Raw genomic sequence first — 115,343 nt, forward strand, 5'->3', positions numbered from 1 at the left:
TCTTCTTTTTGTCACCTATCCACGCCGCCTGTCACCAACGTCCGTGGTTATTACAGCTAGGACGTGGCCAGACTCAAGACGATCTCGACTGCCGTCCCGCCGCTGTCACGGGCCTTCCACTGGATACTGCCGCCCAGTTCGCTCGTCACCAGGGTACGGACGATCTGCAGACCGAGGCCCTCCACATAGGGTGTAGCGGGGATGCCGACGCCGTCGTCCGCTACCGTGACGGTGAGCAGCTCCTCGCCGTCCTCGCCCTCGGAGCGGTCCGCCATTAGCCAGACCGTTCCGGTCCTGCCCTCCAGCCCATGTTCAACGGCGTTGGTCACCAACTCGTTGATCACTAAGGCCAGCGGCGTCGCAAAGTCGCTCGGCAGCTCACCAAACAGTCCCGAGCGTGCTGTCTTCACCTGCTGCGACGGCGACGCCACCTCAGCCGAGAGCCTGAACTGGCGTCCGATAAGTTCGTCGAAGTCGACGCTCTGGGTCAGGCCCTGGGACAGCGTCTCATGCACGAGGGCGATCGTAGCCACTCGCCGCATCGCCTGCTCAAGCCCCTGCTTTGCCTCATCGCTGACCATGCGCCGCGACTGCATCCGCAGCAGCGCGGCAACGGTCTGCAGGTTGTTCTTCACCCGGTGGTGGATCTCCCGAATCGTGGCGTCTTTCGTCACGAGCTCCATCTCGCGGCGCCGCAGTTCGCTGACGTCGCGGCAGAGCACGAGGGCGCCGAAGCGCCGCTGTTCATCCCGCAGCGGAATCGCCCGCAAGGACAGACTGACCCCGCGGGACTCGATTTCACTGCGCCACGGCATACGCCCTGTGACGACCAGCGGAAGGGTTTCATCCACCAGACGACGGTCCTTCAGCAAACCTGCGGTTACCTCGGCCAGGCTCCTGCCCTCAAGTGACTCGCCGTCTCCCAGCCGTCGGAATGCGGACACCCCGTTGGGGCTCGCGTACTGGACGATGCCCTCGGCGTCGAGCCTGATCAGACCGTCCCCAACGCGCGGCGCCCCGCGGCGCGAACCGGTGGGCGAGGCGAAATCGGGCCACAGCCCCAGTGTTCCCATCCGCAACAGATCGTAAGCGCATTGCCGGTAAGTCAACTCCAGCCGCGACGGCATGCGGGAGCTGGAGAGATCCATGTGGGTGGTGACGATGGCAAGGGTCCGGCCGTTGCGGACCATTGGCACGGCCTCGACCCGAAGAGCCGTATCGCTGCTCCAGTTGGTCTCGTTGGAGCGCTCGATAGTCCGGCTCTCCCACGCCTTCTCAACGAGGGGCAACAGGTCCGAACGGATCCCCTCCCCCACGAAATCGGCGTGGAACACCGTATGCGTGGTGGAGGGGCGGACGTGCGCCAGTGCCACGTAGCCGAACTCTGGATGCGGAAACCACAGCGCCAGGTCAGCGAACGCCAAGTCGGCGACCATCTGCCAGTCCCCGACGAGCAGGTGGAGCCACTCGGCATCCCCCGGCCCGAAATCAGCATGCTCCCTGATAGGGTCCGTAAAGATTGCCACAGCACCTCCATAGTCGAACGCCGGCGGCTGCCTAGCGTCGAACGATTGACCTCAAGAGCCTCAATGCTACCGACAGTGAAGCCATGTCATCGGCCTCAAGCGCGTTCACTTCATCAAACATGCTCTTCGCCCGGCTCAGCTGCTCCGCATTCTGGTTCTCCCAGGCCACAAGCCGCTCCTCTGCCGGTACACCCCGCGGCGTTGCCTCCAGCACTGCCGTCGTCATATCCGAAACGGTCGAGTACAGGTCGTCGCGCAGGGCCGCCCGGGCCAGAGCCTGCCAGCGGTCCCGCCGGGGCAGCTTGGTGATTCGCTCAAGCAGGGAATCGGCGTGGAAGTGGTTGAACAGGGCGTAGTAGACATGCGCGATGTCCTCTACCGGTTCCGGGCTGGCGTGGACGATCTTGGCGATGTCGAGCAGCACAAAGCTTTCGAACAGTTCGGCCCACCGATGGGCCAGTTGCTCCGGCAGGCCCCACGCGCGGGCCGTCTCCAGCCATTCGGCCACCCGGTCACGGTCACCGCCGCGCAGGTAGTCCAGCAGGCGCGCACGCATCGGATCCATCAGCGGCTTGAACTCGGCCACGGTCTCGGCAATTGGCCGGGAGCCGTTGCTTTGGCTCAGGACCCACCGCACGGCCCGGTCCAGAAGCCTGCGGATATCCAAATGGACGGTGCTCCAGTGCTCCGTCGGGAATGAAGCGGGCAACGCATTGAGCTCCCCGACCATAACGTCCAGTTCATAGACTTCACGGAGGGCCAGGAAGGCCTTGGCAACAGCGGCCTCGGACGCGGAGGTTTCTTCCATGGCACGGAAGGCAAAGGTGATGCCGCCCATGTTAATCATGTCGTTCGCCACCACTGTCGCGATGATTTCCCGGCGCAGCGGATGGGTGTCCAGCTCCGCATCGAACCTCTCACGCAACTGCTTCGGGAAATAAGCACGCAGGGTTGACCGGAACCACGGGTCCTCGGAGAGGTCGCTGTCCCGGAGCGCCGAGGCAAGCTCGATTTTGGCGTAGGCCGCCAGGACGGACAGCTCCGGTGAGGTCAGTCCCTGGCCCTGTTCGAGCCGCTCGCGCAACGTCTCCGTTGTCGGCAGCGCCTCCAGATCACGCTTGAGGTCGGCCGACTTCTCCAGCCAGTCCATCAGGCGTTCGTAGCTGGGGCTCCATTCGGAGACCCGCATCCGGTCATTGAGCAGCAGGATGTTCTGGTCGATATTGTCCTCAAGGACGAGCCGGCCGACTTCGTCGGTCATCGAGGCCAGGAACTCCGATCGCTCCGCAGGATCCAGCTTCCCGGCGGCAACCATCCGGTCCACGAAGATCTTGATGTTCACCTCGTGGTCGGAGCAGTCCACCCCGGCAGAGTTGTCGATCGCATCGCTGTTCAGGATGACGCCCTGCAGGGCGGCCTCGATGCGGCCGCGCTGGGTCATGCCCAGGTTGCCGCCCTCACCGACCACCTTCACGCGCAGTTCACGGCCATCGACGCGGATGGAGTCGTTGGCTTTGTCACCGACCTCGGCATTGGTTTCCGTAGCGGCCTTGACATAGGTGCCGATCCCGCCGTTATACAGCAGGTCCGCCGGGGCGAGCAGGATCGCTCGCAGCAGTTCGGGCGGGCTGAGCCTGGTCGTCCCGTCGGGAAGCCCCAGTGCGGAACGGACCTGGGCCGAGACCGCGATCGACTTTGCCTGGCGGGCAAAAACTCCGCCACCTTCGCTGATCAGCGTTTTGTTGTAGTCGTCCCAGGATGAACGGGGCAGCTCAAAGAGACGCTGGCGCTCGGCGAAGGAGACGGCCTCGTCCGGGGTCGGATCGAGGAAAATGTGCCGGTGGTCAAAGGCCGCGAGCAGCCGGATATGCTTCGACAAGAGCATACCGTTGCCGAACACGTCCCCTGACATGTCGCCGACACCGACGACCGTGAACGGCTCGGACTGGGTGTCCAGGTCCAGCTCGCTGAAGTGCCGCTTAACGGATTCCCAGGCACCCCGGGCGGTGATGCCCATCGCCTTGTGGTCGTAGCCGACCGATCCGCCGGAGGCGAAAGCGTCACCAAGCCAGTACCCGTACTCCGCGGCGAGGCCGTTGGCGATGTCGGAGAATGACGCAGTTCCCTTGTCAGCTGCAACAACAAGGTAGGAATCGTCGTCGTCATGGCGTACGACGTCGGCCGGCGGCACCAGCTGCTCGCCGGCTGTTGTTGTCACGAGGTTGTCCGTGATGTCCAAGAGACCGCGGATAAACGTCTTGTAGCTTGCGATGCCCTCCGCCATCCACGCGCTGCGGTCCGCCGCGGGGTCGGGGAGCTGTTTAGCGTAGAACCCGCCTTTGGCGCCGGTGGGCACGATCACTGCGTTTTTGACCGTTTGGGCCTTGACCAGTCCAAGGATCTCGGTGCGGAAATCCTCCCGGCGGTCCGACCAGCGCAGGCCGCCGCGGGCCACCTTGCCGAATCGCAGGTGGACGCCCTCTACCCGGGGCGAGTAGACCCAGATCTCGAACATGGGAGTCGGGAACGGCAGGCCTTCAATTGCTGACGGGTTCAGCTTGAAACTCAGGTGGGCCTTGTTCTGGTAGTAGTTGGTCCGCAGGGTCGCCTGGATCAGGTTCTTGAAGGTCCGCAGCACGCGGTCGGCGTCGAGGGTTGCGACCCGCTCGATCGCAGCATCCAATCCGGCGATGACCTCGTCCTGCCGGCTGCGGCGTTCGTCCTCACCCAACGAAGGATCGAAGCGGGCTTCGAACAGTGCACTGAGCCCGCGGTTGACGTCGGGGTTAGCCAGCAGCGTATCTGCCAGGAATCCGTAAGAGTTGGTGTTGCCCATCTGCCGCATGTACTTGGCGTACGCGCGCAGGACGACCACCTGGCGCCAGCGCATCCCTTCGCGAAGCACCAGCCGGTCGAAGCTGTCCGATTCCACGGCACCGGACACGGCAGCAGAGAAGGCCTCCGCGAGCAACTCCCCCGTTTCCAGGGGGTCAACCCCGGCGGGGTACTTCAGGCCCAAGTCATACAGGAAGAAGTCACGGTGGTCCGCGGTCTCGATTTCGAACGGACGCTCGTCCAGGACCTCCAAGCCCAGGTTGTGGAAATACGGCAGGATTTGGCTCAGGCTTTTGGGCTCGAGCATGTAGAGCTTGACGCGGGCGTCCTCTTCAAGGGTCGCTCCGGCACCATCGGGGAGATAGACGTGGACGCCGGACTGTTCTTGGACTTCGTGCGCGCTGTCCTGGGCTCCGGCTCCGTACTTCTCGAAGCGGGCGATGTCCTCCAGGGCATCCTCCACCTCGTAGTCGACCCGGTAACTCGCCGGGAAAGCCTCGGCCCACACAGCGGCGAGCTCCTTGGCACCGTCCTCCCTGAGGCCCCCGTCGGCGCGGGTGTGCAGGACCTCGGAGATGCCTTCGCTCCACGAACGGGCCGCGCGGACCAGCCTCTTTTCGAGATCTTCGCTATTGACGGTGCTGACATCAGAGTTCTTCGGGAGCCTGATCCGGAAGAAGAGCCGCGCCAGCGCGGACTCAGTCATCCGCGCCTCGAAATCGATGGAGACCGCATCGAAAGTGTCGCGCAGCTCCTTCTCGATGCGCAGGCGGACGTTCGTGGTGTAACGGTCGCGCGGAAGGTACACAAGAGCGGACATAAAGCGACCGTAGAGGTCCGGCCGCAGGAACAGCCGGGTGCGGCGTCGTTCCTGCAATCGCTGGATGCCCGTGGCAATGGCAGCCAGGTCGGGTATTTCGATCTGGAAAAGCTCGTCGCGGGGGTACGTTTCGAGGATGCCCAGGAGGTCCTTGCCGGAGTGTGAATCCGGCGGGAAGCCGGCATCGCTCAGTACTGCGGCGACCTTCTCGCGCACCACCGGGATATCACGCACGGACCCCGCATAGGCAGTGGTGGCAAAGAGCCCGATGAAGCGGCGTTCACCGTTGACGTTGCCGGCAGCATCGAAGCTCTTGACGCCGATGTAGTCCAGGTAGGCGGAGCGGTGGACCGTGGAGCGCGAGTTGGCCTTGGTGATAACAAGTGCGCGCTTTTCGCGGGCCTTCTTCCGGCCCGTCTCCGTGAGGTGCTGAATCTGGTGCGGGGTCTCTGCCCCGCTGCGCAGCAGCCCAAGACCGCTTTCTTCCCGGGGTTCCAGGACGTCCTCTCCGGATTCATTCGTGAGGTCGTATTCGCGGTACCCGAGGAAGGTGAAATTGCCGTCATCCAGCCAGCGGAGCAGCGCCTGGGCCTGGCGGAGTTCGGCGATCTGCGCGTCACCGGGGAGCGTATCCAGGTCGTCGGCGATCTGAAGGGCCCGGTTCCGCATCTTCGGCCAGTCCTCGACGGCGGCGCGGACATCGGCGAGTACCCGTCCGATTCCCGCTGTCAGCGCTGCGCGCTTTTCCTCGTCCACGGGGTCAATTTCGACGGCGATCCATGATTCCATGTGGGAGGCGTTATCCCCCTGGGCGATCAGGTGCGAAAGGTTGGGCATCGCGGCGGTGTCGCCGCTGGAAATGCCCAGGTGCGAGGGGACCCGTGAGACTTTGACGAGTTCGCCGCTTTCCCGGTTGCGGGTCACAACGAACAGCGGATGAATCACGAGTCGGATGGGGGCGTTCTGCCGGACGAGTTCGGCGTTCACCGAATCAACCAGGAACGGCATATCGTCGGTGACGATGTAGACAACACTGCGGTCAGCTTCATCGGCGATGGTGATGTTAGCGGTGCCCGGGAGCCGTTTGGCCGCCGTCTGGCGGTGCATCGCCGCCCGTTCCGAGAGCAATGCCTCAGGATAAGCCAAGGCATCTTCTTCGGCTAGGTGCTCGTAGTAGTCCCTCAGGTAGCCTGCCCCGGCACCGATCGAAACGGGTTGATCCTCCACGCTGGACCCAGACGACATCGACAAACGCCTCCATCAGAAAAGTTCATGGCCGCTTCGTTGCGGCCCTCATGGTGAGCCTAGCCTTTTAGTCGCCGCTTCGCTGTGGAAGAAAATACAGAGGATCGGCTAATTCGCTGGACAGGTGCACAAACAAGGTCGGCGATCCCCCTTCGCAGCGGAGAATCGGGGGCGGCCTCGAGCAGGAGCGATCCCGCCAGCAGCGCCGCATCAGTAGCGACCGGGTCAGCTGGCAGAAAGGCACTCAGCGGGACCGTGGGACCGAAACGCTCCCAGGCATCGCGCAGTTGCCGTTCCGGGAAGCGTCCCACAGCGGACTGCCGGACCTTGTTCAACACCACGCGCGGGGACACGCCCGGGACGGCGGATTCCAGTTCGGCCAAACCCCGGACCAGCCTTGGAACACCTATCGAGTCGGCCGCTCCCACGGCGAACACCATGTCCGCAAGTTCGAGGCTCCTCAAGGTCGCGGCGTTGCGGCGAGGTGCCATCGTATCGAAACTCAATTCCTCGTCGCTCTCCAGGCAGAACCCGGTATCGATGACTACGACTTCTGCAAGCTGCCGGGCCCGGGACAGCACCAGGGAAAGTGCCGCGGGTCGGAGTTCGGTCCAGCGGTCGGCCCGGGTGATTCCGGTCAGCACCCGGAAACTACCCGTCTTCGTTACAACCGGAGCCGCGATCCGGAGCAGCGCTTCCTGGTTCAGCAGGCCTTGGTCTGCAAGGCGGCACGCCTGCGCGAGCCCGGCGGCTTCGTCCAGCAGCCCCAGCATGGCCGCGACACTGGCGCCATAGCTATCGGCGTCCACCAACAGCACGGATTTCCCGGCGGCGGCGAGTTCGGCGGCCATATTGACCGCGAGCATGGTCCGGCCCGGCGATCCTGCGGGCCCCCACACCGCGATGACCTTACCGGCACCGGATCTTTCGGCGCCGTCCACGGCGCCCCCGCCGGAGCTTTCGGGGGCCCGGCCGGCGTCGGGCGGACCAGAGCTGTCACCTTGCCGGAGCAGCGGGTCCCGCCCGGTGAGTTGGCTGACAGCGGACTGGATACGGCCGGCAAGGGCCGCGGCGCCGACCCCCGATAGTTCGGCGGCCACCCCGATCCCCTGCAACCGGGCCATCTCTTCCGTGCTGTCGGTCAGGGCCACGACGGCCACCCCCACGGCGGACAGCCGGTCGACAAGCGATGCGGTCAGCTCCTCGCTGCCCTGCGCCACGACTGCGGCACGGGCAAGTCCGCTCTGGCAGGCGGCCAGCAGTTCGGCCAACTCGGTACACCGCCGGACCACCGACACCGGGCCGTGGAGGCGTTCCAGCCTGCCGACCAGGTCTTCCCGCGAGTCCCCGACAGTAACAACGGGGATACTCATCGCTTGCCTCCCCCAGGGTTCCAAACGACGGATATTTTCGCCTTGTTGGCCTGCGCCCCCAGCAGGTTCGGCATCTGCCCGTCGGTCACCAGCACCATCACCACTGTGGACCGTGCGGACCCCAGCGCGGTGCTTCCCGGCGTAATCCGGGCGATTTCTGCGCCCGGCAACAGCAAGGCCGGCTGGCTGAATCCATTCCTGGTATCCGGCAGCGCGACCCAGACATCGACCCGGGAACCTGCAACCGCTTGCTCCGGCAGGGCCTCCTCGACAGTGACGGCCACCGGTTTCCGGTCCAGTCCGTCGGGCCTCCCGAAACTGCCGCGCGGCAGCAATTGGTCCTTGCCGATCCTCTGCACGGCGACCAGCCCGTCCGGCACGCCGGTCGCGGGCGTGAGATAGTGCTGTTCGACCTCGCCCAGGCGGACCTTGACGCGGTCCAGCTTGTCAGCGCTCAGAGTTTCCCCGACGGCGATCGCTTCCCGCGCGGTGTAGGCCTCGGCGGTTTGGTCCGCGGCTCCCACCACTGCGATCACACCCGCCACTGAGGCAAGCACCAGCAGGATGCCAATAATCAGCCTGGGGTCTTTCCAGGACGGCTTCTTCAGCCGCGCACCGCCGGCTGCCGTGCTTGCACTCATGCGCCCGCTCCCCCCGTCATTGCCGCCGGTGACGGCCCGGCCATCATTATTGTTGCCCCTTGGTGCGCTCACGGGAAGATGCAGAAGCAAAAGAAGTGCAAACTGTGGATAACGGCCCTGGAACGGACCATCGATGGCAAAATGGGATCATGCCCCGATTCCTGACCCTTGCCGACGTCGCAGAGCAGCTCCAGATCAACGCCACGGCTGCGTACTCGCTCGTGCGCAGCGGGGAGCTCAAGGCCATTCAGGTGGGCGGACGGGGCCAGTGGCGTGTTGAGGAGAAGATGCTCGAGCAGTACATCGAGGAGCGCTACGCGGAAGCTGGCCGGATGATCGAACAAGCAAAGTCCAAGAACCGCTGAGCCGGGGAAACCCGGCGTCGCAGCCACGCCGGATTCACCGAGCTGCCGGGTAGCCGCGCGGATCGTCATCCGGAGACCGGGCGGACCTGATTCCGGCGAGGGCGCCGAAGGGAATCGTCGCCAACTGCCGGACATTGGCCGCCCGGCGGTCCTCGCCTTCCCCGGTCACCGCCAGGTCGAAGTGGTCGCGGCCGACCCTGTCGATCACACCGTGGAGAGTCGTTTCGCCTGCTGACCCTCCGGTCAGCAGGACAGCAAGAGCTGCGCGGTCCCGCGCCAGGCCGCGCAGGGCGCTGGCCAGTCCAAGTCTTTGCCGGACCCTGGACGGCTCAGGCACTGCGAACCGCGCAAGCCCGAGGTAGCTAAGCGCCGAGTCATAGGGAATCAGCACTTGATGCTGTGGTTCAGCCAGCACGAGCGCCTGACTTCCCGAGTGGATCAACGTTCCCTCGAACGTTGTTCCGGAGGCGAGCTGAACCCGTATTTGTAGCCCCACCGAGCCCCGAAGCCGGTCACCGAGCTCCACGGCTGCCGCTTCCGCCCTCGTCCGCTCCATAATTTCCGCGTCGAGATCCAGCCGCACGCCCGCGGCCATTTGGGTCTCCAGATCCTCAAAGAGGGAATCCCAGCGCATGGCGTCAGGGTACGCACGGCCCACGCCAGCGGTCAACCACACTCCGGAAAATTAGCCCTAGACAAACGTCACTATACGAATCCAAACTTAGTTAAACAGCATCAAATTAGTTCTAAAAGCATCAAACGGCATCAAAGAAAGACAGGCAGCAGACCATGGCCGCAGCAGACGTTCCGACATCCAGCCCGCACCCTGCGCTGCGCGCCGACGTGGTGATGGCGGCAGCCATTTTGCTGCTGGGCTTCCTCCTCGCCGCAACAGGAGGCGCCATGGTCCAGCGCTGGAGGGTCTCCTCCGCACATCACGCGTCCTTAGGGTTTGAAGACCAGCTTGGTGCCGCTGCGAACACGGCAGGCCTGGTGGTGATTCTCTGGTGGGCAATGTCGCTTGGCATTGCTGTGGCGGCAGCCCTCCTCGAACGCGGCGGAAAGGTCCGCGCCGCCTCAGCCACCGGCAGATTTGCCCCGGGCTATATGCGCCGCCTCGCCTTGGCCGCCGTCGGACTCCAGCTGCTCACCGCACCGCTGGCCACAGCAGCCGTCCCACCGGCATTCCCCGACCCCGCGGCCTCGCCCGCGGCCACACCAGCGGCATCCGCAGCGTGGATCCCGACGGCGGTTGCGGACGCGACAGGAGCTCCGCCTGGAACGTACACGGCGCGGCCAGCGCCGGCGGCAACACCCGTAAATCCGTCGCAAACCCCTGCTGTCGAGATTCCGCAATGGCAACCGTTGAGTCCGGTTGTCGACCCGGGACCGCTGGCGGAGCGCCCGCTGCGTCGGCAGCAAGCAGCGGACCACACGACTGAAGTGACAATCAGGCCCGGTGATTCGCTGTGGACCGTAGCGGCCGGCCGTCTGGGAGCCTGCGCCTCCGACGTCGACATTGCCCTGGAATGGCCAAGGATCTATCAGGTCAACAGAGGCATCATCGGGGGTAACCCGGATCTGTTGCGGCCTGGCCAGGTGCTCAGGCTGCCCCCCGGATTCTGAGTGTGCCCGAGCCCAGTCCCCGATCCTTCCGGTCTACGGCCCATAGAGATCCCGGCTGGGAACATCCCCGGCATCGCATTGCGCCAATTGAAAACCCTCAGAAAGGAAGCACAATGAACGCCACCAGCAGCCTCCGTGCCGCAGCGGAACCCAACCGATCCCTAGCCCCGCCACTTCGACTGGTTCCCGACGGTGCGGCCCCGGCATCCCTGCCGGCCGGGCCCTGCATTCCGGCAGCACCGCGGCTGCCAATGCCCGACGAGGACCAGCAGATCTGTGCTATTTCACGCAGCACGGTTCAGGCCGCCATCGAGGTGCTGGCCGGTGCCCGTGCGGTGCAGCAGTTGGCAAGGCGGCTCGACGACCGCTGTCTGGCGGCCCTGCAACACCGGGCCGCGTTGACGCGGCGGATGCCGTGCGGGGCGTCGCCAACCGCCGGACGGCTGCACCGTAATCCGTCCGTCCACTCCGTCCGGGCCTGCCGGGTGACCGCGGACATCTACGAAGCCAGCGCCGTTGTGGTCGAGGAATCGCGGGTGCGCGCGGTCGCGCTGAGGCTGGAGCGCAGCAGGCTCGCCTGGCGGGTCACTGTGCTGGAAATCGGCTGATTGCCAAGGCACAAGGCCAGTTACCACCGGCCAGGCTTCCCAATGGACCCGGCGGAAGGAGGAGAACCTAGCTGCGGCTGGCTAAGCCGCAGCCGTTCAGCTAGCGCTTCCTCTTCTTGTTGGCGCGACGCTGGGCATCCTGGGCAGCCTTGGCCGGGTTCCCCGAGCGGCCGGAGGACTTGGCCTCCACCCGGGTCTGGGCCGAACCGTCCTCACCCGGGGCCGTGTACTGCAGCTGCGCCGGCTTTTCAGGGGCTTCCAGCCCGGCAGCACGAATCTGCGGCTCGTGATGTTCGGTGTGCTGCCCGGCGTCGTCCGCAACTACGACGTCCTCGGCAGGGGTCACCTCAACCTCAAGGTTGAACAGGAACCCCACGCTTTCCTCGCGAATGGCCTCCATCATGGCCTGGAACATAATAAAGCCCTCGCGCTGGTACTCCACCAGAGGATCGCGTTGGGCCATGGCGCGCAGCCCGATGCCCTCCTTGAGGTAGTCCATCTCGTACAGGTGCTCCTGCCATTTTCGGCCGATCACCGAAAGGACGACCCGGCGCTCAAGTTCGCGCATGCTCGTCTGGCCGATAGCCTCTTCGCGTGCCTGGTAAACCAGACGTGCGTCGGAGAGGATCTCCTCCTTCAGGAACTCCACCGTGATCCGCGGCTTTCCACCGGCCTCGTCAATGACCTCGCGCGGCGTAACACTGACCGGGTACAGGGTTTTGAGGTTGGACCAGAGAAGGTTGAAGTCCCAGTCGTCGCCGGTACCCTCTGCCGTGGCTTGCTCGATGAAGGCATTGATCGTATCTTCCAGGAAGAACTGGACCTTCTCGTGGAGGTCGTCCCCCTCGAGAATGCGCCGGCGATCACCATAGATGGCCTCACGCTGGCGGTTCAGCACGTCGTCGTACTTCAGGACGTTCTTTCGCTGTTCGGCGTTGCGGCCCTCCACCTGACCCTGGGCGGAGGCGATCGCACGAGAGACGAGCTTGGATTCGAGTGCCACGTCGTCAGGCACTGAGCTGCTCATCAGGCGTTCCGCGGCGCCGGAGTTGAACAGACGCATCAGGTCATCGGTCAGCGACAGGTAAAACCGGGACTCGCCCGGGTCGCCCTGGCGGCCGGAACGGCCGCGGAGCTGGTTGTCGATCCGGCGCGATTCGTGCCGTTCGGTGCCCAGCACATAAAGGCCGCCAAAGCTGAGGACTTCTGCGTGCTCGTCCTTGACGGCCTGTTTGGCAGCCTCGAAAGCGGCCGGCCAGGCGGCCTCGTATTCTTCGGAGTTCTCCTCCGGGTCGAGCCCGCGCTGAGCCAGTTCGGCGACGGCGGTGAACTCGGCGTTGCCGCCGAGCATGATGTCGGTACCTCGGCCGGCCATGTTGGTCGCAACCGTGACGGCCCCCTTGCGGCCTGCCTGGGCGACGATCGCGGCCTCCCGGGCGTGGTTCTTGGCGTTCAGGACCTCATGGCGGACACCCTCCTTGGCAAGGAGCCGGGAGAGGTATTCACTCTTCTCGACGCTTGTGGTGCCAACGAGGACCGGCTGGCCCTGCTCGTGTCGTTCAGCGATGTCCTTGACGACGGCGTCGAACTTGACCGCCTCGTTCTTGTAGACCAGGTCCGCCTGGTCGATGCGCTGCATGTCCCGGTTGGTGGGGATCGCAACAACGCCGAGCTTGTAGGTGCTCATAAACTCGGCGGCTTCAGTTTCGGCGGTGCCGGTCATGCCCGCGAGCTTGTTGTACATGCGGAAATAGTTCTGCAGGGTAACCGTGGCGAGAGTCTGGTTCTCGGCCTTAATCTCGACGCCTTCTTTGGCCTCAATCGCCTGGTGCATACCCTCGTTGTAACGGCGGCCGGCGAGGATGCGGCCGGTGTGCTCGTCCACGATCAGCACTTCACCGTCCAGGATGACGTAGTCCTTGTCCCGCTTGAACAGTTCCTTGGCCTTGATGGCGTTGTTCAGGAAGCCGATCAGCGGGGTGTTGGCGGACTCGTACAGGTTGTGGATACCGAGGTAGTCCTCGACCTTCTCAATGCCGGCCTCGAGCACACCGACGGTGCGCTTCTTCTCGTCAACTTCGTAGTCCTCCTCGGACTGAAGCCGCGTGACGACCTTAGCGAACTCGCTGTACCAGCGGTTGGTGTCACCCTGGGCCGGCCCGGAGATGATGAGCGGGGTCCGGGCCTCATCGATGAGGATGGAGTCCACCTCATCGACTATGGCAAAGTGGTGGCCGCGCTGGACCAGTTCGGATTGGTCCCACGCCATGTTGTCGCGCAAGTAGTCGAACCCGAATTCGTTGTTGGTGCCGTAGGTGATATCCGCAGAGTATTGCTGGCGGCGTACCGCAGGATCCTGGTTTGACAGGATGCAGCCGCTGCTCAGGCCAAGGAACCGAAACACCCGGCCCATCAGATCCGACTGGTACTCAGCCAGGTAGTCGTTCACCGTAATGACGTGCACACCGTTGCCGGTGAGGGCGTTCAGGTAGGCCGGAGCGGTGGCCACGAGGGTCTTGCCTTCACCGGTTTTCATTTCGGCAATGTTGCCCAGGTGCAGGGCGGCGCCACCCATCAGCTGGACGTCGAAATGGCGCATGCCAAGGGTTCGGGAGGAGGCTTCGCGCACGGCAGCGAAAGCCTCGGGCAGCAGATCGTCCAGTATCTCGCCATCACCGTGGCGCGCGCGCAGACGGTCCGTCTCTTCGCGCAATTCAGCGTCGCTGAAGGTCTGGAAGGAGCTTTCCAGGGCATTGATGGAATCGGCATAGTTCCGCAGTTGCCTCAGGGTTTTTTTGTCACCCGTGCGGAGAAGTTTTTCGATAAGTGATGCCACGTGAAGTTGCTCCCAGTCTCAAGCTGCCGAATTCTGGCGTATTTAGTCTACGGGAGAGACGCAGGGCCGATTACGCCTGTCCCCTCTTAGCGGATAGCCCGCTCCCTGCCTCGGACACTGCTGCTGCCAGCGCCGCTGCCAGGTCCCCTTGCTGGGAAACAACTATCCGGTCCAGTTCCAACCACTCTGCCATGAGCCGCAGTTCAGCGGCGAGTTCGGCGGCGGTGTCGGACGGAGCGTCGGGTTCGGCATGGGCCGCCCTCGCCAGCAGGATGCGGTTGGATCGATCGGCTTTGAGGTCGACGCGGGCCACGATCCCGTCCCGCAGCAGGAACGGCAGCACATAGTAGCCGTAGCGGCGCTTCGGTTCCGGAGTGTAGATCTCGATGCGGTAGTGGAAACCGAACAGGGCCTCCAGCCGGCGCCGCTCAAAGACCAGTGAGTCGAAAGGGCTCAGCAGCGCACGGCCGGTGGCCGTGCGGGGCAGTTTTGCCTCGATATGCCTGTAGACGGGCCTATTCCAGCCGGTCACGGTGACAGGCAACAAGCTGCCGGCGCGGACCAGGTGGTCCACGGCCAGGGCCGATGCACGCAGGGGCGTCCGGAAGTAATCGGCAAAGCATCGCAGTGTGCCGATCCCGTGGGCACGGGCGGCCGCATCGATCAGACGCACCAGCGCTGCGGCCCGGGATGAGTCGGTGGTCGGGAGGCCCGACGGCGGTGCGGGCCGCTCAGGCAGGACCCTGGCGGTAAGGGTGTAGCGCCGCTCGAACGATTCCGTGCGTGACGCGGCCGAAATGATCCCCGCCTCAAACAGGTGTTCGAGGACCATTTTGACGGCGTTCCAGTTCCAGCCCCAGTTGTCCCGCTGCCGGGCCTCCACATGGCCCAGGCGTGCGGTGAGTTCGGCGGCGGTCATCGGCCTGCCGTCCGCCAGCGCCTCCAGCACCCGGGACGCGACGCCGCTGCGCAGCTGGGGGTCCATGGAATGCGCCCCCACCCATTTCCGGCTTTGCCACAGGACCAGGTCCTGGAAATGGTCGGGCCGGATGAAACTTGCCTCGTGGGCCCAGTACTCCATCATCCGGCGCGGATGGGACCCCGCCATTCGCTGAAGGATGGCGCGGTCGTAGTTCCCCAGACGGGAGAAGAACGGCAGGTAGTGGCTCCGGGACAACACATTCACGGAGTCGATCTGGACAAGCTGGAGGCGGGCAAAAGTACGGCCCACCGCCCGTGAACTCACGGGTCCGGCGGGCCGTACCTTGTCCAATCCCTGGGCTGCCAGTGCGATCCGCCGCGCCTGCGTGAGGCTCAGCGCTTCCGGCACGTCAGTCCCTTCGTTGAACGGTCAGCTTCAGCTTATGCGCTGGCCGGCTCATCCTCGGAGCGGTAGGCGATGATCTTTTCTTCCAGCGGGGCTTGCCCCGGCTCGCAGGTCTGGTCAAGGGAGATCACGCCGTAGGTCCAGCCCTCACGGCGGTAGACGACGGACGGAGCCTTGGTCTCCTTGTCCACGAAGAGGTAGAAGTCGTGACCGACAAGTTCCATGTTGTCGACGGCGTCGTCGAGTGTGAGGGACGCCGCGGGAAAGACCTTCCGACGGATCAGCACGGGTGAGTCTCCGGCGGGGATATCGTTTTCGACCTCGTACGGCGATTTCTCATCGGGGGCCGTCTTCGACTCCTGCCAGTGGCTCGCCTCTTCGTAGAGGGGCTCGCTGGTACTAGCGGGCTCAAGCGACGCCGTCGCCTCGGTCACGGACTTGGGGGTGTGCCGGCCGTGGTGGACCTTCTTGCGGTCCTTCGCCCGGCGCAGGCGCTCCAGAAGCTTGTTGTAGGCGAGATCGAACGCGGCGAATTTGTCGGCGGCGCTGGCTTCGGCACGAATCACGGGCCCACGGCCCAGGACGGTCAGCTCAACCGTGAGCATCTCGTCCGTCTGCCGGGCCTTGGTCTCCTTGGAAACCTTCGCGTCCACCCTCTGGACCTTGTCCCCGAGCGACGCGATCTTCGAGATCTTCTCGTCAGCGTATTCGCGGAACCGGTCCGAGACCGTCAAATTACGTCCGCTGATCATGAACTCCATGGTGCCCTCCAAATGACTTCGGTGACACGACGACGGCACTTCCCGAGGCTGATCTGACTGACAGTCGAGCCCCTTTCCGAGCCGCCATCGACAGGTACATCTGTTCTTGGTACCCATCTTCGACGTTAGTTCATACACACCTCTTATTCATCCTTTTTTGGTTTATTTTTTTCGTTGACGGGCCGTTTCCCTGCTATCGCACCGTCCGGACCGGGGAAGCCCAATGTGACCGGCGGGCGTGTCGCGGCGAGGACTACGGCACCCCGCACCACCGCGCCGGCCGCATGCAACGCCCGGCTGGCCTCGGCCAACGTGGCCCCGGTGGTGAGCACGTCGTCAACGATGATGCACGCCCGGCCGTCCACCCCGGGATTGAACGGCCAGCGGCGAACCCGCATGGTTCCCTGCACGCGCTGCACCCTGTCCCGGCGCCCCAGTCCCTTCTGGCCACCCTGCCCACCTGATGACGGCCCGCACGCCGGGAACGGCGGCCTCGTCTTCCGGAGTGCGTGGACGATGGTGAATCCCGGCTGCTGCCCGGCTCCCGGCCCCCTTGGCCTTCCCGCCCTGCCGAGCAGCACGTGGATCGGGCTGAAGCCGCGCTTCCGGTAGGCGCTGCTGCTCGTCGGGACGGGTACAAGGAGCAGTCCCCGGGACTCCCCGGCGGCGTCGCGGATGGCCCGGGCCAGGCCTTTGGACAACACCTCGGCGAGCTGACGCTGCCCGTGGCTCTTGAACGACAGCACGGTCTGCGCCAACTCCGCGCGGTAGGCGCCGGCAGCCACCACCGGAAGGATCACGGCGCCGTCGACGTCCATCAGTGCCGGGGCCTGCGCTTCTGCCCGGAATGGTTGGCGCATCAATAGCCGGACCTGCCGTTCGCAGCCGCCGCAGAGCGGCATGTCTTCGGCCCCGCAACAGACACACTCCACCGGGGCCACGAGTGCCAGGACTTCGGCGGCAGCGGCGGCGGCAGCCGCCGCCAGCCGTGCCAGCGGCAGGCGGTAGGCGCCCCGGTGTCTCGCCGCAGAAGCTGCGGCAGTAACCAGATCGGGGTCGACTGCGCGTTGGGTCCGCCGTGCGGCGCCGGTTGCGCTGCGTGCACCTGTGTGCGGCTCAGCGCCGGCGCTGCCGTCGTGCCCAACTGCCGCCCTGGCCCCGCGGCGGCCGCGGGCTTCCCTGGCTGTGCCCATCCCCCCACTGTGCGCCCCCGCAGCGCCCGTTGGCAGTCCTTGACTCAGCTATGTGCGGAACCGCTGGGGGTCCAGTCAGGTGCGGCCGCTAACCCGGATAGGACGGATCGATCGGCCCCTTCAGCTGCGGGGCCCAGCCGTTACCGAGCCGCTGGAAGATCCCTTCCCCGGACTGGGCATAGATTTCCTCGCCGCCATTCCCGGCGCTGAGTGCGGTGAGCCCGGGCCACGGCGCGAGCGGCTGCGGCTCGGACGCGGTGAGTGGGAGCAGCTCGGGGGTGACGGATCCGCTGGTGGAGCCCTTCATCACGGCGACCGTCGTGTCATCCACCCACACTCCCTGGTCCGGATCATTCGTCGACAGCAGGGTGGTCGGCACGGTCAGTTCCTTTGGGGTACCGTCCGCGGCCCGGACGATACCGGTGATCTGGACTTTGGTCTTGCCGTTCTGCTGCGTGAGAATGAGGGCGCGGGTGCCCTCGCGGGAAACCCTGAACTCCTTGACGGACCGCCCGGCGAGCCATGCCGGCGCCAGGGTGACCGCGGGGACGCTGGCCCCCTCGGCAACGCCGACTGGCCGGTGGGCGACCATTTCGGTGTCGCCGTTGGCCCCCGGCCCGGCCGTCCAGACCCAGTCGTACCGGTCAAAGGACGGGCGGGTCAGCGTAGCGCGGGTAGCGAGCGCCCTGGCGGGCTGTCCCGGCACGATGGAGTACAGCGTCCCGCGCCCCGCGTTGAGGAAAGCCGCGGTCTGCGACACGGGCGACTCCGCCGGGACCCGCGGCGCCAGCGCCGATACAGACTGGATGCCGGGAAGCGGCGAGATCCTGTTGTTCTCGTACCGGACCAGGTCGTTCTCGCTCACGGCGATCTGGCGGCCCGGTACGTTCTTGTCCCGGATCGGCGGGACAACCGAACCGTTGTCATCTACGCGCACCAGGTCCTGGTTGGCTCGGAGCTCGACGTTGATCACATCGGGCTGGCTGCGGAACGTCAGCGAAAGCTGGGTCTGCATCCGCAGGCGGTCCTCGTTGGAAGCCTCCACAAGGTCCTTCGCCGAAAGGTCCACCTGGGCGGCACCGGAGACGACCGGCACGGACTCGCGGGCCAGCTTGATGCCGGACGGGAAGGCGCTGACCACGGCCCCCTTGAGATACGGGGCCGGACCCGCGAGGAGGGCACTTGTCATGGCCTTGACGGTCTTCTTCCGGATGAACCACCGGACATCCGGCACCGCGTAGGTGAACGTCGGGTCATAGAAATAGATCGGATAGGCGCCATAGATTACTTTGAACGTCTCTTCCGGAATTGCCGTACCGTCCGGGAGCTCGGCAATCCGCCATTCACCGTCAACCTTGGTCAGGGTAGCGGGAATATTCTCCTTGGTTCCCTCCGGCAGCCGGGTCGCGACTCCGTCAGCGTCGACGGAGTAGGACACGTCAAGTTCGTAGTTAAAGACGTTCTCGACAGCTGTCGGGACGACACGGGCGGAACGGAACACAAGCACCCGCTGGTCCGGCTTCCAAGTCACTGAGGACGCCTGGGTCAAGTATTGGCGCGCCACCGCGTAGTCGTCTTCGTAGCCGCTGCCGGCGAGGTAGAAGTCTTCGATCACGGCCTCCGGCCCGGCCCCCTCACGCGGGGCCGAAGGGAAGAACACAGGGGCATTATTGGGGTTCCCAGCGCTTTCGTCGGTGCTCTTTCCCACCGGGCCCGAGCGCGGGATCTGGGCACACGATGTCAGCAGGAACAGCAGGAGCGCCAGCAGCACGGCCGCCGCTCGGTGGCCTTTCCATGCGGCTCCGTTCATGGCCCCTCCTTCATTCCGGTGACTGCGGTTCCCGGGTCCGCGATTCGGGTGACGGCTGAGCGGGCGTGCGGTGTGCCGACGTCGGGGACGTCCCCGGCCGCCGGGGCAGGAGCATCGGCGCGTGTGACGGGCACCGGATCCAGCAGCAGCATGGTCCGCTCGCTCCCCACGCCACGGAGCCCGACGTCGACAGGCTCCAGTTGGAGGGGTGACTTCGCAATGGCTTCGCCCTGGCGAAGGGCCAGGGTGAGGCGAAAGTTGGCTCCGACCCCTTTCCGTCCCCACGCCTGCAGCCAGCCGTTGTGGAGTTTGGCGTCTTCGGCCGCAATGGACAACCCGAGGCCGCTGCCCCCAGTGGTGCGCGCCCGCGCCGGATCGGCGCGCCAGAACCTGTCAAAAACGCGGGCCGCGTCCGCCGGTGACAGACCGATGCCGTGGTCCCTGACGGCGACAGCGACGGCGGTGTCGTTGGCCGCCACCGAGATGTTCACCGGCCGGCCTTCGCTGTGTTCCAGGGCATTCAGCACAAGATTGCGCAGGATCCGGTCAATCCGACGGTCATCCATGTCCACGATGATGCTGCCCGCAGGCGCGTTGAGGGTGACCGCGGAGCCGTACTCGGCGGCCACCGGCGCTACACCTTCCATCACATGCGCTACCAGCTGCACAATGTCGCCCGGTTCGGCATCGAGTGTGGCGACGCCCGCGTCGAAGCGTGAGATCTCCAGCAGGTCGGCAAGCAGGGACTGGAAGCGCTCCACCTGGTTATAAAGCAGTTCCGCCGAGCGCTTGTTGACGGGGTCGAAGTCGTCGCGTGCGTCATAGAGCACCTCGGCGGCCATCCGCACCGTGGTCAGCGGGGTGCGTAGTTCGTGGGAAACATCCGAGACGAATCGCTGCTGCATCTGCGACAGCGTGGCGAGCTGGGTGATCTGCTCCTGGAGGCTGGCGGCCATGTGGTTAAAGGACGCGCCAAGCCGGGCCACCTCATCCTCGCCCTTGACTATCATCCGCTCCTGCAACTGCCCGGCCGCGAGTTTCTCGGACACCAGTGCGGCATGGCTGACCGGGCTGACGACGTTCCGGGTCACATACCAGGCGACGGCACCAATCAGCAGCGCCAGCACGGCACCGCCGGCCAGCAGTACGTTTTGGATCTCGTCAAGGGTCTTTTGTGCCGTATTGAGGTCATAAATCAGGTACAGCTCGTAGACCGTGCCGTTGAAAGTGACCTTGTTGCCCACTGCAATTCCGGGCCGGTCCTCGGTACCCACCGGGAATTCCGTGGAAGCCCAGAACTGCTCCTTGCCGGAATCCTGCACCGCCTTGCGCAGCTCGGTCGGAATGACGCTGATGGTGAGCTGGTCCGAGGCCCTCGATTCGACCCAGCGGTTGCGCGGTTTGGTCTGCTCCGGCATGGCTTCGAAGACGTAGCGCCGCTGGATCACGGAACCGCGTCCCTCGACGGCGTTCAAAGTGTCATAAACGAGGGTGATAACACTGGACTGGTCGGTGACCTGGGCGCCGTCGAAGGTGTCCTGGACCTGCTTGACGTTGTATCGTGTCTCCGACTCGGCCTGGGCCAGCCGTTCCTGGAAGAGATTATTGGCGATCTGGTTGGACAAATAGGCCCCGACGACTGCAAATGATGCGACTGCGAGCATCAGTGTCGTCAGGACGGTCCGGAACTGCATGGAACGACGCCATTTGCGGTGCAGGGACCGGAGCAGATAGCGGATACCCGGAAGCAGGCGGGAAGAGCCGGTGCCAACCAGCCTGGCCACCCGCACGCCCACGATCCGGGACCGCTTCATCCAAAGCCGGGTCCGGAACCGCAGGGCCTGCCGGCGGACCGCGGGACCGTCCGCATGCGCGGCGGCCGGGGCCGCGGGACCCGCAGTACCTGGTCCCACGACGCCGGACGGCTCCGGCGAGGTGCTCACCGGAGCTGCTCCGGCGAGGCCCTCCGGTGGCTCAGGAACCTGCTTTGTAGCCGACACCACGGACCGTCAATACAACTTCGGGGGCTTCCGGGTCACGTTCAATTTTTGACCTGAGCCGCTGGACGTGGACGTTGACCAGACGCGTGTCCGCAGCATGCCGGTAGCCCCAGACCTGTTCCAGGAGCAGTTCCCGGGTGAAAACCTGCCAGGGTTTGCGCGCCAGCGCGACCAGCAGGTCAAATTCCAGCGGTGTCAGCGAGATGCGCTCGGCCCCGCGGCTCACGAGGTGGCCTGCGACGTCGATAGTGACGTCGGCGATGTGCAGCGTCTCCGGCGCCTTCTGGTCGCCGGGCCGGAGCCGTGCCCGGACCCGGGCGACCAGCTCGGCCGGCTTGAAGGGCTTCGGGACATAGTCGTCGGCACCGGACTCAAGACCGCGGACCACATCGGACGTGTCCGCCTTGGCAGTAAGCATCACGATTGGAACATCGGATTCGGCACGGATCTGCCGGCAGACTTCAATGCCGTCGATGCCCGGAAGCATAAGGTCCAGCAGCACAAGGTCGGGCTTGGACGAGCGGAAGACTTCGAGCGCCTGCCCGCCGTCGGCGCAGAAGACGGGTTCGAACCCGTCATTGCGCAGAACAATACCGATCATCTCGGCCAGCGCCTCGTCATCGTCCACTATCAGAATGCGTGCCTTCATATGTATATATTCCCTTATTGCAATGGCTTTGTCGTATTCAGCGGTGCCCGGGCATGGCGGCGGCCTGCCCGGGCACCGCACGGAGGGCCATAAGCGGGGCCCGCTGTGACAAATGCGCCGCCGTCCCGCATGCTGTGGACAGGAAGACGTCAACAAGCCAAGCATCCCAGGAGGACTTGTGAGCACCCCGATCTACCAACTGGCCCTCGGCGCCGACTTCGGCCGGCTGCAGCCGGAGCTGCAGGAGTATTTTTCCCTCACTCCCGGCTCAGGCCATTTCGGCGTCGGCGAGGGTGTGTTTGAGGTGGTCGGCTGCCGGCAAAGCTGGCTGCGCCCCCTGCTGCGTCCCGCCGGCGGCGAGGAGGCCTTTTTCCCGGAGTACGGGGAAGGCATCCCGTTCCGGATCGAAAACCACGCCCATCTGGACCCTTTCGGCCGGTCCAGCCTGACGGCCCGGCGCGAGATCTTCTTCCCGGGCACCACCAGGCTCTTCCACGACACCACAAGCTTCGATGACTCCGGCAGCCGGTCCGGCCTGCTGGATTACGTCGGACGGTACCGGCGGCTGGTCACGGACCTCAACCTCAGTGTCACCGCCGGTGGCAGGCTGCGCGGCGTATCGGAGGCGTCGCGGCTCTTTCTGGGGCCGCTGCGGATTCCCCTGCCGGCCGCGCTGGACGCCAAGGCCTACGCCGAACAGTGGTGGGCGCCTGAGGAAGGCACCGCCGGAAGGCACCGGATCCAGGTCAAGGTGATCCAGCCGCAGCTCGGGCTGATCCTGGTCTATGCCGGGCACTTCGACTATCGGCTGGACCCTTACCCCGGCGGAGTGTCAGTGCCGGGGTATTTGCCGGACCGCGCCCGGCCTGACCGGTGGGAAAGCCGCAGCTGAGGATCGGGCCCGCGCTAGCCGAGCGCCAGCTGGTTGAGGCCGTCGGACACCTGCACCAGCCGGGTCAGGACCGCCGTCGCCGATGCCGGCGAATGCCTGGCCAGCCCGTCTGAGGGCGTGACCCGTACACCACCGAGAGTCGCGGCGGCCAGGCCCAGCTGGCGCCACGGCCGCCAGAGCGTTTCCACGACGTCGGCGACCCGGGGCAGCGCGGCGGCGGGATTGGAGACATCCAGCGCTCCCGCCCACAGCCGTTTGCCGCCTTCCACTGCGCCGGCGAGCTGTTCCCACTGGCGCGATGTCAGCGCCCGGAGGGGCACCGCGATCCCGTCGGCTCCGGCAGCCAGGATCCGGTCGAAGGGCGCCTCGACTTCCGGGACACAGACAACGACCTCGACGGCGCCGGCCTCCCGCAGCGCGTTGATGAGCAACTCCCAGGAATCGGTGGCCTCCTGGCCGGCTACCGAGCGCAGCGTCCGGTAGCCGCTGGAGGTGGGAATGGTGCCGGCCAGGACGGACGCTATCTCCGGTTCGTCGATCTCCACCACGATCCGGGCTCCGGGAGCCGCGGCGGCTATCCGGCTGAGGTAGCTGCCGGCACCCGCTGCCAGGGACGCGGCAAGGTCCCGCCTGGCGCCGTAGTCAATCAGGGCACGCTCCCCGTTGTGCAGGTGCAGTCCGGCGGCGAGGCTGAGCGGTCCCCGCAGCTGAACCTTGAGATCTGTGGCCGGGCTGTCCTCGGCGCCGATGACGTCGGCAAGAATGTTAATGTCGGTTGAGAGCGCCGAGCGCGCCCGTTTGAAGTCCTTGCCGGGCCGGTCCACGATCCGCCAGCCGTAGGGCTGGACGTCTACGGAAAGGTCCACCAGCAGGGAAGCCGTCCGCCCGAGCGCGTCCGAACCGACACCCCGGTCCGGAAGCTCGGCCAGGAACGGCAGGTGCGGGCCGCCGAGCTCACCGCGGATGATGCGTGCGGACTCGACCGGGTCCTCGCCGGGCCAGGCGCCCAGAGCGGTGGCGGTGACCTGTTGCGGCCCCGCGGCCAGTGGAGCGGCCACGCTTAGGCGGTCTCGGAGGCGCCGGCAGTGCCTACGGATCGGCCCATGAGCGGGGCTTGGGTGCCGGCGGCGAGGCTGTCAGCGGCCAGGGAAGCCAGGTGGTCCTCGGCAATGGCCTCGTGGTGCCGGATGACTTCGCCGATGATGAAGTTGAGGAATTTTTCGGCAAACGCCGGGTCCAGGTGGGCCTCCGCGGCGAGGCGGCGCAGTCGCGAGATCTGAGCGGTCTCCCGGCCAGGATCCCCGGCGGGAAGCTTGTGGGTGGCCTTCAGGAATCCGACCTTCTGGGTGGCTTTGAAGCGCTCAGCGAGAAGGTAAACGAGCGTGGCATCGATATTATCGATGCTGGAACGGATCGACAACAGCTCAGCCATCACCGCCGGATCCACCTGACCGGCCAGCGAGCTGGCTCCCGGGTCATAGGATTCGGCGTCGGGAGGTGTCTGGTTCTGCTCGGTCATTGACCCATTCTAGGGCCACCGCCCGAATCACTTCGGCTGTTAAGCTCGGACGGTTCCTACGGCGCCGCGGGCCGTAACCTGCGTTTTCCGCCACCGCACTGTTTTCCACCACAGCACTGTTTTCCACCACCACACCAGGGACATGCCCGCCGTTCATTCAGAACGGCGGGCATGTCCCCTGGTGTGCCGAGGAATCGGCTTAGCCGTGCAGCACGGCGCGGAATTCCTCCCGGCGCCTGGCCTGCTCGTCCGGATCCGGAACCGGCAGCGAAGCAATGAGCTTTTTGGTGTACTCGTGCTGCGGATGCCCCATCACCTGGTTACCGAGCCCCTGTTCCACCATCTTGCCCTTGTACAGAACACCAACCCAGTGGGAGAGGATATCTACCACCGCGAGGTCGTGGCTGATGAACAGGGCGGCAAAGCCGAATTCGGCCTGGATGTCCTTGAACAGCTCCAGCACCACGGCCTGGACTGACACGTCCAGCGCCGACGTCGGCTCGTCGGCGATGAGCAGCTTCGGGTTCAGGATCAGTGCCCGCGCGAGTGACGCGCGCTGACGCTGCCCGCCGGAGAGCTCATGCGGAAACCTGTCGGCATAGGCGGCCGGCAACTGCACGGCTTCGAGCAGCTCCCGGGTCCGTTGCCTGGCCTGCGCCGGGCCGGGATTGGAGTGGATGATCAGGGGTTCGGCGATGCAGTCACCGATCGTCAACTGCGGATTGAAAGACGCCGCAGGGTCCTGGAAAACGAACCCGATCTCCTTGCGCAGCGGCTTGAAGGTGCGCTCCTTCAGGTTGAGCATTTCGTAACCCAGCACCTTCAGGCTGCCGCCGGTGGTCCGGTTCAGGCCGGCGATCGCACGCCCGATCGTCGTTTTCCCGGAGCCTGACTCCCCCACGAGGCCAAAGACCTCACCCTCGGAGAGTGTGAAATTCACCCCGTCCACGGCCTTAAAAGCGGGGCTGCCCAGCCGTCCGGGATACTCGATGGTCAGGTTCCTGGCCTCGACGAGCACTTTGCCGCCCTGGTGTGCCCGCTGGGTCATGCCTTCGGAAGCAGAGTTCCGGCCCAGGTGCGGGACGGCGGCCAGGAGCTTCTTTGTGTAGTCCTGCTTCGGTTCGGCGAACAGCACGCGTGCGGCCGCCTCTTCGACGACATCACCCTGGTACATCACAACGACGCGGTCGGCGAGGTCGGCCACCACCCCCATGTTGTGGGTGATCAGCACGATCGAGGTTCCGTACTGGTCCCGGAGGTCCCGCAAGAGCTCGAGGATCTCCGCCTGTACCGTAACGTCCAGCGCGGTGGTCGGCTCGTCCGCCACGATGAGGCCCGGGTTCAGGGCCAGCGCCGCGGCGATGACCACACGCTGCTTCTGCCCGCCGGAGAACTGGTGCGGATAGAAGTTGACCCGCGTTTCGGGGTCCGGAATGCCCACCTTGCGGAGCGCCTCAACGGCGCGGTTTTTGGCTTCCTTGGCGTTGACCCGCCCGGTTCCCCCGTGGCGGGCGTGGGCGCGAATGCCTTCGGCAATCTGCCAGCCGACAGTGAAGACGGGGTTCAGCGCCGTGGACGGTTCCTGGAAGACCATGGCGACGTCGCGGCCACGGATCTCCCGCAACTTCGCGGGACTGACGCTGATCACGTTGTTGCCGTTGATCAGCACCGCTCCGGAGCTGATAGCGGTCTCCGGCAGCAGGCCCAGGATGGTCTTGGCCGTCACGGTTTTGCCGGAGCCGGATTCGCCCACGATCGCCACGACTTCGCCGGGGTTGACCTGGAGACTGACGTCCTTGACGGCGTAAACGTCGCCGGCATCTGTGGCGAAGGTGACCTTGAGGTGCTCGATGTCGAGGACCGGGCCCGTGCCCTTTTTGTCGATGTTGGTAGTCATGAACTTCTCACTTCTGCGTCGAGTGCAGCCGGGGCACCGGTGCTGGAATCCGGCCCGCCCTTGCCGGCGGCAGCCTTCCTGCGGCCCCGCAGGCGGGGGTCGTTAAGGTCATTGATGCTCTCGCCGACAAGAGTCAGTCCAAGGACGGTGAGGACGATAGCGAGCCCGGGGAAGACACCTGTCCACCAGATACCTGACGTGGTGTCCGCCAGCGCCTTGTTCAGGTCGAAGCCCCACTCGGCGGCCGACGTCGGCTCAATGCCAAAGCCCAAAAAACCCAGGCCTGCAAGGGTCAGGATGGCTTCGGAGGCGTTGAGGGTAAAGATCAGGGGCAGCGTGCGGGTGGCGTTCTTGAACACGTGGAGGCGCATAATGCGGATGTTTGAGGCACCCACCACCTTGGCCGACTCCACAAAGGGTTCCGCCTTGAGCCGGATGGTTTCGGCCCGGATCACACGGAAGTACTGCGGAATAAAAACGACCGTGATGGAAATCGCCGCAGCGAGGATACCGCCCCAGAGGCTGGACCTGCCGCCGCTGATGGCGATCGCCATCACGATGGCCACCAGCAGCGGCGGGAAGGCGTAAACCGCATCGGCGATCACCACGAGCGTCCGGTCCAGCCAGCCGCCGATGTAGCCGCTGACCAGGCCCAGGATCACACCGATGAAAATCGACATGATCACCGCCACAATGATGACCAGAACGGCCGTTTGGGCTCCCCAGACCACCCGGGAGAAAACATCGTAACCGCCGACGGTTGTTCCCATCAGGTGCTTCCCGCCCGGCGCTTGCTGGGCCGGGAAGCCGCCGTCGGCGTCGGAAATCTGGGAGAAACCAAAGGGCGCGACCAGCGGCGCAAAAATCGCGGTCAGCAGGAAGACTGCTGTGAGTACAAGCCCTGCCACCAGCATTCCGCGCTGCAGGCCAACGCTTTTGTTGAAGTGGGATATGACCGGCAGTCGCCGGACCCAGGGTCCCCGGGGATCTTTGGCAGGTTCAGTAACGGCAGTGGTGCTCATATCAGTACCTCACGCGGGGGTCGATCAGCGCGGCGACAATGTCCACGAAGAAGTTGGTCACAGCCACGATCACTGCGAGGAGGACCACGATGCCTTGGACTGCTACGAAGTCGCGGGCCGTCAGGTAGGTCGCGAGCTGGAAGCCCAGGCCCTTCCATTCGAACGTGGTCTCGGTCAGCACCGCGCCGCCCAGCAGCACGGCGATCTGCAGTCCCATCACGGTGATAATGGGGATCAGTGCAGGTTTGTAGGCGTGTTTGGTGACCAGCCGGAATTCGCTCACCCCGCGGGAACGGCCGGCCTCGACGTAGTCCTTGCCGAGGGTGCCGATGACATTGGTCCTGACCAGCCGCAGGAAGATGCCGGCGGTCAGCAGGCCCAAGGCTAGTGCAGGCAGGACGGCGTGGGCCATAACGTCGGCCAATGCTGCGGTATTGCCGCTGCGGATGGCGTCCAGCCAATAGATGCCCGTCGGCGCCTCGAGCGCGGTCAGGGCGAGCTCGGTGCCGGGCTTTGCGCGCCCGGCTACCGGGAGCCAGCCCAGCCAGACGGCGAATGTCAGTTTGAAGAGAAGCCCGGAGAAGAAGACCGGCGTGGCATAACAAAGGATCGCAAAGACCCGCAGCGCCGCGTCGGGGCCTTTGTCGCGGCGGTGCGCCGCGACCATGCCCAGCGGGATACCGACGGCCAGGGCCACCAGAAGGGCGTTAATTGTCAGTTCCAGGGTGGCCGCGCCATAGGTGGCAAGCATCTCCGAGACCGGGCGGTTATCCGAGAGGGTGGTGCCGAAGTTGCCGGTGATGAGCTGCGCCAGGTACTCGAAGTACTGCACAAAGATGGGCCGGTCGTACCCGGCCGCTGTGATCCGTTCCTGCAGCTGTTCCGGCGGGAGCCGGCCGCCCAGGGCAGCGGTAATAGGGTCGCCGGTGGTGCGCATCAGGAAGAACACCATGGTGACAAGGATGAGGATCGTCGGGAAGATCAGGAAGAACCTGATCAGGATGTATCGGCCCAGTCCCCCACCGGTCGATTTCTTCTTTGTCGGCAGGAGGCCTTCGCCGTCGGTCGGCGGCGCCTCGATAAGTGTTGTCATTGGTACCTCAGTGTGTGTTCCGGGAGCCACGCGGGCTCCGGAATCTGTTGTCCTTGTAACAGCACCAAAGGCGGGACGCCGTGTGGGCGCCCCGCCTCGTTGGCTGGTCAGAACCGGATGGGATGGGACTTACTTGGAAATGACACCAAGACGGGTCTTGAAGGAAGCATCCAGGGTCTTCTCAACACCCTTAACGTCCTTGCCGGCGACCATCAGCTGGGCACCCTGCAGCAACGGCAGCGTGGACAGGTCCTTTGCGACGGCCGTCTGGGCCTCGCCAAGCACCTTTTCGCGCTCGGTCTTGTCGACGGTGGTCAGCTGCTTGCTGATCAGGTCCGTGACAGTCGGGTTTTCGTAGTGGTTCTTCAGGAAGTTGCCGGGGACGAAGAACGGAGTGAGGTAATTGTCCGCGTCGGAGTAATCCGGGAACCAGCCGAGCTGGTAAACCGGGTAGGCATCGGAGGTACGGTCCTTCGAGTAGGTGACCCACTCGGTGGACTGCAGGTCAACCTTGAACAGGCCCGACTTCTCCAGCTGCTCCTTGATCATGGCGTACTCATCGCCCGAGGACTTGCCATAGTGGTCCGGGTTGTACTGGAGCTTGATGGTAACCGGTGCCGTGACGCCCGCATCGGCGAAGGCTTTTTTGGCCTTGTCGAGGCTGGGCTTGCCGCTGCCGTCGCCGTACATTTCCTTGAGCGGCTGGATGGCTCCGACGAAACCGTCAGGAACGACGGAGTATGCCGGCAGATACGTGCCCTTGTAGACCTGGCTGGCGATCGCGTCGCGGTCGACGACGTTAGCCATCGCCTGCCGCACGGCAAGCGCCTTCGCGGGATCGGCGTCGGCGGCCTTGGCACCAAACGGCATGGTGTCGAAGTTGAACACGATGTAGCGCAACTCGCCGCCCGGGCCCTTGTAGACCTTGACCTTGGAATCCTTCTCAAGGTCCGCGGCATCGGTGGCTGTCAGGCTGCGGCCGGCTACGTCGATGTTGCCCTGCTGGACATCCAGCTTGAGGTTGTTGGAATCAGCGTAGTACTTGATGGTCGCGCCGCCGTTGGCGGGCTTTCCGAGCAGGCCCTGGTAGTCCGGGTTGACCTTCAGGCCCACGAGCTCGTTCTTCTTGTAGCTCTCGATTGTGTAGGGACCGGCGAACGGGCGGCCCTTGACGATTTCGTCGTCGGTCAGCAGCTTGTCAGCCGGGAAGACCTCTTCGTCGATGATCGGACCCGCGTTGGCTGCCAGGACGCCCGGGAAGACCTGGTCGTTGCCGGCCTTGAGCGTGAAGACCACCGTGGAGTCGTCCTTGACTGCGACCGAATCGAGGTTCCCGAGAAGTGACGCGGGACCGTTGTCGTCGGCGATCTTGACGACGCGGTCGATCGAGAACTTCACGTCGGAGGACGTCAGTGCGTGCCCGTTGGCGAACTTGAGGCCGGGCTTGAGCTTGACGGTGTACTCCGTGGGGCTCGTGAAGGAAGCCGACTCGGCAATGTCGGGAGTGGAGTCTGCAGTGCCCGGTTTCGAGTTGAGCAGGAACGGGTAGATCTGGTTCATCACCATAAAGGAGCCGGCGTCGTAGGACCCGGCCGGGTCGAGAGTGACTACCTTATCGGTGGTGCCGTACGTAATAGTGCCTGTGCCGGCCGCGCTGCCGGTCGAGGTCCCGCCGCCGCCGGAGGGGCCGGTGCAGGCAGTCAGTGCGAAGGCGGATACCCCGGCGAGCGCGATGGCGCTTTGCAGGGCCTTTTTGTTCATTGCCATCTGTGAACTTTCTGTTCGATGAGTACTAGTGTGCCGGCCAGGGTTAATGGTGGCCCCGGGGTCAGCACCCTGTCCTGATGCCTTGATTCAACCAGAAGATCAACAGGTGAATCGTTGCATTCTGTGAGATGAGACACAAAATTTACACGAATGCAAAGAACTCGACGTTATCTGCAGGAATCCCGGCTGAAAACCGGCAGCGTCCGATAGCGCCCGAGGTGCCGCAGTGGCGCAAACCGCCACAGCGGTCAGCTCGCAAAAAGGCCGCACACCCAAGGTGTGCGGCCTTCCGGCGGCAACAGGGTCCAGCCTGCCGCCAGCCCGTTTGGAGAGCAGCCCGTTTGGAGAGCAGCCCGCTTAGAGAGCAGCCCGCTGCAGCGATCGGGCTGCATCGATAGTGGCCTGCCCCAGTACCCGGCTGCCCTGATAGAGCACCACGGTCTGGCCCGGAGCCACACCCCGCAGGGGTTCCGTTAAGGTCACAACGAGGTTACCCGTAGCGCCCGTGCGGCCGTCGCCGGCGTCGGGGTGCTCCACCCGCGCCGTCGCGGGTACGGGGTCGCCGTGCGCGCGGACCTGGGCGTGGCAGTCGAATTCTTCACCGGTGTGGACCTCGGCGATTGGCAGCCCTGCCCAGGAGACCTTAATGCCTCGGATCTCGTCGATGGCCAGCAGCGCCTCTGGGCCCACCACCACCCTGTTTTCCTTCGGCCGGATTTCAAGTACAAAGCGTGGCTTGCCATCAGCGGCGGGCGTACCCAGCTTCAGGCCACGACGCTGGCCGACGGTGAAGGCGTTGGCACCCGGGTGCTCGCCGACCTTCGCGCCGGACTCGTCCACGATGTCGCCGGTGGTCATCTCGATCTTTTCGGCCAGCCAGCCGGCAGTGTCGCCGTCGGGGATGAAGCAGATGTCGTGGCTATCGGGCTTGTTGGCGACGGAGAGTCCGCGGCGCTCGGCCTCGGCGCGGACTTCGGCCTTGGACGGAGTATCAGCGAGCGGGAACATGGAGTGTTTGAGCTGCTCATGCGTGAGGACGCCGAGGACGTAACTCTGGTCCTTGGCCCAGTCCGCGGCCCGGTGCAGCTCGGGGTTGCCTTCGGCGTCGTTGATCACCTTGGCGTAGTGGCCGGTGCAGACTGCGTCGAAACCCAGGGCGATCGCCTTCTCCAGCAGCGCGGCGAACTTGATCCGTTCGTTGCAGCGCATGCAGGGGTTGGGAGTGCGGCCCGCGGCGTATTCGTCGATGAAGTCTTGGACCACGTCTTCCTTGAAGCGCTCCGAGAAATCCCAAACGTAGTAAGGGATACCGAGCACGTCGCAGGCACGCCAGGCATCCCGGGAGTCCTCGATGGTGCAGCAGCCGCGGCTGCCGGTGCGCAAGGTCCCCGGCATTCGGGACAAAGCCAGGTGGACGCCGACGACGTCGTGGCCCGCCTCGACGGCGCGGGCTGCGGCAACGGCGGAATCGACGCCGCCGCTCATGGCTGCTAGAACTCGCATACTGGCTTTCTTTAGGGTCCGGGGTGCGCAGGAATAACACAATGCCTGCCGCCCCATTCTATCGCCACGCCGATTCCTCCCCCAAAATCACTTGACTGCTCCCCGCACCACTTCTAAAATTTGACTTACCGGTTTTAGAAGGTTTGCACACACGGGAAGCGGGCGGACATGGCTGTTGCGGACATCGTCATCGTGGGCGGCGGCCTGGCCGGCGCCACGGCCGCCAAGACATTGCGGGCGGAAGGTTTCACCGGACGGCTCATCCTGTTCGCAGAAGAGAGCCACCACCCTTACCTGCGCCCACCGCTGTCCAAGGAATACCTACTGGGCACGGCCGGCGAGGACACCCTGCCGGTGCTGCCCGACGCCTGGTACCGGGAGAACGGCGTCGACCTGCGGCTGGGGACGCCGGCCGCACAAATCGACCCGGAAGCCCGTGCCGTAATCCTCCGGGACGGCGCCCGGCTGGAGTACGGCTCGCTGCTGCTTGCCACCGGCGCACGACCCCGAACACTGCCCCTGCCCGGCAGCGGGCTCGACGGGGTCCATACTTTCAGGACAGTAGGGGACAGCCGCCGGCTGCGCAGCCGCCTGTCCGCCGGCGGCCTCAACGTGGTGATGATCGGCTCAGGCTGGATCGGCATGGAGCTAGCCGCTGCCGCGTGCGCCTATGGAAATACCGTCACGCTGCTGGGCCTGGAGGAAGTGCCGCTGGGCGCCGCGATCGGGCCGGAACTGGGGGGCTTCTTCCGCTCGCTGCACGAAGCCAACGGCATCCGATTCAGGCTCCCCGCCTCGGCCGCAGCGGTATCCGGCCACGCGGGCCGTGTCACGGCTGTGGTGACCGACTCTGGCGAGGTCCTGCCGGCGGACGTGGTGGTTATGGCCGTGGGCGTGGCCCCCGAGGTCTCACTCGCCGAAGCGGCCGGCATCGCAGTGCGGAACGGTATCCTCACGGATGCCTCGCTGCGGACCTCGGTCGCCGGGATCTTCGCGGCCGGCGACGTCGCCAATGCCCTGCACCCCTTCACCGGGGAACATCAGCGCAGCGAGCACTGGTCCAATGCCCTCAACGGCGGCAAGGTCGCGGCCATGTCCATGCTGGGCCAGGCCGCCGTCCTGGACACAATCCCGTACTTCTACACCGACCAGTTCAACGTCAGCATGGAGTACTCCGGCTTCCCGGCGCTCAGCTCGGGGCCACCTATAATCCGTGGCTCCCTGGCGGCGGGCAAATTCCTGGCCTTCTGGCAGCACGGCGGAACGGTAGTCGCGGGAATGAGCGTGAACTGGCCGCGCTCTGACAAACCGCAGAAGATTATCAAGGCGCTCATCGCCTCAAGGTCAGCCCTGCCGCCCGGGGTCCTGGCCGATCCCGCCGTCCCGCTGGATCAGCTCCCGCCGTCGGCCTGACGGGCAGTATCTCCGGCGGCCTGGCGCGCCAGGGTGCCGGCGGTCTGGATCGTGGATTCATGTCCGGCCATTCCGGCCTGGCGGGCGCGTGAGTAGGCACCGGGCAAGGCCGCCAACAGGGCGTCGACGTCGTTTCCGGTCGAGGAGTGCCCCAGGCTGAACCGCTGGGCACCCCGGGCCGTGTCCTCGTCCAGTCCCATGGCCAGCAGTACGTGTGACGGCCGGGGCACGCCTGCCGTGCACGCCGAGCCCGTGGACGATTCAACCCCCGCCAGATCCAGCAGGAAAAGCAGCGAATCGCCTTCGCAGCCGGGGAAGGTGAAGTGCGCATTGCCCGGCAGTCTCCCGGCCCCGGCGGCACCCCGAAGCCGGGCCTCCGGCACCGCTGCCAGCACGCCGTCGATCAGCCGGTCCCGGAGCGCTGCGATGCGCCCGGCCTCCGCCGCGAGGTTGGCGGTAACTGATTCGGCTGCAGCGGCGAACGCGGCGATGGATGCCGTGTCAAGGGTCCCGGAGCGGACATCACGCTCCTGTCCCCCGCCGTGCTGCACGGGAATGAGCGTTACTGCGCGGCCCAGAAGCAGGGCACCGACGCCAACCGGGCCGCCGATCTTGTGTCCGGAGATGGACATTGCGTCCAGTCCGGTGCCGCGGAAGTCCACGGGGACGGACCCGAAAGCCTGTACGGCGTCGGAATGCACCGGCACACCGGCAGTGTGCGCCAGCCGGACAATGTCGGCGACCGGCTGGACGCTTCCCACTTCGTTGTTGGCCCACATCACGGTGACCAGGGCGATCGACGCCGGATCGCGGGACAGTTCTGCGGCCAGCACCGTAAGATCCACGACGCCGTCGGCATCGACCGGCAGCCAGCAGACCTCGGCACCCTCGTGCCGTTCAAGCCACTCGACGGTGTCCTGCACGGCATGGTGCTCGACGGCGGAGCACAGGATACGCGTACGGGCAGGGTCTGCGGCGCGCCGGGACCAGTACAGGCCCTTGACCGCGAGGTTGTCCGCTTCGGTACCGCCGGAGGTGAAGATGACTTCCGAGGGGTGTGCGCCGGCTGCGGCGGCCAGCATCTCGCGGGCGTCCTCCACGGCGCGGCGCGCGCGCCGGCCGGATCCGTGCAGCGAGGACGGGTTGCCTGTCCGGGACAGTTCGCGCGTCAGCGCGGCCAGGGCTTCCGGGGCGAGGGTGGTAGTTGCGGCATGATCCAGGTATACGGGCACAGGTCAATTCTACCCGCGGGTGCCGGTCCGGCCTGGTGTACATTCAAGCGGTGAAAGCGTCCCTGTACCTTGTCCTGGCCACCTTGTTCTGGTCCGGAAATTTCGTCGTCGGCCAGGCAGCCGTCGCCTCGATGACCCCGCTGGAGCTGACTTTCTGGCGCTGGACCCTTGCCGCGGTGCCGTTGCTGGTCCTGGCCCAGATCATCGAAAAGCCGGACTGGCCCGCCGTGTTGCGCCGCTGGCCGGCGCTCCTGCTCCTGAGTGTGCTGGGCATGAGCGGGTACACGCTGCTGCTCTACGGTGCACTCGGGTATACCTCGGCGATGAACGCTTCCCTGATCACGGCGGCCAACCCGGCCCTGATCGTGGTGCTGGCCATCGTGTTGCTGGGCGAGCGGACCACACGCCTGGGCTGGCTCGGCATCTGCCTCGGCCTGCTCGGCGTGCTGCTGGTGCTGACCAGGGGCGAGCCGGGACGGATCCTCAGCCTCTCCATCAACACCGGCGAACTACTGATGATCGGCGCGATAGTGGTCTGGGGTTTATACACGATTATCGCCCGCCGGCTCGGGGTTCCGCCGGTAGCTGCCACCGCCGTTCAGGTGGTCATCGCGGCCGTGACGCTGTCGCCGTTCGCCCTCGCCCTGGGAGTGCAGTTCCCGGACACCCCGGCCGAGGGCTGGTCGCTGGCCTACATCACGGTCTTCCCGTCCCTCGGCTCTTACCTGTTCTGGAACCTGGCATTAAAGGACACCCCGCCGGGCGCCGCCGGGAACTACCTCAACCTGATAGTGGTCTTCACTGCCATCATCACAGTGCTCCTCGGGACTCCGCTCACACTCGTGCAAGTCCTCGGTGGCCTGCTGGTGATCGCCGGTGTGCTGCTGACCGGCAACCAGGGGTCCGCGAAGCTTAAGCTGGCGTGACCCGCCGCCCGGGAGTATAAATCAGTCGACCGGGGCCGAGGAGAGCCGGCAGAGTGTCCGAAAGCAGTGTCCGCGAGGAGCCCGTGAGGGCCGTTCAGGAGCCTGCCGGGAGGGGCCCAACCCGGGCGCAGCATTGCGCCGGCAGTGCCGCGCCCCGTGCCCTGAGACCTGCAATATCCAGTGCCCCAACCTGGGTCGGGTCAATTCCGCAGCCCGCCGCGGCGCCGGCCAGGAACGCACCGTTCATGGCGCAGACCACCGCGCTGTGGCCGTCGGCGATCCGGTGGAAGGGGCAGTTCAACAGCACAAAGCCCCCCTCGCCGTCGCTCGTGGGGAGATATCCCTCGGCCGTGAGGAACTCCGCGAAGCCGGCCATGCCGGTCTCCGCCCGGGCTGATGCCTGCCCGCGCGCGTAGGCCGCCCGAACCAGCGCCTCCCGGGCGGAGCCGCCGTCGGTCGCCGATTCCTCGATGGCGGAGACCAACAGCTCCGCGGCGAGGTCGTAGTTGCGGTCCGGCACCGAAGCTGCCACTTCCTGGACTGCGGCCCGGTACAGCTTGGCCGGCCGGCCCGAACCGGGGCCTCCCCTGCCCCCGAGCTTCTGGAACTCCACCGCCAGCACGCCTTCCTGCACCAGCCGGTCCAGTTGGAAGGAGGCCGTGCTCCGCGGCAGGCCAAGGGCCGCGGCTGCCTCGTCCCGGCTGGCCGCATGCCCTGCAGAGGCCACAAAATCAAACAATCTCCGGCGTGTCTCGTCACCAAGGGAGGCCACCGCAGCAAGCCTGCGGGTCCACGGGGATCGGATCATGGATTTATGCTATCTCTAAAAACAAGATTCATTGCTTAACTGGTTTCACTTCTGCTGCCCTACTGGACCAGGTAACTGGCGCCCGTTCGGCCTGCTGATCAGCTCGCTCGCACCAGACAGGCAATCGCCGAGGAAAACCAGCAGAACCTGGCCAGACACCGGACGGACCGACGACGGCCACCCGTGAGGTGCGCGGGCGGATTAGTCAGACGGTGGAATCACACCCAGGTATTCCGCGACGTTGGCGCGTGCGGCCGTGAGGGTGCCGGCGTCCGGGCAGGAGACGGAGATATAGACGGAGTTGCCGGCCTTGCTGAACAGTCTGGCGTAGACGGCGCTTGCCCGGGCTCCGGCCTTGGCCCCGCTTTCCAGCACGAGCATCTCAACACCGGGGGCGGGCTTATCCGGGTCTGCGCCCCATCGCAGGGTGTCTGTCGTGAGATAGGACGGCAGGATACTCGGATCCAGATACCTGAAGAGCGCTTCGGTGGAGGCCTTGTCACTCCCGGCAACGGCCAGTGCGCCCTGGTTCACCCGGGTCTTGGCCGAGACCAGGCAGCCGTCCGCCTTAAGGTATTCGCTGCCGCCGGCCACCTCCTGTTTGCCGGGCTTCCAGCCGGGGGCTTCGCCAAGCGCGTCGGAGAGCCGGACCGGCACGCCGGCAGCGAGGCTCTCCCCGGCGGCGAAGGGCATGTCCTTCGCCGCAACCGCGGCGGAGTCGTGGCCGGGGGTTACGGTGGGGGCGTCAACCGTGGGGGCAAGCGGCGTCGGCTTGGCAGCGGCGGGATCGGGCACACCGACGCTGCAGCCCGCCAGGGCGGCTGTGACTGCGAGCGCCAGGAACGCGAGACTCCCCCGCCGTCCCCGGTGCGCGCGACGGAGATCGAGGTTCCCGCCCGCCGCCGGCAAGGGCCCCGTTTCGCCCTTACTGCCCATGCCTCGCCTCCGTGTCGCTGTGCCCGTTCGCTTCCTGCTGGGCCTCCGCATGATTCTAGACTCTCGCACTGGGCTCCCGGACCGGAGGCGGCGCCGGGTGCCGCCGGAACATTTGCCAAGCGCCGCTCCGTGGCGTTCCGCCGTTCCCGCGCCGCACCGCATTCACGGGCCCGCAGCTTGCCGCCTACAGCCTAGGCGAGGACCCGGATGGCTCCAGGAACCACCTCGATGGTGAGCGGCAGCGGCCCGATCCGCTCGCCGTCCGCGTAGGCCACCACGCCGTCCGCTGACAGCTCCACCGAGCGCACCCGGCGGATGTGCACGGCCGGATGCCCGAGATGGCCACCGGAGAAAACCTTCGGAAATACCCTGAGCAGGCCGGCCCTGGACAGCGGGCCGACGATAAAGAGGTCCAGCAAGCCGTCGTCGAGCACGGCGTCGGGCGTGACCTTCATGCCGCCGCCAATCGACTGGCCGTTGGCGACCGAAATCAGCATCGCCGACTGCCGCCAACGAGCGCCGTCGGCCGTCACTGTGTAGTTGATCGGGCGGAAGGAGGCCAGTTCGCGGAGCATGGCAAGGTTATAGCGGGCCTTGCCCCGCGGCCAACGCCAGGCATTGGCCCGTTCGTTGACGGCAGCGTCGAAGCCCGCGGACAACACCCCGGCAAACCAGCTGGACTTGCCGTCGGACCAAACGCGTCCGGCGTCAATCAGCCGCCCGCCGGCGGCCAGGGCCGCGAGCACCCGCTCGCAGGCGCCGGGGATGTTGTGTGCCGGCAGGCCGAGGGTCCGGGCCATGTCATTCCCGGTGCCGGTCGGGACGATCCCCAGCGGGACAGTACCAAAGGGCAGGTCCGATCCTGCGAGCGCATTGATGCCGAGGTGGACCATTCCGTCGCCGCCAACCATCACCAGGGCGTCCACCCCTGCGGCCAGTGCCCCGTCTACCATCCGTGCGAGTTCTTGGTAGCTGTCCCCGGAGAGGACCACGACGTCGGCCCCGGCCGACCGGAAGCACGCGGCCGCCTCGTTGCCGGCGTTAACCCCGCGGCCGAAGGAGGCCGCGGGGTTAACGGCGACTGCGATCATCATGCGCTGAATTATGCCAGCCGTCGGGAACCTTCCGTGCCCCTGCGCTCGTTGTTCCCCTTGCCGGTTAAACTGGCCAGGCCGGACGTCCAGGATGGGCTGGCACCATCGACCAAAAGGATCTTTGCTTGACGCAGGGCAACAGCTCGCATTACCAGGTGCTCCGGATTCCGGTCACGGCGACCGCTAAGGAAATCAAGGTGGCCTACCGCCGGGCCGCCCGCACCGCTCACCCAGACCACGGCGGCGACCCGGCAGCATTCCGGCGCGTTACCCTTGCCTTCGAGACGCTGATCGATGCGAAAAGCCGGGCCGACTATGACCGGTCGTACGGCGGCGGCGCCTTCGCGGGGCCGTCCCCTGATGAAGGAGCCCACTTTGACGCCCCGGCCGCCGGGAGCCGGACTTCGGCCAATGTTCGGCGCCCCAATACTCCCCGAAACACAGCGTCCGATGCCCCGGTCTTCGTGCCGCCGTTCGAGCAGTACGCCGGGTCCGGCGAGGTCCCGCTGATTCCGCCGAGCGTGGCCCGCCAGCAGGTCCATGGTCTGCCCCGCAAACGGGGCATCTTTGGGGCTGAGGCCAGAATTCAGCGGGAAATGCGGACGGTTCAGCTCATCAGCAGGCAGATCCTCCCCGCTATCCCGGCTGCACGGCTGATTAACGGTTTGCAGTCCCCGGCTGACAACAGCCACATCGACCACGTGGTGCTCTCCGGCTACCGCATGGCGATCATCGGCTCGATGCTGCTGCCGCCCGGGGCCTATGCCTGGAACGGCAGCGCCCTCACCCATGGCGGCCGTTCCATCGCACCACCCCAGTTGGCCCACGTGGTCCGCCGGATGCAGGACATCTTCCCGGAACTGAACGTCACCGGCTGGACCGTTATCCACAGCACTGACGGCAACCTGCACGAGCCGGTCATCGACCGGCACCGCCGCTCCGAAGCGCATGAGACGGTGCAGGTGGTCAATGCGGCCGGGCTGGCACGGGGGCTCAAGCAGTTCTTGAGTTCAGGGCCGGCTCCCAATACCGTCATCGTTCCGGTCCTTGCCCGGCTGCTGCGCGGCATGCACTAGCCGGCTCGCTAGGATGGAAGGGTGTTCCGCATCCTCTTTTATGCCCCAGAAATCCCCGGCAATACGGGCAATGCCATCCGGCTGGCCGCCATTACCGGTGCCGAGCTGCACCTGGTCGAGCCCCTCGGCTTTGATTTTTCCGACGCGAAGCTGCGCCGGGCCGGCCTCGACTACCACGACCTGGCGGTCGTGACCGTCCACCCGGACATGGAGGCCGCATGGGCGGCCCTTGCACCGAAGCGGGTCTATGCCTTCACCTCCGACGGCGAGGCTTCCTACACGGACGTCAGCTACCGGCCCGGGGATGTCCTGCTTTTCGGCCCGGAATCCGTGGGTCTGCCCGAGGACCTCAAACGCGACCACCATGTAACGTCACGTGTCCGGCTGCCGATGCTGCCGGCGCTGCGTTCGCTCAACCTCGCGAACGCAGCCTCGATCGCGGTCTATGAAGCCTGGCGCCAAAACGGGTTCGCCGGCGCCAGGCTGTAGCGACGCAACTTATTCCGACGCCCGCCCATCCGGCCGGCCAGCGGCCCCGAATCACTTCTGAAGCCCGGTTAAACCAAGAGGCGCAGGAAGCGTGGAAAGGAGCGAGGAACGGCAGGTGACAACTACTTTGCAGGTAGACAGACATCCCGCCCGGCGCGCTGTGAGAGACCACGCCCCGGAAAGATCCCGGCCTGGCCCGCGATTGGCGGCAGGCACCTTATGCTTGAAGGTGATGGAAACTCCCAACGCCCCGAACCCCGAAGCTGCTGCTCCTTCTGGCACTCCGGCCGACGTGAACCGCCGGCTCGGCGCACTCTTGGCGCAGGTTGCACACGGTGACCAGGCAGCCTTCGCCGAGTTCTACCAGCTCACGTCCCGGCGTGTCTTTGGCATGGCCCGGCGCGTACTGATCGATGTTGAACTCAGCGAGGACACCACCCAGGAAGTTTTCCTCCAGGTCTGGCAGAACGCCTCTAAGTTTAATCCTTCGGCGGGCACCCCGCTGGCCTGGCTGATGACGATTTCACACCGACGGGCCGTGGATAAGGTCCGATCGTCCCAGTCCTCAACTGACCGGGAAGCCAAATACGGCGCCAGCAGCCAGGATATCGATCATGATTCGGTCTCTGACGAGGTCGGCAGCCGGCTTGAGGCCGAGGCAGTGGTCAGATGCCTGGAGACGCTGACCGACACACAACAGGAGTCCGTACGGCTTGCCTACTATGGCGGGCTAACGTACCGGGAAGTCGCAGAGAAGCTCAATGCTGCGGTGCCTACCATCAAGTCCCGCATCCGCGACGGACTACTCCGACTGAAAACCTGTCTGGGGGTGAGTTGAGATGACCGACATAAATCCACACCACAACGGCCGCGTCACTGGCGGCTTTGCCGCCGATATCGCCACCGATCTTGCTTCGGGGCGTGCGGCTGACCTCGCCGAGGTGTACGCCTTGGACGCCATAACCGATGCCGAACGTGCCGCCATCGAGACTCACCTCGCCTCGGCTCCACAGCCCGAGCGGGCCGCCTTTGACGAACGCGTCCGGCAGGCACGGGAGACACTTGCCGTCAGCTTTGCCGCGGAGGAAGAACCTCCGGCGGGCCTGCTGGACCGCATCATGGCCAACCTGCCGGGCCAGGAAATCGGTGCGCCGCCGGATCCGCACCAGAGGCGCGGGCCGTCTGCTGTGCCTCCCGTGGTGGGCCGGCCAGTCCGCGACTCCGCGGCGCCCGCCATCGGCGACGAGCTCGGCGCCGCCCGCAAGCGCCGGGACGAGAAGCGCCGTCCGCAAGGGATGCGCAACTGGCTCGTCGGCGTCGCTGCCGCAGCCCTAATCGCCATGGGCGGAGTCGGTGTCGGGGCTTACGTCGCGAACCAGAACGATCCAATGAATCAGGTCCTTCAGGCCGGCGATGTCCGTCAGGCGACAATCGATGTCGTTGGCGGCGGCACGGCCACGGTGTCGGTCTCCAGTTCGAAGGATGCGATCGTCGTGAAGATGAACGACGTCCCGGCACCGCCGGCGGGCAAGGTCTACCAGATGTGGCTGATCCCCAAGGACGGATCGGCTCCGGTATCCCAGGGCTTGATGAATGCCGAAGCCCTGTCCAAGCCTGCAGTGGTCAAGGGCATCAGCACCGCCGCAGCTCTCGGCATCACCCTTGAACCGGCCGGTGGCTCGTCTAAACCGACCCTGCCCACCGTGGCGGCCGCCCCGCTGGGAGCATAACGCCAGGACCAGACAACACAGAGCCGCGCAGGCCTTGTCCCTTATCAACAAGGGTCAAGGTCTGCGCGGCTCTGGTTCGGGCAGCTCAGGTCGGACTAGAATCCGGCGATGGTCCCTGGCCCGTTGATTGCAACGACGTGGAACGCTTCCGCGCTGCGGCCTGCCGGGAACCCGCCGCGTTCCGCTGTCCGGAGCATCAGTCCACGGACGGTGCGGTCCATGGCCTCGATGTCGGGGTGCTGACTGACGTGGATATGGATGGCGGCGAGTTTGTCCTCCACCTGTTCCGTGACATCCACAACGTGGTTTTCACGTTCCGCAGGCCCGGCGAAAAGCCACAGCCACGGCAACTTATAGGCCGGCAGTCCGGCCTCGGCCAGCTCCGGATACGCAAACGGGTTCTCCAACGCCGGATACACCGCCCGGGTCACCGCCTCCCCCACCGCCAGGTGGTCGGGGTGGCTCTTCTGGATCCTGGTCCAGTTCCGTTCCGGATGCATCGAGAGCACAACGTCGGGCCGGATCCGGCGGATCAGCCGTACCACCTCGCGGATCACGTCGTGGGTGGGCTCGAGGTACCCGTCGCGCTCGTGCAGATAGTAAATGTCGCTCACCCCGACCAGGGCAGCGGCACGGCGTTGTTCTTCATTCCGCAGCCGGACGATCTCGTCCCTCTCTCCAGGGTCAAAGCCGCCCGCGTCGCCGTCGGTCATGATGCAGTAGCTGACGTCTATGCCGGAAGCGGTCCAGGCCGCTACGGTGCCGGCGGCACCGAAATCGATGTCGTCCGGGTGGGCGGCGAAGCACAGCACCCGTTCGATCCGTTCGTGCTCCGAATCAAACGGGCTTGGCGCCGAGGGGCTAAGGGTGTCCAACGGGTCAGCCCCGGCGCTTCTTGATTTCTTCGGTGGCCTGCGGCAGGACTGTAAAAAGGTCCCCCACGATGCCGAAGTCGGCGATCTCGAAGATGGGCGATTCAGCGTCCTTGTTCACGGCCACGATCACTGTGGCAGTCTGCATGCCGGCCTTCTGCTGGATAGCCCCGGAGATGCCTGCGGAGATGTACAGCTGGGGCGAAACGGTCTTGCCGGTCTGGCCGATCTGCGCGTCGTGGCCGATCCAGCCTGCGTCAGTTGCGGCGCGGGAAGCGCCGATGGCAGCACCGAGGGCATCGGCGAGGTCTTCGACCGGGCCAAAGTTGCCGTCAACGCCGCGGCCGCCGGCCACAACGATCCGCGCCTCGGTGAGCTCCGGACGGCCGCTGGCGGCCTTCTCGTTGCGGGCCGTAATCCTGGCCGACGCCGCGGGGGCAGTCTCCGGCACCTCGACGGTGACGGTGGCCGGCGCCGTGCCGGTGACGGCAGGCTCCGGCGTGATGCTGTTGGCTTTGACGGTCAGGACAGCGATCGGCGTCGTGGCCTTCGCTGTGGTGATGTAGGAACCGGCCAGCACGGACTTGTGCGCGGTTCCGTCAGCGTCCACGGCGACGACGTCGGTGATGACTCCGGCGCCCAGCTTGATGCCGAGCCTCGCAGCGATTTCTCTGGCTTCCGCCGAGTTCTCGGTCAAGACGACGGTGGCATCGGCGGCGTGGACCGCGGCTGCCAGGTAGGAGGCCTTGGGGCCGACGAGGTAGTCGTCGAGGTCCGCTGCGGACGGCCGGTACAGCATTTGGGCGCCATAGGCTCCCAGGGTTGCTGCGACGTCGTCGTGAAGTTCCCCGATGAGGGCGACCGCCGGCTCCCCAAGGTACCGGGCAATGGTGAGCAGCTCCAGGCTGGCCTTCTTCAGGGCCTGGCCGGGGTTGTCAATGAATACGAGTACTTTTGCCATGTCTGGGAATCCCCTTAGAGCAGCTTCTGGGCGGCCAGGAACTCGACCAGCTTGATGCCGGCATCGCCCTCGTCGGTGATGATGGTGCCGGCGGTGCGCGCCGGGCGTGCCTCGGCGGATTCGACGGCGGTCCAGGAACCTGACCGTCCGACGTGCGCCGGGTCGACGCCGATGTCGGCAAGGCTCAACGTGGTGATGGTTTTCTTCTTGGCGGCCATAATGCCCTTGAAATTCGGGTACCGGGGGTCATTGATCTGGTCCGTGACCGAGACGAGGGCGGGCAGCGTTGCCTCGACGGTGTCGGCGTGGGCATCGCCGTCGCGGCGGGCGGTGAGCGTGGCGCCGTCGAGTTCCAGCGAGGACGCGAAGGTGACCTGCGGCAGGTCCAGGCGTTCCGCGAGCTGGGCCGGGACCAGGGAGGTCTCGCCGTCGGTGGAGGCCATGCCAGTGAGGATAAGGTCCGCCGGGGTGTCCGCGCCAAGGTGGCGGATGGCGGCGGCCAGCGCAAGCGAGGTGGCCGCGGCGTCGGAACCGGCCAGAGCGTCGTCGCTGAGGTGGACGCCTTCGCTGGCACCAATCTGCAGGGACTTCTTCACCGCGTTGACGGCACCGGCAGGGCCCATACTCAGTGCGATGACCCTGTTGCCGGCCGCTTCCCCGCCGCGGGCCTCGATCAGCTGGAGTGCGGCTTCGAGGGCGTACTCATCAAGTTCGGACAGGATGCTCTCGGAGCGGTCTGTTGTGTTGCCCGCTCCGGTGAGGTGCCGGTCGAACTGTGCGTCCGGGACGTGCTTGACCAGCACGATGATCTTCAATGTCTCTTCCACTGTGTTTACAGCAGCCTTCCATGCGGGTGGACAGCCAGCCGGGTGGGGTCGTGGCCACGGAACGCCCGGGGAGCCGGGTTTCTCCTAGCTAACCATATCGGCGAGCACGGACGCGGCCCGGTTAAGGCCTGTGTCAGGGCTGCGGGCGTCCCCGCGGCAGTGCCGTGCACAGCCAGAAGGCCGGGCGGCACCTGACGGCGCCTCCCGGCCCTCTACCTGGCCGAGCGAACCGTTCCTACTGCTCGGCTGCAGCCCCGAGGGTCACATCGAGTTGCTGCTCCTTGCCGCTGCGCAGGACCGTGACCTTCACCGAGGCCCCGGCGGCCTGCTCGCGCACGGCGGCAGTGAGCTGGTTCGGATCGCTGATGGTGAGGTCCTGGAACTTCGTCACGACGTCGCCGACTTTGAGGCCAGCCTTGTCTGCTGCGGAACCTGGTTCAACAGTGGCAACCTCGGCTCCGACGGAGAATCCGGACGCTGCGCTGCCGGCAGCCTTCTGCTTGACACTGACACCAAATTGGCCGTGGGTCGCCTTGCCGCCGCTGATGATCTCCTGCGCAATCCGCTTGGCGTTGTTAATCGGAATGCTGAAGCCCACGCCGATGTTTCCGCTGCTCGCGGTGTCGCCGCCGGCCGAGGCGATTGCGACGTTCACGCCGATGACCTCACCCTTGGTATTGATCAGGGCGCCGCCGGAGTTTCCCGGGTTGATGGCCGCATCGGTCTGGATCACGTTGATCGCGATGCTGCCTTGGTTAGTGGTGCTTTGCCCCTGCCCGCCGTCCGGCGGGGCAAACTGGAAGCCCTGTCCGCCGCCCTGGGAGCTGTCCGCCCCTTGCTTCGGCACTGCCGACGAAGCGACGCTGATGGTGCGGTTCAGCGTCGACACAATGCCATCCGTCACGGTTCCCGTCAGGCCGAGGGGCGAGCCGATCGCGACGGCGGTGTCGCCGACGTTCAGCTTGCCGGAATCGCCCAGGACAGCCGGTACCAGCCCGGAGGCGTTCTGGATCTGCACGACTGCAAGATCTGAGAGCGGGTCGGTGCCGACGACCTTTGCACTGTAGACCTTGCCGTCGCTCAGGCGGACTTCAATCGCGGCGTTGGCCGCCGTGCCGTCGAGGGTAACAACGTGCGTGTTCGTCAGGACGTGGCCGTCAGTGTCCAAAATTATGCCGGAGCCGGTACCACCGCCGCTGCCGCTTGATGCCTTGATGGTCACGACGCTTGGCGTGGCCTTCACGGCAGCCGCGGTGATGGCATTAACATCATCCCGGTTGTTCACAATGACAGGACCGGCCTGGCTGCTGCTGTTGCTGGTTCCGGTGGAGGTGACGCCTCCGCCGCCCCCGAGCAACTGGGTGGTCCCGGCTACCACACCGCCGCCGACAAGGCCGGCCGCGAGGATGCTGGCAATGAGGGTGGGGACACCGAACGCCGCCTTGCGCTTAGGGGCGTGGGCGGGATTGGACGCGTAGGCCGACCCGGGAACGGCACCGCCGTAGCCGCCATATTGCGGCTGGCCGGAAGCGGACTGGCCGCTGGAGTACTGGCTGTGCGGGGGCTGGGACTGGCCAAAGGCGGAGCTGCCGGCCGCCGGTCCAAAGGCAGGGCTGTGCTGCGGGTCGGGCTGGCCCGGGGTGTGGCCCTGCTGGACGGGGGCGGGGGCCTCGCCGAACTGTTGCGTCACCGGTGCCGGCGGACCACCGTACGCCGGCTGATGCTGGGGATAGACCGGCTGCGGAGCGTTGTCCGCCGTTGGCTCCAGCCGGAGTGTCGGGTTCTCGTGCGCTGAGTCCGGCGCGGAGTCGCCCTGGGGGTGCCCTGAAGTGCCCTCGTGCGGCGCGGCTGGCTCCCGGTTCTCTGCTGACGCGCCCTGCGCTGGGTTCTCAGTCATAAGACTTCCTTTCATCCTCGTCTGCATTAACTATGGACGATCACACTGATACTAAAGCGCACGTTTGCTGGGAGGTTGCTGAATGGTTCCGCGTGCCGTGACACAGCTTCCAGTTACCCATTCCGCGCTTTTCGCTGGTGGCATATTCCCATCGATGGACGGCCACTTGGGGGCACCATAGAATCAAATGGAATTGCCACAGCGACCTGCGGCTATACATCAGTGCGGCAGGTACTGCGGCGATCTTGACGACCGGTTCGGCCCGAACTGGACGCAGAAGTGCTGAAGGGTTGCCATGCGGTCTGCTTTGACTCGTTTCCTCGCCATCGTGGGCGTTGCCGGACTGCTGGCGATTCCGGCCGCTCCAGTCTTGGCCGAGGACCCGGTAACGATACCCTCCGGACAGAATGTCCTTGACAGCGGAAATGTACTCGGCAGCCGCAAGGGCGAGGTCCAGGACGCAGTTCAGAAGCTCCTGAAAGAGCACAAGTACAACCTCTACGTCGTGACCGTAAAGACGTTCGAGAACCCCGCTGAACCCAAGGCATGGGCGCAGGCCGTGGCAACGAAAAAGGGCATGGGGCGGGCCGATGTCATCCTAGCCATGTCCGACGACGGCAAGTACTATTTTTCGCCGAATTCGGCCAGCGCCATCTACTCCAAGACCAGCACCATCAGCCAAAATGCGATCGTCGCGAATCTGGACGGCGGCAAGCGCGACTTTGCCCAGGCGGCCATTGATACTGCCGTTGCCGTCGGCGATGCGGCCGGCGGCGGCAGCGGCTCGGTGTCCTCGGGCGCCGGCGCCGGCAGCGCCGTGCTGGTCGGTGTGGGAGTCGTAGCAGCTGGCGGGGCCGGCGCCTACTTGTACTTCCGGAATCGGCGGAAAAGGGCCACCCGGGGGGCCGCTACGGACCCTGACCAGCAGGGCGCCGATCTGGACCCGCTTGCCGGGCTCACCGCAGCGGAACTGCGCCGCAAGAGCGGCTCGCTGCTGATTGCCGCCGACGACGCGATCAAGTCCAGCGAGCAGGAGCTTGGCTTTGCCCAGGCGCAGTACGGCGATGCCGCCGTCGGCAACTTCACAAGGGCCCTGCAGGACGCCAAGGGCCACATGTCCGAGTCCTTCAAGCTGCAGCAACAGCTCGACGACCACATCCCGGACACCGAGGAGCAACAGCGCACCTGGCTCGGCGAGATCATCCGCCGCTCCGAGTCAGCCCTTTCCTCGCTGCAGGAGCAGAAGGCGGACTTTGATTCCCTGCGTGAGCTTGAAAAGAACGCCCCGCAGGCCTTGGCCACCGTTGCCTCCGGCGCCGGGGAGGCAGAAGCGAGGATCGCCAGCGCCGAGCAGTCCCTCACCGGGCTGCGCGCCAAGTACGCCGAGAGCGCCCTGGCCCAGGTTGCGGACAACATCAGCCAAGCCAAGGAGCGGCTCGCCTTTGTGCAGAATGCTTCGGTAACGGCCCGGGAGAAGCTCAGTGCCGGCGAAGGAAGCCTCGCCGCCGTCGCCGTCCGGGCAGCTGAAGAAAGCCTTCATCAGACCAATGTGCTCATCGACGCGATCACCAAGGTCGCCGGCAACCTCGAGGAGGCACATAGCGGGCTGGAGTCTGCAGTCGTCGACACCTCCCAGGACCTGGCCCAGGCCAGGGCCATGATCCAGTCCGGGGAGCACCCCGAGCTGGCCGGACCCGTAGCCGCCGTCGAAGCGGCACTGGCCCGGGTCAAAGCCGAAATCCAAGGCGGCAAGATTGATCCGATTGCCACCCTGGAACGCGTCGAAACGGCGCACCAGACGTTGGATTCGGCCCTCGCCGGGATTCGTGACCAGCAGGAGCAGGCCCGGCGGGCCCAGGCCTCGCTGCAGCAGAGCATCATGTCCGCCCAGGCACAGATCAGCGCGACGTCGGACTACATCACCGCCCGCCGCGGCGGCGTCGGAACTGAGGCCCGCACCCGGCTTGCAGAGGCCCAGCGCAACCTGGACTACGCCCTTTCCATTTCCCGCACGGACCCCGTCACCGCGCTGCAGTACGCCCAGCAGGCCCACAATCTCGCTGCCCAGGCAGCGCAGCAGGCACAGTCCGACGTGGACCAATTCGGCGGCTACGCCAACCAGGGCTATGGCCGCGGCGGGATGTTCGGCGGCGGCGGCGGTGGCGGCCTCGGCGGCGCCATCCTAGGCGGCATCCTCATCAACTCCATCCTGCACGGCGGAGGCGGCGGCGGCGGTTGGGGCGGCGGCGGAGACTCCGGCGGCGGCTGGGGCGGCGGTGGAGACTTTGGCGGCGGCGGAGACTTTGGCGGCGGCGACTCGGGCAGCTTTTAGCCGGCCCGCTGGCCACACGAAACTAGGCGCCGGCGGGGACGCTCCGGCTGGCGGGTAGAAGCGGTACATTTCACTGTTCACCGATATTCAGTGGGCACCACTGAGCAGGACGAAAGGTAACACCATGAAGCAGTCCATTTTCGGCCGCATGGCGCAGCTGGCGAAGGCCAACATCAATTCCCTGCTGGACCAGGCTGAGGACCCACAGAAGATGCTCGACCAGATGGTCCGGGATTACACCAACAACATCGCCGAGGCCGAGTCCGCCGTCGCCCAGACCATCGGCAACCTGCGGATGCTCCAGGACGACTACAACGAGGACATCAAAAACGCCCAGGACTGGGGTAAAAAGGCCCTCGCCGCCTCCCGCAAGGCTGACGAATACCGCGCCGGGGGCGACACCGTCGACGCAGAGAAGTTCGACAACCTGGCCAAGGTGGCCCTGCAGCGCCAGATGTCCGCTGAAAACGAGGCGAAGTCCGCCGAGCCGAGCATCGCCTCTCAAACCGAGGTTGTTGACAAGCTCAAGCACGGCCTGGACCAGATGAAGGGAAAGCTCAACGAGCTCACCAGCAAGCGCAACGAACTCGTGGCGCGCTCCAAGACGGCGGCGGCTCAGACCCAGGTCCACGATGCGTTGAAGAGCATCGACTTTATGGATCCCACCTCCGAGGTTGGCCGTTTCGAAGAGAAGATCCGGCGCGAGGAAGCCAAAGTCCGCGGCCAGCAGGAACTCGCCGCTTCGAGCCTGGACGCACAGTTCAACTCACTTGAGGACCTTGGCGAGCAGACCGAGATCGAAGCCAGGCTCGCTGCGCTGAAGTCCGGCGGCTCGCCGGCCGCCCTTGCCGCCGGTGAGAGCCGCCCCGCAGGCTCCACCGTCGAGGAAGCAGACTTCGACAAGCTGTAAGCCCGGCCGGGTTTCCGCCGGGTCTTCGCAGCGCGTTCGGCCAGGGCCGGATCCCTTGGACCGTCTCCGGACGGCCCAAGGGGTCCGGCCCTTGTTGTTGTGCCTGCGGCGCGGCAGGGCGTGTACCGTGGATCCATGTCTTTGGGATCCCGTTCTTCGACAATTGTCTGGCTCCGCGACGACCTCCGGCTGGACGACAATCCGGCCTTGAGTGAAGCGGCCTCGCTGGGTCAGCCGCTGACCGTGGTCTATGTCCTCGATGAGGCCTCCCCCGGGGTGCGGCCCCTCGGCGGCGCCACGAAGTGGTGGCTGCACCACTCCTTGGCAAATCTTGCTGCCGGGCTTGAGGGCAAAGGCTCCCGACTGCTGCTGCGCCGCGGTCTGGCCGCTGAGGTGATCCGGGAGCTCGCGGACGAAACCGGAGCCGTGACATTGCTCTGGAACCGCCGCTACGGCGGCCCGGAACGCGAGGTGGACGCCGGCATCAAGGGTTGGGCCAAGGAGCAGGGTCTCACAGCCGCCAGCTTCCAGGCGAACTTGATGTTTGAACCGTGGACGGTCCGGACCGGTGCCGGCGGGCCTTACAAAGTCTTCACGCCCTTCTGGCGGGCCTGCCTGGAGGCACCGGAGCCCCGGCTGCCCTTGGACCCTCCGGGGCGCCTCCCTGCCCCGGCAGTGGGCGCGGAGGGAACGCTTCCGGACAGCGACACGCTCGACAGCTGGGGGCTGCTCCCCCGGAGGCCGGACTGGAGCGTCGGACTCGCCGGCAGCTGGCAGCCCGGGGAAGCCGGGGCCCACGAACGGCTTGAGGACTTCCTCGACGGTCCTGTGGAGGACTACGGCACCGGCCGCAACGTCCCCGGTGTCGAGGGCACCAGCCGGCTCTCCGCGCATCTGCGGTTCGGCGAAATCAGCCCTTTCCGGGTCTGGCACGCACTGCGCGAACGCTTTGGCCCCGCGGCTCCGGGCGATGTAGCCGTCTTCCGCTCCGAACTCGGCTGGCGGGAATTCTGCTGGCAGCTGCTCTACGAGAACCCGGAACTGGCCACCCGGAACTTCCGGCCCGAGTTTGACCGTTTCGACTGGCAGAAGCCCTCCGACGCCGAGCTGGCGGCCTGGCAGCAGGGCAACACCGGCTATCCCCTGGTCGACGCCGGGATGCGCCAGCTCTGGCAGACCGGCTGGATGCACAACCGCGTCCGGATGGCGGCCGCAAGTTTCCTGGTCAAGAACCTGCTGGCCGACTGGCGGCTCGGCGAGGCCTGGTTCTGGGACACCCTGGTGGACGCCGATGCCGCCAGCAATCCGGCGAACTGGCAGTGGGTGGCTGGCTCCGGCGCCGACGCCTCGCCGTACTTCCGGATCTTCAACCCGGTCACCCAAAGCAAGAAGTTCGACGCCAGCGCCCGCTACCTGCGCAAATACCTCCCGGAACTGTCCGGTTTGGACGATAAGGCAATCCACGAACCGTGGAGGGCCGGGACTCCGGCCACAGGATATCCGGAACCGGTCGTTGGGCTGCCGGAGTCCCGGGCCCGGGCGCTGGAGACCTATCAGCGGCTCAAAGACGGCTAGGGCTTCGCCACCGACCCAAAACAAAAGGCCCGGATCAACAGATCCGGGCCTTTCCTTTTCTTCTTCAGTTGCGGGGACAGGATTTGAACCTGTGACCTCTGGGTTATGAGCCCAGCGAGCTACCGAACTGCTCCACCCCGCGTCGCTAGATCAACACTACCCTAGTTTTGTGGCCGGCCGGACCGCCGCCGTTGACAGCTGTCCGTGGACGCCGTCAACGGCTCAAAACAGAAAGTCCGGAACACTGTTAACAGTGTTCCGGACTTTCTCTTCAGTTGCGGGGACAGGATTTGAACCTGTGACCTCTGGGTTATGAGCCCAGCGAGCTACCGAACTGCTCCACCCCGCGTCGCACTGTTAACTCTACCGGCAGGTGAACGTGGGGCCAAATCGAGGCGGCGTGATGTGCGTCTCCCGGGCGGCAGCGCTGGACGCGGCGAACCCTCAGGAGAAGGCGAAAGGCCGGGTCCGCGCTCACAAGGAGCGCGAACCCGGCCTCGGCCCGTGATGCGGACGGCCGTTGTTAGCTGACCGTGCTCAGCTGCTCGGAGTCGGCGCCGGGGTGGCTGCCGGAGCCGGAACCGGCGTCGCGATCTTGGCCTCAGCAGTGATCGCCCGCTGCAGCGCCGCGGAAAGGATCCTCTGCTGCTCGCCATAAGCAGCGAAGTCACCCTTTGCGAGGGCGTCCTGGCCTGCTTTGATGGCTGCGTTGGCATCGTCCAAAGCCGCTTTCAGCTCTGCTTTCGCATCCACGGAGCCGGGAGCGGGTGTGCCGTCCGGCGCGGTCGGCGCGGTGGGCGTCTGCCCGTTATTGGCCGAATCGCCGGCGCTGGCCCCGGACTTACCGCCGAACAACTGGTTCAACGCCTCATCGAGCGTCGGGGCAAACCCGATCTTGTCACCAAACGCCACCAGGACGCGCTGCAGCGTCGGGTACGAGGTTTCGCCAGTGGACTTAAGATACACAGGCTGGACGTACAACATGCCCCCGCCTGCCGGCAGCGTCAGCAGGTTGCCATTAAGGACAGCCGACGCACCCTGACGGAGCAGGTTCAGCGCCTGCGAGACGGTGGGGTCGGAGTTGAACTTGTTCTGCGCCTGCCCCGGACCAGGGATGTTTGCCTCCGGCGGAATCTGCAGGAGGCGGAGCTGGCCATAACTCTCGGCCTTAACGCCCTTCTCGCTGCCGGCGTCGGAGTCGGCCGCCAAGAACCCATACAACACGTTGCGGGCGTTCCCGTTAACAACCTGGGGAATGAAGGACGACGTCAGCTGGAAGGCTGGCTTGTCCTGGTTGGGCATCTTCAGCGACATGTAATAGGGCGGCTGATTAACGTCGTCCTTGGCTGTCGGATCGTTCGGGACGCTCCAGGCATCGTTGTTGGTGTAGAAGCTATCGGCCTGGGTGACGTGATAGCGGCCCAGCAACTCCCGCTGGACCTTAAAGAGGTCCTCCGGATAGCGGACGTGGCTCATCAGGGCTCCGGACATTTCCGAAAACGGCTTCAACGACGTCGGGAAGACTTTCTGCCAGGACTTCAGTACCGGGTCCTGATCGTCCCAGGCATAAAGTGTGACTTTTCCGTCGTAGGCATCCACCGTCGCCTTGACGGAGTTCCGGATGTAGTTGACCGAGGTGTTGGGCAAGGACGCCGTCCGCCCGGAGGTCGTCTGCGAGTCGGCGGTGGCTGCGGAAAGCTGTTCCTGCTGGGAGTACGGGTAGTACTGGCTGGTGGTGTACCCGTCCACAATCCATTTCACCCGCCCGTCCACAACTGCGGGGTAAGCGTTGCCGTCCACGGTCAGGTACGGAGCGACCTTCTGGACCCGCTCCCGCGGATTGCGGTCGTAGAGGATCTGCGATTCGGGATTGACTCCGTCGGAGAGCAAAAGGTCCGAGGACTGGAACTTGATCGCGTACAGGACCTTATTAAAGAAGCTCCCTACATTCGGGCCGCCGTCGCCGGTGAAGGTGTACTGCGTTTCCCCGTCGCCCTCCTTGCTGGCGGGCCGATCCTGCTCGCGGTGCTGGGAGCCGTCCGGTGCCCCCACTACGGAGTAGTCGGGCGACTTTTCTCCGAAGTAGACCCGCGGCTGATAGCTGGAGTCATCACCTAGCACGCCCGTGGACGGGATCCCTGACTGCAGGAACTCCGGCTTGCCGTCAACCGTGAACTTGTTGCCTTTCGCGGCGACGACGCCGTAGCCGTGGGTGTAGACGACGTGGCGGTTCAGCCACGACTGCTGGTTGGCGCTCAGTCCGTCCGGGTTCAGTTCACGGACGGCAATAACGGTGTCCTGAACTTTTCCGTCGATCTCGTAGCGGTCAACATTAAGCGCGCTCGGGAACTGGTAATAGGGGCGGTACTGTTCGAGTTGCGAGAATGCGTCCGAGATCAGGTTGGGGTCCAGCAGACGGATGTTGGCTGTGGTCTGGGCGTCCGGCGCCAGGGCCCCTGTGGTGGCGTTGGTGGTGGCGTTGTAACGCGTCTCCTGGATCTTGTCCAGGCCGTATGCCGAGCGGGTCAAGGCAATGTTGCGCTCAATGTACTTCTTCTCGAGGGTCTGCTCCGAGGGCCTGACCTGGAACTGCTGGATCACCCACGGGTAGACCCCGCCGGCCAGGATAGAGGTGATGATGAGCATCGCGGTACCAATCACCGGCAGGCGCCATTTGCCGATCACCGCGGCGACGATAAACAGCACCGCAACCAGGGCAGCGGCGACGGCCAGAATGGCTTTGGTGGGGATCACGGCGTTGACGTCCGTGTACAGCGCCCCGGCCCACCGGCCGCCGCTGTTCTGCACGGAGGTGAACCGGTCCAGCCAGAAGTTGACGCCCAGCAGCAGCAGGAACGCTGCGCCGGAGACGGCGAGATGGATCTGCGCTGCCCGGCTGGTAAAGATGCCGCGTTCCATAATGCGGATGCTGCCGTAGAGGTAATGCGTCATAATTCCGGCAACTCCGGCAACGATGATGACACTGATCAGGAAGCCGGTGATGAAGCCCAGGAAGGGCAGGGTCATCAGGTAGAAGCTGATGTCGAGCCCGAACTGGGGATCGGTCTCGCCGAAGGATTCCTGGTTGAAGAACAGCAGCACCTTCTGCCACTGGCTGGCCGCGGCGCTCCCGGCGAACAGGCCGAAGAGTACGGGCAGGCCGATCATAACGAGGCGGCGGATCGGTTCAAGCTGGACCTGGTAGCGGTTCAGGTTGTCCCGGATCTCCGAGTCCGGCGCGTAGACCGGACGGGAGTTGTAAGCGATCCGGATGGCGAAAAAGACAGCGGCGAACATCAGCGCGAAGCCGGCCACGAAGATGGCGATGCGCGCAAGGTTCTCGGTCAGGAACACTTCGAAGTACCCCAGTTGCTGGTACCAGAGGACGTCCGTCCAGACATTGGCGAAGAAGATGAATCCGACGACGATCAGTGCCACAACAATCAACGTCGGCGTCAGCGCGCCTCGTCGTCGCAGGGGTCTTCCGGGCGGGACGGTGCTGGCAGGACGGGACAAACTCGGTACCTCATAGCTGGTAGACAGTTACTGGTTTTTAGTTATCGGTGCGGCACGTCGATCCAGGAATCGGGCGTTGCTGAATTCTAGCCACCGCCGGCATCGTGCCAACAGATCGCCGACGCCGTCATCAAGTGCCACGAGTGGCAGCTGATCTTAGTTCCGCGGCCAGTCTAGTTGCTGGCGCAACCCGGCAGGCCCGACATGTCGGTTCCGGACGCGGCAACGTCGACTGCGTGCCGTGCATCCGCCAGAGTTTCGACCCGCACGACCTGCAGCCCGGCGGGAATATGCCCAACAACCTCGTCGCAGTTCGCCGCCGGTGCAAGGAACAAAGTGGCGCCGCCGGACCGTGCACCGTGCATTTTTTGGCTGATGCCGCCGATCGGGCCAACGGCGCCGTCGGGAGTGATTGTTCCGGTGCCAGCGATGTGCTTGCCGCCGGTCAGGTCTCCCGGGGTCACCGTGTCCACGATGCCGAGGGCGAACATCATCCCGGCGCTGGGTCCGCCGACCTGGTCCAGGGAGATTTTGACGTCGAAGGGAAAAGTGAATTTGTACTGCAGCATGATCCCAAGGATGAACCGGCCGGATGAGGTCTTCGACGGCGTGATGCTGGCCGTCACATTGCTGCCGCCACGGTCGACGACGACATTCACCGGGGCGCCGTCGCCGGCGGCAAGTTCAGCCTGGATGGCACTCAGCGCCGACGCCGGCTTTCCGTTGACCGACACGAGTATGTCGTTGTTCTGGAGCTTCCCGGCGGAAGCGGAGCCCTCCGGGACACCTGCAACCTGCAATTTCTGCTCGAACGCGATTCCCAGCTCAACCAACGCCGCAGCCACAGCGTTCTCTTGGGAAGTGGTCATGGCGACGGCGCTTTCCTGCTGGGACTGTTCTTTCGTTACCCCTTTAGGGAAGATCAGTTCCTCGGGATATACGGCTTTGGAACCGTTGAGCCAGGCGGAGAACGCCTCGAAGACCGACACCGGTCCGTTGGGCCCGCCATCAACATAAACAGTGGTCAGGTCCAGGTTTCCCTTGGCGGGAAACGCTTCGTGGCCGGTGACGCTGATGACCGGTGTGCCGTTGTCCGTGCCCAAAGTATTAAACGTCGGTCCCGGTGATTCCACGACGTACGGGACAGGCAGGCTCACGGCGGTGACGCCGAGCGCCAGCGCCAGCAGGCCCGAGACGAACATCGCCGAGGACCGCTTGTCACGACGCTGGCTCCGGCCTGGCCTCGCGAGGAGTGCCCGTCGGCCCCCGACCTGGCTGCCGGCCTGCTCACCCTGCGTAGTTGTCACTGATGGACCTCCCCGTGCCGCCGCGCGGGAGCCCCGCGGACCCCCGATTGGCGCACTGCGTCCGCAGAATGCGCCGCGGCTTGCGCCTGCCAATATTCCAGTTCCCAACACTACGCGCTCGGCGGCCGGCCTGGCTCTTTGCCGACAGCGAACGCGCAGTCGTTTCAGCAGACAGCCTGCTGGCTGCGGGGTAGCGTGAACCTCAGAAGCAGCCACACCGACGATCGGCGGGATCATGACCTCCAACCCACTTAATCCGTCCAACGGCGACGAGGAACCCAAGGATCCGCTGGCCGAAATGCTGAAGAACCTGATGGGCGGGCAGGGAATGGGGAACATCGACCCCGCGGAATTAGCAAAAGCCGCGGGCCTTCCGGACGATCCCAAGCTTTTGGCCCAGATGTTCTCCCAGGTTCAGGCCATGATGAGCTCATCCTCCGAGGGCCCCGTGAACTGGGAGCTGGCCCATGAAAACGCCCGCCGGGTGGCCGCCAGCGGCGCCGACCCGTCCATCACGGCACAGCAGTCCCGCGAGGTCGATGAGGCGCTGCGGCTCGCGGAACTATGGCTTGACCAGGTCACGGACCTGCCGGCCACCGGACTGATCGGCCGGGCGTGGTCCCGGGCCGAGTGGGTCGAGGAAACTCTCGGAACCTGGAAACGGCTGACCGAACCGGTGGCCGACAGCGTCGCCAAGGCACTCTCCACAGCCATGACGGAGCAGATGCCGGAGGAAATGAAGTCCATGATGGGCGGTGCCTCCTCCATGCTGCAGAACATGGGCGGGGCGATCTTCGGCATGCAGCTGGGCCAGGCCATCGGTGCACTGTCCGCCGAGGTGGTCAGCTCGACGGATATCGGTGTGCCGCTGGCCGATCTCGAAATGGCACTGCTGCCGGCCAACGTGGCCAAATTCGGCGAGGGCCTCAGCCTGCCGGAACACGACATCCTGCTGTTCCTTGCGGTCCGGGAGGCGGCCCATGCCAGGCTCTTTGTGCAGGTCCCCTGGTTGCGAGGTCACCTGCTCGGCGCGATCGAGGCCTATGCACGCGGCATCCACATCGACACCTCGAAAATCGACGAACTCGCCCGCGATCTGGATCCGGCCAATCCGGAGGGTATCCAGGAGGCCCTGTCCCAAGGCGTCTTTATGCCCCAGCGAACCCCCGCCCAGGACCAGGCGCTCGAAAAACTTGAGACCGCCCTGGCACTCGTGGAGGGATGGGTTGATGAACTGAGCTGGGCGGCCACAGAGAAGCTGTTGCCCGCGGCCGCGGCGCTCCGGGAGACCGTGCGGCGCCGCCGCGCCTCGGGCGGACCGGCTGAACACGCGTTCTCCTCCCTGGTAGGTCTGGAGCTGCGTCCGCGCCGGCTGCGGGAAGCCGCAGCACTGTGGGCCTCGCTCAAGGAGGAACGCGGGACCGAGGGCCGCGACGCGATCTGGCAGCACCCCGATTTGTTGCCCACCGCCGAAGACCTGGACGATCCCAAAGGCTTCAGCGAACGCCGGAAGCTGGCCGAAGCCAGCGACTCTGAGGTTGACGACGCCCTCCAGAAGCTGCTGAGCGGCGGCTTCGACGAACCCGGCGGCGACCGGCCGGCCGGGGAAGAACCCGGCGGTGCCGGCCCTGACGACGCAACCGACGCAGGCGACACGCCCAAGTCCTAAACAGCCAGTCGCCCGCCCCCGGCTGCGTTTCCGGCCGGGGTGGGCCAAGGCGCTATCCGCAGGAAACGCCTGCGGCTGTGCCGTCCGTGCCATTGTCTGTGCTGCCGGGCGCCAGGCCGCGCGATGTCGCGAAAGAAACCCCCTCAAGGAAGGCCCTGGCCCGGGCAGTCTCCGGGTAGGCCTCGAGCAAACGCCAGAACGCCGCGTTGTGGCCGGCGACCAGCAGGTGCGCCAATTCGTGCAACAGCACATAGTCGATGACCCACTGCGGCATGGGCTGAAGCTTGTCAGAGAGCCGGATGGTCCCTTCCGACGGCGTCGCGGACCCCCAACGGGAGTTCTGGTTGCCCACCCACCGGACCGAGGACGGTTCGGCCCGGCCGCCCAGGTACTTTGCGGAGAGTGCGGCGGCGTGCGCCCCGAGGGCGGCATCGTTTCGCGGACGGCGTCGCCCGGCGCTGCGCTCCCCCTGGCGCCGCAGCTTCTCAAGCATCCGGTGCACCCACTCGCGTTCCTGGGCCCGGCTGAAGCTGGCCGGTATGGCGACAACTGCGGTGCCGTTTTCCCAGAAGGCGGCAACGGTCCGGCGTCGACGCGCGGAGCGCCGCACTTCCACCGGCGAGCCGTCGGTGGTGGTGAGGGGTGTGGGTGCGGACGCTGCCGGGCCGCTTGCCCGCGTGGTGCTCCCGGCCACTAGAGTGTGGTGCTTTCGACCAGCACTGCCAGGACTGCCTCGCCGTACTTCTCCAGCTTCGACGGCCCCACCCCGGGAAGAGTGGCGAGCTGTTCGAGGGAGTCCGGCCGTGCTTCGGCAATGGCAGTCAGCGTGGCGTCGGTGAACACCACAAAAGCCGGGACGTCGGCTTCGAGCGCTTTTTCCTTGCGCCACTGCCGGAGCGCGTCGAAAGTCTGCTCCTCGTAGCTGGGCGGGCACTGGTTGCACCGGCCCACCTTGCGTTCGGCACCGGAGGAGAGCATGGTGCCGCAGACCCTGCAGGTAGCGGGCACGGCCGCCTTGCGCCGCGGCGCGGCCCCCTTGCCGCGGACCGAGGAGCTGGCCACAGAGTCGGGCCGCAGGCCGTCGAGGAACCGCGAGGGCTTTCGGTTGGCGCGGCCGCCCGGGGTGCGCGCGGTGGACCAGGACAGGAACAGGTGTTCCCTGGCCCTGGTGATCCCCACGTACAGCAGGCGCCGTTCCTCATCCACGGATTCGGGGCTGTCGGCGAAGGAGATCGGCATCAGACCCTCGCTGAGCCCCACGAGGAACACCGCGTCCCATTCGAGGCCCTTGGCGGCGTGCAGCGAGGCAAGCGTGACACCTTGGACGGTGGGGGCGTGCTGGGCCAGGGAGCGTTCCTGAAGTTCATTGACGAAATCCGCCAGGGTGAACGCTCCGCCGCGGCTGATCACGAGTTCGTCGGCCAGCGCAACCAGCGCAGCGAGCGATTCCCAGCGTTCCCGGAGCGCGCCGCCGCTGTGCGGAGCCGAGTCCGTATAGCCGAGCGAGGCGACGATGTCGCGGACTAACTGTCCCAGTGGCTCGGGGCTGGCCGTTTCGGAGACGGCCCGGGTAGCCGCCCGCAGCTGCAGGATGGCGTCGCGGACCTCCTTGCGGGCAAAGAACCGTTCACCGCCGCGCAACTGGTAGCCGATACCGGCCGAGGCCAGTGCCTGCTCATAGGCCTCGGACTGCCCGTTGGTGCGGAACAGCACGGCGACCTGGCTGGCCGGAGTGCCGGCGTCAAGGAGTTCACGGACCTTCACGGCGACGGTTGCGGCTTCGGCTTCGTCATCGGAACACTCGGTGAATTGCGGCACCGGTCCGGTCGGGCGCTGCGCCACGAGTTGCAGAGGCGTGGCCCAGGCAGCGTCGGCGGCTGGCCCGGCGCTTCGCCGGCCGGCCAACAACTCATTGGCGAGCCGTACCACCTGCGGGGTGGAGCGGTAGTCGCGGATCAGCTTGACCACTGCGGCCTGAGGGTACTGGGCCTTAAAACCAAGCAGCTGCTTCGGCGAGGCGCCCGTGAAGGAGTAGATGGTCTGGCTGGCGTCCCCGACGACGCAGAGCTCGTCCCGGCCGCCAAGCCACAACTCCAGCAGCCGCTGCTGCAGCGGCGAAACATCCTGGTACTCGTCAACAACGAAGTGGCGGTACTGCTCCCGGACGGTGGCTGCGACTTTCGGGTCCTCCTGCAGGATGCCCACAGTGATCAACAGGACGTCCTCAAAGTCGATTACGTTCCGGTCCGTTTTGACGTCCTCGTAGGACTGAAAGACACGGGCGACGGCGGTCAGGTCAAAGCCGCCCGGGGCGCCGCGGCCTTGGGCTTTCTCCAGGTAGTTGGCGGGCGTCAGCATGGAGACCTTGGCCCACTCGATTTCCGAGGCCAAATCGCGGATGGACGCGCGGTCGGTGCTGAGCCGCAACCGCCGTGCCGCTTCGGCAATCATCTGGGCCTTGTGGTCCAGCAGGTTTGGCAGGACGCCGCCAACGGCCTGGGGCCAGAAGAACTGGAGTTGGCGCAGCGCGGCGGCGTGGAACGTGCGGGCCTGAACGTTCCCGACACCGAGGTCCCGGAGTCGGCTGCGCATTTCCGCCGCGGCCCGCGAGGTGAAGGTGACAGCCAGCAGCCGCTGCGGGTTGTAGACGCCGGAGTGCACCCCGTAGGCGATTCGGTGGGTGATGGCGCGGGTCTTGCCGGTGCCTGCCCCGGCGAGGACGCACATGGGGCCCTGCAGGGTACTGGCAACTTCCCGCTGTTCAGCGTCCAGGCCGCCGAGGATGCGTTCCTCAAGGGAACGGTTGTCCGGCGCCGGAGGCTCGGCATCCGGGCGGTCGTCTGGCCGAACTGCCGGGAAGTCACTGGACTGGAAGAGATCTTTGTTCACTGTTGCTGCTCAGTCGTTTGAGGGTGTGCGGTGGATACGCGGCGGGACCCTCAGCGCGGGGATGCCGGTGCAGGTGGTCAGGAGGGGCTCCTCATACGTTGTCCGCACGGTCCTGGATGAGCCCGCCGTACCAGTGTTCGATCAGGGCACGGGCGATGGACAATCTGCTGGAGATGACGATCTCTCCGCTGAGTACTGCCGCTTGCAGTTCGCTTCGGCTGAACCAGCGTGCCCGGGTCACTTCGACGCCGTCGGGTGTGGCTTCTGCGTCCGCGGTGGTGGCCGTGAAACCGAGCATCAGCGAGGCCGGGAAGGGCCACGACTGGGAACCGAGGTACTGGCAGGCGGAGACCCGCACGCCCACTTCCTCACCGATCTCGCGCACTACTGCCTGCTCCAGCGACTCCCCCGGTTCGACGAAGCCGGCCAGGGTGGAATAGTTCTTCGCATCGAGCGGGCCGCCGCCGCCGAGCAGCAGCCGGCCGTCCGGACCCACCACTGTGACGATGATGGCCGGATCGGTGCGCGGATAGTGTTCCGATCCGTCGGCGGGACAACGGCGGACCCAGCCTCCGCTCTCCGTCGTTGTAGCGGTGCCGCAGCGCGGGCAGTGGGTATGTGTGGCATGCCAGTTGGCGATGGCGCTGGCTTCGATGAAGAGGGCGGTGTCCGCGGGGTTCAGGGCGGCGGCCACTTCGCGGAATCCCGCCCACTGCGCACCCCGGGGGATGCCGGCGATGTGGGCTTCGAATTCCTCGGCCTGAACCTCGAACTGCTGCGGCAGGATAAAGAGGACCAACTGGGTGCCCGCCGCAAGGTCCGATCCGGGCAGTGCCATTCCCAGGTAAATCAGCTGCTCCGGGGCGTACGCCGTGTCCTTCAGGTGGCGGGCAAGTTCTGCCGCGTCCAGCAGCACCAGGCTGCTGCCGTCGATGAGGGCCTGCCGGCCGGAGAGCACCATGGCCCGGGCGCCGCCGCCAGCGATGAGCTCCTCGAGCATTCCCGGCTTCAGCCGTGCTGCGGAACCGCGGTCAATCAGCGCCGGGCGGACCGGAAGAATTGCGTCGTGAAGCAGGTTGGCGGCCAAGGCTGCAGGCGGGGAGGCTGAGGCGGCGTCGCGGGGGTGGTTCTCTGGTGCCGAATTCTCCGCAAGACTCATGTACCTACCGTACTGACTCCCGCTGACAATTGACATTTGTTCGCCCCGTATGTGGGCAGCCACACGCGGAGACGCACGCGGCACCGCGGCACCACACCGCAAATTATTCCCGATCTTTCAGACTCGCCGTGCTGCATCGCCGTCTTGGGCGCCGCTCAATCTACCGTGGGAGCGTGAGAAGAAAACCAATCGAACTGGCAGCTGTGGCAACCGCGGCAGTGCCCGGGCTGACACCGACCGCCGTCAGCTCTGCGCCCGACGATCCGGCAGACTTCGATTCGGCACTCCTGCTGGATTCCGAGGGCAAGCGCTGGCGCGTCCGCTCGCCGCGCCATGCCGAGGCCAGCGCCCGCCTGGAAACTGAATTCCTGATACTGCGCGCTTTCACCCCCGGCGTCCGGGCAGAGCTTCCTTTCCTGATGCCAACCGTCGCCGGGACCGTCCGACAGGGACCGCTGAGCACGTTCGTGTATTCCCATTTGGCCGGATCCACCCGATCAGTCGAGGAACTCGGCGCCGCATCATCGGCCGTGGCCCGCGAAATCGGGGCGGCCCTCGCCGCCATCCACGACTTGCCCCACTCACTGGTCAGCAACGCCGACCTGCCAAGCTACACCCCGAACGAGTTCCGTCAGCGCCGCCTCAACGAACTGGACCAGGCCGCGACCACCGGCATGATTCCCGCGCTGCTGCTGCGACGCTGGGAACACGCCCTGGAAGACGTGTCCCTGTGGCGCTTCAATCCGTGTGTGGTCCACGGCGACCTGCACGAGGACAACCTGCTGGTGGACGGCGACCGTGTGACCGCCGTGACCGGTTGGACAGACTTGCGGATCGGCGACCCGGCCGATGACATGGCCTGGCTGGTCGCGTCCAACGACCATGAATTTGTGGAATCCGTACTAACCCACTACACCTCTTCCCGGCGCGACGTACCGGACGCGCACCTGCTGCGGCGAGCGGCGCTGTCCGCCGAATTCGCCCTGGCGCAGTACCTCGTTAAGGGCATCGCCGCCGCAAACCAGGACATGATCGACGAGGCGGAATCCATGCTCACCGCACTCGCCGAGGACGTCGCGGAACACGGCGGGCAGCCGATCAGCGTTGAACCGCTCCCCCAGCCCGTACCGGCCCCGGAACCGGATTCAAGGCTTGCCGCTGTTCCGGCGGGCAGCGCCGCACCCGCCGTCCTGGTCACACCGATCCCCCTCGGAACCGCCGGTGCGGACGATGCAGCGAACGACAGTGCCGCGGACGTCGACCGGCCCGCTGGCACCGCAGGAGCCAGCGTCTCCGTCACTGCAATCCCCGACGAACCGGCCCCCGCGGGCGCAATCGAGGACTCCTCAACCCAGTCGATCGCCGTCGTGGGCGGGGAAAAAACCGCCCCCGCCGACGAAGCCGCCCCGGTGACGGAGGCGGCGAACCCGGCCGACGACACCTCCACGACCTCGCTCGCGATCGTCGAGCCGAAGACCCGCTAGCCGGTTCCGAGGGCAGCGGCGACGATTTGTTCGAGCCGTTCGGCCGAACCCAGATCGTGCGGCCTGACTACTGCGTCGTCGGCCACGTAGTAGAACGCCGCCCGAACCTGGTCCAGCGGGACTTCTTTGAGCCGGGCCCAGGCCAGCCGGTAGACGGCCAGCTGGACAGATTTGGTCTTCAACTGGACGGCCGACGGCCGGCGGCCGGTCTTCCAGTCCACCAGATCCCACCCGCCGTCGGAGTCCCGGAAGACCGCATCGATCCGGCCCCGGACCACCACATCACCGACCCGGGTCTCCACCGGAACCTCCACGTACGCCGGGGCGCGATCGGCCCACTCGGACTGGCGGAACGTCTCGACCATACTGTCCAGCCCGTAGGCTGCATCGATGTGGCCATCGGAACCGGCAGCTTCCTCCAGGTCCAGCATGCCGGCTGCGCCGAAGTACTCTTCGACCCAGGCGTGGAATGCGGTGCCCTTGCGGGCCGACATACCCGGCTCCCGCGGTACCGGGCGGCGCAGCCTCGCGACGACGGAGCCTGCGTCGTCCTCGAGATCCACCAGGGTGGACGCGGAGATGTGCCCCGGCAGGTGAACGTCCTGCACCGTGCTCCGACGGGAACGGCGCTCCAGCAGGGTCGCTGCCTCGTCCGCCCACCCGGCCGCGGGGCCACGCAGCTGCCGGCGTGTGTCTGCTCCGGCGACACCGGCGTCGGCATCCGGCCCGGCATCCGGCGGCACTTTCGGACCCATGGATCCCAACACCCGCCCGGCAGCGGACTCCATGGCCGTCCGCCGGCCGGGAATGAGGCGCAGCCGGGCGCCGCTGCGAGGATCAACGGGCCCCTCCAGCGGATCATACGGCCACCCCGCGACCTCCAGTTCCGAGGTCAACGGACTCTCCTGCGGCAATGATTCCTCGCTGACGGACAACGGGTGGATCACGGCGGCGCCGCCGGCGGCGAGCACCTCAAGTTCGGCCAGGAACGGCGACATGTCCGCCATCCCGGCCCGCGAGCCGACCCAGGCGGCGCTGGAAACCCAGAGCACATGTTTGGCGCGTGTGTAGGCCACATACGCGAGCCGACGTTCCTCGGCCTCGCCGTGAACCTGCACGGCGGACTTGAAGTCCTTTTCGGCGTCGAGCCAGCCTTTTTGGTCAGGGTGGTCGAGGTCCCATTGCGGAAGGTCCGAGCGGTCCCCGCGCAGCGGCCAGGGCAGTGCGGCGCTGCCGCTGCTCCAGCGCGAGTCCCGGCTGCTCGGGAAGGCCCCGGCATTGAGCCCGGGCACAAATACCACATCCCATTCCAGGCCTTTGGAAGCGTGTACCGTCAGTAGCTGCACGGCTTCATGGTTCACTTCGGGCGCCGCGGCATCCAGGCCATTCTCTTCGGCGGCCGCGGCCTCCAACCAGGCCAGGAACGCCAGCACATCCACCCGCTGGGACGTGTGCAGGAAGCCGGCAGCAGCGTCCTGGAAGGCGTCCAGGTTGCGGCGGGCCTGGTGAATGCTGATCCCCGGCCGTGCGGCGACCTCGATGTCCAGGAGCATCGCCCGCTCCACCTCACCAAGCAGGGTGGTCAGGTCGTCACCCATATAGCCGCGCAACTGCCGGAGCTCCGCCGAAAGCCGGAGGAGACGCTCCAGCGCCTCGGCACCGAGCTGGCGGCCGTGCACGGAGGTCCAGCCCGCACGCGGGAGCCAGTCGAGTGCCTCGATCAGGCTCGCGGCGTCCGTGAGGTCGCCCTCGATCACCACCGCCTCCGCGCCGTCGTCAACGGTAACGTCGTCGTCAGCGGCGCCGGGGCGGCCGCGGCGCCGGGCCAGGAAGCTGGACCAGTCGCGCAGGGCCATCAGGTCCGCGGGCCCGATCCGCCAGCGTGCCCCGGCCAGCAGGCGCATCAGCGAATCGGACCGTCCGGGGTCGGCCAGTACCCGGAGGGTCGCAACCAGGTCCACGATTTCGGGGGTGTCCAGCAGACCGCCGAGCCCGACGATTTCATAGGGGATCCCGCGCACTTCGAATTCGCGGCGAATGCATTCCATCTGGGCGCGCCGGCGGCACAGAACCGCCATGGCGGGCGGTTCAGGCTCCCCTGCCGTCCCGCTGAAGTCTGTCACCCTGAATTTCAACACGTCGCCCGCGATCGCCGCGGCCTCATCCTCATCGGTGCCAAACCGGCCCATCACCACGCGGCCCTGGACCGCGGCGGGGCTGGGCTGCAGCGGCGGCACCTCGACACCCCCGGCCTTGTCCCGTTCACCGGCCGGGCCGGTCCGGGCCGCGGCGGCGCTGAGCGGCGCGGAAATGACGTTGGCGGCCGAGAGGATGGTCCGGCCGTTGCGCCATGCCGTGGTGAGGTAGGACGTCGGCGCGAGGGCAAAGCCCGCCGTGCTGTCTGCCGCGTCGGCACCGGTACCGACGCCGGCTGGTCTTTCGCCGGCTCCGAGCCGCGCCGGGAATTCGCGGACGAAATGAAAGAGCTGGCCGGCGGAGGCTCCGCGGAAGCCGTAGATCGACTGATTGGGATCGCCCACCGCGGTGACCGCATGGCCGTCGCTGAACAACCGGGAGAAAAGGACAAGCTGGGCGTGTGAGGTGTCCTGGAATTCGTCGAGCAGCACCACCTTATAGCGCTGGCGTTCGGTTTCCGCGGCGAGCGGAATCTCGTTGGCCACACGGGCGGCGAGGGCCACGAGGTCCCCGAAGTCGAGGGCACCGCGGGCACGCTTGGCGTCCGTATAGCGCCCCACCATGTCCGCGACGCTGGCCCGGGTGCGCAGCAGTCCGCTGAGCTCGGCGACGGCCTGGCTGGGATTCTTTGTGGCGGTTGCGAGGTAGGGCAGCTGCTCAAACTCGGCCACCCGCTCCAGCAGCCAGCGGCGGACGCCGGCGGGTTCCTGGAGATGCTCAGCGCACTCGCCCGCCAGTTGGATGACTGCCTTGACCAGGGTGGATTTTGCGGATCGGAAGTGTTCGTAGTCGCCGTCGTAGGCTTCCACGACTTCGCTGGCGAGCTGGAAGGCCTGGGCGCCGCCGAGGAGCACAACGTCGCGTTCGACGCCGAGCCGCAGCCCGTAGTCCGACACAATGCCGCTGGCGTAGGAGTGGTAGGTGGAGACCTTGGGTTCAAGTGCATCGGTACTGAGCAGCCCGGCGGGGAACACCTGATTCTGCGTGTCGGACGCGGCGATACGCTGCAGCGCCGCCAGCTTGGCGCGGATCCGGCTGGCCAGTTCGCCGGCCGCCTTGCGCGTAAAGGTTACGCCGAGGACTTCCTCCGGACGGACCCAGCCGTTGGCGACAAGCCACACCACGCGGTCTGCCATCGTGGCGGTCTTGCCCGAACCGGCGCCGGCAATAACGAGCCGCGGCGACAGGGGTGAGGAAATGATCTGCGACTGTTCGGCTGTAGGGCTGTTGGTCTCCCCCAGCAGGGCCGAGAGCTCCGCCGGGGTGAACCTGGGGACTGGAAGTGCTGCCGGTGCAACGGCGGAACGGGCAGTTTCGGTGCTCATTCGGTAACCTGCTTTCCCCGCAGGCACAGCGGGCAGACTTCGGGAAGGCGGCAGCCGTGGCCACCGTGGCCACTTTTGGACGGATCATGGCGGGCCTCGAAAGCGCTCCCGGACATCACCCGGGCAGCGTCGCCGACCATGTCCAGTGCCCAGTTTTCCGCGGGGTCCAGCGCTGCCTGGGACTGGATGCCAGGGCTTTTGGTGCCGGTTCCCAGCTGGGCCAGGACGGCACCGCCGGGCAGCGGGGGCGGGCCGTCGTCGGAACCGGCGAAACCTCCGGCCAGCACCGCAGCCTGGTACGCTCCCAGCTGCGGATGCCGCGCCAGCTCGGCTTTGCCCGGCTGCCGTTTGCCGGTCTTGAGGTCCACCACAACGAGCCGGCCCTCGGCGTCGATCTCCAGCCGGTCGACCTGGCCGCGCAGCACGGCCGGGCGGGCAGGCCAAGGGCCCCCGTCGGCGCCCGCGTCAGCGCCGGCCGTTCCGTTCCCGGCCCCAAGGTCCGGGAGCTTGACTTCGAAGTCCAGCTCGACGCCGACCAGGGACCGTCCCTCGCTGCGCATCACCAGCACGTACTGGGCAAGTTTACGAACCATCGTTTCGGCGCGCTGGAAGTCCAGTTTGCCTTCCCAGTTGTCCTTCATCCCCAACGCCGGCCAGCGGCGGATGAGCTCAGCCACGTATTCACCGCCCGAAGCATCGGGCAGGTCCTGCGCGATGGCGTGGACCAGGGTGCCCAGGCTGCGGGCAAAGTCGGTGGCGGCTTCGCCGCCGGCAGCCTGGACGAACCAGTCCAGCGGCGACTTCTGCACCGTCTCCACCTTCGAAGGCGAGACGTAGACAGTGCCGCCTGGGGGAACAACGGGATCGTCCGTGGACAGCGGGGCCAGCCCCCACCAGCTCGCGGGATGCGCGCCGGGTACGGCGGGCTCAGCCGCGGCCAATGTGCCAAGAACGTCGGAGGCTTCCAGGGCTTCCGGAGTTCCGGCGTCGAGCTGGGCGTACTGGCGCAGCTCGGCGACGAGGGCGCGCAGGGTAAGAGGGCGCTCAACCTGGGTGAAAGCGCGCCGGTCCTGGCCGGGGCGGAGCGGCACCACGTAGTCCAGGAACGACGACGGCTGTTCATCCTCGGAAGACACGGCCGTGCAGATCAGTTGCTCCGTGGCCCGCGACACAGCAGTGGAGAAGCTGCGCAGCTCGTCGTAGCGGATTTCGCGCAGCCTGCTGAGGGGATCCAGTTGCAGGGCGTATTCCACGCCGTGCTCGACGGCGTCCGCGAAGAGTGTGCTGCCGAGCAGTTCGCCGCGGAGCCTGGTGTTTGGCCATACGCCTTCCTGCAGGCCGGGGACGATGACGACGGGCCATTCCCGGCCGGCAGCGCTGGCCGGGGTCATAAGTTCAACGGCGTCCTCCAGCTGGGCCCGTGCCGCGAGGGTGTCCATCGGGAGTTCCTGGCTGAGCAGGTACTCGAGGAACTGCTCGGGTCCGGACCCGGGCAGCTGGTCCACAAAGCGCTCCGCCGTGTGGAAAAGGGCCATCATGGCATCGAGGTCCCGGTCAGCACGGGCACCCGCCGATCCGCCGGCCAGCGCCGCCTCGGTCCAACGCGCGGCAAGACCGGTGGAGTTCCAGAGTGCCCAGAGCACCGTTTCGGCGTTGCCGCCCGGAGCCTGGGCGGCAACCCGGCCAGCCTGGATCATCCGTGCAATCCGTCGTGCAGAGGTGCCCTCAATGCCGAGGGTCCCGAGCGCGCCCGGTTCCAGCAGGGCCTCGACGAGGAGCACATCGCTGGTGCGGCCGCCGCCGCCCAGGAGCTCCTCCCGGCGCAGGGACTGGCGGAGGCGCCGCAGCTCGATCGCGGTGGCCCCGCCGATCCGCGAGGTCAGCAGCGCCACTGCCGCTTCGGGGCTGAGTGCGGCAGGGTCCAACACAACGGCATAGGCATTGAGCAGGGGCCGGACGGCGACTTCGTCGCGGACAGCGGATTCCGCCACCGGGATCCGGACCGGGATCCCCTGACCCGCGAGGTAGCGCTGCAGCTGGCTGAGCTGGCCGCCGTTGCGCACGACCACGGCGATGTCACCGAGGTCGCGGCCGTCGGTGAGCTGGGCTTCCAGGATCCGTTGTGCCACGTAGCGCAGTTCGTGCACCGGCGACGGCAGCAGGTGCGCTTCAACGGCTCCGGCGGCGGTTCCCGGGTCCGGATCCGGTGCGGGCGGCTGCTCGAGCTGGCGAGCGGACTGCCCGCCGGCCCTGCTGGAGATCCGTCCGGCAACCGAAAGCCAGGCCTCAGCAACCGCCGGGCTGTGGCGGTGCGCGGTCCGGAGCGGCCGTTCGATCACAACACCGTCGACGGGGGCCAGCAACCAGGGGAGCTCCGCGACAAGGTCCGGGCGGGCGCCGCGAAAACCCTGGACTACGGTGTCCGGCGATGCGGTAATGAGCGCTTCCTTGCCGGCGGCGATGTCCGCGAGCAGCTCGAATACGGCGGGGTTGGCTTCCTGCATGTCGTCCACCAGGATCAGCTGGAGCCGGTCGCGTTCAGCGGCCAGAAAGTCCGGCTCGTCCTGGAAGATCTGCCGGGCCGCGGTGATGATGCCGGCCGGGTCGAAGGATTCCGGCATCCGCAGGTCCAGGACGTCGCGGTACTCCGCATAGAGTCCGGCTGCGGCAACCCAGTCCGGCCGGTGGCAACGTCGCGCCAGGACCACAAGGTCCTCGGCCGTCCGGCCGGATTCGATGATCCGGTCAAAGAGCTGGCGGACTTCCTGGCGGAAGCCCCGCGTCAGCAGTGCGGCCGCCAGGTCCTCGGGCCAGGGCAGCTCAAGTCCGGGCTCCGCGTGGCCCTCCAGCAGTTCCTTGATGATCAGGTCCTGTTCCGGGCCGGAGAGGAGTTTCGGCGGACGCGGCAGCGGCAGGATCCCTTCCGCTTTGGCGCGCCGGATCAGATCGAAGGCGTATGAAGCCCAGGTGCGTGCCGGCGTCGTACTTAAACTGCGGTCCAGCCGGGCCGTAAAGCGGTCCCTGAGCGAATCGGCGGCAAGGCGTCCGGGGGCGAGGATGAGGATCCGTTCCGGATCGAGTCCATCGCGCCGGGCCCGCCGGACGGCGGCCTCAACGAGCACAGTGGACTTGCCGGTTCCCGGCGCTCCCGGGATCAGAACGGGGCCGGAGCCGTGTGGGACGTCGACGGCGGCGAGCTGGTCTGCCGACAACACAGGCACAGCGTTGTGCAGTTTTTTTGGCGGCAGCAGTCGGAGCGCGGAACCGGAGCCGCCCGGCCTGGCAGCTCGGCGCGTCCCGGCTTCGGACCCTCCTGGTGCCTGAGCCAGGGAAGCCGGTGGAGATGTTGCGGGCCGTGTGACGGGCGGGCGGGACTCGGCGTTCTTGCTGGGGTTGCTCACACAGTCATTTCATCATCAGGGACCGACAGTTTGCGCAAGGATCGTTCCAGCCGCTCTGCGGCGGCGTCGATGGCGTCGAAATCACTGCCCGTCGGCGCCCAGCGGGCAGCCATCAGGTCCACCCGGAAACGCCCCTCACCGGAGTGCAGGTACTTTTTGTACTCGCCCAGCAGCGGGGTGCCTTCCCGGAGGTACCGGGCAAGGGCCTCGCGTTCGTGTCCGGGAGGCGCCTCGCCGCTGGACTTCAGGACCCGCCACCAGGGAACCGCGCTGCCGTGGTGGCTCATCACGGCGCCAATCTGGCGGGGGCCGCCGGAACCGAGGAGTTCCGCGATGTCGCCGTAGGCCACCGCGGCGCCTGCGGGGATCAGCGCCACCACATCCAGCACCGCCTCCACATACTCCGCTTTCATCACTCCAGCCTAGCGGCGCGGCAGTCCCGACAGTCCTCCCCACCCCAACCCGCCCCACCCCAACCCGCCCCGCCAGCCGGACGGCTGCGGTAGGCACCGCCGACGCCGTGCCGGGCACAAACGCTGGCGCGTTCCTGTCGGTGGCAGCAGGTAGCGTTGATGCATGAGCACTTGGAACACCCTCCCCCGCGCGGCCTTCGACCTCGAAACCACAGGTCGGAACTCGCGCTCCGCACGGATCGTCACGGCATCCATCACTGTGGTGGACAACGACGGCGGGATCATCAACGAGCACGAGTGGCTCGCCGATCCGGGAGTCGAGATCCCGACCGAGGCCAGTGACATCCATGGCGTCACGACAGAACGGGCCCGCAGCGAGGGCCGCCCTGCCGCCGAAGTGACGCGGGAGGTTGCCGCAGCGCTTCAAGAGCTCTTCGACCGGGGAGTGCCGGTCATCGCCTTCAACGCCAGCTACGACTTCACCGTGCTCGCCGCCGAATCGGCCCGCTACGGTGTCCCGCAGTTGAGCCGTTTTCCCGTCCTGGATCCGTACATCATGAACAAGCAGGTCGACCGGTACCGCAAAGGCAAGCGCACGCTGACAGCCCTTTGCGAGGAGTACGGGGTGAACCTGGACAATGCCCACACCTCAGCGGCGGACGCCCTCGCCACCCTCCGTATGCTCGACGCCATGGCAGGGAAGTTCCCGAAGCTCCGGATGCCGGCCAGCCACCTGCACCAGCTCCAGATCGAGTGGGCCTCGGCCCAGGCGTCGGATTTTCAGACCTACCTGCGCAAAACCAAACCCGCCGCCGTGATCGAGGGCGACTGGCCGGTGCTGCCGCCGGAAGACGCCAGCCGCGGGGATTTCTAGGACAAAGAGCACGTCACGCGCCGAAACACTGACGGGCATGGCGGCACGCTATAGCCCTCAACGCCCCGAAAACCGGCCAAGTGCGACGGAAATCACAGCCCTTGCGGCGCCGGGCGGGACCGGGCCTGCACGTCATTCGTTCCGTCGCACCCTGCCCGGACGGCTCAGATACCGTGGCACTACTAAGGCGCATGAACTTAATTCGGCATCGAAGGGAGATCGAGAGCATAAATTCGCTTTGAATTCGCCTTCGGGTCAGGTGTCACACTTATATTTTGCGGCTTGCTGTCCCCGGTCCGTCCGCGCCCTGCGCCCGGGCGCGGCGTTGCCCCCGCGGACCACACACTCCTGACGAAAGCGATTGCATGATGAAAACCAAAGCCATGAAGTGGCTGACTACTGTTCCTGTGGCGATCGCTGTGGCTGTGTCCCTGGCGGCCTGCGGCGGCGGATCAGCGCAACCGTCCGGCTCACCCACTGACGCACTCGCCGGCAGCGACCAGACTTCGCTGGACAAGTACACGACCGCTGACATCACTCCCCTGGACACGATCGACAAGACGAAACTTGGCTTGATCACCGAGGGCACCTTGCGGGTCGGCACCCTCTCGGATGCGCCGCCGAACATCTTCATCGATCCCTCCGGTAAGTTCACCGGCTACGACAACGAGCTGATGCGTGCGATCGGCGACAAGCTGGGCCTCAAGGTCGAATTCGCTTCAACCGACTTCTCCGCGTTGCTCTCACAAGTCAACAACAAACAGTTCGACGCCGGATCATCCTCGATTTCCACGACCGACAAGCGCCGCGAAACGGTTGGCTTCACCAATGGCTACGACTTCGGCTACATGGCTGTCGTGACAAAGGACAACGCCCAGGTCAAGTCCTTCGATGACCTTAAGGCCGGCGTACGCGTCGGCGTCGTCCAGGGCACCGTGCAGGATGACTACGTCACCAATACGCTTAAACTTGAGCCTGTCCGCTTCCCTGACTACAACACGGTCTACGCCAGCGTGAAGAACGGCCAGGTGGACGCGTGGGTGGCCCCGTCCCAGCAGGCAACAGGCCAGGTCAAGGAAGGCGACAAGACCAAAATCGCCGAGAAGGTCGTAAATACCCAGAACTTCACGGCCTACGCCGTGAACAAGGACAACAAGGCCCTTATCGAGGCGCTGAACGCCGGCCTGGATGCAGTGATCGCCGACGGCACGTGGACCAAGCTGACGTCCGAGTGGTACACGGACCGTCCCACCGTGGCGGAGCAGACCCCGCAGGGCTGGAAGCCGGGCAGCAAGGCCGTCCAGATTCCGGCAAAGTAGCCCGGGCCGTCTATGAACCTCCTGGATATCCTCAAACAACTTGGCGACACCTTCCTCGACTGGAAGGCGATGGGCGAAGTCATCCCCATGATGTTCGCGGTCGGCTTGCCGAATACGATCGTCCTGGCAATCACTTCCGGCATCATCGGAACGCTGCTCGGGATGGTGCTTGCCCTGATGGGTATCTCCAGGAACGCTGCGGTGCGCTGGATCGCGCGTGTCTACACCGACATCCTGCGTGGGCTGCCGCCGGTGCTGACGATCCTCGTGATCGGTTTCGGCTTCGGTCCGATCATTCGGCAACTGACCGGATCGACGAGCCCGTACCCGATGGCGGTGGCGGCACTGTCGCTGATGTCGGCAGCTTACATCGGTGAGATTTTCCGCTCCGGCATCCAGAGCGTGGACAAGGGACAGCTCGAAGCCACCCGCGCCCTGGGATTCGGCTATGGCCCCTCGATGCGGCTGGTGGTTGTGCCCCAGGGCATCCGGCGGGTTCTGCCCGCACTGGTTAACCAGTTCATCGCCCTGATCAAGGAGTCCTCGCTGGTTTTCCTCTTGGGCCTGCTGGCCTCGGAACGGGAAATCTTCCAGATCGGCAAGGATGCGGCGTCGACCAGCGGGAACCTGTCCCCGTATGTTGCCGCGGCGGTCTTCTACCTGGCCCTGACGGTTCCATTAACACACTTCGTGAACTGGATTGATGGCCGCCTGCGTTCGGGCCGGCCGGAAAAAAAGGAACCCGATGACGCGGCCGCCAAGGTCGGAAAGGGGGCCCCGGCATGAGCGAGTTTGCTTCCGGGTCGCTGACAGCAAAAAACATCCACCTGTCGTTCGGGGCGAACCACGTCCTCCGCGGCATCGACCTGCACGTTGGGCAGGGCACAACGGCTTCCGTTATCGGGCCGTCCGGCTCAGGTAAGTCAACGCTTCTGCGGGTTATGAACCGGCTGATCGAACCCGACCAGGGCGACATCCTCCTCGACGGGAAGTCCGTGCTTCAGGACAACCCCGACGAGCTGCGCCGGCGGATCGGTATGGTCTTCCAGCAATTCAATCTGTTCCCGCACAAGACCGTGGTGGAAAACGTCTCGCTGGCACTGCGCAAGCTCCGCGGAATGTCCAAGGAGCAGGCCCGCGAGGAGGCAGTTGCCCAGCTTGACCTCGTGGGGCTCAAGCACAAGGCGGATGCCCGCCCCGCCAATCTCTCCGGAGGTCAGCAGCAGCGGGTGGCGATAGCGCGGGCTTTGGCCATGAAACCCGAAGTGATGTTCTTCGACGAGGCTACGTCCGCGCTCGACCCGGAACTTGTCAAGGGTGTGCTGGCGCTGATGGCCGACCTCGCCAAGGGTGGTATGACCATGGTCGTGGTGACTCACGAGATGGGCTTCTCCCGGAACGTCTCGGACACCGTGACGTTTATGGACGGCGGCGTCGTCGTCGAGTCCGGGCCGCCGGAACAGATCTTCACCGATCCGCGCACGGAACGCCTGCAGGGATTCCTTTCGGACGTCCTCTAGAGCGCGGGACGGCCGCTTAAGCATGTGGGGCACCCGCCGCGGCGGGTGCCCCACAGCTGTTTAAGCTCGATACCGGATGGGCAGTACGGGCCGTGGGGCCCGCCGGAGCTACGCCTTCGCGGCCGCCGCTGCCTTGGCGGCGGCCGGCAGGGCATCGAAGATCCGGTTCATCGCGGCGTCGTCGTGCGCGGCGGAGAGGAACCAGGCCTCGAAGACCGACGGCGGGAGGTAAACCCCGGCGTCGAGCATGGAGTGGAAGAACGGCGCGTAGCGGAACACTTCCTGGCCCTGGGCGTCGTCGTAGTTGTGTACGCCGCGCGCCGAGGTGCCAAACGCCACCGAGAACAGGTTCCCGGCTCGCTGGATCGAATGGTCCACCCCTGCCGCGCCCAGTGCCGAGGACAGTGCCGCGGAGAGCTCCAGCGAGCGGGCGTCCACAAAGGAGTAGACTCCGGCGTTGGCGTGGGTGAGGGTGGCGACGCCGGCGGCCATGGCCACCGGGTTTCCGGAGAGCGTGCCGGCCTGGTAGACGGGGCCCAACGGCGCCAGGTAGTCCATGACCTCTGCGCGGCCGGCGAGGGCCGCGGCCGGCATTCCGCCGCCGATGACCTTGCCGAACGTCAGCAGGTCCGGGGTCCAGGGCTGGGCCGCGCCGGCGGCACCGCCAGTGAGGCCCCAGTAGCCCGAGTAGCCGGTCCGGAATCCAGTCAGGACTTCATCGAGGATCAGCAAGGCGCCGTGCTCGCCGGTGATGCGCGACAGGCCGGCATTAAACCCCTCACCCGGGGTGACGACGCCCATGTTGGCCGGCGCCGCCTCCGTGATGACGGCGGCGATGTTGGGTCCGTGCTGGGCGAAGGCGGCCTCGACGGCGGCGAGGTCGTTGTAGGGCAGGACGAGGGTTTCGGCTGCGGTGGCGGCCGTGACGCCGGCCGAACCCGGCAGCGCGAGAGTCGCCAGGCCCGAGCCGGCCGCAGCGAGGAGCCCGTCGAGGTGTCCGTGGTAGCAGCCGGCGAACTTGATGATGAGGTTCCGGCCGGTGAAGCCGCGGGCCAGCCGGACGGCGGTCATGGTGGCCTCGGTGCCGGTGGAGACCATCCGGACCCGCTCGGCGGCAGGAACACGTTCCTGCACGATAGCCGCGAGATTGGCCTCATCCGGCGTCGAGGCGCCAAAGGACAGCCCCCGGTCGACGGCGGCATGCACCGCGGCGAGGACCTCCGGGTGTGCATGACCCAACAGTGCCGGGCCCCAGGAGCAGACCAGGTCCACGTATTCTGCGCCATCGGCATCTGTCAGATAGGGGCCCTTGGCGGAGACCATAAACCGCGGTGTGCCGCCGACGGAGCCGAACGCACGGACTGGCGAGTTAACACCGCCCGGCATCAGCTGGCGGGCGCGGTCGAAGAGTGCCTCGTTGCGAGGGTGGCTGGAAGTCATGGTTCCTATTCTTTCAGTTCTGCGGTGAAGACCCGGCCAGCAACGAGGCAACCCGGGGTGCCACCTCGGTGCCGAACAGCTCGATCGAGCGCATCATCGCCGTGTGCGGCAGGGTGCCGTTGCTGTATTTGAGGTCGAAGCGGTCCACGCCGAGGTTGTGCTTGAGCAGGCCGATCTTGGCCGCGACGGTGTCCGGCGAGCCGACGTAGAGGGCGCCCTCTTGGGTACACATCGCGTCAAACTCGGCGCGATTGCCGGGACCCCAGCCGCGCTCGGCACCGATCAGGTTGCGCTGGCCGAGCCAGTGCGGGAAGAACTCCTCCCGTGCTTCCTCGTCGGTAGCGGCAATGTGGCCGGGCGAATGGGTGGCTATCTGCTGCATCGGGTGGCCGTATTTGGCCATCGCATCGCGGTACAGATTCGCCAGCGGGGCGAAGGACCGCGGCTCTCCGCCGATGATTGCGAAGATGATCGGGTACCCGTATTCGGCGCAGCGCAGCACCGATTCAGGGGTTCCGCCGACGCCGATCCAGGCCGGCAGCAGGTGGTGTTCCAGCGGCGGGTAGGCACTCAGACCGCTGATGGACGGCCTGGTGCGTCCCTCCCAGTGGATGGGCTGCTGGGCGCGGGCTTTGTCGAAGAGCTCCAGCTTCTCCTCGAACAGGACCTCGTAATCGGCGAGGTTGAGTCCGAAGAGCGGGAAGGACTCCACAAAGGAGCCGCGGCCCAGCATCACCTCGGCCCGGCCGTTGGAGATGGCGTCCACGGTGGAGAAGCGCTGGAAAACCCTGATGGGGTCATCGGAGCTCAACACGGTGACTGCGGAGCCGAGCCGGATGCTCCGGGTCCGGGCTGCCGCCGCGGCGAGGAACACTTCGGGGGCGGAGACGGCGAAGTCACGGCGGTGGTGCTCCCCTACGCCGAAGGCATGGAGCCCCACCTGGTCAGCGAGTTCGGCCTGCTCCAGCAGCTGGCGCAGTACCTGGGCGTGCGGGACGGGGTGTCCGTCGGGGAAGACCCCGATGTCGCCGAAGGTGTTCAGGCCCAGCAGGATGCGCCCCGGGCCCACCGGGGCGGTGGGGTTTGGCGCGGAAGCGGGATCGGACCCTGTCACGGGGCTCACCGGGACTCTTTCAGCCAGCCGGCAAGTTCGCTGGCCCAGTAGGTGAGGACGATGTTGGCGCCTGCCCGTTTGATGCCAAGTACCGATTCGGTGATGGCGGCCCGGCGGTCGATCCAGCCGTTGGCCGCGGCAGCTTCGATCATCGAGTACTCGCCGGAAATCTGGTAGGCCGCGACCGGCACCGGACTCATCGCGGCGACGTCGGCGAGGATATCGAGGTAGCTCATGGCTGGCTTGACCATCACCATGTCGGCGCCTTCTTCGAGGTCCAGTTCCACTTCGAGGACCGCTTCGCGGCGGTTCGCGGCGTCCATCTGGTAGGTCCGCCGGTCACCGGTGAGCTGGGAATCAACGGCCTCACGGAACGGACCGTAGAACGCCGAGGCGTATTTCGCGGCGTAGGCGACGACGGCGGTGGTGGTGTGGCCGGCTTCCTCGAGGGCTTGTCGGATGACTGCGATCTGGCCGTCCATCATCCCGGACGGGCCGAGCACGTGGGCGCCGGCCTCGGCCTGGGCCACGGCCATCCGGGCGTAGATCTCCAGCGTGGCGTCGTTGTCCACGTAACCGCTGGCGTCGAGGACTCCGCAGTGCCCGTGGTCGGTGAATTCGTCCAGGCAGACGTCGCTCATGATGACCAGCTCGTCGCCGACTTCGGCACGGACGTCCCGGATGGCCTTGTTAAGCACTCCGTCAGGGTCCAGGGCGGCGGTGCCGGTGGCGTCGCGGACGGCGGGGATTCCAAAGAGCATAATGCCACCAACGCCGAGCTCCACGGCCTCGCTGGCGGCGCGTTTGAGCGTCTCGGTGGTGTGCTGCTGGACGCCGGGCATCGAGGAAATCGGGTTCGGCTCGGTCAGCCCTTCGCGGATGAAGGCGGGCAGGACGAGTTCGGCGGCCGAGAGCCGGTGTTCGGCTGTCAGCCGGCGCAATGCAGGGGTGGTGCGGAGCCGGCGGGGGCGGTGGGTCGGGAAGCTCATATGGTGTCCTTTGCTGTGGGCTCTGCGGGCGGATGGTGTGGGGGCGATTCCTTGGCCAGCGCGCGAATAACGGCTGCCACCAGACCGGAGGCGGTGGGCTCCTCGGCCACGGCGGCGACGCTGAGGCCGAGTGACTGAGCCTGGGCGGCGGTCGAGCGTCCGATGGCCACGAACCGGCATGCGCCCAGCGGGGAAAGGTCCTCGTGGATGCGCCGGACGGCACTGGGGGAAGCAGCAACAACGGCGTCCAGCAGACCGGCGTCGATTTCGTTTTTCGCCTGCGCCGGGGTAAGGACAGCGGCTTCGGCGGGCCGGTCCGGGCCGGGGTCCGGGAGTGTTGCCGGCTGACAGAAGGCCAGGCTCCGGCGCGGGTCGGCCGGGTAGTCTACGGTGCGGTAGGCGGTCACGGCCTGGACGAAGGCGCCGCGGGCCGCCAGCCCGCGGCGGAGCCGGGGGTCCGCGATATCTGCCTGCGGCAGGAATACACTGCCCTGGTGTGCGGGCCAGATATCGAGAAGTCCCGCACCGGACTGCTGGCCGGCGGGTGCCAGGTCGACGGCGACTCCCCGGGTTTCGAGGTAGTGCCGGGTGGCGGGTCCGATCGTGGCGACCATGAGGCTGCCCGGAAGCCAGGCAGCGAGGTTGGTACCCCGTTCGGTGGCCTTGGCCTCGAGCGCCTGGACAGCTGTCACGCTGCTGACGACCAGCCAAGCGTACGCACCGGCACCGAGGGCGTCGAAGGCTACATCCAGGGAATGCTGGTCCCTGGCCAGCTCGAAATCGATCAGCGGAAGCAGCACGGGTTCGGCGCCGACGCCGCGCAGGGCACTGACCAGGCCCGCTGCCCGGTCCGGGCTGCGGGCGACGAGGATCCGGGCGCCGTCCGGCGCCTTGACGCCGCTGTGCCTTCCCATGACCTGGTGGAATTCTCGGCTCAGGACGCTGCCAGGTCCGCGATCTCGGCGGCACCGCGGGCCAACAGGACTTCCGCAAGCTCGATCCCCAGCAGGGTTGCACCCACCTCGGTGAGTCCGTCCGTGGCCTTTGAATCCCGGACCGAGGCCGTACCGTCGACGGCACAGACCACGGCTTCAAGGTGCAGCCGGCTACCCTTACGGACAGCATAGGCGCCCACCGGCGCAGCGCAGCCTGCTTCCAGCCGGGCCAGGAGGGCCCGCTCAGCCGTTACCGCAAGCCGGGTGTCAGGGTCGTCGAGGGCGGCGAGGGCCTGCGCCAGCACTCCCTGTGAGCCGTCGGTGGATCCCGCCTTGCGCGGAGCATCCGCGGAGCGGCATTCGATCGCGAGCGAACCCTGCCCGGCGGCGGGCAGCATAACAGCGGATTCGAGGTATTCGCTGACGGCGGCCAACCTGCCGAGGCGTTGCAGCCCGGCGGCCGCGAGCACAACGGCGTCGAGATCACAGCTTTTTCCTTCGACGACAGCGTCGGTGCTATTGCCCGGCAGGCCGGGGACACGGCCCAGCCGGGTGTCTACGTTTCCGCGGATATCCCGGATGTCCAGGTCCGGGCGGGCGGATCGCAACTGGGCCGCCCGCCGCGGGGAACCCGTACCCACTGCGGCGCCGGCCGGCAAATCGGCGAGCTTGAGTCCGTCGCGGGAGCAGAGCACGTCGCGGACATCGGCGCGTTTCGGCGTCGCCGCGAGCGTCAGCCCGAGTGCTGCCCCGGTGGGCAGGTCCTTGAGTGAGTGCACAGCGATGTCGCACTTGTCCTGCAGCAGGGCGTCGCGCAGGGCCGCGACGAAGACGCCGGTACCCCCCATCTGGGACAGCGATCCGGTGAGGACATCACCGTCGGTCCGGATGTGGATCAGTTCGATCGGGAAGCCGCCGACGGCGGTCAGCTGGTCCGCTGTCTGCTGGGTCTGCGTGAGCGCAAGCCTGCTGGCGCGGGTTCCGACCCTGACGCTCACGCCGTGTCCTGTCCCGCCGCCGGAGCGGGGGTACCGGCGGGAGCCGCCGGGTAGGGGGCGTGGCCGGTGCCGATGGTGGTGTCCGCGCCCGAAATGGTGGGCTTTTCGCCGCGGAAGTTGGCGCAGCAGCCCGGGCGGCAAACGTCGTACCAGGGGCCGAGTTTGGTCAGGTGCGGGCGGTCGGCGATGTTGTTCGCTGCGGTCCGTTCGCTGATCAGGTCCACAAGTCCGCTGACGAACTTCCGGTGCGTCCCCGGTGTGGGGACGCGCGTCGCGGTGAGGCCCAGGGTGGCGCAGGTTTCCAGGGCCTCGGTGTCGAGGTCCCAGACAACTTCCATGTGGTCGCTGACGAAGCCGAGCGGAACGATCACAATGCCCTTGACGCCCTTCCCGGCGAGCTCTTCGATGGCGTCGTTAATGTCGGGTTCCAGCCAGGGCACGTGCGGGGCGCCGGAGCGCGACTGGTAGACGAGGGACCAGGGGGCGGTGTCACCGCTGCCTGCCTCGACCCGGCGGATGACTTCGGTGCCGGACGCCAGGTGCTGGGCGACGTAGGCCGAATCCTCCTCGAACTGTCGCGGTTCGGCGTCGGAGCGGCCCGCCGCCGCTGCGTCGCGGGTGGGGATGGAGTGGGTGGCGAACAGGATGTGGACCGGTGCGTCCGGGGTACCGGCCGCGGCCAGCCGGGCGCGGACGTCGGCCAGGCCGGCTGCGGTGCCTTCCACAAACGGCTCGACGAAGCCCGGGTGGTCGAAGTACTGCCGGACTTTGTCCACTTCAAGTTTGCCGTCGAGGCCGGTCTCGGTCAGTGCTATGCCAATGTCCTCGCGGTACTGCCGGCAGCTGGAGTAGCAGGAGTAGGCGCTTGTGGTGAGCATCAGGACCTTGCGGTGCCCGGCGTCGTAAATGTCCTGGAGGGTCTGCGGGACGTAGGGCGCCCAGTTGCGGTTGCCCCAGAACACCGGCAGTTCGATTCCCCGGGCGGCAAGTTCGGCTTCAATGCCGGCCTTGAGGTCTCGGTTCTGCTGGTTGATGGGGCTGATGCCGCCGTTGGCGCGGTAGTGGTGCGAGACTTCCTCGAGCCGTTCGTCCGGGATGCCGCGTCCCCGGGTGACGTTACGCAGGAACGGGAGGACGTCTTCCTGGCCTTCGGGGCCACCAAAGGAGGCCAGGAGTACGGCGTCGTAATCCTTGGGGGCCATCCGGCCGGCCTGGGTCACGGCGTTGACGGCGGTAACCGTGTCTTGGGGGTTCAGCGGGTTCATGACAGGACCTCGGCAATCTCGGCTGCGTTCACCCGGCGGCCGGTGTAGAACGGGACTTCTTCGCGGACATGGTGGCGGGCTTCGGTGGCCCGCAGGTGGCGCATCAGGTCCACGAGGTCCACCAGTTCGGGGGCTTCCAGGCCGAGGATCCATTCCCAGTCGCCGAGGGCGAAGGAGGACACCGTGTTGGCGATGACCTGGGGGAAGTCCCGGCCCAGTAAGCCGTGGTCGCGAAGCATGGCCCCGCGTTCGGCGTCGGGCAGCAGGTACCACTCGTAGGAGCGGACGAAGGGATACACACAGAGCCACTCTGCCGGTTCCACCCCGCGGGAGAATGCGGGCGTGTGGTTTTTGGCGAACTCCGCTTCGCGGTGCACACCCATGGCGGACCAGGCAATTTCGGTGCCGGCGAACAGTTTGCTGCGGCGGATGTCCCGGACGGCCCGCTGAAGGGCCTCGGGCTCGGCGCCATGCAGCCAAACCATAATGTCGGCATCGGCGCGCATGGCCGAGACGTCATAGCTGCCGCGGTGGACCACACCGGCGTCGGCCAGCCGTGCGGTGAGGGCGTCGAACTCGCCGGCAGCATCGTCGCTGCGCAGGCCTTCGGCGGAGCGCTTGAAAACGGTCCAGAGCGTGAAGAACTGCGCTGCTGATTCTTCGCTTGCTGATGCAGTTTTAGTGACAGTTTCGGCAGAAGTGTGGCTCATGGATACCATATTGCCCCTTCCCTCCGGCTAAGTCGAAATGAAGGACTTCTACGGGGCGTAGAAGTGCTTTATTTCACAGTGGCGGGGATCCGGCGCCTTCATCCGGGGCCTTCACCCGGGGCCAGCAGCTGCCGGACCTGCCCCGGTGTGTCGGCCACAATCGCGGCGAGGCCGTTGCCGGACAGCCAGCCGCCGACGATGGCAAGTGTGCCGTCCGCCGCGCAGATATTGCGGACCTCCGCAACCCGGCGCTTGTGACCGAGCGACGCAAAAGGCAGCGCCCCGCCCCAGCGCACCACGTCCCAATCCACCACGTCCGCTGCGGTAACCGGGAGCGCGAGCAACGAGGATGCATCCGTCAAGGCAGCCGTGAAGAGTTCAGCATCCGAGCGGGGCCCCGGCATCGCTGCGGCGCCATGGCGGGCGTCCCCGCGCCCGTAGGACAGCCGGATGACATGGGTACCGGGACCGGCCTGGTCTGCAAGCCACTCCCATTTGGCGGTGGCGTGGGTCAGTGCCTTGGCCTGGATTCCCGGGCTCTGCGGCGCGACGAGGACCCCGGTCCCGCGCGGGGCGGCGTCGAGCCGGGGAAGGTCCAGCACGAGGGTGACGAGGCTGACGTCCGGGCCTGCCTCCGGACGTCGGCCGGCCAGTTCCGGCACCGCGCCGGCGAGCAGGTCGATGGCGGCCGGGCCGTCCACGGCGACAACCAGCAACCCGGCGTCGTGTGCTGTGTCCCCGGCCAAGACCCGCCACCCGCCGGCGGCGCGCTGCACGGCGTCAGCCCGGGCGCCGGTCAGCAAGGTGACACCATCGCGGCCCAGCTCGGCCAGCAGTGCCGGGATAAGCGTGTGCATCCCGCCGCGCAGGCCCGCGACTGCCGACCCGGCCTTCTGCAGTGGCGGCGCCCCCACCGGCGGGCGTGGCGCGGCGGCAACTGCACCGGGAATGGCTGCGGCGCGAGGACCCCGGCGTTGGGCCGCGACGGCGGCGGCGAGCGATCCGTGCTCCCGGATGCCGGCGCGCAGGCCCGGTGCCACCATGTCGATGTCAAGGACGCCCGGGTCCGCGGAGTGGACCCCGCCGACGACAGGTGCGACGAGGCGGTCGAGCACACGGCGCCCCATGCGGGCACGGACCAGCGCCGACACGCTTGTGGCTTCCGGCCCGGTACCCAACGCGGCCGGCAGCAGTGAATCGAGCGAGGCCCGGAGCGACCCGAGGAAACCGAGGGAACGGCGGACTTCCGGGTCCCAGGGATTGGCCGGGATGCCAAGGACCCCGGTGCGGGGAAGCTCCCGCGGGCCGTCGGGCAGCTGGACCCAGGCGCCGCCGGGCTGCGGTGCCACAATCTTCCCGGCGAGGCCCAGCGTGGCGGCGAGCTCTGACACGGCCGTGGAACGTGTGGCGAATGACTCGGCGCCGCTGTCCAGGGTCAGGCCGGCCACCGTATGGCTCCCGACGCAGCCGCCCCACACTCCGCTGGCTTCAAGAACAGTGGTGCGGACGCCGGCCCGGGCCAGGACGCGGGCGGCGAGCAGGCCGGAAATCCCGCCACCCACCACCACAGCGGTCTGCGGTGCGGCTTCCGCGGTGGAGCCGGCTGCCTGCATGCGCCTACTCCGGCGAAATCGAGTGGATAAGCTCAACGACCCGTGTGAGTACTGCCGGATCGGTTTCCGGCGGCACCCCGTGGCCGAGGTTAAGCACGTGGCCGGGGGCCGAAGCACCGGCCGCGACGACGGCCCGGACGTGCGCTTCCAGAACCTCCCACGGGGCGGACAGCAGGGCAGGGTCGATGTTGCCCTGCAGCGGCACCGTTCCGCCGAGCCGGCGGTTTGCTTCGTCCAGCGGCAGCCGGTAGTCCACCCCGACGACGTCGACGCCGACGTCGCGCATGGCGACGAGCAGTTCCGAGGTGCCGGTGCCGAAGTGGATCAGCGGGGCCCCTAGGTCCCGGACATGGTCCAGGGCGCGGGCGGACGCCGGTGCGACGAAGCGCTGGTAGTCGGCCAGGCCAAGGGAGCCGGCCCACGAGTCGAAGAGCTGGGCGGCGGACGCGCCTGCTTCCAGCTGGGCACGGAGGAACATGCCGGAGGCGTCGGCGGCCCAGTTTGCCAGCGCGGTCCACGTCTCCGGGTCGGCGTGCATCATGGTGCGCGGGCCGAGGTGGTCCCGGGAGGGCTTGCCCTCGACCATGTACGCCGCGAGGGTGAACGGGGCACCGGCGAAGCCGATCAGCGGTGTCTTCCCCAGCTGGGCGACGGTGAGCCGGACGGCTTCGCGGATGGGCTCGAGGGCGTCCCAGGTCAGCTGGGGCAGGGCGGCAACGTCGGCCGCGGTGCGCACCGGCTTCTCCAGCACAGGACCCACGCCGGGCACAATGTCCACACCGACGCCGGCGAGCTTCAGCGGGATCACGATGTCGGAAAAGAAGATGGCGGCATCGACGTCGTGGCGGCGGACCGGCTGCAGGGTGATCTCGGAGGCAAGTTCGGGGCGCAGGCAGGAGTCCAGCATCGCGACCCCCTCACGCACCTTGAGGTACTCGGGCAGCGAGCGGCCGGCCTGGCGCATAAACCAGACCGGGCGGCGGGCCGGCTTCCCGCCCCGGTAGGCGGTGATCAGTGGGGAATCCGCGGTGCGGCCGTCCATCAGGGGGTGTCCGGCGTCAAGGCCGGAGGTTTGGGAAGTTGCCGCAGCGCGAGAGGTCATGACTTCGATTGTGCCGAAAATCGGCCCCAAAAGATAACGACAGACTGTCACGGCGCCGGTCGGCGCCCGCACGGTGGCACGAATCACAGGCCCGCGTGGGCGGTCACACCCCGCACAGTTGTTCTACGCGGGTACGAAAAAGCTATGATTGAAGAGCTGTGGTTCTTTTTTCTCTGGTGGCGACCCACGCCGACATCGACCTCGAGACCGTTGCTCAGCTGAGCACCGGTGCTTCCGAGCTTGCCACATCCGCCTTCGCCGGGTCGCCGGCCGTGGCGGGTGCGATAGTCCTCGCCACCTGCAACCGCCTCGAAATCTACGGCGAAGCGCCCCGCCCTGACGACGTCGAGGAAGCCCGCTCAGCCCTCATCACCCAGCTCAGCGGCTCCACCGGCCTCAACGAACAGCTCGTCGGGCGTTCCTTTAATACCCGCACGGGCGAGGATGTCACCCGGCATCTCTTCGCCGTCAGCTCCGGGCTGGATTCAGCAGTCGTGGGCGAACGCGAAATCGCCGGACAGGTCCGGCGCGCCCTCATTACCGCCCAGCACGAAGGCACGGCCAGTTCCGGCCTCGTCCGGCTCTTCCAGGCAGCGTCGAAGACCGCCAAGGACGTCGGAGCGCAGACCGCCCTGGGCGCCCGTGGCTTGTCAGTGGTCTCCGTGGCCCTGGACCTCGCCACGGAGCTTTCCGAGGTCCCTGACTGGTCCACCAAAACAGTTGTCGTCTTCGGCACCGGCGCCTACGCCGGCGCAACCATGTCCCTGCTGCGTGAGCGCGGCTGCACCAACATCTCCGTCTACTCCTCCTCCGGCCGTGCCGCCGGTTTTGTCGCCACCCGCGGCGGGACCGCACTGGATGGCGAGAGCCTTCCGGCCGCCGTCGCAGCCGCCGACGTCCTGATTGGCTGCAGCGGCGCCGATACCCGCGTTGAGGCTGCTGAGCTGGGCCGGGTCCGGGCTGCCTCGACCCAGCCCCTGATTGCCATTGATCTGGCCCTCACCCACGATTTTGATCCCGCTGTCGGAGCGCTCGACGGCGTCGAGCTGCTCACGCTGGAATCGGTCCGGCTGGCCGCCCCGCAGGAACAGGCCGAATCGCTGGCACAAGCCAGCAGTATTGTGGCCGGTGCGGCCAACGCGTTTGAGCAGGAGCGCGAGGCCCGCTCGGTGGATTCGGCCATCGTCGCTCTGCGCCGGCACACCATGAACGTGCTGGATACGGAAATGGAAAAGGTCCGGGCCCGCCACGGTTGCACGGCCGCGGCAGAGGAAGTTGAATTTGCGCTGCGCCGGATGGTCAAGCAGCTGCTCCATGTGCCGACGGTGCGGGCCCGCGAGCTGGCCGCCAACGGTCAGCAGGAGGATTATGTCGCTGCCCTTGAGTCGCTGTACGGCATCACAGTCGAACAGCCCGCGCCCAAGGGCGCCGAATGCCCGGTTGAGCATCGGGCCTCGGGCGGGGCTGCGGAAACTGACGCACGGGAAACAGCCTAGGGCGCTGGTCCTGCCGGACCCTCAGCTCTCAATGACCTGAGCGCAGACCGCGGCTGCGGTATTTTGAGGCGAACTCTGCCTGCCGTACACGGTCCGTGTCAGCATCCACCCCTCTCCCGACGGCGGACGCGGCGCCAGTTGCAAGCTCTGGCCGATGCATGCCTGGACGGCTTGGCTGAGGTGGCCCAGTTGGAGGCCCGACACGAATTGCCTGTCTCAGGCCCGGCTGCTCTGTCCTGGCCAGGGCCCTCAGCGACACTCCGCCGGACAGCCTCCTGGGGCAATGTCCCTGATCGGCTGGTTGCTGGTATTCAGCCAGCTCCGCCGGGTAGTTCCGCCAGCCCGGCGTCAGGAAACCGGCGTCAGTAAACCGGCCTCAGGAATCCGGCCTCAGGAAACCGGCCTCAGCCGAAAGCGTTGATTCCCGTCAGCTCAGCGGACAGCGTCCAAAGCCTGGCAGCATCAGCGAGGTCGACCGCATGCGCGTCCACGCCCCTGATCCGTGCCTCGGGCGAGCCCGTCGCCGTGGACTCCGCGATGTCGCAGTCCTCGCAGTAAGCACCTCCCATACCCGCAAGCGCCGGCGACGTTGCCGCCCACACGGACGTCGCCGCTCCCTGGGCCGGGGTCTTGAACCGCGAGTCAACTTTGCCGGACTCGTCCAGCCAGCCGGAGGCAATCATCTCTTCCCTGGGCAGGTGGCGCTGGAGTTCCGTCATGATCCCGCCCGGGTGCACCGCGAAGGCACGGACCCCTGAGTCCCGGCCCAAGCTGTCCAGCTGCACGGCGAACAACGAGTTCGCCGTTTTGGCCTGCCCATAGGCCCGCCACTTGTCATAGCCCGACTCGAAGTTGACGTCATCGAAACGGATCGGCGAGAGCTTGTGCCCGGTGGAGGACAGCGACACCACCCGGGCCCCGGGCGCGGCAGCCAGCGCGGGCCAGAGCAGGTTGGTGAGGGCAAAATGGCCCAGGTGGTTCGTGGCGAACTGCGACTCCCAGCCGGGCCCCACCCGGCGTTCGGGGCTGGCCATAATGGCGGCATTGTTGATCAGGATGTCCAGGCTGCGGATTCCCCCGTCGGCACCGGCGGCCTGGCCAGCGGCCAGGAACATCGCTGCGAAGTCTTTGACGCTCGACTGCTCGGCCAGGTCAAGGGCGGCGACGCTCACCTGCCCCGCATCGGTCCCGGACGGGATGGCGGCCTCGGCGAGGACTTCCCGTGCGTGCTCCGGACGCCGTGCCGGAACTGTCACCGCGGCGCCCGCCGAGGCCAGCGCCCGGACGGTTTCCAGGCCCAAGCCGGAGTATCCGCCGGTGACGATGGCGGTCTTACCGTGCAGGTCGATCCCGGCAATTACCTCCGCTGCCGTGGAGTCCCTGCCGAAACCGGAACCGATCTTATGCTGTGGTGTTGCGTTAAAGTTCGCGCCCATTTCACTGGCCTTTCCGCTATTGGGTCACTTGAGTTTCAGGCAGTCAGTAGACAGGTTTGCCCGGTTCAACATCCCGGACCCACGCCAGGATTCCGCCGTCGAGGTGGCTGACGCGCTCATAGCCTGCGGCACGGGCGGCGGCAAGTACGGCTGCCGACCGGGTACCGGACTTGCAGTGGAAGACGATGTCCCTGTCCGGCGGCAGCTCCTGCCACGCCTCGCCGGCTAGGATCCGGCCCAGCGGGATCAGCACCGCTCCGTCGATCCTGACGATCTCGTATTCGCCGCTCTCGCGCACGTCGACCAGCTGGAAATCCTTGAGCCCGGCCTTGCGGGAAGCGAGCATCGTTGCCAGTTGCGCGGCCGTCACGGTGTGTTCGGTGCCGGCGTCCGCAGCCGGCGGAATACCGCAAAAAGCTTCATAGTCGGTCAGCGCGGTAATCCGCTCCGCCTCCGGATCGCGGGAGACTTTGATTTCGCGCCAGCTGCCGCCCAGGGCGTCGAAGAGCGCCACCCGGCCCAGCAGGGAGCGCCCGACGCCCGTAATCAGCTTGACGGCCTCCGTCACCATAAGCGCGCCGACGGCGGCGCACAGCATCCCAAATACGCCGCCCTCTCCGCAGGACGGCACTGATCCTGCAGGCGGCGCTTCAGGGTACAGGTCCCGGTAGGTGGGGCCATGCTGTTCCCAGAAGACGCTGACCTGCCCGTCGAAGCGGAAAATCGAACCCCAGACGTAGGGCTTGCCGAGGATCGCTGCAGCATCGTTGACGAGGTAGCGGGTTTCGAAGTTGTCGGCGCCGTCGAGGATCAGGTCGTAGCCGGCGAAAAGTTCCAGCGCGTTGGACGCATCAAGCCGGAGCTGGTGCAGCCGTACCTCCACCAATGGGTTCAGGGCGGCAATGGCGTCGCGGGCGGACTCGGTCTTGGGCCGTCCTACATCCGCTGCGCCGTGGATCACCTGACGCTGGAGGTTGCTCAGATCGACCGTGTCGTCGTCGACGATACCCAGCGTGCCCACGCCCGCCGCGGCCAGGTAGAGCAACGCGGGGGAACCGAGCCCGCCGGCGCCGATCACAAGGACCCTGGCATTCTTCAGGCGGCGCTGACCGGTCACCCCGATTTCCGGAATGATCAGGTGCCGGGAGTAACGCTCCACCTCCTCGGGGCTCAGGCCTTCGGCCGCTTCCACCAGCGGCCCCGGCACTCCGGACGCTGTTGCCGGTGTGGCGGGGGCTGCATTGGAGGTCAACTGGGAGGCCATACTTCAATCTATGCCCGAAGATGCCGCCAGGTCATATTACTGGCACGTAAAGTAGTCGTAACAGCAAGCGAAAGTAGGCCTACAGTGGTTCACCAGGCACCCGTTGAGCAGGGGCAGGCCGGAAAGTCCCCCAACGTCCCGGCCCGCAGCGGATCGCGATCGGCGCGGCTTCCCCGTGACGAACGCCGGGCGCAGCTGCTCGCGGCGGCCCAGGAAGTCTTTGTCGCCAACGGGTACCACGGCGCCGCGATGGACGAGATTGCGGAGACTGCCCATGTCAGTAAGCCCGTGTTGTACCAGCACTTCCCGTCCAAACGTGAGTTGTATCTGGCCCTCCTGGACAGCCAGCTGAGCATCCTGATCGGGCTGCTGCTGGGTGCCCTGAATTCCACGACGGATAACGACGAGCGCGTCCAGGCTGTGATGCGGGCCTACTTCCGCTTCATCGCCAGCGATGACCAGGCCCACCGTCTTGTCTTCGAATCCGACCTGGTCAATGACGTCGACGTCAGCGCCCGGCTGGAGGCTTTTAACAAGACTTTTGCCGACGCCGTTGGGCAGGTCATCGCCGAGGACACCAAGCTGCCGGAGCTGGAGGCCCAACTGCTGGGCCGGGGACTGGCCGGGCTGGCGCAGGTGAGCGCCCGCTACTGGCTGGAAACTGACGGTAACCTCGACCTCGATGTGGCAAGCGATCTGATCTACCGTTTAGCTTGGCGCGGAATCTCCCGCTTCCCCAAGGAAACCTAGGCTACAAATAGACATAACACCCTAAGAACTTTGATTGGCTGGGAGGCCTTGCTGTGGAAGTAAAGATCGGCATTCAGAACATCGGCCGCGAAATTGTCCTGGAATCGGCGCAGGAAGCCGACGCCGTAGCCAAGGTGGTCGGCGAAGCAATCGCGAAGGGCACGGAGCTGCGCCTGACTGACGAAAAAGGCCGCCTGATCATCATTCCCGCGAACGTCCTGGGCTATGTCGAGATCGGCGCCGAGGAAGTGCGCCGCGTAGGTTTCGGCGCGGTCTAGGCACCAGCTGTGACGCCGGGCAGCGCCGTGCTGCCCGGCCCCAGACCCAACCCGCAAGGAGTCCGAACATGCTGTCCCTGATTGTGGTGGTCCTGGTGACCGTCGCTGCTGGTTTTGTCGTGTGGGCCAATGACAAGCGGCACGCCAAGTACGGCATCTCGGTGCCCGCCGGGGCATCTCTCACGGTGGGGATGCTGAGCTGGATTCTTTTTAGCGCCGCGGGGCTGGGCTATCAGTCGGGACTGAGCTGGATTCCGTGGATACTGCCCATCCTGCTGGGCGCAGCCGCCGCCACGGCGTCCGTGCTGTACCTGGGTCGGAACCGCACCAGCCGCGATACTGCCAGGCTGACCGCAATCCTGCGCTACTAGCGAGGTCCCGGCACGCCGGCCGGGCCGGGTTCCGCCCCGGGACCCGCCCAACGCACCTAGAGGAACTCGGCACGGCCTTCCATGGCCGATGATGCCAGTGCGTGCTCCCGCCGCGGGATCCTGCCGCTGCGTTTGGCCAGCCGTCCGGCGATCACCGCGTGTCTAAACGCCTCGCCCATCAGAACCGGATTTTGTGCCCGGGTCACCGCCGTGGCCAGCAGCACGGCGTCGCAGCCAAGCTCCATGGCCAGGGTTGCATCGGAGGCGGTCCCTATCCCGGCGTCAAGGACCACGGGCACGGAGGCACGGGCGACGATCAGTTCGATGTTATGCGGGTTCAAGATGCCCAGGCCGGTGCCAATCGGCGCGCCGAGGGGCATCACGGCAGCGGCGCCGAGGTTTTCCAGCCGCAGCGCCAGCACGGGGTCGTCGTTGGTATAGGCAAAGACCTTGAACCCGCGGCCCACAAGCTGCTCGGTGGCCTCGACGAGCTCCACCGCATCCGGCAGCAGGGTGTGCTCGTCCGCAATGACTTCCAGCTTTACCCAGTCCGTTTCGAGGGCTTCCCGTGCCAGCTCGGCAGTGAGGACGGCATCCCTGGCGGTGAAGCAGCCCGCGGTGTTCGGCAGCACCCGGATGTTGTGGTCCAAAAGCAGCTGGAACAACGACCCCGATTCTGCCGGCGAATAGCGCCGCATCGCCACGGTGGTCAGTTCGGTGCCGGACGCCAGCAGCGCGGCACCCAGACCGTCAAGGCTAGGCGCCCCGCCGGTTCCCATAATCAGCCGGGACCCCAGCTGTACACCGTCGACCGTGAACGGGTCCGCGGCGGCCGGTGAAATTCCCGGCGCCCCGGCGAGTGTGGTGTCCTCCCTGCCGCTCATCCTCCCTGCACCGCCGTGACCAGTTCGAGGTCGTCACCGTCGACGAGCGCTGTGGTGTACCACTGGCTGCGCGGGACCACGTCCGCGTTGCGGGCGACGGCGACCCCGAGTTTCCCGCCGTCGACTGAGTGGCCGTTGGGCGCCAGCGGCCGGCCGGTAACCTGGCTGACCAGCTGGCTGACCGAGGCGCCGTCCGGGAGAAAGTGCCCGGTTCCGTTCAGGGTGATGTTCATACCGCTTCCTTGTTTTCTTCAGGGTGGGTGTTCGGATGGGTGATGATCTTCGGGGACGGCCTCCGGGCGCCGGCTGCGGCCGGTCTGCTGGTTTGACTGCCGGTGGCGAACCTGTCCGGGCGGAAGTGCTTCCAACGGGAATCCACGGTTCCGTCCAGCAACTCACAGCAGATCCTCGCGGCGGCGGGTGTGAGCAGGATGCCGTGCCGGAAAAAGCCGGTCGCTATCATCAAACCGGCAATTTCCCCCGGACGCCCCCGCGCCGCCACCCGGCCCAGCAGCGGCGCGTTGTCCGGGGTCCCCGGCCGGGCCCGGGCAGTGGCCTCCAGCAATTCCAGTTCGGCGACGGCGGGGACCAGCTGCTGGGCATCACGCAGCAGCTGGTAAACACCGCCGGCGGACACCGCCCGGCCCGGGACACCAGCTTGGGTGGCAGCATCCGGGTTGTCGCCGCCGAGCGCGTCTTCGCGCTGGGTGGCGCCGATCACCACCGTGCCGTCCTGCCGGGGCACGATGTAGACCGGCACCCCGCGCACCAGCCCGCGCACCGTGGCGGTGAGCAGCGGCCGTAGTTTCGCCGGGACGCGGAGCCGGAGGATGTCCCCGTGGACCGGCCGCAGGGGAAACTCAAGCCCCGCGGGCAGCCCCTCAAGTGTGGCGGCGCCAAGGCCGTTGGCCACAATGGTGTCCTTGGCCCGGATGGAACCGCCGCCGATGAGGCTGGCGCCAGCCACCCGACCCTGCTCCCAGAACAGCCCGCCGGCACGCCTGGCGATGGTGGTGGAGCGACTGTCGGTGCGCAGCAGTTCCCTGATCCGGGCCAGCAGCAGGCGCGGGTCCACCTGGTGGTCGGCGGGAATATCGAAGGCGCAGGAGATGCCCGGACTCAGCAGCGGCTCTCGCCTTCGTGCCGCACGGACGGTCAGCGGCTCGACGCTGAGGCCGGCAGCCTGCTGGGCGGTGCGCAGGTCCGCGAGCGCCCGGCGGTCGGCGGCGTCGACACCCACGGCGAGGGTCGGCGTGGTGAGGTAGCCCGTCCGGGAGCCCCCCGTTCCGCCCCCGGCGCCGTCCAGTCCGGCCGCGAATGCCGGCCAGAGGCGGGAGGATTCCAGCATAAGCTCCAGGAGGGCCTCTTCCTGGTAGTGCAGTTCGCTCACCGGGGCAAGCATGCCGGCGGCAGCCCAACTGGCTCCTGTTCCGGGGGCGTCGTCGATCAACGCGACAGATCGGCCCGAGCGCCGCACCGCCCAGGCGATCCCGTGGCCAACAACGCCGCCGCCAATCACGGCCACGTCGTAACATTCGGGGTTTTTGAGGTCATCCGCGGCGGCCGCAGCCGAGGTTGCGTCGCTTTCACGGGCCGTGCCGGGGACGAAGGTGCCGTCCATAGAGGATTCCTTCCCTACGCCGGTACTAACCGGATCAGGTCAAGCGGTCGGCTGCTACGCCCTCTCAGCCTGCCGTTGCCGGTCGCCAGTGGCGTGGACGGCGGCGGGCTCCCGCGGTATTGGCCCAGTGTAGAGGAACTAGGCTGGAAACATGAGCCAGGATGCCGCCCACACCACCGCCCGCCTTTATCTCTGCACCGACGCGCGCCGGGACCGCGGCGACTTTGCAGACTTCGTGGACTCGGCCTTTGCTGGCGGCGTCGACATCATCCAGCTGCGCGACAAATCCCTGGAAGCCGCCGAGGAGCTGGAACTGCTGGCGGTCCTGCAGCAGGCGGCCCGCCGTCATGGCCGGCTTTGGGCAGTCAACGACCGGGCAGACCTCGCCTCCCTGGCCGGGGCGCCGGTGTTCCATATCGGGCAAAAGGACATCCCGTTCGGGGCGGCGCGGGACATCCTCGGCCAGGACACCGCTATCGGGCTGTCCACCCACACTCCGGCCCAGGTGGACGCCGCGATAGCCGCAACTTCCGGCCGGAACGGTCTGACCTACTTCTGTGTTGGCCCGGTATGGGCCACCCCCACAAAGCCGGGCCGCGCCGCCGTCGGACTTGACCTCGTCCGCTACGCGGCGGACGCGATCGGCGGGTCAGAGGCCCAGCAGCGGAGAACTGCCCGGAGCGAGGCTGCGGGGAACCTCTGGGGCGCGCGGCCGTGGTTCGCGATCGGCGGCATCGACCTGGGCAATGTGGAGCAAGTGGTGGCCGCGGGCGCCGGCAGGATCGTCGTGGTCCGCGCGATCACCGAGGCCACCGATCCCGAGGGCGCAGCCCGGGCCCTGCTTGCCGCCCTCGACGCCGCGGAACGCTAAGGCCCGCCTGCTCAGCCGGCAAGGCCGAGCTGCGTCATCCGGCGTGCGTGGTTCGCTGCCAGTTCCCGCAGCAGGGCTCGGACAAGCTCCCTCGGCCCGTCCTCATCCGCGCCGATCAGCCGGTCGGCGAAGGCGTGCTCGAAGCTCATCCGCTGCGCCTGGTTGAGGACCTCCCCCAGCAGTCGCCGGGCCCACAGTGCCAGCCGCGACGCCAGCTTCGGGTCATCTGCGAGGGCGGCCCGGAGCCGTTCCCGCAGCACCGCTGCCGCTTCGTCGCCGGCCTGGACCTGCTCCACCACGGCACGGGTGCCTGCGTCGAGATAACGGGACATGGCGCGGTAGGCGTCGGCGGAAACGGTGTCGATCACGTACGCCTTGATGAGGGACTCGTGCCAGTCCGCCGGGCGGGTGCGTTTATGGAAGTGGTCCACCGACGGCTGGAACGGCAGCATGGCTTCCTCGGTGTCCAGGCCCATGGCTTCGAGCCTGGAGCTGACGAGTTCGTAGTGCTGGAACTCGATCACGGCGATACGTCCCAGCGCTGCCCGGTCGTGCAGGGTGGGCGCGTACCGTGCGTCGGAGGAGAGCCGCTCGAAAGCGGAGAGTTCGGTGTAGGCCATCACGCCGAACAAATCCCTCAGAAAGCTGTTGTAGCGGGCGGGATCAGCCGGGAATCTGCTCATGGTCCAAGACTAATAGTGCAAATGAAGCTACTCTGATTTCCGTGTCCCAGCATCGCTTGACCCCGAATGTCCACCAGCAGGAGAGCCTCCTTGCCGAGGCACTCAACACGTTGCGCACAACCCTGGAGCTGCCCGGACCGTTCCCCGAGGACGCGCTGCGGGAAGCGAAGGAAGCCGTCGCCGGACACGAACTGCCGGAGCTGGATTTCACCCACATCGACTTTGTGACCATCGATCCTGCGTCTTCCACCGATCTGGACCAGGCCCTCTTCATCGACCGTTCCGGCGCGGGATACAAGGTCTTCTACGCGATCGCCGATGTCCCCTCCTTTGTTGTCCCCGGCGGAGCGCTCGACGCCGAGACCCGCCGTCGCGGCCAAACGTACTACACCCCGGACGGCCGGATCCCGCTGCACCCGGAAGTCATCAGCGAAGAAGCCGGAAGCCTGCTGGCCGGGCAACGGTGTGCCGCCTTTGTGTGGGAATTCGAGCTGGACACCACCGCGGAGGTGTCGGAAGTGCTGGTCCGCCGTGCCACAGTCCGCAGCCGGGCCCAACTCAGCTACCGGGGTGTCCAGGCCGACCTCGACGCCGGCACGGCCGCGCCGCTGCTGGAGCTGCTCAAGGAAGTCGGGATGAAGCGGGTAGAGCTCGAACGGCTCCGCGGCGGCGCCAGCCTGAACATGCCCGAACAGGAAATCGAACAGCTGCCCGACGGCGGCTACCGGATTGTAGCTGCCCCGCCGCTGCCCGTGGAAGACTGGAACGCCCAGATTTCGCTGATGACGGGAATGGCCGCAGCAGGGATCATGCTCGAAGGCAAAGTCGGTATCCTGCGCACCATGCCGGCGCCGGATGAAGCGTCGCTGGCTCATTTCCACCGCCAGACCCGCGCCCTTGGCAGGCCCTGGAACGCCGACATGAGCTACGGCGAATACCTGCGCACCCTGGATCCCACGGATCCGCGGCAGCTGGCGATCGTGCACTCGGCCGGCATGCTGTTCCGCGGCGCGGGCTACACGCCCTTCGATGGCACGGTGCCCGGGGCCGCGGTCCAGGCAGCCATCGGCGCCGCCTACGCCCACTCCACGGCCCCGCTCCGACGCCTGGTGGACCGCTTTGTCCTGGTGATCTGCGAGGCGCTCAGCAACGGCACGGCTGTCCCGGCCTGGGCCCGGGAAGCCCTGCCGTCGCTCCCGTCGATCATGGCAGCCTCGGACCAGCTGGCCGCCAGGCTGGAGCGCCTCTCCCTCGATACCGTGGAGGCGGCGCTGCTGGTCAACCACGTTGGCCAGGAGTTCGACGCCGTCGTGATCTCCGGCGCTAAACCCGCCAGGAGCGGAAAGAACAGCACCGGCAAAAACGGCACCAATGCCGCCGGCACCACCGGCGGGCCCGCCGGAATCGTGCAAATCGCCGAACCCGCCGTCACTGCCCGCTGCCCGGGCGAACTGGAACCCGGCACCCAGGTCCGGGTGCGGGTGGTCGCGGCCGACATCACCACCCGTGAGGTCCGGCTGGAGCTGGCCGTCTGAGCGATCGGCGGCCTTGCCGCGCCGTCAGTGGCCGCCGTCGAGTTTCCGGGCCGTGTGCGGCTAGACTGGAAGGGTAGATATGGATGCCCGGTCGTTGATTTCCTTCATTTTCGAATTCAACAAGCCCGCCCCTACGCGATCTTGAGATACACCCGCTGGTCCCCAGTGCCAGCATCTAGATAGCCCGCGATCGGCTTCCACTGGAATTGCTTGCGCTTCTGAGCGTGCTCCGGAACGGCCACCCGGCCGGCCCGTTGAGCATGCAGCGCAGCCCAAAATGAATAAGGAATCTCCCCTAGTGAGTGAATTGCACACGCACCAGCTTCTGACCGACGAATCCGGCACGGAAACGATCGAACCGGAAGAAACCATCATCTCGGACGAAAAGCCGCACGAGATCGCCGAGAAGACCTTTGCCGACTACAATGTCCGCGCCGATATCGTGGAATCCCTCGCCGACGCCGGAATCACCCACCCGTTCCCGATCCAGGCCATGACCCTGCCGGTAGCCCTTGGCGGCCACGACATTATCGGCCAGGCCAAGACCGGAACGGGCAAAACCCTCGGCTTTGGCATCCCGGCCCTGCAGCGCGTCGTCGGACCCGACGACGCCGGCTACGACTTGCTCCCGGCCCCTGGCGCCCCGCAGGCCCTCGTGATTGTACCCACCCGTGAGCTGGCCGTCCAGGTCGCCGGCGACCTGCAGAATGCCGCCCGCAAGCGCAACGCCCGCATCACCACCATCTACGGCGGCCGTGCCTACGAGCCGCAGGTCGAGGCGCTGCAGAAGGGCGTCGAAATTGTTGTCGGTACGCCCGGACGCCTCATCGACCTCTACAAGCAAAAGCACCTCGTCCTGAAGAACGTCAAGATGGTGATCCTGGACGAAGCCGACGAAATGCTGGACCTCGGCTTCCTACCCGACGTCGAGACCCTCATCGCCGGCACCCCGCCGGTCCGCCAGACAATGCTGTTCTCCGCCACCATGCCCGGCCCGGTCGTCGCCATGGCACGGCGATACATGACCAAGCCCACCCACATCCGTGCCGCGGACCCAGACGACGAGGGACTGACCAAGCGCGACATCCGGCAGCTGATCTACCGTGCCCACAGCATGGACAAGATCGAGGTCGTGGCCCGGATCCTGCAGGCCCGCGGCCGCGGCCGCACCATCATTTTCACCAAGACCAAGCGCACCGCCGCCAAAGTCGCCGAGGAACTGGTGGACCGCGGCTTCGCTGCGGCCGCCATCCACGGCGACCTCGGCCAGGGCGCACGCGAGCAGGCCCTGCGTGCCTTCCGCAACAATAAGGTCGATGTCCTCGTCGCCACCGACGTCGCAGCCCGCGGCATCGACGTCGATGATGTCACGCACGTCATCAACTACCAGTGCGTTGAAGACGAAAAGATCTACCTGCACCGGGTGGGCCGCACCGGCCGCGCCGGCAACAAGGGCACGGCCGTGACCTTCGTCGACTGGGACGACATGCCCCGCTGGGGCCTGATCAACAAGGCCCTGGGCCTGAGTGTCCCGGAGCCGGTGGAAACCTACTCCTCATCCCCGCACCTTTTCGAGGAGCTCGACATCCCCGCAGGCACCAAGGGCCGGCTGCCCCGGGACAAACGTGTACTCGCCGGTGTCAATGCCGAGGTCCTGGAGGACCTGGGCGAGACCGGAAAGAAGAACACCCCCCGCGGCGGTCAGGCCGGCGGCGGACGCGACAGCGCCCGCAGCGGCGGCGGCAGCCGCGGCACCGGCGGACGGGACAGCGCCCATGATTCGCGCCGCAGCGGCGGCACCGGCGGCGCCAAGGACAGCGGACGCTCGGGCGAGCGCCGTCGTCGTCCGGCCGAAGCTGACGCCGGCACGGGTCCCGCAGCTGAGACCCCGGCCAAAGCCGCAGCCAGCGCACCGACCGAGGTCGACCGTGCGACGCGCGCACGCCGCCGCACCCGCACCCGCCGCCATAATGGCGAAGTGGTGGCGGGCGAGTCCCAGGCCGGTGCACCGGCAAGCAGCACCGAGGCCTAAACCCTTATATGGCTGACACCGTCTGGGCGCCGGACGGCAGCAATCTGGTGGTACACGCGGACAACGCCGACTACCTCCCGACGCTGCCGGACGGCGCTTTTACCCTCATTTACGTGGATCCTCCGTTTAACACCGGCCGGGTCCAGAAGCGCCAGGAAACCAGGATGGTGCTTAATGCCGGCGGTGAGGGCGACCGGGTCGGGTTCAAGGGACGCTCTTACGACACCATCAAGGGTGCGCTGCACAAGTACGACGACGCGTTCAGCGACTACTGGAGTTTCCTGGAACCCCGGCTCGTGGAGGCGTGGCGGCTGCTGGCCGATGACGGCACCCTGTACCTGCACCTGGACTACCGCGAAGTGCACTACGCCAAGGTGATGCTCGACGCCATCTTCGGGCGTGAGTGCTTCCTGAACGAAATCATTTGGGCCTACGACTACGGCGCCCGGGCCAAATACCGCTGGCCCACCAAGCACGACAACATCCTGGTCTACGTCAAGAACCCCACGAAGTACCACTTCGACAGCGCCGAGGTGGACCGGGAGCCGTACATGGCCCCCGGGCTCGTCACCGCTGCCAAACGCGAACTGGGCAAGCTGCCCACCGACGTCTGGTGGCATACGATCGTCTCCCCCACTGGGAAGGAGAAAACCGGCTACCCGACGCAGAAACCCGAAGGCCTGATCCGCCGGGTGGTTGCCGCCTCCAGCCGGCCCGGCGACTGGTGCCTGGACTTCTTCGCCGGCTCCGGGACCCTGGGTGCCGTCGCCGCGAAACTCGACCGGAAGTTCGTCTGCGTGGACCAGAACCAGCCGGCCATCGACGTCATGTCCAAAAGGCTGGCCCCGCACGCCAGCTTCAGCGTCTTCCCGGGCACCTAAGCTCGCATCCGCGGGGGGTCAGCGCACCACGGACGTCCCGGTCCCCTGTTCCTCGATCCGGGCAAGGACCTCCGGCGCCGTGAGGTTCTCGCCCAGCCGGTTCGGTTTCCCGGACCCGTGATAGTCGGAGGAGCCGGTGACCAGCAGCCCGTGCCGGTCCGCAAGTTTGCGCAGGAATGCCCGGCCCTCCTCGGGGTTGTCCCGGTGGTCGATTTCCAGTCCGGCGAGCCCGGCGTCGATCATTTCCCGGTAGACGCGCTCGCCCACGATCCGCCCGCGGGCGGACGCCACGGGGTGGGCGAACACCGGCACCCCGCCGGCGTCCCGGACGAGTTCGACGGCGGCTGCCGGGTCCGGGGCGTAGTGCTGCACAAAGTAGCGTGACCGGGACGTGAGAATCGATTCGAAGGCTTCGGTGCGGTCCGCGACCACGCCGGCGGCGACGAGGGCGTCGGCGATGTGCGGCCGGCCCAGGGTAGCGCCGGGCGCCACGTGGTGGATGACATCGTCCCAGCTCAGCGGGTAGTCCTCCGCCAGCAGGCTGACCATCCGCTCGGCCCGGGTGAAGCGGGCATCCTTCGCCTTGGTAATTTCCTCCAGCAGCCCGGCGTGCGCCGGGTCGTGCAGGTAGCAGAGCAGGTGGACGCTGATCCCCTCCGGCGTCCGGCAGGAGATCTCCATGCCGGGAACCAACGCCACCCCGTACGCCAACGCGGCGGCTCCGGCCTCCGCCCAGCCGCCGGTGGAATCATGGTCGGTCAGGGCGACGACGTCCAGCCCCGCCTCCGCCGCCGAAGCCATCACCGCTGCCGGCGCCTGGGTACCATCGGATACGTTCGAGTGGGCATGCAGGTCAATCCTCACCGCACCAGCCTAGTAGATCGTGGCCGCGGCGTCCGGGCCAACCGCCGTCGGGCTGTTGGCCTAAGCCGCTGTGCTGGTGAGACTATGGATGCGTGAACGATGCAGATAACACCCAAGTCTCCGCTTCCCAGCCCCTCGACGAGCGCGTCAACAACCGCTCACAGCGGCCCAGTTCCGATGCTTTCAAAGCGTTTATGGCCAGCAACTGGGCACCGTCCCAGGAGCAGCTCCCGGAACGCGATGCCGTCGCCAACCATGCAGCCGCCCGCCGGCGCGCCATTTCCGAGCAGTTCAAAGGCGAACGCCTGGTCATCCCCGCCGGACCGCTGAAGGTCCGCTCCAACGACTGCGACTACCGGTTCCGCCCGCACTCGGCCTTCGCGCACCTCACGGGCCTGGGGCTGGACCACGAACCCGATGCCGTGTTGATCCTCGAACCCGTGGAGGCAGGCAAGGGCGACGACGGCGGCCACCACCTCGCGACACTGTATTTCCGTCCGCTCGCCGGCCGCGACACCGAGCAGTTCTACGCAGATTCCCGGTCCGGCGAATTCTGGATCGGTACCCGACCCACCCTGGCCGAGTTCAAGGCCCGCCTTGGCCTGGCGACCGCTGAGATCAGCGAACTCGAAGTGGGCATCACCAAAAACGTGGGAGCCCCCGAAATCGGCGGGATCTCCATCCGGCTGGTCCGGAAGGCGGACGAAAACGTCGACGCCCTGGTGGACACTGCCCGCTACAACACGGCCAAGGACCCGGACAACCTGGATCTGGGCGCCCTTGACGCCCTCGATGAGAAACTCACCGAGGCGCTCTCCGAATTGCGCCTGCTTAAGGACGAATGGGAAATCGGCCAGATGCAGACCGCCGTCGCGGCCACCGTGCAGGGATTCACCGAGGTGGTCAAGTCGTTGCCGCGTGCCCTGACCCACCAGCGCGGCGAGCGGGTCGTTGAAGGCGCATTCTTTGCCCGGGCGAGGGAAGAAGGCAACGAGCTCGGCTACGACACCATTGCGGCCTCCGGCAACAACGCCACAGTGCTGCACTGGACCCGGAATACCGGCAAGGTCACGGCAGGCGAACTCTTACTGCTCGACGCCGGGGTCGAAGCGGATTCGCTCTACACCGCTGACATCACCCGCACCCTGCCGGCCAACGGCACGTTCTCCGAGGTCCAGCGCAAGGTCTACGAGGCCGTTCTGGACGCCGCCGACGCCGGCTTCGCTGCCGCGCAGCCCGGCACCAAGTTCCGCGACATCCACACTGCCGCCACCACCGTGCTGGCCGAACGGCTGGCCGATTGGGGCCTGCTGCCGGTTTCGGTCGAGGAAGCCATCAGTCCGGAAGGCCAGCAACACCGCCGCTGGATGCCGCATGGCACCAGCCACCACCTGGGCCTCGACGTGCACGACTGTGCCCAGGCCAAGCGGGAGCTGTACCTCGACGGCGTCCTCACCGCCGGCATGGTCTTCACGATCGAACCCGGGCTGTACTTCAAGGACGAGGATCTGGCCATTCCCGAGGAGTACCGCGGAATCGGTATCCGGATTGAGGACGACATCCTGATGACCGCCGACGGTCCGGTCAACCTCAGCGCGGCATTGCCCCGCAAGGCCGACGACGTTGAGTCCTGGATGGCGGGCATCTACCAGGAAGCGGACGCGACGGCGTAGCTCGCCGCCGGCGGTCAGTAACCGCCGGTGACACGCAGAAGGCCTCCCCCGGATCATCTCGGGGGGAGGCCTTCTGCATTGCGGGTCAGTGGTGCGGGCCGCCGCCACCGGGCTCCTGCTTGGCCGCGTCGTCGACGCGGACGCCGTACTGCGGGCGGCCGTCCGGCAGGTCCGGATACGCGAACCCGGCAGCCTTGACAGGTTCCTCTTCCCCTGCCGGTTTGCCGGAGGCGGTGCCAGCTCCCTGCTGGGACGGACCGGACTGCTGGCCGGCGGCCGGTTGGTTGCCGGGCTGTTCGCGCGGGTCGCCGCCGGCTTCGGGGGTCCGCTGGCCGTAGGGGTCGCTCCAGCCAGCGGGCCGCTGCGGCCCGGGCCCCTGCTGCCGGCCCGGTTGCTGGTGCGGCTGGTGCTCGGGCTGGGAGTAGCCGGCCGCGCCGGCGGGCCGGGCGGCGTCTTGCTGCGTCATCGGAAGCTGGTGCAGCAGCCGGCGCGCATCGTTCGCCGCCTCGAATGAAACCACAACGTCGTAGTTGGTGGCCACGACCTGGCTGGTGGAGGTGAAGTCCCGTTTGCCCCGCTGCATGGCGTAGGTGACGATGCCGAAGAGCATAAAGAATGCCGCACCCATCAGCACCGACGTCATAATCGAGAACGCACCGTCGGTCGTGGAAAAGAACGAGAGCATAATGCCGACGAACAGGCCGAACCACATGCCGCTCAGCGCACCGGAGAGCGCCACCCGGGGGTACGTCAACCTGCCGGTGACCCGTTCCACCATCTTCAAATCGTTGCCCACGATCGAGACCATCTGCACCGGAAACTGCTGGTCAGCGAGGTAGTCCACCGCCTTCTGGGCATCCAGGTAGGAGTTGTAGGAACCAACGGTGTCCCCCTTGGGGACACTGCGGGCCTCGTCCGGGCCGGTGCGAGCGCCGGCCCTGGGAGCACCAAAAATGTTTGACATAGGTCCATTCTTACCTATCCGGCTGGGCACCGGCTGTAAATTCAGCTAAAAGAGAGCGGACTCGGTAGCCTGTACAGGTGAGCACAAATCTTTCGCGGGTGTTTGTTGCCCGCCTCCTCGGACTCGACGTCTTTGACCCGCTGGGCGACCGCCTGGGCAGGCTGCGTGACGTTGTGGTGCTCTCCCGAGGTTCCCGGGGCGCGCCGCACGTTGTGGGCATCGTCGTTGAGGTGCCGGGCAAGAAGCGCGTCTTTGTGCCGATGACTCGGATCACCTCGATCGACCAGACCCAGGTCATCTGCACCGGACTGGTAAACCTGCGCCGTTTCGAACAGCGCGGAGCCGAAACCCTCGTCGTAGCCGAAATGTTCGACCGCCGTGTGACCCTCGCCGACGGCAGCGGAGATGCCACAATCGAGGACATCGCGATGGACAAGCACCGCTCCGGCGACTGGTTTGTCAGCAAGCTTTTTGTCCGCCGCGGGCATTCCCTCTCCCCGCTGAGCCGGCTCCGCCGCAACGAGACCATGATTATCGATTGGGCCGACGCGCAGCAGGGCGCCCACACCGAACCCCAGGCAGCAACCCAGTTCGTCGCGACCCACGAGGACCTCAAGCCTGCCGACTTTGCCGAGGCGCTCCAGGAAATGAGCGACAAGCGCCGCTTCGAGGTCGCCAGCGAACTTCAGGACGAACGGTTGGCCGACGTCCTCCAGGAGATGCGCGAAGGCGACCAGGTCGAGATCCTCTCCGCCCTTGACGTGAACCGCGCGGCAGACGTGCTGGAGGAAATGGACCCGGACGACGCCGCCGACCTCCTCGCGGAGCTTCCCAGCGCCCAGGCCGAAGAACTGCTGCAACTGATGGAACCCGAAGGCGCAGAAGACGTCCGGCGGCTGCTTGAATACGACGAGGACACCGCCGGCGGCCTGATGACCCCGGTCCCAGTCATCCTGCCTCCCGAAGCCACCGTCGCGGAAGCCCTCGCCCATGTGCGCCGCGAAGAGCTCTCACCCGCCCTGGCGTCGTCGATCTTTATTGCCCGGCCCCCGTTGGAGACGCCTACGGGCCGTTTCCTGGGCGTCGTCCATATCCAGCAGCTGCTCCGCTTTCCGCCGCCCGAACCGCTGGGCAACCTCGTGGACAAGACCCTGGAACCGGTCTCGGACCTCGCGCACATCAGCGAGGTGGCCCGGACGCTGGCCACCTACAACCTCAACTCGCTCCCCGTTGTTAACAGCGACGGTCGGCTTGTAGGGGCGGTGACTGTTGACGATGTGCTGGATCATCTGCTGCCCGATGACTGGCGCGCCCACGAGGACGATGTCCCGATAAGGAAGCTTGGAGGCCGCATTGGCTGATATCAGCGCAGCACGGAACCCCCAGGCACGGCCGGGCAGCAAAGCCGACAGGGGCGGCCTCGATACGCCCCTGAGCGGCCGCCAGCGGATCCTGCCGAAGTTCTCCCCCAACCCGGACGCCTTTGGCCAGACCACTGAAGGGTTCGCCCGCTTTATGGGCACCCCGCAGTTCCTGGTCTACATGACGGTGTTCGTCGTCATCTGGCTGGGGTGGAACACATTCGCGCCCTCCGAATGGCAGTTCGACTCCCGGGCCCTCGGGTATACCCTGCTGACCCTTATGCTTTCACTGCAGGCCTCCTACGCCGCGCCGCTGCTGCTGCTGGCCCAGAACAGGCAGGACGACCGTGACCGCGTCTCCCTGCAGCAGGACCGCCAGCGGGCAGAGCGGAACCTCTCCGACACCGAATACCTGACCCGGGAACTCGCTTCGCTGCGCATCGCCCTGCGCGAAGTCGCCACCCGCGATTACGTCCGGGCCGAGCTGCGGAGCCTGCTGGAGGACATGCTGGAAGCACAGGAGGAACTGCGCACCCACGATCCGTCCGCAGGTGTTCACGAGTCGCCGCGGGACAAGGTCAAGGAAAAACTGAAGGAACGCCGCGACAAACAGCGCAGTCCCCGGACCCAGCAGATCCCCCGGGTCCGGTCTGAGAGCAAGCCCAGGGCAAATAAGAAGTCCGGCGCCTTGGCCGAACAGCAGAACAACGCCGGCGCGGACCATGCCGGCGCGCCTGCGCCCCCCGTACTCCCCGAGAACTGAGCACCTACCGCATGAGCTTCAGCCAGGACAGCACCACCCCCGGCACCGTCCCGGACTCCCCGCTGGCCGGGGCAGTGCAGGCCGCACTCGCCACCGTCATCGATCCGGAGCTCCGCCGTCCGATCACTGAATTGGGCATGGTGGAAGCGGCGGAGATTTCCGCGGCCGGGCAGGTACGGGTCTCTGTACTCCTGACCATTGCCGGCTGCCCGCTGCGCGGAACCATCACCGCCGATTGCGAGTCGGCAGTGTCCGCCGTGCCGGGCGTCACAGGCGTCGAGGTCGAGCTGAAAGTCATGACCCAGGAACAGCGCGACGCCCTCAAGGACCAGCTCCGCGGTGCCGGCGGCCAACGCGGCATCCCGTTCAACGACCCCGGATCATTGACCAAGGTATACGCCGTCGCGAGCGGCAAGGGCGGCGTCGGCAAGTCCTCAGTGACGGTAAACCTCGCCTGCGCCCTCGCGGCACGTGGCCTGCGGGTGGGGATCGTCGATGCCGACGTCTACGGTTTCTCCGTCCCGGCGTTGATGGGCATCACCCAGTCCCCCACCCGGGTCGATGACATGATCCTGCCGCCGGTCGCCTACGGGGTCAAAGTCATCTCGATCGGTATGTTCGTCACCGCCAACCAGCCTGTCGCCTGGCGCGGGCCCATGCTGCACCGGGCGCTGGAGCAGTTCCTCACCGACGTCTACTTCGGCGATCTCGACGCCTTGTTCCTGGACCTTCCGCCCGGCACCGGTGACATCGCCATCTCCGTGGCCCAGCTGCTGCCCCAAGCCCAGATCCTCGTGGTGACCACTCCCCAGGCCGCTGCTGCGGATGTGGCCGAGCGGGCGGGTGCCCTCGCGACCCAGACCGGCCAAGTCGTCGCCGGTGTTGTGGAGAACATGTCCTACCTTGAAATGCCCGACGGCGGCCGGATGGAGCTGTTCGGCAGTGGCGGCGGCGCCATGCTGGCCGAGCGGCTCTCAGCGACTGTGGGAACTGATGTTCCACTGCTGGGACAGATTCCGCTGGACATTCTCTTGCGGGAGGGGGGCGACACCGGTGTCCCGCTGGTGCTGGGCAGGCCCGAAACTCCCGCCGCCGCGGCGCTGCTGGACATTGCCGGCAGAATCGGTGCCATCCCGCGCGGGCTCAACGGAAAGTCGCTGGGCCTGCAGCCAGTTAAGTAGCCTCCGAGTCGAAGGGCGCCTGCTCGCCGTCCGGGAGCCGCTCGACAATTCGGTCCGGCCGGGGAACCGACGCAGCTGCCGCAACGGTGGCTACTGCCGCCGCCGGGGCGCCGCCGCTGACCGGCTTGGTGTCATCGTCAAGCAGCGCCTCTTTGATGATCCGGCGCGGATCGTACTGCCGGGGATCGTATTTCTTCCAGTCAACGTCGTCGATGTCGATGCCGACTTCGTCCTTGATCTGCTCTCTGGCCCCCGACGCCATCCGCCGGACTTCCTTAACGATGTTGGCAAGTTTCTGAGTGTATTCGGGCAGCCTGCTGGGGCCAATCACCAGAAGGCCGATGATCAGCAGAAGGAGGAACTCCGGTCCATTGATTCCAAGCATTGTACGAAGATTACCCTCTCACGCGGGGCCGCGACGATTCGGCCGGAATACCCGGCGCGTGACCCCACCAAATCCGCACGTCACGGTGCCAGCAACTCCAGAATCCTGCCCATGCCCCGTTCCATCCGGCTGATGAAATCGTGCCCGGGCCCGGACTCCGGACCGCCGACGTCCGCCGTCGCAGGGCCGTGGATCGTTCCCTGCGGTTCCTGGCCCTGGCCGGCGGCCGTTCCGACGGCCAAGTTACGGGCCCGGACCAGGGCGGCCACGGCCTCGCCTGTCCGCTCCGCGGGCTGGTCCGAGACGTAGGTGAAGGTAGTTTGGTCCGCCTTGTAGATGGCAGCGAAGGGCGCGGCATGATTTACCCAGAGGCTGCCTTGGCTCGCGCCAACCCCTGGCTCCACGCCCGCTGCGGCGTTCCCCGCAGGCAACACCGCTGAGGTGAAGCCGTCCAGTGGTGCCGGGTGGCCCGTGAGCGGGTTCAGTGGCGGGGCGGTTTCAGGAAAGCCGGACTGCCCTGCCGGGCCGCGCTGCCGGTCCGGAGCGCCGTGCTGTTCGAGGATGGTGGTGAAATGCCGGCCGTCCGTGAGGCGCAGCTCCACAACGTCGCCGCCGGTCAGCACCCGGCCCCTGGCCCAGATCAGGTGGTAGCCGAGTTCACGGAGCACGGGGCAGGACCACCCCTCGGAGCGCAGCATGGTCAGCTGGGCCGTGCTCAGCGAGCCGGCCGGAGTGAAATCGGGTTCGCCGGTGAGGCTCCAGCCCGCTGGCGCGCCGGACGCTCCGTCCATGGCATCGGCCCCGAAACCAGCAGGATCCTGCTGGAAAAACGCTGTGGCGGGCGCGACGCCGGGCCGCTGGGCAGGGTCGGCGCCCATCAGATAGGCCGATCCGCCGAGCAAGGCCGCGGCGGCCGCAGCACTGCCGGCCGCGATCGCCGAGGCACGCAGCACGGGGCGGCGGCCAGGGACCGTTGACGGCGGACGGCGGTCCGGCTGCTCAGCGCTGGCGAGTTCCGCGGTGCGCGCCAGCAGTCGTGCAGTGAGGTCGCTGCTGGCCACGGGCACGTCCGCTCCGCGCAGCCGCTCCAGGTACTGCCGTTCCCGGCGCTTCTGCAGCTGGCAGTCCGGGCATGAGTCCCGGTGCCGGCTCCGACGCTTGTGCGGAAAGCGGAGCAGTCGCTGGAGCAGACGCATCGCCTGGTTCAGAGGAGGCCGGCAATGCGCGGCATCTTCAGCCGCGGCTTCAGCGACGCCTTGGCGGACTGCGGCGGCCTCGGGTCACGGTGGGCCAGCTTCTCCCGAAGCATGGTGCGCCCGCGGTGAATCCGGGAGCGGACGGTACCGAGCTTGATGCCCAAAGCGACGGCGACCTCGTCATAGGAGAGCCCCTCAAGGTCGCAGAGGACGACGGCGGCACGGAAGTCCGGCGGGAGTTCCTCCAGGGCAGCCTGCACGTCGACGTCCAGGTTGTTGAATTCAAAGCTCTGTTCCGGGCCGGGCTCTCGGCCGGGCAGGCGGGATTCTGCGTCGTCAGCCAGCGCGTCGAAGCGGATCCGGCTTTTGCGCCGCGCCTGGTCCAGGAACAGGTTCGTGGTGATCCGGTGCAGCCAACCGTCCAGGGTGCCCGGTTTGAAGTTCTCCAGCGAACGGAAGACCCGGACAAATACTTCCTGGGTAAGGTCCTCGGCGTCGTACTTGTTGCCGGTGAGACGATACGCGAGCCGGTACACCTTGGCGGAGTGGTTGGTCACCACTTCCTCCCAGGTGGGCCGGACCCATACGGCCTCCGCCGCGGCCTGGGACTCTTCAGCTACAGGGACAGCTGCCACTACCGACATTGTCCGCTCCCCTCGTGGATGGTGCTTACGCCGTGGACGGTGCTTGCGGCTGCAAGCTCCGGCATCCTTGATTCGGCGCCGATCACCACGCGGATGAGCGGATATCCATCTTTTCAAAATTTTCTGGGAATTTCCTGACGCCGGCCACCCTTCCGCCCTCGGCAGAACCGGCGGCCCGCGCCGGCCGGCCGTGCCCACGGCGGCGAGTGCACTGTGACCGCGCCAGCGGTGGCGCCTGCCTGCCGGGTCCCCCCTGACCCAGTACGCTGGAGGGAACTATCCCCTGCCGCCCAGAAAGCGAATCCATGAGCGCCGATAAGTCTACGAGCTGGTCCTACGCAGAAGATCTGCCTGCCGAGGATGAGGTCCTGTTGCACGCGCGCGAACGGTCCTTCGAATTGGGAGTCACCCCGGTCGGCCCCGGCGTGGGTGCTGTCCTGACCGTCCTGGCTGCCGCTTCCAAGGCCCAGACCGCCGTCGAAATCGGCACCGGCGCAGGGGTCTCCGGAGTCTGCATCCTGCGCGGGCTGGGTCCGCACGCCGTCCTGACCACCATCGACGTCGACGTCGAACACCTCAAGGCCGCGCGGGAGGCGTTCCAGGAGGCCGGCAGCCCGGCTAACCGGACACGGACCATCTCCGGCCGCGCCCGCGACGTCCTCCCCCGGCTGACAGACGGCGCCTACGACCTGGTCTTTATTGACGCCGACAAACCCAACTACCCCGGCTATGTGGAACAGGCAGTCCGGCTGCTCAAGTCCGGCGGATTGCTGATCGTCAACGATGCGCTGGACAAGGACCGCGTCGCCAACCCTGCCGCGCGTGAGGCCACCACCGTGATCCTCCGCCAGGTGGGCAAGTCCATCCGTGAGGACGACCGTCTCGCCTCAGCCATGCTCCCGACCGGCGACGGCCTGCTGGTCGCAGTCAAGAAGTAGCAGGGCAGCTCCACGGTTACGCGGCCGGCAGGTCCCGCACCACAACAGCGGGCGGGGTCCGCAGCCACCCGGCTGCGGACCCCGCCCGTTGTCAGAGCATTCAGCGAAGCTATTCGGTAACGCCGACGAGGCATTCCTTCAAATTGGCAGCTTCAGCGGAGTTGAGTTCGACCACGAGCCGTCCGCCGCCTTCGAGCGGCACACGCATGATCAAGCTTCGTCCTTCTTTGGTAACTTCCATCGGGCCGTCGCCGGTGCGTGGTTTCATTGCCGCCATAAGGAATATCCCCTCCATTAGTCCAGTGACATACCAGCCCGGCCGGGCTGCGTCCGCTTAGTCAATCAAGCTGCCCGGCAGCCGTGATGGGTACCACCAGGGCCACATACTCAGTTTGCTTCTTGTCCTTGCTTACCAGCTATTATCGCGTAACAACGCGGCTGTAGCTAATCGCTGGACTTTCCGACGCGCCGCGCCGCACCGGGCCGGCTGCGCCCAAAGGTGCTCCGCGTCACGGCGGATAGTCCCCTCCGCCGGGCAGTGGCGCCCAGGCCCACAGCCACACGATCCAGACCATCTGCAGCAGCAGGAACATAATCACCAGGGTGCCGCGGTAAGCGCGGGACCGGGAGATGAAGGCCGCGCTGAGGGCCAGCGGGAAGAGCGGCAGCAGCATCCGGAACGTACTGGTCTGGGGGTGCAGGAAGACCAGCAGGTAGCCCAGGTAACAGACACACCACAGCCGCAGTTCAGCGCCCAGCGCACGCACGGGGCGGGACATCATGGCCGCCGCGAACAGCGCAACGAAAGCGAAAGGCGCCAGCACCCCGATAACCGGGCCGAAGAGCAGAATTCCGGTGTCGAACCAGGGTTTTAGCGGCACCAATTCCTCGCCGCGCCAGACGGTTTCAGTTTTTGTATAGGCCTGCAGGTCGCCGGTAACGTACCAGGCGATTGCCGGCCAGGCGAGGGCGGCGATTCCGCTAACCGCCGTCAGCCCGCCGAGCGACCAGAGTTCGGTCCTGCTGTGGGTGGCCGCCAGGGACCGCGCCGCGGCGCCGGTCCCGGGACCATCCCCGAGGGCCGGCCGGCGGGTGCGGGGGTGGTGCTGCCACACCCGGAGGAGGAACAGCATCCCCAGCATCGCGGCGAACGGCACCCCGGTGGGCCGGGACAGGCACATCAGTACGACGGCCGGCATGGCCCACAGGTAGCGGCGCTCCATCACCAGCAGCAGGGCGGTGGACAGCAACAGCAGGTTCAGCGACTCGGCGTAGGGCACCTGGAGCACCGGCGACACCGGGAAGGTGGAAACCAACACCGTTCCCCACAGCGCGGCGCCGGGTGTGGCCCGGAGCCGGAAGAGCCGGTAGATGACAAGTGCCGCACCCAGACCGCAGAGCATGGCAATAAGCGTCAGGGCGAACGCGGGGGTCATTCCGGTCAGCCCGGCGACCACCCGGCCCAGCATGGGAAAGAGCGCGTAGAACGCCCACGCGTTCTCCTGAACGTTTCCGGCACCGTCCGTCGGCAAGACGTCCGGGTAGCCGTTTTGGAGTGCTTCGCCATACCAGCGGGCGTCCCAGATATTTATGAACGACCAATAGTCCGGCTTCGCCGGGAACCAAGGATTGGGGCCCTGGTGCAGGGCGGCGGCCGTAAAAATGCAGGCACTGATGAACCGGGCGGCGGCGTAGAGCCCGGCCACCTGGGCCCACCATGGCCAGCCCGCCAGCCGGGCAGCCAGCCCGACAGCCAGCCCGGCTACACCCCGCCTGGCCGGAACATGCTCGGCCGCCGGCGCCCGGGCCTGCGGCGGTTCACTTCTCACGGTTCCCGCCGACGGCGTGCGAGTTCAGCGCCAAGATCCGCGATGGTGCCGTCTTTGGCGGCGAGCTGGTCCCGCAACTCATCGAGCACCTCGTCCACCTGGTCCATCCGGTAACCGCGAAGGGCCACAGCAAAACGCAGCCGGTCGACGTCGGACGGCACGGCCTGGGCCGGAAGCAGCACCGGCGGAAGGTTGGCAACCGGCTGGTCGAAGCCGTCATCGAGGGCGTGCAGCTCGCCGGAGTCTGTGCCCCGGCGGCCGCGGAAGATCTTCGACGCGTTGCCGGTGCCAAGGAGGAACGCGGCGCCGGTCAGCGCGACCGCAAGAAGGACCAGGAAAAAACTCACTCTCCCATCGTGCCAGACGGGCGCTCCTCCGGCGGGCGGGCGGGCGGTCAGCCGCGCGTGCCGCCGGCTGTTTCTGGGCCGGAGCCGTTTACCGTTCCGCTGGAGGTGCTTGTCCCGTTGGGATTCCGGTGCCGTGCGGCGCCCTCCACAACCAGCGCGACCGCCAGGGCCGGGTCGTCCACGACCTGCAGCAGGTCCAGATCCTCCGCTGACATCATTCCCTCGGAGACCAGCGTGTTTTGAATCCACGCCAGCATCGGCGCCCAGAAGTCTGAGCCGATCAGGACAATCGGGAAGGAGGTGACCTTCCGGGTCTGGACGAGGACCATAGCCTCGAAGAGTTCATCAAGTGTCCCGAGGCCGCCCGGGAGCACAATGAACCCCTGGGCGTACTTCACGAACATGGTTTTGCGGGCGAAGAAGTAACGGAAGTTGATACCCAGGTCCACCCACTGGTTCATCCCCTGCTCGAAGGGCAGTTCGATGCCGAGCCCCACAGACACCCCGTTGCCCTGCACTGCGCCCTTATTGGCTGCCTCCATCGAACCGGGGCCGCCGCCGGTGATCACGGCCAACCCGGCTTCTGCCAGCTGACGTCCCACTTCGACGGCGAGTTCGTAGTTAGTGCTGCCGGGTACGGTCCGGGCCGAGCCGAATACGCTGACCGCCGGGCCCAGGTCCGCCAGCGCACCGAACCCTTCGACAAACTCGCTTTGGATCCTGAGGACACGCCACGGGTCGGTGTGGACGAACTGGCCCGGACCCTTCGTATCCAGCAGCGTGCTGTCGGACATCGTGACTTTGGCAGCTTTGCGCCGCAATTCCAGCGGACCCTTATGCCGGATCCCGGCGACCGGCGGCGCCTCACCAACGCTGGCTGGCGGCTGTCCGGCGCCTGCGCCGGGTGTGTTGCCGGCTGTCGTTGCGGCGCCGGCCGGCTGATCGTGCTGCTGCGAATCTGTACTCATGCCCACAGGGTAGCGCGGATGCCCCGGCCCACAGGGTAGCGCGGATGCCCCGGCCCACCGGCTCAGCCCGCGGGGACACCGCTGCGCGCAGTGCCGGTCCGCAGCGCCGGAGGTTACCCGAGGTTGCCCCAGAGTCTCTGACCTGCAGGTATCTCTTCAATTACGATCCGTAGGAAGTAGGAGTGATTGCGGTCATATGCCGCCGATGTTCGCTAGATTCTTCTTATGACTACTCAAGTGCCCGGCGATGCTCTCGTCTCCCTGAATGCCGTCAATAAGCACTACGGCCAGTTGCACGTGCTGAAGGACATCAACCTGAACGTCCGCAAGGGCGAGGTTGTTGTTGTCATCGGACCGTCGGGATCCGGCAAGTCCACGCTCTGCCGTGCCATTAACCGCCTCGAAACGATCGACGACGGCGTCATCACCATTGACGGGAAGGAACTGCCCGCCGAGGGCAAAGACCTCGCCAAGCTGCGGGCCGACGTCGGAATGGTGTTCCAGTCCTTCAACCTCTTCGCGCACAAAACGATCCTGGAAAACGTCACGCTCGGGCCGATTAAGGTCAAGGGCGAGTCCAAGGCGCAGGCCGACAAGGAAGCTATGACGCTGCTGGAGCGCGTCGGCGTCGGACATCAGGCCCCAAAACTCCCCGCCCAGCTTTCCGGCGGACAGCAGCAGCGCGTCGCGATCGCCCGGGCCCTGGCCATGAAACCCAAGGTTATGCTCTTCGATGAGCCCACCTCGGCCCTTGACCCGGAAATGATCAACGAAGTCCTCGACGTGATGGTCCAGTTGGCGAAGGACGGCATGACCATGATCGTGGTAACGCACGAGATGGGATTCGCCCGCAAGGCAGCGGACCGCGTGGTGTTTATGGCCGACGGTGAAATCATCGAGGACGCCACGCCTGAGGAGTTCTTCACCAATCCCAAAACCGACCGCGCCAAGGACTTCCTGTCCAAGCTGTTGACCCATTAGCCGACCATACGATTCGCATCCTGGCCGTCCACCAATGGCCCTCCAATGAAAGGAATGCCATGAAGGCATTTTTGACCCGTAGGAAATCCCTGTTGATCGCAGCATCCGCTGCAGTAGCCCTCGGCCTGAGCGCTTGCGGCGGCAGCAGCAGCACCACCACCAGCGCCCCGCCGGTCGCCGAGAAGCCGAGCTTTGCAGCCGACACCACCATGGCGAAGCTCTCCTCGGCAGGCAAGATCACCATTGGCACCAAGTTTGACCAGCCGCTCTTCGGCCAGAAGGGCCTGGACGGCAAGCCGGTGGGCTTCGACGTCGAAATCGGCAAGGCCATCGCCGGCAAGCTGGGCATCCCCGCCGACAAGATCGAGTGGGTGGAAACGGTGTCCGCCAACCGCGAGGAATTCATCAAGCAGGGCAAGGTCGACATCATCGTCGCTACCTACACGATCAGCGACAAGCGTAAAAACGAGGTCGACTTCGCCGGACCGTACTACGAAGCCGGCCAGGCGCTGATGGTGAACAAGGACAACACCTCCATCACCAAGCCCGAGGACGTCAAGGGCAAGAAGGTTTGCTCCGTGACCGGCTCAACACCGGCCGGCACCATCGTGGAGAAGTACGGAGCTGAGCTTGTCCCGGCAGCAACCTACTCCGCCTGCCTTGAGCCGCTGCGCAACAAGCAGGTTGAAGCCATCACCACCGACAACGTGATCCTCGCCGGATTTGTCGACAAGGAGCCGGAGGCCTTCAAGCTGGCTTCTGACCAGACGTTCACCAAGGAGCCTTACGGCATCGGCCTGAAAAAGGGCGACACCGCCTTCCGCGGCTGGATCAACGACCAGCTCGAAGCGTTTGCCAAGGACGACACCTACAAGAAGGCTTGGGAAGGTACCGCGGGCAAGGTCATCAAGACCGTCCCGGAACTCCCCGCCATCAACCGCTACTAGCCGGTGTGGCGGCGGCAAGTGCCTTGACCGGCGCGGGCCGCCGCCATTTCCGTCTTCCGCCTGGCCCCCTCAACGCAGCTGAAGGACCCTATGGACGTCATCATTGAAAACCTCCCGGCGTATTGGGACGGATTTCTCAGAACCCTTTTTCTTGCCGTCGTTTCCGGCATTATCTCCTTGATCGTCGGTACCCTGCTGGCAGCAGCCCGCGTCTCCCCGGTGGCGGCGTTGCGGGGGTTCAGCATGTTCTATGTCGAAATTGTCCGCAATACCCCCCTGACCATTGCCTTCTTTTTCGCCGCCATTGTGCTGCCGCGGTTGGGTGTGACGTTCCAGCAGTTCGAAGTTGCCGCGATCATCGCCCTGAGCGCTTACACCTCCGCTTTTATCGCCGAGGCCGTCCGGTCCGGTGTAAACAGCGTTCCAGTAGGCCAAGCTGAAGCTGCACGCAGTATCGGTATGGGTTTCGGCCAGGTGCTCTCCCACATTGTCCTGCCGCAGGCCCTGCGCACCGTGATTCCACCGATGATCAATATCCTGATCGCCCTCGTGAAGAACTCCTCGGTTGCCGGCGCCTTTTTTGTCCTTGAACTCTTCGGCGAGGGCAAGCAACTGGCGAACGCCAATGGTGACAAGGTTCTTTGGGTCCTTGCCGGAGTCGCTTTCTTCTACCTCCTGATCACTATCCCGCTCGGCATCTTTGCCGCCCGCGTTGAACGAAAGGTGGCGATCGCCCGATGACTTCCGTTCTCTACGACGTCCCCGGGCCCAAGGCCCGCCGCATCTCTTTGATCGCTTCTGTCATCGGTGCGCTCCTGATCGCCGGGCTGCTGGCCTTGGCTATCGCCACCCTTGCCTCGCAGGGGATCTTCGAGGCGCGCCGCTGGGAAATCTTCGGCAATCCCGACGTCTGGAAACTCATTGGCGACGGGCTTGGCGCCACCCTGACCGCAGCGGCCGTCGCTGCCGTCATTGCCTTCCCGCTGGGCCTGGTCATTAGCCTGCTGCGGATTTCCTTGGTACCGGCGATCCGGATTCCGATCCGGGTTGTCCTGGAATTCCTGCGCGGCATGCCAGTGGTGCTGATGATGTTCTTTGTACTGCTGGTGTTCGGGACCAGTTCCTACGTCGCCGTCGTTGCAGGGCTCGTGCTCTACAACGCTGCGATCTTCGCGGAGATCATCCGCGCCGGCGTCCAGTCGCTGCCTAAGGGCCAGCGTGAAGCAGGCCTGGCCATCGGCCTGACCAGCTTCCAATCCCGTATGTTCATTGAATTGCCGCAGGCGATCCGCCGGATGCTGCCCTCGCTTGTAGCCCAGCTTGTTGTGCTTCTTAAGGACACCTCGTTGGGGTACATCGTGGCGTACGGTGAGCTCCTGCGCGCCGTGCAGGTCATGGCGGACTTCCTCGGCCCGCAGTTCCTCTTCCCCATCTTCTTTGTGGCCGCGGCGATTTACATCCTGATCAACCTGGCAGTATCCCGGTTGGCCATCTGGATCGAACGCCGTGGCTCGAAAAAAGCAGCCGGCGGTATGGCCAAGGCCAGGTAACCGTCGACACCAAATAGTTCGCTCGCAGCACGAAAAAGGTCCGGAACCAGGGTTCCGGACCTTTTTTGCTGTTTGGCGGTGCTAGCCGGCGAGCCAGCTCCGCAGCGCACGCAGGCATTCGCGGATCGCATCGGCCTCGACATGCTCGTTGTCCTTGTGCGCCAGCAAAGCGTCCCCCGGGCCGAAGTTCACCGCGGGGATGCCCAACTCACTAAAGCGGGCGACGTCGGTCCAGCCGTATTTTGGTTTCGGCTCCCCACCCACGGCAGCCACGAAGGACGCGGCGGCCGCGTGGTTCAGCCCGGGCCGGGCGCCCGCTGCAGCGTCGGTGCGAACGACGTCGAATCCCGCCAGCAGCTTCCTGACGTGCTGTTCGGCGTCGTCCGGGGATTTGTCCGGGGCGAAGCGATAGTTGATTTCGACAACGCAGCGGTCCGGGATGACGTTTCCGGCGGTTCCGCCGTTGATTTTCACCGCGTTGAGGCTCTCGCGGTAGTCCAGCCCGTCCACGTTGATGGTGCGGGGTTGGTACTCGGCGAGCCGGGCAAGGATTGGCGCGGCTGCGTGGATTGCATTGCTGCCCATCCAAGCGCGGGCCGAATGCGCCGCTTCGCCAACGGTGGTCACCTCGAAGCGGATCGTGCCGTTGCACCCGCCCTCGACCGTCCCGTCCGTGGGTTCCAGCAGGATCGCGAAGTCCCCGTCCAGCAGGCCGCCGTGGTTACGGACCAAGCGGCCCAGTCCGCTCTTGACGGCCTCAACCTCTTCGTGGTCGTAGAAGACGAACGTCACGTCCTTGTCCGGCTCCGCGCCTGCGTCGAACAGCCCTGCCGCGAGGGCCAGCTGAACCGCGACGCCGCCCTTCATATCGGTGGCACCGCGCCCGTAGAGAATCCCCTTTCCGGGCGCGCCCGAGGGCCAGTAGGACGGTACGGTACCAAGGGAGCCGTCCGTCGCGGGCAGCGGCACCGTGTCCAGGTGCCCGGCCAGGATAACCCGTTCGGCCCGGCCCAGATTGGTCCGGGC

General features: G+C 66.4%; 96 protein-coding genes, 2 tRNA genes and 1 riboswitch (1 of these 99 running past the window's edge). Of the genes, 36 read left to right on the forward strand and 62 right to left on the reverse strand.

All coding sequences use genetic code 11. The annotated features are described in order from the left end of the window. Window positions 1-56: 56 nt before the first annotated feature. From QK287_RS06380 to QK287_RS06395, 4 genes are read right to left on the reverse strand one after another with little or no spacing between them, the layout of a single operon-like run. Window positions 57-1,526 (reverse strand): PAS domain-containing sensor histidine kinase, encoded by a 1,470-nt coding sequence (locus QK287_RS06380; RefSeq protein WP_226775776.1) that lies wholly within the window; start codon window positions 1,524-1,526, stop codon window positions 57-59. A gap of 31 nt (window positions 1,527-1,557) precedes the next feature. Continuing rightward, window positions 1,558-6,426, reverse strand: coding sequence for an NAD-glutamate dehydrogenase (locus tag QK287_RS06385; RefSeq protein WP_282359598.1), 4,869 nt, complete (start codon window positions 6,424-6,426; stop codon window positions 1,558-1,560). A gap of 59 nt (window positions 6,427-6,485) precedes the next feature. Continuing rightward, window positions 6,486-7,799, reverse strand: coding sequence for a P-loop NTPase (locus QK287_RS06390; protein ID WP_282359599.1), 1,314 nt, complete (start codon window positions 7,797-7,799; stop codon window positions 6,486-6,488). Further along, the gene (locus QK287_RS06395; protein WP_282359600.1) at window positions 7,796-8,440 is read right to left on the reverse strand and encodes a hypothetical protein; all 645 of its coding nucleotides are present in this window, start codon (window positions 8,438-8,440) and stop codon (window positions 7,796-7,798) included. Before QK287_RS06395 ends, QK287_RS06390 begins: the two co-directional genes overlap by 4 nt. A 149-nt stretch (window positions 8,441-8,589) precedes the next feature. Between QK287_RS06395 and QK287_RS06400 the strand changes: the two genes are divergently transcribed. Then, window positions 8,590-8,805: a helix-turn-helix domain-containing protein gene (locus tag QK287_RS06400; RefSeq protein WP_282359601.1), complete on the forward strand. Its 216-nt coding sequence runs from the start codon at window positions 8,590-8,592 to the stop codon at window positions 8,803-8,805. Window positions 8,806-8,839: 34 nt separating this feature from the next. On the opposite strand, the gene QK287_RS06405 is transcribed toward QK287_RS06400, so the two are convergent. Continuing rightward, window positions 8,840-9,439, reverse strand: a complete 600-nt coding sequence (locus QK287_RS06405; RefSeq protein ID WP_282359602.1) for a hypothetical protein — start codon at window positions 9,437-9,439, stop codon at window positions 8,840-8,842. Between the two features lie 155 nt (window positions 9,440-9,594). On the opposite strand from QK287_RS06405, the gene QK287_RS06410 reads away from it, so the two are divergent. Together QK287_RS06410 and QK287_RS06415 are read left to right on the forward strand one after the other, a co-directional pair. Then, window positions 9,595-10,431, forward strand: a complete 837-nt coding sequence (locus tag QK287_RS06410; protein ID WP_282359603.1) for a LysM peptidoglycan-binding domain-containing protein — start codon at window positions 9,595-9,597, stop codon at window positions 10,429-10,431. Window positions 10,432-10,544: 113 nt separating this feature from the next. After that, complete coding sequence (locus QK287_RS06415) at window positions 10,545-11,039, forward strand: Rv3235 family protein (RefSeq protein ID WP_282359604.1); 495 nt, start codon at window positions 10,545-10,547, stop codon at window positions 11,037-11,039. 100 nt (window positions 11,040-11,139) lie between these two features. Here the strand turns inward: QK287_RS06415 and secA are convergent, their stop codons facing one another. The 7 genes from secA to mtrA all read right to left on the reverse strand — a co-directional run bounded on the left by secA (window position 11,140) and on the right by mtrA (window position 21,615). After that, on the reverse strand, window positions 11,140-13,875 hold the full coding sequence (secA, locus tag QK287_RS06420) for a preprotein translocase subunit SecA (protein ID WP_282359605.1): 2,736 nt from the start codon (window positions 13,873-13,875) through the stop codon (window positions 11,140-11,142). Between the two features lie 70 nt (window positions 13,876-13,945). Next, entirely contained in the window at window positions 13,946-15,205 is a 1,260-nt protein-coding gene (locus QK287_RS06425; protein WP_282359606.1) for a crosslink repair DNA glycosylase YcaQ family protein, read from the reverse strand. A gap of 32 nt (window positions 15,206-15,237) precedes the next feature. Continuing rightward, entirely contained in the window at window positions 15,238-15,963 is a 726-nt protein-coding gene (raiA, locus tag QK287_RS06430; protein WP_282359607.1) for a ribosome-associated translation inhibitor RaiA, read from the reverse strand. 143 nt (window positions 15,964-16,106) lie between these two features. After that, the gene (locus QK287_RS06435; protein WP_282359608.1) at window positions 16,107-17,156 is read right to left on the reverse strand and encodes a phosphoribosyltransferase family protein; all 1,050 of its coding nucleotides are present in this window, start codon (window positions 17,154-17,156) and stop codon (window positions 16,107-16,109) included. A gap of 88 nt (window positions 17,157-17,244) precedes the next feature. Further along, window positions 17,245-18,966, reverse strand: a complete 1,722-nt coding sequence (locus QK287_RS06440; protein ID WP_282359609.1) for an LpqB family beta-propeller domain-containing protein — start codon at window positions 18,964-18,966, stop codon at window positions 17,245-17,247. Continuing rightward, the gene (mtrB, locus tag QK287_RS06445; RefSeq protein WP_282359791.1) at window positions 18,963-20,780 is read right to left on the reverse strand and encodes an MtrAB system histidine kinase MtrB; all 1,818 of its coding nucleotides are present in this window, start codon (window positions 20,778-20,780) and stop codon (window positions 18,963-18,965) included. The genes QK287_RS06440 and mtrB overlap by 4 nt, the downstream gene beginning before the upstream one ends. A gap of 160 nt (window positions 20,781-20,940) precedes the next feature. After that, window positions 20,941-21,615, reverse strand: a complete 675-nt coding sequence (gene mtrA, locus QK287_RS06450) for an MtrAB system response regulator MtrA (protein WP_226775763.1) — start codon at window positions 21,613-21,615, stop codon at window positions 20,941-20,943. 178 nt (window positions 21,616-21,793) lie between these two features. On the opposite strand from mtrA, the gene QK287_RS06455 reads away from it, so the two are divergent. After that, window positions 21,794-22,507, forward strand: coding sequence for a DUF4166 domain-containing protein (locus QK287_RS06455; protein WP_282359610.1), 714 nt, complete (start codon window positions 21,794-21,796; stop codon window positions 22,505-22,507). Window positions 22,508-22,521: 14 nt separating this feature from the next. On the opposite strand, the gene QK287_RS06460 is transcribed toward QK287_RS06455, so the two are convergent. From QK287_RS06460 to mnmA, 7 genes are all read right to left on the reverse strand, one after another. Then, a complete protein-coding gene (locus QK287_RS06460) occupies window positions 22,522-23,565 on the reverse strand; it encodes a hypothetical protein (protein WP_226775761.1) in 1,044 nt (347 codons plus the stop codon). 2 nt (window positions 23,566-23,567) lie between these two features. Further along, entirely contained in the window at window positions 23,568-24,026 is a 459-nt protein-coding gene (locus tag QK287_RS06465) for a chorismate mutase (RefSeq protein ID WP_282359611.1), read from the reverse strand. A gap of 199 nt (window positions 24,027-24,225) precedes the next feature. Continuing rightward, complete coding sequence (locus QK287_RS06470; protein ID WP_282359612.1) at window positions 24,226-25,923, reverse strand: ABC transporter ATP-binding protein; 1,698 nt, start codon at window positions 25,921-25,923, stop codon at window positions 24,226-24,228. Further along, the gene (locus tag QK287_RS06475; RefSeq protein WP_282359613.1) at window positions 25,920-26,945 is read right to left on the reverse strand and encodes an ABC transporter permease; all 1,026 of its coding nucleotides are present in this window, start codon (window positions 26,943-26,945) and stop codon (window positions 25,920-25,922) included. The genes QK287_RS06470 and QK287_RS06475 overlap by 4 nt, the downstream gene beginning before the upstream one ends. A gap of 1 nt (window position 26,946) precedes the next feature. Then, window positions 26,947-28,038, reverse strand: a complete 1,092-nt coding sequence (locus QK287_RS06480; protein WP_282359614.1) for an ABC transporter permease — start codon at window positions 28,036-28,038, stop codon at window positions 26,947-26,949. A 129-nt stretch (window positions 28,039-28,167) separates the two neighbouring features. Beyond that, window positions 28,168-29,805, reverse strand: a complete 1,638-nt coding sequence (locus tag QK287_RS06485) for an ABC transporter substrate-binding protein (RefSeq protein ID WP_226775756.1) — start codon at window positions 29,803-29,805, stop codon at window positions 28,168-28,170. Between the two features lie 357 nt (window positions 29,806-30,162). After that, window positions 30,163-31,308, reverse strand: coding sequence for a tRNA 2-thiouridine(34) synthase MnmA (gene mnmA, locus QK287_RS06490; RefSeq protein ID WP_282359615.1), 1,146 nt, complete (start codon window positions 31,306-31,308; stop codon window positions 30,163-30,165). A gap of 168 nt (window positions 31,309-31,476) precedes the next feature. Here mnmA and QK287_RS06495 point away from each other — a divergent pair, with 168 nt between their 5' ends. Then, window positions 31,477-32,721: an FAD-dependent oxidoreductase gene (locus QK287_RS06495; RefSeq protein ID WP_282359616.1), complete on the forward strand. Its 1,245-nt coding sequence runs from the start codon at window positions 31,477-31,479 to the stop codon at window positions 32,719-32,721. Here the strand turns inward: QK287_RS06495 and QK287_RS06500 are convergent. Next, window positions 32,700-33,953, reverse strand: a complete 1,254-nt coding sequence (locus tag QK287_RS06500) for a cysteine desulfurase family protein (RefSeq protein ID WP_282359617.1) — start codon at window positions 33,951-33,953, stop codon at window positions 32,700-32,702. The genes QK287_RS06495 and QK287_RS06500 overlap by 22 nt on opposite strands. Window positions 33,954-34,003: 50 nt before the next feature. On the opposite strand from QK287_RS06500, the gene QK287_RS06505 reads away from it, so the two are divergent. Beyond that, a complete protein-coding gene (locus tag QK287_RS06505; protein ID WP_282359618.1) occupies window positions 34,004-34,879 on the forward strand; it encodes a DMT family transporter in 876 nt (291 codons plus the stop codon). A 94-nt stretch (window positions 34,880-34,973) separates the two neighbouring features. On the opposite strand, the gene QK287_RS06510 is transcribed toward QK287_RS06505, so the two are convergent. The 3 genes from QK287_RS06510 to QK287_RS06520 form a co-directional block, all read right to left on the reverse strand. After that, entirely contained in the window at window positions 34,974-35,687 is a 714-nt protein-coding gene (locus QK287_RS06510) for a helix-turn-helix domain-containing protein (RefSeq protein WP_282359619.1), read from the reverse strand. A 201-nt stretch (window positions 35,688-35,888) separates the two neighbouring features. After that, a complete protein-coding gene (locus tag QK287_RS06515; RefSeq protein ID WP_282359620.1) occupies window positions 35,889-36,623 on the reverse strand; it encodes a hypothetical protein in 735 nt (244 codons plus the stop codon). A 191-nt stretch (window positions 36,624-36,814) separates the two neighbouring features. Beyond that, window positions 36,815-37,717, reverse strand: coding sequence for a YegS/Rv2252/BmrU family lipid kinase (locus QK287_RS06520; RefSeq protein ID WP_282359621.1), 903 nt, complete (start codon window positions 37,715-37,717; stop codon window positions 36,815-36,817). Window positions 37,718-37,842: 125 nt separating this feature from the next. Here QK287_RS06520 and QK287_RS06525 point away from each other — a divergent pair, with 125 nt between their 5' ends. From QK287_RS06525 to QK287_RS06540, 4 genes are all read left to right on the forward strand, one after another. Further along, entirely contained in the window at window positions 37,843-38,793 is a 951-nt protein-coding gene (locus QK287_RS06525) for a DnaJ domain-containing protein (protein ID WP_282359622.1), read from the forward strand. A gap of 21 nt (window positions 38,794-38,814) precedes the next feature. Beyond that, a complete protein-coding gene (locus tag QK287_RS06530; RefSeq protein ID WP_226773712.1) occupies window positions 38,815-39,282 on the forward strand; it encodes a tRNA (cytidine(34)-2'-O)-methyltransferase in 468 nt (155 codons plus the stop codon). A gap of 232 nt (window positions 39,283-39,514) precedes the next feature. After that, window positions 39,515-40,120 (forward strand): ECF RNA polymerase sigma factor SigK, encoded by a 606-nt coding sequence (gene sigK, locus QK287_RS06535; RefSeq protein WP_282359623.1) that lies wholly within the window; start codon window positions 39,515-39,517, stop codon window positions 40,118-40,120. Window position 40,121: 1 nt separating this feature from the next. Then, a complete protein-coding gene (locus tag QK287_RS06540; protein ID WP_282359624.1) occupies window positions 40,122-41,012 on the forward strand; it encodes an anti-sigma factor in 891 nt (296 codons plus the stop codon). A gap of 95 nt (window positions 41,013-41,107) precedes the next feature. Here the strand turns inward: QK287_RS06540 and QK287_RS06545 are convergent, their stop codons facing one another. The 4 genes from QK287_RS06545 to QK287_RS06560 form a co-directional block, all read right to left on the reverse strand. Beyond that, window positions 41,108-41,887 (reverse strand): PIG-L deacetylase family protein, encoded by a 780-nt coding sequence (locus QK287_RS06545; protein ID WP_282359625.1) that lies wholly within the window; start codon window positions 41,885-41,887, stop codon window positions 41,108-41,110. A gap of 4 nt (window positions 41,888-41,891) precedes the next feature. Continuing rightward, on the reverse strand, window positions 41,892-42,845 hold the full coding sequence (locus QK287_RS06550) for an electron transfer flavoprotein subunit alpha/FixB family protein (protein WP_282359626.1): 954 nt from the start codon (window positions 42,843-42,845) through the stop codon (window positions 41,892-41,894). 14 nt (window positions 42,846-42,859) lie between these two features. Next, entirely contained in the window at window positions 42,860-43,672 is an 813-nt protein-coding gene (locus QK287_RS06555; protein WP_226773707.1) for an electron transfer flavoprotein subunit beta/FixA family protein, read from the reverse strand. Window positions 43,673-43,907: 235 nt separating this feature from the next. Further along, on the reverse strand, window positions 43,908-45,569 hold the full coding sequence (locus tag QK287_RS06560) for a trypsin-like peptidase domain-containing protein (RefSeq protein ID WP_282359627.1): 1,662 nt from the start codon (window positions 45,567-45,569) through the stop codon (window positions 43,908-43,910). A gap of 295 nt (window positions 45,570-45,864) precedes the next feature. On the opposite strand from QK287_RS06560, the gene QK287_RS06565 reads away from it, so the two are divergent. From QK287_RS06565 to QK287_RS06575, 3 genes are all read left to right on the forward strand, one after another. Continuing rightward, window positions 45,865-47,901 carry a TPM domain-containing protein gene (locus tag QK287_RS06565; protein ID WP_282359628.1) on the forward strand — a complete coding sequence of 679 codons (2,037 nt, stop codon included), beginning with the start codon at window positions 45,865-45,867 and terminating at the stop codon, window positions 47,899-47,901. A gap of 124 nt (window positions 47,902-48,025) precedes the next feature. After that, complete coding sequence (locus tag QK287_RS06570) at window positions 48,026-48,811, forward strand: PspA/IM30 family protein (RefSeq protein ID WP_226773816.1); 786 nt, start codon at window positions 48,026-48,028, stop codon at window positions 48,809-48,811. A gap of 135 nt (window positions 48,812-48,946) precedes the next feature. Further along, a complete protein-coding gene (locus tag QK287_RS06575) occupies window positions 48,947-50,386 on the forward strand; it encodes a deoxyribodipyrimidine photo-lyase (RefSeq protein WP_282359629.1) in 1,440 nt (479 codons plus the stop codon). Between the two features lie 68 nt (window positions 50,387-50,454). Here the strand turns inward: QK287_RS06575 and QK287_RS06580 are convergent. The 4 genes from QK287_RS06580 to QK287_RS06595 all read right to left on the reverse strand — a co-directional run bounded on the left by QK287_RS06580 (window position 50,455) and on the right by QK287_RS06595 (window position 55,104). Next, window positions 50,455-50,528 (reverse strand) — tRNA-Met (locus tag QK287_RS06580). A gap of 133 nt (window positions 50,529-50,661) precedes the next feature. After that, a tRNA-Met gene (locus tag QK287_RS06585) sits at window positions 50,662-50,735 on the reverse strand. A gap of 188 nt (window positions 50,736-50,923) precedes the next feature. Further along, a complete protein-coding gene (locus QK287_RS06590; RefSeq protein WP_282359630.1) occupies window positions 50,924-53,902 on the reverse strand; it encodes a UPF0182 family protein in 2,979 nt (992 codons plus the stop codon). A 173-nt stretch (window positions 53,903-54,075) separates the two neighbouring features. After that, a complete protein-coding gene (locus QK287_RS06595; RefSeq protein ID WP_282359792.1) occupies window positions 54,076-55,104 on the reverse strand; it encodes a S16 family serine protease in 1,029 nt (342 codons plus the stop codon). A 340-nt stretch (window positions 55,105-55,444) separates the two neighbouring features. Between QK287_RS06595 and QK287_RS06600 the strand changes: the two genes are divergently transcribed. Further along, window positions 55,445-56,878 carry a zinc-dependent metalloprotease gene (locus tag QK287_RS06600; protein ID WP_226773813.1) on the forward strand — a complete coding sequence of 478 codons (1,434 nt, stop codon included), beginning with the start codon at window positions 55,445-55,447 and terminating at the stop codon, window positions 56,876-56,878. A gap of 52 nt (window positions 56,879-56,930) precedes the next feature. On the opposite strand, the gene QK287_RS06605 is transcribed toward QK287_RS06600, so the two are convergent. From QK287_RS06605 to nudC, 3 genes are all read right to left on the reverse strand, one after another. After that, window positions 56,931-57,572 carry a M48 family metallopeptidase gene (locus QK287_RS06605; RefSeq protein WP_282359631.1) on the reverse strand — a complete coding sequence of 214 codons (642 nt, stop codon included), beginning with the start codon at window positions 57,570-57,572 and terminating at the stop codon, window positions 56,931-56,933. Then, on the reverse strand, window positions 57,572-59,662 hold the full coding sequence (locus QK287_RS06610) for an ATP-dependent DNA helicase UvrD2 (RefSeq protein ID WP_226773818.1): 2,091 nt from the start codon (window positions 59,660-59,662) through the stop codon (window positions 57,572-57,574). Before QK287_RS06610 ends, QK287_RS06605 begins: the two co-directional genes overlap by 1 nt. A gap of 196 nt (window positions 59,663-59,858) precedes the next feature. Next, the gene (nudC, locus tag QK287_RS06615) at window positions 59,859-60,926 is read right to left on the reverse strand and encodes an NAD(+) diphosphatase (protein WP_282359632.1); all 1,068 of its coding nucleotides are present in this window, start codon (window positions 60,924-60,926) and stop codon (window positions 59,859-59,861) included. A 173-nt stretch (window positions 60,927-61,099) separates the two neighbouring features. Between nudC and QK287_RS06620 the strand changes: the two genes are divergently transcribed. Then, a complete protein-coding gene (locus QK287_RS06620; RefSeq protein ID WP_282359633.1) occupies window positions 61,100-62,410 on the forward strand; it encodes a phosphotransferase in 1,311 nt (436 codons plus the stop codon). On the opposite strand, the gene QK287_RS06625 is transcribed toward QK287_RS06620, so the two are convergent. The 3 genes from QK287_RS06625 to QK287_RS06635 all read right to left on the reverse strand — a co-directional run bounded on the left by QK287_RS06625 (window position 62,407) and on the right by QK287_RS06635 (window position 69,745). Continuing rightward, a complete protein-coding gene (locus tag QK287_RS06625; RefSeq protein ID WP_226773809.1) occupies window positions 62,407-65,931 on the reverse strand; it encodes an ATP-dependent DNA helicase in 3,525 nt (1,174 codons plus the stop codon). The genes QK287_RS06620 and QK287_RS06625 overlap by 4 nt on opposite strands. After that, window positions 65,928-69,146, reverse strand: coding sequence for an ATP-dependent DNA helicase (locus QK287_RS06630; protein WP_309485674.1), 3,219 nt, complete (start codon window positions 69,144-69,146; stop codon window positions 65,928-65,930). The genes QK287_RS06625 and QK287_RS06630 overlap by 4 nt, the downstream gene beginning before the upstream one ends. 182 nt (window positions 69,147-69,328) lie before the next feature. Beyond that, window positions 69,329-69,745 (reverse strand): MGMT family protein, encoded by a 417-nt coding sequence (locus QK287_RS06635; RefSeq protein ID WP_226773808.1) that lies wholly within the window; start codon window positions 69,743-69,745, stop codon window positions 69,329-69,331. A 163-nt stretch (window positions 69,746-69,908) separates the two neighbouring features. Between QK287_RS06635 and QK287_RS06640 the strand changes: the two genes are divergently transcribed. From QK287_RS06640 to QK287_RS06655, 4 genes are all read left to right on the forward strand, one after another. After that, window positions 69,909-70,619, forward strand: a complete 711-nt coding sequence (locus tag QK287_RS06640; protein WP_226774982.1) for a 3'-5' exonuclease — start codon at window positions 69,909-69,911, stop codon at window positions 70,617-70,619. Between the two features lie 368 nt (window positions 70,620-70,987). Next, window positions 70,988-71,938, forward strand: coding sequence for an ABC transporter substrate-binding protein (locus QK287_RS06645; protein ID WP_226774986.1), 951 nt, complete (start codon window positions 70,988-70,990; stop codon window positions 71,936-71,938). Between the two features lie 21 nt (window positions 71,939-71,959). Continuing rightward, window positions 71,960-72,724 (forward strand): amino acid ABC transporter permease, encoded by a 765-nt coding sequence (locus QK287_RS06650; RefSeq protein WP_226774987.1) that lies wholly within the window; start codon window positions 71,960-71,962, stop codon window positions 72,722-72,724. Further along, window positions 72,721-73,458 (forward strand): amino acid ABC transporter ATP-binding protein, encoded by a 738-nt coding sequence (locus QK287_RS06655; RefSeq protein ID WP_226774983.1) that lies wholly within the window; start codon window positions 72,721-72,723, stop codon window positions 73,456-73,458. The genes QK287_RS06650 and QK287_RS06655 overlap by 4 nt, the downstream gene beginning before the upstream one ends. Before the next feature lie 108 nt (window positions 73,459-73,566). Here QK287_RS06655 and hemL read toward each other — a convergent pair whose 3' ends face one another. The 9 genes from hemL to hemE form a co-directional block, all read right to left on the reverse strand. After that, window positions 73,567-74,898 carry a glutamate-1-semialdehyde 2,1-aminomutase gene (gene hemL / locus QK287_RS06660; protein ID WP_226774984.1) on the reverse strand — a complete coding sequence of 444 codons (1,332 nt, stop codon included), beginning with the start codon at window positions 74,896-74,898 and terminating at the stop codon, window positions 73,567-73,569. A 13-nt stretch (window positions 74,899-74,911) separates the two neighbouring features. Beyond that, a complete protein-coding gene (locus QK287_RS06665) occupies window positions 74,912-76,021 on the reverse strand; it encodes an LLM class flavin-dependent oxidoreductase (protein ID WP_226774985.1) in 1,110 nt (369 codons plus the stop codon). Further along, window positions 76,018-77,001: a porphobilinogen synthase gene (gene hemB, locus QK287_RS06670; protein ID WP_282359634.1), complete on the reverse strand. Its 984-nt coding sequence runs from the start codon at window positions 76,999-77,001 to the stop codon at window positions 76,018-76,020. The genes QK287_RS06665 and hemB overlap by 4 nt, the downstream gene beginning before the upstream one ends. Further along, a complete protein-coding gene (locus QK287_RS06675) occupies window positions 76,998-77,915 on the reverse strand; it encodes a uroporphyrinogen-III synthase (protein WP_226776137.1) in 918 nt (305 codons plus the stop codon). The genes hemB and QK287_RS06675 overlap by 4 nt, the downstream gene beginning before the upstream one ends. Before the next feature lie 20 nt (window positions 77,916-77,935). Continuing rightward, on the reverse strand, window positions 77,936-78,934 hold the full coding sequence (gene hemC / locus QK287_RS06680) for a hydroxymethylbilane synthase (protein WP_226776136.1): 999 nt from the start codon (window positions 78,932-78,934) through the stop codon (window positions 77,936-77,938). Beyond that, the gene (locus QK287_RS06685) at window positions 78,931-80,199 is read right to left on the reverse strand and encodes a ferrochelatase (RefSeq protein ID WP_226776135.1); all 1,269 of its coding nucleotides are present in this window, start codon (window positions 80,197-80,199) and stop codon (window positions 78,931-78,933) included. Before QK287_RS06685 ends, hemC begins: the two co-directional genes overlap by 4 nt. Further along, a complete protein-coding gene (gene hemQ / locus QK287_RS06690) occupies window positions 80,196-80,909 on the reverse strand; it encodes a hydrogen peroxide-dependent heme synthase (protein ID WP_226776134.1) in 714 nt (237 codons plus the stop codon). The genes QK287_RS06685 and hemQ overlap by 4 nt, the downstream gene beginning before the upstream one ends. A 98-nt stretch (window positions 80,910-81,007) precedes the next feature. After that, window positions 81,008-82,522 carry an FAD-dependent oxidoreductase gene (locus QK287_RS06695; RefSeq protein ID WP_226776133.1) on the reverse strand — a complete coding sequence of 505 codons (1,515 nt, stop codon included), beginning with the start codon at window positions 82,520-82,522 and terminating at the stop codon, window positions 81,008-81,010. A 4-nt stretch (window positions 82,523-82,526) separates the two neighbouring features. Next, on the reverse strand, window positions 82,527-83,624 hold the full coding sequence (hemE, locus tag QK287_RS06700; RefSeq protein ID WP_226776132.1) for a uroporphyrinogen decarboxylase: 1,098 nt from the start codon (window positions 83,622-83,624) through the stop codon (window positions 82,527-82,529). Window positions 83,625-83,782: 158 nt separating this feature from the next. Here hemE and QK287_RS06705 point away from each other — a divergent pair, with 158 nt between their 5' ends. Beyond that, a complete protein-coding gene (locus QK287_RS06705; protein ID WP_282359635.1) occupies window positions 83,783-85,120 on the forward strand; it encodes a glutamyl-tRNA reductase in 1,338 nt (445 codons plus the stop codon). Between the two features lie 404 nt (window positions 85,121-85,524). Here the strand turns inward: QK287_RS06705 and QK287_RS06710 are convergent, their stop codons facing one another. Then, window positions 85,525-86,556, reverse strand: a complete 1,032-nt coding sequence (locus QK287_RS06710; RefSeq protein WP_226776130.1) for an SDR family NAD(P)-dependent oxidoreductase — start codon at window positions 86,554-86,556, stop codon at window positions 85,525-85,527. 43 nt (window positions 86,557-86,599) lie between these two features. After that, complete coding sequence (gene moeB / locus QK287_RS06715) at window positions 86,600-87,820, reverse strand: molybdopterin-synthase adenylyltransferase MoeB (RefSeq protein ID WP_282359636.1); 1,221 nt, start codon at window positions 87,818-87,820, stop codon at window positions 86,600-86,602. A gap of 84 nt (window positions 87,821-87,904) precedes the next feature. On the opposite strand from moeB, the gene QK287_RS06720 reads away from it, so the two are divergent. From QK287_RS06720 to QK287_RS06730, 3 genes are all read left to right on the forward strand, one after another. Continuing rightward, a complete protein-coding gene (locus QK287_RS06720; RefSeq protein ID WP_226776128.1) occupies window positions 87,905-88,570 on the forward strand; it encodes a TetR/AcrR family transcriptional regulator in 666 nt (221 codons plus the stop codon). A gap of 53 nt (window positions 88,571-88,623) precedes the next feature. Next, window positions 88,624-88,848: a DUF3107 domain-containing protein gene (locus QK287_RS06725; protein ID WP_226776127.1), complete on the forward strand. Its 225-nt coding sequence runs from the start codon at window positions 88,624-88,626 to the stop codon at window positions 88,846-88,848. 68 nt (window positions 88,849-88,916) lie between these two features. Then, window positions 88,917-89,219, forward strand: coding sequence for a hypothetical protein (locus QK287_RS06730; RefSeq protein ID WP_226776126.1), 303 nt, complete (start codon window positions 88,917-88,919; stop codon window positions 89,217-89,219). A gap of 56 nt (window positions 89,220-89,275) precedes the next feature. On the opposite strand, the gene QK287_RS06735 is transcribed toward QK287_RS06730, so the two are convergent. From QK287_RS06735 to thiO, 3 genes are all read right to left on the reverse strand, one after another. Continuing rightward, on the reverse strand, window positions 89,276-90,103 hold the full coding sequence (locus QK287_RS06735; protein ID WP_226776125.1) for a thiazole synthase: 828 nt from the start codon (window positions 90,101-90,103) through the stop codon (window positions 89,276-89,278). Further along, window positions 90,100-90,336 (reverse strand): sulfur carrier protein ThiS, encoded by a 237-nt coding sequence (gene thiS / locus QK287_RS06740; protein ID WP_226776124.1) that lies wholly within the window; start codon window positions 90,334-90,336, stop codon window positions 90,100-90,102. Before thiS ends, QK287_RS06735 begins: the two co-directional genes overlap by 4 nt. Then, on the reverse strand, window positions 90,333-91,724 hold the full coding sequence (gene thiO / locus QK287_RS06745; protein WP_226776123.1) for a glycine oxidase ThiO: 1,392 nt from the start codon (window positions 91,722-91,724) through the stop codon (window positions 90,333-90,335). Before thiO ends, thiS begins: the two co-directional genes overlap by 4 nt. Beyond that, a riboswitch (TPP riboswitch) is annotated at window positions 91,718-91,849 on the reverse strand. It overlaps the preceding gene by 7 nt. 26 nt (window positions 91,850-91,875) lie before the next feature. Between thiO and thiE the strand changes: the two genes are divergently transcribed. Continuing rightward, complete coding sequence (gene thiE / locus QK287_RS06750) at window positions 91,876-92,595, forward strand: thiamine phosphate synthase (RefSeq protein ID WP_282359638.1); 720 nt, start codon at window positions 91,876-91,878, stop codon at window positions 92,593-92,595. 11 nt (window positions 92,596-92,606) lie between these two features. Here thiE and QK287_RS06755 read toward each other — a convergent pair whose 3' ends face one another. Continuing rightward, entirely contained in the window at window positions 92,607-93,278 is a 672-nt protein-coding gene (locus tag QK287_RS06755) for a ferritin-like fold-containing protein (RefSeq protein ID WP_282359639.1), read from the reverse strand. Window positions 93,279-93,319: 41 nt separating this feature from the next. Here QK287_RS06755 and QK287_RS06760 point away from each other — a divergent pair, with 41 nt between their 5' ends. The 3 genes from QK287_RS06760 (at window position 93,320) to QK287_RS06770 (ending at window position 97,726) form a co-directional block, all read left to right on the forward strand. After that, window positions 93,320-94,813 (forward strand): RNB domain-containing ribonuclease, encoded by a 1,494-nt coding sequence (locus QK287_RS06760; protein ID WP_282359640.1) that lies wholly within the window; start codon window positions 93,320-93,322, stop codon window positions 94,811-94,813. Between the two features lie 298 nt (window positions 94,814-95,111). Beyond that, entirely contained in the window at window positions 95,112-96,845 is a 1,734-nt protein-coding gene (locus QK287_RS06765; protein ID WP_282359641.1) for a DEAD/DEAH box helicase, read from the forward strand. Between the two features lie 8 nt (window positions 96,846-96,853). Then, window positions 96,854-97,726, forward strand: a complete 873-nt coding sequence (locus QK287_RS06770) for a site-specific DNA-methyltransferase (protein WP_226776118.1) — start codon at window positions 96,854-96,856, stop codon at window positions 97,724-97,726. An 18-nt stretch (window positions 97,727-97,744) separates the two neighbouring features. On the opposite strand, the gene QK287_RS06775 is transcribed toward QK287_RS06770, so the two are convergent. After that, complete coding sequence (locus QK287_RS06775) at window positions 97,745-98,590, reverse strand: PHP domain-containing protein (protein ID WP_282359642.1); 846 nt, start codon at window positions 98,588-98,590, stop codon at window positions 97,745-97,747. Between the two features lie 92 nt (window positions 98,591-98,682). Between QK287_RS06775 and QK287_RS06780 the strand changes: the two genes are divergently transcribed. Then, complete coding sequence (locus tag QK287_RS06780) at window positions 98,683-100,263, forward strand: aminopeptidase P family protein (RefSeq protein WP_226776116.1); 1,581 nt, start codon at window positions 98,683-98,685, stop codon at window positions 100,261-100,263. A gap of 85 nt (window positions 100,264-100,348) precedes the next feature. On the opposite strand, the gene QK287_RS06785 is transcribed toward QK287_RS06780, so the two are convergent. Further along, on the reverse strand, window positions 100,349-101,227 hold the full coding sequence (locus QK287_RS06785; protein WP_282359643.1) for a general stress protein: 879 nt from the start codon (window positions 101,225-101,227) through the stop codon (window positions 100,349-100,351). Between the two features lie 77 nt (window positions 101,228-101,304). Here QK287_RS06785 and QK287_RS06790 point away from each other — a divergent pair, with 77 nt between their 5' ends. From QK287_RS06790 to QK287_RS06800, 3 genes are read left to right on the forward strand one after another with little or no spacing between them, the layout of a single operon-like run. Further along, window positions 101,305-102,588: a CBS domain-containing protein gene (locus QK287_RS06790; protein ID WP_226776114.1), complete on the forward strand. Its 1,284-nt coding sequence runs from the start codon at window positions 101,305-101,307 to the stop codon at window positions 102,586-102,588. Further along, window positions 102,569-103,351: a DUF1003 domain-containing protein gene (locus tag QK287_RS06795; RefSeq protein ID WP_226776113.1), complete on the forward strand. Its 783-nt coding sequence runs from the start codon at window positions 102,569-102,571 to the stop codon at window positions 103,349-103,351. The genes QK287_RS06790 and QK287_RS06795 overlap by 20 nt, the downstream gene beginning before the upstream one ends. 11 nt (window positions 103,352-103,362) lie before the next feature. Continuing rightward, a complete protein-coding gene (locus tag QK287_RS06800) occupies window positions 103,363-104,532 on the forward strand; it encodes an Mrp/NBP35 family ATP-binding protein (RefSeq protein ID WP_282359644.1) in 1,170 nt (389 codons plus the stop codon). Here the strand turns inward: QK287_RS06800 and QK287_RS06805 are convergent. The 3 genes from QK287_RS06805 to sigE all read right to left on the reverse strand — a co-directional run bounded on the left by QK287_RS06805 (window position 104,525) and on the right by sigE (window position 106,757). Beyond that, entirely contained in the window at window positions 104,525-104,917 is a 393-nt protein-coding gene (locus QK287_RS06805) for a Sec-independent protein translocase TatB (RefSeq protein ID WP_226776111.1), read from the reverse strand. The two genes, QK287_RS06800 and QK287_RS06805, sit on opposite strands and share 8 nt — an antisense overlap. An 80-nt stretch (window positions 104,918-104,997) precedes the next feature. Then, the gene (locus tag QK287_RS06810; protein ID WP_282359645.1) at window positions 104,998-106,113 is read right to left on the reverse strand and encodes a hypothetical protein; all 1,116 of its coding nucleotides are present in this window, start codon (window positions 106,111-106,113) and stop codon (window positions 104,998-105,000) included. An 8-nt stretch (window positions 106,114-106,121) separates the two neighbouring features. Continuing rightward, window positions 106,122-106,757 (reverse strand): RNA polymerase sigma factor SigE, encoded by a 636-nt coding sequence (gene sigE / locus QK287_RS06815; protein WP_253032303.1) that lies wholly within the window; start codon window positions 106,755-106,757, stop codon window positions 106,122-106,124. Window positions 106,758-107,062: 305 nt separating this feature from the next. Here sigE and QK287_RS06820 point away from each other — a divergent pair, with 305 nt between their 5' ends. Then, on the forward strand, window positions 107,063-107,695 hold the full coding sequence (locus QK287_RS06820) for an O-methyltransferase (RefSeq protein ID WP_282359646.1): 633 nt from the start codon (window positions 107,063-107,065) through the stop codon (window positions 107,693-107,695). Window positions 107,696-107,804: 109 nt separating this feature from the next. On the opposite strand, the gene QK287_RS06825 is transcribed toward QK287_RS06820, so the two are convergent. From QK287_RS06825 to QK287_RS06840, 4 genes are all read right to left on the reverse strand, one after another. After that, entirely contained in the window at window positions 107,805-107,972 is a 168-nt protein-coding gene (locus QK287_RS06825; protein ID WP_160664543.1) for a DUF3117 domain-containing protein, read from the reverse strand. A gap of 232 nt (window positions 107,973-108,204) precedes the next feature. Next, window positions 108,205-109,428, reverse strand: coding sequence for a hypothetical protein (locus QK287_RS06830; protein WP_282359793.1), 1,224 nt, complete (start codon window positions 109,426-109,428; stop codon window positions 108,205-108,207). 92 nt (window positions 109,429-109,520) lie between these two features. Then, window positions 109,521-109,871 carry a DivIVA domain-containing protein gene (locus QK287_RS06835; protein WP_226776107.1) on the reverse strand — a complete coding sequence of 117 codons (351 nt, stop codon included), beginning with the start codon at window positions 109,869-109,871 and terminating at the stop codon, window positions 109,521-109,523. 47 nt (window positions 109,872-109,918) lie between these two features. Then, window positions 109,919-110,839 carry a TIGR00730 family Rossman fold protein gene (locus QK287_RS06840; RefSeq protein ID WP_282359648.1) on the reverse strand — a complete coding sequence of 307 codons (921 nt, stop codon included), beginning with the start codon at window positions 110,837-110,839 and terminating at the stop codon, window positions 109,919-109,921. Between the two features lie 225 nt (window positions 110,840-111,064). Here QK287_RS06840 and QK287_RS06845 point away from each other — a divergent pair, with 225 nt between their 5' ends. The 4 genes from QK287_RS06845 to QK287_RS06860 all read left to right on the forward strand — a co-directional run bounded on the left by QK287_RS06845 (window position 111,065) and on the right by QK287_RS06860 (window position 114,317). Next, window positions 111,065-111,820, forward strand: coding sequence for an amino acid ABC transporter ATP-binding protein (locus QK287_RS06845; RefSeq protein WP_226776105.1), 756 nt, complete (start codon window positions 111,065-111,067; stop codon window positions 111,818-111,820). 59 nt (window positions 111,821-111,879) lie between these two features. Next, window positions 111,880-112,767: a glutamate ABC transporter substrate-binding protein gene (locus QK287_RS06850; RefSeq protein WP_253032297.1), complete on the forward strand. Its 888-nt coding sequence runs from the start codon at window positions 111,880-111,882 to the stop codon at window positions 112,765-112,767. 90 nt (window positions 112,768-112,857) lie between these two features. Next, complete coding sequence (locus QK287_RS06855; protein WP_226776103.1) at window positions 112,858-113,508, forward strand: amino acid ABC transporter permease; 651 nt, start codon at window positions 112,858-112,860, stop codon at window positions 113,506-113,508. After that, window positions 113,505-114,317, forward strand: coding sequence for an amino acid ABC transporter permease (locus QK287_RS06860; RefSeq protein ID WP_226776102.1), 813 nt, complete (start codon window positions 113,505-113,507; stop codon window positions 114,315-114,317). Before QK287_RS06855 ends, QK287_RS06860 begins: the two co-directional genes overlap by 4 nt. Window positions 114,318-114,398: 81 nt before the next feature. On the opposite strand, the gene dapE is transcribed toward QK287_RS06860, so the two are convergent. Next, window positions 114,399-115,343, reverse strand: partial view of a succinyl-diaminopimelate desuccinylase gene (gene dapE, locus QK287_RS06865; RefSeq protein ID WP_282359649.1) — the 3' portion only. It continues 210 nt past the right edge of the window; 945 of the gene's 1,155 nt are visible here — the last part of the coding sequence; its start codon lies beyond the right edge, outside the window; the stop codon is at window positions 114,399-114,401.

This window comes from Arthrobacter sp. AL05 (assembly GCF_029960715.1).
Taxonomy (GTDB): domain Bacteria; phylum Actinomycetota; class Actinomycetes; order Actinomycetales; family Micrococcaceae; genus Arthrobacter.

Coding starts and splice junctions, on each gene's coding strand:
- QK287_RS06385 (WP_282359598.1), bottom strand. CDS start 6,426: ATGTCGTCTGGGTCCAGCGTGGAGGATCAACCCGTTTCGATCGGTGCC.
- QK287_RS06390 (WP_282359599.1), bottom strand. CDS start 7,799: ATGAGTATCCCCGTTGTTACTGTCGGGGACTCGCGGGAAGACCTGGTC.
- QK287_RS06395 (WP_282359600.1), bottom strand. CDS start 8,440: ATGAGTGCAAGCACGGCAGCCGGCGGTGCGCGGCTGAAGAAGCCGTCC.
- QK287_RS06400 (WP_282359601.1), top strand. CDS start 8,590: ATGCCCCGATTCCTGACCCTTGCCGACGTCGCAGAGCAGCTCCAGATC.
- QK287_RS06405 (WP_282359602.1), bottom strand. CDS start 9,439: ATGCGCTGGGATTCCCTCTTTGAGGATCTGGAGACCCAAATGGCCGCG.
- QK287_RS06410 (WP_282359603.1), top strand. CDS start 9,595: ATGGCCGCAGCAGACGTTCCGACATCCAGCCCGCACCCTGCGCTGCGC.
- QK287_RS06415 (WP_282359604.1), top strand. CDS start 10,545: ATGAACGCCACCAGCAGCCTCCGTGCCGCAGCGGAACCCAACCGATCC.
- raiA (WP_282359607.1), bottom strand. CDS start 15,963: ATGGAGTTCATGATCAGCGGACGTAATTTGACGGTCTCGGACCGGTTC.
- QK287_RS06435 (WP_282359608.1), bottom strand. CDS start 17,156: ATGGGCACAGCCAGGGAAGCCCGCGGCCGCCGCGGGGCCAGGGCGGCA.
- QK287_RS06440 (WP_282359609.1), bottom strand. CDS start 18,966: ATGAACGGAGCCGCATGGAAAGGCCACCGAGCGGCGGCCGTGCTGCTG.
- mtrB (WP_282359791.1), bottom strand. CDS start 20,780: ATGAAGCGGTCCCGGATCGTGGGCGTGCGGGTGGCCAGGCTGGTTGGC.
- mtrA (WP_226775763.1), bottom strand. CDS start 21,615: ATGAAGGCACGCATTCTGATAGTGGACGATGACGAGGCGCTGGCCGAG.
- QK287_RS06465 (WP_282359611.1), bottom strand. CDS start 24,026: ATGACCGAGCAGAACCAGACACCTCCCGACGCCGAATCCTATGACCCG.
- QK287_RS06470 (WP_282359612.1), bottom strand. CDS start 25,923: ATGACTACCAACATCGACAAAAAGGGCACGGGCCCGGTCCTCGACATC.
- QK287_RS06475 (WP_282359613.1), bottom strand. CDS start 26,945: ATGAGCACCACTGCCGTTACTGAACCTGCCAAAGATCCCCGGGGACCC.
- QK287_RS06480 (WP_282359614.1), bottom strand. CDS start 28,038: ATGACAACACTTATCGAGGCGCCGCCGACCGACGGCGAAGGCCTCCTG.
- QK287_RS06485 (WP_226775756.1), bottom strand. CDS start 29,805: ATGGCAATGAACAAAAAGGCCCTGCAAAGCGCCATCGCGCTCGCCGGG.
- mnmA (WP_282359615.1), bottom strand. CDS start 31,308: ATGCGAGTTCTAGCAGCCATGAGCGGCGGCGTCGATTCCGCCGTTGCC.
- QK287_RS06495 (WP_282359616.1), top strand. CDS start 31,477: ATGGCTGTTGCGGACATCGTCATCGTGGGCGGCGGCCTGGCCGGCGCC.
- QK287_RS06510 (WP_282359619.1), bottom strand. CDS start 35,687: ATGATCCGATCCCCGTGGACCCGCAGGCTTGCTGCGGTGGCCTCCCTT.
- QK287_RS06515 (WP_282359620.1), bottom strand. CDS start 36,623: ATGGGCAGTAAGGGCGAAACGGGGCCCTTGCCGGCGGCGGGCGGGAAC.
- QK287_RS06520 (WP_282359621.1), bottom strand. CDS start 37,717: ATGATGATCGCAGTCGCCGTTAACCCCGCGGCCTCCTTCGGCCGCGGG.
- sigK (WP_282359623.1), top strand. CDS start 39,515: ATGGAAACTCCCAACGCCCCGAACCCCGAAGCTGCTGCTCCTTCTGGC.
- QK287_RS06540 (WP_282359624.1), top strand. CDS start 40,122: ATGACCGACATAAATCCACACCACAACGGCCGCGTCACTGGCGGCTTT.
- QK287_RS06550 (WP_282359626.1), bottom strand. CDS start 42,845: ATGGCAAAAGTACTCGTATTCATTGACAACCCCGGCCAGGCCCTGAAG.
- QK287_RS06560 (WP_282359627.1), bottom strand. CDS start 45,569: ATGACTGAGAACCCAGCGCAGGGCGCGTCAGCAGAGAACCGGGAGCCA.
- QK287_RS06565 (WP_282359628.1), top strand. CDS start 45,865: ATGCGGTCTGCTTTGACTCGTTTCCTCGCCATCGTGGGCGTTGCCGGA.
- QK287_RS06570 (WP_226773816.1), top strand. CDS start 48,026: ATGAAGCAGTCCATTTTCGGCCGCATGGCGCAGCTGGCGAAGGCCAAC.
- QK287_RS06575 (WP_282359629.1), top strand. CDS start 48,947: ATGTCTTTGGGATCCCGTTCTTCGACAATTGTCTGGCTCCGCGACGAC.
- QK287_RS06595 (WP_282359792.1), bottom strand. CDS start 55,104: ATGTTCGTCTCGGGCCTGCTGGCGCTGGCGCTCGGCGTCACCGCCGTG.
- QK287_RS06600 (WP_226773813.1), top strand. CDS start 55,445: ATGACCTCCAACCCACTTAATCCGTCCAACGGCGACGAGGAACCCAAG.
- nudC (WP_282359632.1), bottom strand. CDS start 60,926: ATGAGTCTTGCGGAGAATTCGGCACCAGAGAACCACCCCCGCGACGCC.
- QK287_RS06625 (WP_226773809.1), bottom strand. CDS start 65,931: ATGAGCACCGAAACTGCCCGTTCCGCCGTTGCACCGGCAGCACTTCCA.
- QK287_RS06635 (WP_226773808.1), bottom strand. CDS start 69,745: ATGAAAGCGGAGTATGTGGAGGCGGTGCTGGATGTGGTGGCGCTGATC.
- QK287_RS06640 (WP_226774982.1), top strand. CDS start 69,909: ATGAGCACTTGGAACACCCTCCCCCGCGCGGCCTTCGACCTCGAAACC.
- QK287_RS06645 (WP_226774986.1), top strand. CDS start 70,988: ATGAAAACCAAAGCCATGAAGTGGCTGACTACTGTTCCTGTGGCGATC.
- QK287_RS06655 (WP_226774983.1), top strand. CDS start 72,721: ATGAGCGAGTTTGCTTCCGGGTCGCTGACAGCAAAAAACATCCACCTG.
- hemL (WP_226774984.1), bottom strand. CDS start 74,898: ATGACTTCCAGCCACCCTCGCAACGAGGCACTCTTCGACCGCGCCCGC.
- hemB (WP_282359634.1), bottom strand. CDS start 77,001: ATGAGCTTCCCGACCCACCGCCCCCGCCGGCTCCGCACCACCCCTGCA.
- QK287_RS06675 (WP_226776137.1), bottom strand. CDS start 77,915: ATGGGAAGGCACAGCGGCGTCAAGGCGCCGGACGGCGCCCGGATCCTC.
- QK287_RS06685 (WP_226776135.1), bottom strand. CDS start 80,199: ATGAACCCGCTGAACCCCCAAGACACGGTTACCGCCGTCAACGCCGTG.
- hemQ (WP_226776134.1), bottom strand. CDS start 80,909: ATGAGCCACACTTCTGCCGAAACTGTCACTAAAACTGCATCAGCAAGC.
- QK287_RS06695 (WP_226776133.1), bottom strand. CDS start 82,522: ATGCAGGCAGCCGGCTCCACCGCGGAAGCCGCACCGCAGACCGCTGTG.
- hemE (WP_226776132.1), bottom strand. CDS start 83,624: ATGACCTCTCGCGCTGCGGCAACTTCCCAAACCTCCGGCCTTGACGCC.
- QK287_RS06710 (WP_226776130.1), bottom strand. CDS start 86,556: ATGGGCGCGAACTTTAACGCAACACCACAGCATAAGATCGGTTCCGGT.
- moeB (WP_282359636.1), bottom strand. CDS start 87,820: ATGGCCTCCCAGTTGACCTCCAATGCAGCCCCCGCCACACCGGCAACA.
- QK287_RS06730 (WP_226776126.1), top strand. CDS start 88,917: ATGCTGTCCCTGATTGTGGTGGTCCTGGTGACCGTCGCTGCTGGTTTT.
- QK287_RS06735 (WP_226776125.1), bottom strand. CDS start 90,103: ATGAGCGGCAGGGAGGACACCACACTCGCCGGGGCGCCGGGAATTTCA.
- thiS (WP_226776124.1), bottom strand. CDS start 90,336: ATGAACATCACCCTGAACGGAACCGGGCACTTTCTCCCGGACGGCGCC.
- thiO (WP_226776123.1), bottom strand. CDS start 91,724: ATGGACGGCACCTTCGTCCCCGGCACGGCCCGTGAAAGCGACGCAACC.
- thiE (WP_282359638.1), top strand. CDS start 91,876: ATGAGCCAGGATGCCGCCCACACCACCGCCCGCCTTTATCTCTGCACC.
- QK287_RS06755 (WP_282359639.1), bottom strand. CDS start 93,278: ATGAGCAGATTCCCGGCTGATCCCGCCCGCTACAACAGCTTTCTGAGG.
- QK287_RS06770 (WP_226776118.1), top strand. CDS start 96,854: ATGGCTGACACCGTCTGGGCGCCGGACGGCAGCAATCTGGTGGTACAC.
- QK287_RS06785 (WP_282359643.1), bottom strand. CDS start 101,227: ATGTCAAACATTTTTGGTGCTCCCAGGGCCGGCGCTCGCACCGGCCCG.
- QK287_RS06800 (WP_282359644.1), top strand. CDS start 103,363: ATGAGCTTCAGCCAGGACAGCACCACCCCCGGCACCGTCCCGGACTCC.
- QK287_RS06805 (WP_226776111.1), bottom strand. CDS start 104,917: ATGCTTGGAATCAATGGACCGGAGTTCCTCCTTCTGCTGATCATCGGC.
- QK287_RS06810 (WP_282359645.1), bottom strand. CDS start 106,113: ATGCGTCTGCTCCAGCGACTGCTCCGCTTTCCGCACAAGCGTCGGAGC.
- sigE (WP_253032303.1), bottom strand. CDS start 106,757: ATGTCGGTAGTGGCAGCTGTCCCTGTAGCTGAAGAGTCCCAGGCCGCG.
- QK287_RS06820 (WP_282359646.1), top strand. CDS start 107,063: ATGAGCGCCGATAAGTCTACGAGCTGGTCCTACGCAGAAGATCTGCCT.
- QK287_RS06825 (WP_160664543.1), bottom strand. CDS start 107,972: ATGGCGGCAATGAAACCACGCACCGGCGACGGCCCGATGGAAGTTACC.
- QK287_RS06840 (WP_282359648.1), bottom strand. CDS start 110,839: ATGAGTACAGATTCGCAGCAGCACGATCAGCCGGCCGGCGCCGCAACG.
- QK287_RS06845 (WP_226776105.1), top strand. CDS start 111,065: ATGACTACTCAAGTGCCCGGCGATGCTCTCGTCTCCCTGAATGCCGTC.
- QK287_RS06850 (WP_253032297.1), top strand. CDS start 111,880: ATGAAGGCATTTTTGACCCGTAGGAAATCCCTGTTGATCGCAGCATCC.
- QK287_RS06855 (WP_226776103.1), top strand. CDS start 112,858: ATGGACGTCATCATTGAAAACCTCCCGGCGTATTGGGACGGATTTCTC.
- QK287_RS06860 (WP_226776102.1), top strand. CDS start 113,505: ATGACTTCCGTTCTCTACGACGTCCCCGGGCCCAAGGCCCGCCGCATC.